A 95,608-nucleotide genomic window follows, 5' to 3' on the forward strand; every position below is an offset into this window, starting at 1 on the left:
GGGGTACTCGAACTGCGCAGGCGTGTTCGCCCCTAACGGGCGGGAGGTTTTTCGCTTGAAATCAAGCGAGGAGTTGCGCTCTGCGGAGCGCGGGGATTCGCCGCGCCCCGCGGCAGGGCAAGAGGGTAGACACCTGCGGTTTCTACCCTCTTAACTCCCGTTTCCCTTTATTTCTTAGTCTGGCGCAGATTGCCGACATGTGACCGCTTCGAAATGGGGGAACGGCAGTCGGGTTACTCTTGCGTTTGTTTCGCAAAATATTCGCAGTTCACAGACAGCGTACCGCTACACATACGGTTAAATCCACGCAAGCGCGACATACCCGTGTCGCGCAACTCGTAAGTCTGGAGATTATGGACGGCACCTACGAATCTATCTATTTAGCAGCATTTATCCTCGTAGGTGCTGTCTATCATAACGCGCTGACGAGTTGCGCGGCACTGTTATGTCGCGCCTGCTTAGATGAAATCACATGTGTAGCAGTAATTTATCTGACGCTACGAATATGTCTCGACATGGGAGCACACTGTGCTCCCCTACGGTAGAAAAAATCCTCTGCCGTTCCCTTTTTTCGCAGCGGTCACATGTCGGCAATCTGCGCCAGACTATCCAAGGGAAAGGGGTGATCCACAAGAGGGTGGAAACCGCAGGTGTCTACCCTCTTGTGCGCCCGCGCGGCGTCAGCGCAGTTCCGTTCGCTTCGCAAGCGACGCCCTTCCGTTCTGCACCAGAACGCAAAAGAGGAACACTGCTGCCTCGCAGTGTCCCTCTTTGCACATATTACTGGTTTTTGTTTTCCTGATCTTTCTGCTGTGCCGCACGGCGGCGCTCTTTTGCGCTCACAGGAGGCATTGTCTCCTGCGCTTCAACGAACGCGTGTGTCTCCGGGTCGATGCGCTTATGCCCGCGATAGTCGTTCGTATCCACGGACAGACCGCGCTTTTTCAGCAGATGATTGATCTTCTCGGTCAACACGCTGTACAGCACGGCAAACAGCGGCACGCCGATCACCATGCCCGCGAAGCCCATCACGCCGCCGAACAGCAGAATGGCGAACATGACCCAGAAGCTCGACAGTCCGGTGGCGTTGCCGAGGATTTTCGGTCCGAGGATATTGCCGTCAAACTGCTGCAGCAGCAGCACAAAAATGACGAAATACAGCGCCTGCACCGGACTGATGACCATGATCAGAATGGTGCTCGGAATCGCACCGATGAACGGCCCGAAAAACGGGATGATATTGGTCACGCCGATGATAACCGCAATCAGGAGCGCGTACGACGTCGGCATGGTCATCCAGCCGAACGAGATCATAAGACGCATACCGATAAAGCACAGCACGCCGATGATCGACGAGTCCATCAGTTTGCCGGTGATGAAGCCGCCGAACACGCGGTGAATATGCGCCACACGCGCCATGATGGCATTTGCCTTTTCAACCGTGAAAAAGCTGTACGTCATCTTTTTCGCCTGTGCACAGAAGGTGTCCTTGCTGTTGAGAATGTACAGCGCGATAATGACACCGATCAGCAGATTCATCAGCACGTTTACGGTCGTAACAACGCCGCTCATCATGTTGCCGAGCTGCGGCAGCAGGTCATTCTGCGCCCAGTTCATCACCTGTGCGGAGAACTGATCGTACAGGCGCATGAAACTGTGCTCAATTTCCGGGTTGTTGTGCAGCAGCGACGCCACCCAGCCGGATATCTCGTTCATATACAGGTCCATCGAGTCCACCAGCGAGGTGATACTCGTGGCCAGCTGCGGCAGCACCATCCACAGCAGCACGCCTACAACCGCCAGACCGAAGGCCAGCGTCAGCGCGCTGCACAAGCCTTTGGCAAGCCGTGTGCCGTTTTTGAATTTACGCGACATCGGCGGCTGCAGATTGCGGTACAGCATGTTGAACACCGGCATGAGCAGGTACGCCATCACAAAGCCGTAAATGAACGGGCTGAGGATGCCGAAAAACTTCTTGATCATGCCCCAGATTATTGTCATGCGGAACAGCACGAACACGACCAGCACGCAGGCTACAATGACACCTAACGCAGTCAGCCCCCACTCGATATAGTGCGGCTGCAGGTCAAACCGGGACTTTTTTTCCTGATTGGGATCTTCCAACAATAAACTCCTTCCTGTCAGCTGTCAGAGGATGAAAATGAAGATTGAATACGCTCAGTCCTCATCCTCATCAAAGAACACGCGCCACAGCAGGTACAGCCACGTTGCGGCAAACGCTGCGAAGATGATCGCGCGGAACTTCTTGAAGAATTTAGAGAAGCAGGTGCCCAGCCACAGACCGAACGACAGCAGGCAGGTCTCGTAGATGAAGAACTCGATGAGCGAGAAGCCGCGGATCTTTTCGGTCGTGGTGCTCATAAAGCGTCCTGCCTGATCGCAGGCATCGCCTGCGGTGTGCAGCATCCGCTCAGCACGACTGCGCAGTGCATCGCGGTCGATACTGTCCAGATAGTTTTTCATAGCTTGTTCTCTCCTTTTCGTTTCACCGTATTACGCGGACGTGCTGTCCGTCTGTGCTCCCTGGGTTCGGGGTCCCCGGCGATGCTGCACGGCGTTTTCCCCATCGAGGAAATCCGGCCGAGCCGCATGCCGATTTTTTCTGCCAGTGCGTCGGCGTCCGCGCTGCCCGTCCTGCGCAGAGCCGCCTGCAGGATCAGTCCCGCAGCCCGCGCATCCGACCCGGCCTCGTGGTGGTTCAGGTCGATGTTCAGCGCGGCGGATACCGTATCCAGTTTATGATTTTCCAGCTCAGGCCATACCCGCTTGGACACCTTTACCGTGCATAAGTACCGGCATTCGGGCATTTTCAGTCCGTAATGCGCCAGACAGCTGCAAAGCACATTCGTATCGAACATAGCGTTGTGACACACGATGACGCAGCCCTCCGCTATGTCGGCGAGCGGCTCCCATACCTCGGCGAACGACGGTGCGTCCGCGACCATCTTCTCCTTGATGTGGTTGACGCGAACATTGCCCCAGTGGAACTTGCCCACGCATTCCGGCGGACGGATGAGCGAGATTTTCTCATCTACCAGCTGATTATCCTCAAACACGCTTGCGCCGAGTGCGCACGCGCTCAGCGGCGAGGCGTTTCCAGTCTCGAAATCCAGTGCAAGATATCTCATTGCAGCGCCTCCCGTCCGGCCGCGTCCGCGCGTTCCTTCGCCGCGAGCAGCAGTCTGTACAGCGGCGCAAGCTGCCGCATGGTCTTCAGCATAAACGGAACAAACGTGCCGTCCAGCACCGGAGCAAAGTCCTCACTGTTTGTGTAATCCACGCCGATCTCCTTGCGGTTCAGCCAGTCCTGATATTCCGGCTTTGCGTCCGGGAATTTCGGGCGCTTGTACATCTCGCCCGCAAGGTGCACCTGCGGACAGCTGTTCACCGCACGAAAGGCGTCAAGGAACAGCCTGTCTTCTGCGAGGATCATTTCGCGCAGCGCTTCCATTTCGCTTCTGCCCCACGCGCCCCAGCAGCCGAAGGCCCAGTATTCGGGATGCAGTTCAAAGTAGTATGCGGGAACGGATTCGCGTTCCCGTCGTGCTCTGCGGAAGAACAGCCACATGTTCGCCCGGTAGAGCGTCTTATCCTTGGTATATCGGGTATCGCGCCGCACGCGGGATACCATGCGGGACGGCACGGTGACGAACTGCGGGTCGATCTTGACCATCTCCGGCGTCATTTCCGCGATCAGTTCGTGAAAGGGCCGGATGGATAACCGCTTGATCTCGTCCTTGTGTGCATCGTAAAATTCTTTGCTGTTTTGCAGGCGATTCAGTTGCAGAAGATCCACGCCTTCTGCGGAAAAACCGTGAAATGCCATTTGTGTTGTTAGCCACCTTTTTGTTTTTGACGATTGTAAATCGTCCTTGAAGGTATAGAATACCTAAGGCAATACCACATAATTGAACAAGAGCGATTTACGAGTAATTTTTGCGGACTGGCGAGGCGTGGTTTTGCGGTAATACTTTGTGTATTACCGTGAAATCACAACGAAGTCAGGGCGCAAAATTTCCGTAAAGCGCCGCGGCAGCGCGACCGGAGCCTGCGCAAGGAGCCGCGGCAGCGCGACCGAAGCCTGCGCAAGGAACCGCGGCTTTAATTGTGTGGTGTTGCCTTATTATATTTTACCGCTTTTTTTCATTTTCTGCAACAGGAGTTTGACAGTTTTCCGTTCATAACACGTTAATCTCCCTGTGTATTTGTGCAATTTGTTGACCGTCGCTTGACAGAAAGGGTTGTTCCCTGCCGAAAATTCTGGTATACTGAAGATAAGTATATTGATAGAAAAAGGTGGAACGATCATGCTTACTGCTGCTAAAAAGGAATTTATCGAATTTATGATGAGTGCCGACGTACTGCGCTTCGGCGATTTTACGACCAAATCCGGCCGAAAGACCCCGTATTTCGTCAACACCGGCAACTACAAGACCGGTCTGCAGAACTCCCGTCTGGGTGAGTTTTACGCAGCTTTGGTCAAGGAGACCGTCGGCGATCAGTTCGACGCAATGTTCGGTCCGGCGTACAAGGGCATCCCGCTTGCTACCTCGGTTTCCGGTGCGCTGGCCCGCAATTACGGCATCGACAAGCCGTTCTTCTTCAACCGCAAGGAGGCGAAGGACCACGGCGAAGGCGGCAATATCGTCGGCTACAAGCCGCAGGACGGCGACCGCGTGATCATCATCGAGGATGTAATCACCGCAGGCACCGCTATCCGCGAGACCATGCCGGTGCTGCAGGCCTGCGCAGATGTGAAGGTTACCGATATGTTCATTTCGGTAAACCGCTGTGAGGTCGGCCAGACCCCGGGCAAGACCGCTGTTATGGAGGTCGGCGAGGAGTTCGGCATCAAGGTGCACGCGCTCGTTACCGTGCAGGATATCCGCGAGTATCTTGCGGATAAGGAGGAGTATGCTCATCTGCTGCCGCTGATGGATGCTTATATGAAGCAGTATTGCGTATTTTAACTATCGCGGCATAATCTCATAAGAAAAAAAGAACGCTCGATGGAGCGTTCTTTTTGTTTGCCTTTTCCCACTACTGTGCTATATTAGAACCACAATGGAATACGCCCGTCTGCATAACATTTCTATCCGTGAAGCGCATGAAATCCTGCATAACGATTAAGCACCGCCTATTTCGGGCGGTGCTTTCATTTTATCTCACTTTTCCGCCTGCAAAGTCTGCAAAAACTTACGCATCCTGTGGCAAGCCTCGCGCAGATGGTTCATCGAGTACGAATACGAAATACGCACATGACCCTCACCGCTCTCACCAAAGGCGCTGCCCGGAATGACCGCGACCTCCTGCTCGTGCAGCAGTCTCTCGCAGAATTCGTCACTCGACAGGCCGGTAGACTCGATCGACGGGAACATATAGAACGCGCCCTGCGGCTCAAAGCACTCGAGGCCCATGCTCCGCAGCTCGCCGAGCAGGTAGCGGCGGCGCAGGTCATACTGCTCGCGCATGCGCTCGATATCGTCCTCGCCGGTGCGGATAGCCTCAATGCCCGCGAACTGCGCGGTCGTCGGCGCAGACATAATGCCGAACTGATGAATCTTGCAGATGTGGCGCATCAGCTCCTTCGGGCCCATTGCCCAGCCGAGACGCCAACCGGTCATCGCATAGGACTTGGAGAAACCGTCCACAACAATGGTGCGCTCCTTCATGCCGTCCAGCTCCGCAAAGCAGACGTGGCGATCCGGGCCGTAGGTCAGGCTGTTGTAAATCTCATCCGACAGCACGATGATGTTCGTGTCCTTGATGACCGTCGCAATCGCCTGCAGCTCATCGCGCGTCATAATCGCGCCGGTCGGGTTGTTCGGGTACGGCAGAATGAGCAGCTTGGTGCGCGGTGTAATAGCAGCGCGCAGACTGTCCGCCGTCAGCTTGAACTGGTCCTCCGCGCGGGTCGGCAGCGGCACCGGAACACCGCCTGCCATCTGCGTCAGCGGCTTGTAGCATACAAAACTCGGCTCCGGAATGAGCACCTCGTCACCCACGTTGACAATCGCACGGATGGTGTTGTCGATCGCCTCAGAGCCGCCGACCGTCACAAGGATCTCCTTGTCCGCATCGTAGCACAGGCGGTACTTGCGGCGCACGAGCGCGGCAATCTGATTGCGCAGCTCGGCAAGACCCCAGTTGGAGGTATAGAAGGTCTGTCCTTTTTCCAGAGACCGAATGCCGGCGCGGCGAATCTGCCACGGCGTTTCAAAATCCGGCTCGCCCACACCGAGCGAGATCGCGTGCGGCATTTTAGCCGCCAGTTCAAAAAAGCGGCGAATGCCGGAAGGCTGTACTTCTTTTACACGCGCAGAGAGAATCTGCTCGTAGTTCACCATGCCATGACCTCTCTCTTATCGCTGTCTGCCGGGTCGAATTCCACACTGTTGTCCTTGTATTTTTTAAGGATGAAATGTGTGCCGGTGGACAGCACGTTCTCCATCGGCGCCAGCTGCTCGGAGACAAAGCGGGCAACCTCGCGCATGGTGCGTCCCTTGATGATAACGGTCAGATCGAAGCCGCCGCTCATCAGATACACGCTCTCCACCTGATGGTGCGAATAGATCTGACGGGCGATCTCATCAAAGCCCATACCCTTCTGCGGGGTGATCTTGACCTCGATGAGTGCGGTTACGCTCTCCTTGGATGTTTTATCCCAATCGACCACGGTCTTGTAGCCGAGGATCGTCGAATTCTTCTCATACGCGTTGATCGCAGCAGCCACGTCCTCCTCGGTCTCACCGAGCATCGCGGCCAGCTGTGCCGGAGTCAGACGCGCGTCCTGCGCCAGCAGATCAAGCAGCTTTTCAGGGTTTTTCATAATAAATGACCTCCCTTTTTCGTTTTTCAAGAATTACTTTATTATAGCACTGCGGTGCAGTTCTGTCTACGCTTGGAGCAGAAATTTTGCGATTGCGGAATAGAGAATTAAAAGAAGTCCGAAAAATTTTCGGACTTCTTTTCATGACGCAAAAATCAACGAACCACAGCGCCCTGATCTGCAGAGGTGACCAGACGCGAATAGCGGTACAGCCAGCCGGACTTGACATTCGGCTCACGCGGAACGTACTTGGCACGGCGTGCCTCCAGCTCCTCGTCGGAAACATTGACATTTACCTTGCTGTTCGGAATATCGATGGAGATGATATCGCCTTCCTGCACCAGACCGATCTCGCCGCCGGAAGCAGCCTCCGGCGAAACGTGACCGATGGATGCGCCGCGGGACGCACCGGAGAAACGGCCGTCGGTGATGAGCGCAACCGTAGTATCCAGCTTCATGCCGGCCAGCGCAGAGGTCGGGTTGAGCATCTCGCGCATGCCCGGACCGCCCTTCGGGCCTTCGTAGCGGATGACAACAACGTCACCCGGCACGATCTTGCCGTTGTAGATGGCGGAAATTGCGTCCTCCTCGCAGTCGAACACGCGTGCCGGACCTTCGTGCACCATCATTTCCGGCGCAACTGCCGAACGCTTGACAACGCAGCCGTTCTTTGCGATGTTGCCCCACAGAACAGCGATGCCGCCGGTCTGCGAATACGGATTCTCGAGCGGACGAACGACCTCCGGATTCTTGTTGACAACGCCCTCAAGGTTCTCGCCGACCGTCTTGCCGGTGCAGGTGATGAGCGACAGGTCGAGGAAATCACGCTTGGTCAGCTCCTTCATGATGGCCGGAACACCGCCCGCCATGTAAAGCTGCTCAATGTGGTGCGGGCCTGCCGGAGCCAGATGGCAGATGTTCGGCACCTTGCCGGACAGTTCGTTCAGGGTCTCAAGCTGCAGCGGAACGCCTGCTTCGTTTGCGATTGCCAGCAGGTGCAGAACCGAGTTGGTCGAGCAGCCGATCGCCATCTCACAGGTCAGCGCGTTGCGGAATGCTGCCGGCGTGAGGATGTCGCGCGGCTTGATGTCCTTCTCGATCAGCTCCATGATCTTCATGCCGGCGTGCTTTGCCAGATGAATACGGGCAGCCGAAACCGCCGGGGTCGTGCCGTTGCCCGGCAGCGCCATGCCGATGGCTTCAGACAGGCAGTTCATCGAGTTTGCGGTGTACATGCCTGCGCATGAGCCGCAGCCCGGGCAGGAATTGCACTCGGCTTCGTAGAAAGTCTCCTCGTCCATCATGCCGGCCTTGTAGGCGCCGACCGCCTCGAAGGTCTTGGACAGGGATACCTCCTCACCGCCGAAATGGCCTGCCAGCATCGGGCCGCCGGAAACCAGAATGGACGGAATATTCAAACGGGCAGCCGCCATCAGCATACCGGGAACGATCTTGTCGCAGTTCGGGATGAGCACCAGACCGTCCAGCTGGTGCGCCTGTGCCAGCGTCTCTACGCTGTCCGCGATCAGTTCACGGCTTGCCAGCGAGTACTTCATGCCGATGTGACCCATGGCAATGCCGTCGCATACGCCGATGGCCGGAACGAGCACCGGCGTACCGCCAGCCATGCGAACGCCCGCCTTAACCGCATCCGCGATCTTATCGAGGTTGATGTGGCCCGGAATGATCTCGGAATACGCCGAAACCACGCCGATGATCGGCTGCCTGATCTCCTCATCGGTCATACCGCAGGCACGCAGCAGCGAACGGTTCGGCATGCGCTCGGGTCCTGCAGTGATGTTGTCACTTCTTCTCACGGGGATTTTCCTCCTTTGAAAGCAGTCCAGCAGACTGCCTGATAGAAAAAACGGGCGGACGGGAAAATCCGTCCGCCCGTTCGGGGTAACTAAAAGCTGACGATCAGCACGCGAAATGCTTCACGTCTAACCGCAACCAAAGGTTGCGGCAATCATTCGGCACACAAAGTGTGCCGTAAAAAGTCAGGACATGCGCCTGACTTTTTACACCCCGACTCAGCGCCCGTGGGGCGCGTCATTGGGGTATTGACCAGTGGTTTCTACGGAACCGCTGGTCATATATAGGGGGCTTTTGAAGCCCCCTATAAGAAATAGTCTCAAGCGGAGCGCGAGATTATTTCTTCAGCCAGCTCATCATGCCGCGCAGCTTCTTGCCGGTCTCCTCAAGCTCGGTGTCTGCTTCCAGAGCACGGGTAGCGAGGAACTTGGCACGACCGCCTGCACGGTTCTCCTGAATCCACTCGGATGCGAAGGTACCGTCCTGGATCTCGCGCAGGATCTTCTTCATCTCCTTGCGGGTCTCCTCGGTGATGATGCGCTTGCCGGTGCGGTAATCACCGTACTCAGCGGTATCGGAGATGGAGTAACGCATCTTAGCGAAGCCGCCCTCGTTGATCAGGTCAACGATCAGCTTCATCTCGTGAACGCACTCAAAGTAAGCGTTCTCCGGAGCGTAGCCAGCCTCAACCAGAGTCTCAAAGCCAGCCTTCATCAGCTCGCAAACGCCGCCGCAGAGGACAGCCTGCTCACCGAACAGGTCGGTCTCGGTCTCGGTCTTGAAGGTGGACTCGAGGATGCCGGCACGGCCGCCGCCGATACCGCAGGCGTATGCCAGAGCGATGTCCATAGCCTTGCCGGAAGCGTCCTGATATACGCAAGCCAGATCCGGAACACCCTGACCCTCTTCGTATGCACGACGAACGATGTGACCCGGGCCCTTCGGAGCAACCATGATAACGTCAACGTCAGCCGGCGGAACGATCTGCTTGAAGTGGATGTTGAAGCCGTGAGCGAAAGCCAGTACGTTGCCCGGCTTCAGGTTCGGAGCGATAACGTCCTTATAGATGTCAGCCTGCTTCTCGTCCGGGGTCAGCATCATGATGATGTCGCCTGCTGCTGCAGCCTCAGCCGGAGTCATAACCTCCAGACCGTAGTCCTTAGCCTTCTTCTCGTGCTTGGAGCCCGGGCGCAGACCTACTACAACGTGTACACCGGAGTCCTTCAGGTTCATTGCGTGAGCATGACCCTGAGAACCAAAGCCGATGATTGCAACGGTCTTGCCGTCGAGCAGAGACAGGTTGCAGTCTGCGTCATAAAACATCTTTACCATTTTTATTTCCTCCTAAAAATTTATAAAGAGCTTATTTATCAAGTAAAGAGTGGAGAGTGAGGAGTGGAGATCGGAGAGTTTCGTACAGGGCGAGCCGTGAAGCAATCTTCACTCTCCACTCTGCACTCTTCACTCTAAAGCTCCTAACTCCTACCTCCTATCTCCTAACTTACTTCTCTATAGCCGTAACACCCGAACGGCTCATCTCGAGGATCTTAAAGTTCGAGATGACGTCGAGGAAGGCATCGATGCGGCTCGGCACTTCGGACAGCTCGATGATGATCTCGCTCTCCTGTGTATCGACCACGCGCGCGCCGTACAGCTCGCACAGCTGGCGAATATCGCTGCGGACACTTACGTCCGGCGTATGCAGCTTGACGAACACCAGCTCACTGCAGCAGGAGCTGTCTTCTTCGAGGTGTACAACGTGCATGACCTCTTCCAGCTTTGCCAGCTGCTTCATGATCTGCTCAAGCACCATATGGTCGCCCTGCACGATGATAGACATGCAGGAAACCTTCGGATCAGTCGTGGCCGAAACGGTCAGTGAGTCGATGTTGTAGCCGCGGCGGCCAAACAGGCTGGATACGCGGGCCAGAACACCGGCGTTGTTCTGTACGGTGACAGAAAGGATATACTTTTCCATAATTTCTCCTTCCTTATTCCGTTACAAGATCGTCAACCGTGCCGCCTGCCGGGATCATCGGCAGGACGCGCTCGTCCTTGTCGATCTGTGCGTCGATCAGCACAGGACCGGTACGCTTCATCGCTTCCCGCAGCGCGTCGCGCAGCTCGGCGATATTGGTAACACGGACGCCGCGTGCGCCGAAGGCGTCGGCCAGCTTGACGTAATCTGTCTTGCGGTGCGGGTCGGTCTGCGAGTAGCGGCTGCCATAGAACATGGTCTGCCACTGGCGCACGTTGCCGAGCACGCGGTTATTCATAATGATCGTGATCACCGGCAGGTTATAGGAAACCGCGGTGCAGATCTCGTTAAGGTTCATGTGGAACGAGCCGTCGCCCGTGATGTGGACAACCGTTCTGTCCGGGAAGGCCACCTGTGCGCCGAGAGCCGCGCCGTAGCCGAAGCCCATCGTACCCAGACCGCCGGACGTCAGGAACTGACGAACGTGCTTGCGGCCGTTGTACTGCGCGCTCCAAAGCTGGTGCTGACCAACGTCGGTTGCGATGATGGTGTCCTCCGGGGTCTCCTCCGCAACCGTGCGGAGCAGCTGGTGCGGATGGATAACGCTCTCGTCGTCCTTCGGCACATAGTCGAGCTTTGTCTGCCATTCGGTAATCTGCGCGCGCCATGCGTCGTGCTTTGCCTCCTTGATATACGGCATAACCTTTTCGAGGAAGGTCTCCGCATCGGAAACAATGGCATAGTCAACGCCGATGTTCTTATTGATCTCCGCGTCGTCAATGTCAACGTGGATAACCTTCGCCGACGGTGCAAAACGCTTGGTGTTGGTCGCAACGCGGTCGGAGAAGCGGGCGCCGATGCAGACCAGCAGGTCGCAGCGCTCAACCGCCCATGCGGCGGAAACCGTACCGTGCATGCCGATCATGCCGAGGCTGAGCGGCTCGGTATCCGGGATGCAGCCGATGGCCATCATGGTGTGCGCCGACGGAATATCCGCCTTGCGCTGCAGCTGCAGCAGCATGTCGCCTGCGTCAGAGGTTTCAACACCGCCGCCGTAATAAATCATCGGACGCTCGGAGGCGGCGATCATATCCGCTACGGTCTGCAGCTCTTCGTCCGAAATCTCGTAGGTTTCGTTGATCTCAACCTTGCCCTTCGGGATAAACTCACACTTAGCGGCGGTAATATCCTTCGGGATGTCGATCAGTACCGGACCCGGACGTCCGGAAGCGGCAATGCGGAACGCATCGCGCACGGTGTCCGCCAGCTCCTCCACATCGCGCACAACGAAATTGTGCTTGGTGATCGGCATGGTGATGCCGGCAATGTAAACCTCCTGAAAGGAATCACGGCCGATGAGGCTGGTGCCGACATTGCCGGTGATGGCAACCATCGGGATGGAATCCATATACGCGGTAGCAATACCGGTTACGAGGTTGGTCGCACCCGGTCCGCTCGTTGCCAGGCAGACGCCTACCTTGCCGGTCGCACGGGCGTAGCCGTCCGCTGCGTGTGCCGCGCCCTGTTCGTGCGCGGTCAGAATATGTCGAATGCGGTCGCTGTTTTTGTAAAGTGCGTCATAGATGTTCAAAACCGCACCGCCGGGATAACCGAAAATGGTATCAACTCCCTGCTCTACAAGTGCGTCGATCAGAATCTCTGCGCCGTTCTTTACCATTGCGAATCCGCCTCCTTTCTCTCATTTCAACATAGCATACATACTTATGCAGCAGCCGGATAACGATTGCCGCAAGATACCGTATAAACAAAAAAGCCCTTGTCTCACAAAGAGACAAAGACCAAAAACTCTGCGGTACCACTCTTTTTGCCACACTGCCCTGTACGGCGGCATGACCACTCACCTGATCGTTTAACGCAGATCATGCGGGATAGCTTACACTGAACCCTGTTTCATTTCATTTCAGCAATCCGGCTCCCGGAGGACTTTCGCACTTTCCGTTTCCCACTGTCTTACACCAGCCGACAGCTCTCTATCATGGGTTCGGGACGCTACTTTTCCGTTCGCAGCCTGTATCTTTTTGAATGTTGTTTATATTATAAAGGCGTTTTCTCAGAATGTCAACGTCTTTCCGACTGCAAATATGCGAAAACTGTCGTGCATATTTCTTTGTTTTTTCGCCATACTACACAATGCCAAACATGTACAGTTTTTACTCCGGCAAACTGTGCGATTTTCACAAGCGAAGGAGGTGCGGGCGTATGGCAGTGCCGCTGCTGCGCACGCTGATTTTATACTGCGCGGTCATCTGCGCCGTGCGTCTGATGGGGAAACGGCAGATCGGCGAGCTGGACCCGTCCGAGCTGGTCGTTACCATTCTGGTATCCGATCTGGCGGCTGTGCCCATGCAGGATTTAGGGATTCCGCTGCTCTCCGGTCTGGTGCCGATCGCCACGCTCGTGGTGCTCGAGATTTTCCTCAGCTTCGCCGCACTCAAAAGCCGCAGATTCCGGCGGCTGCTGAACGGTCAGCCGGCCATCATCATCCGCAGGGGACAGCTCGATATTGGCAAGCTGCGGCAAATGCGGCTGACGACCGACGAGGTGATAGAAACACTCCGCAAGCAGAATGTCGCAGCCGTGTCCGATGTGAAATACGGCGTCATCGAGCCGGACGGCACGCTGACGGTTATCCTCAAGCAGCCGCAGCAACCGGTCACGGCGGAAATGCTCGGCATTACGCCCAAGGATATCGGTCTGCCGCTCGTTGTCGTGTCGGACGGCAAGATGGTTCCGCGCTCGCTCGAGCTGCTGCACCTCTCCCCTGTGGATATCGAGCGGCGGCTGAAAAACCAGAGTATCGCGGTCGAGGATGTGTTCCTGATGACGCTCGACGACTGCGGCAACACGTTCCTGCAGAAAAAGGAGGGCCGTGCATGAAGCGATTGCTGACGGCTGCCGTGCTGTGTACCGTGCTCATCCTCGGCAGTGTATGGAGCATAAGAGCCGTGGATAACACGGCACAGGCGGTCGCCCTCGACGTAGAGAACGACCGCCTGAATGAAGCGCGGGAGACATGGGACGCAGCACAGACCCTGCTCGGCGCTCTGCTGCTGCACAGCGAGATTGATCAGGCTGACCGGCTGTTTGACCGTGTGCTTGCCGCGCAGCAAAACGGCTTGACGGACGAATTTTCGCTTGACCGCGCAGAGCTGCTCGCTCAGCTGAGGCATTTGCCGGAGGTGCAGCGTCCGACGCTTAAAAATCTGTTTTAAGGCAACACCGCACAATTAAAGCTGCGGCGCTTTGCGGAAATTTTGTGTCCTGACTTTGTTGCAGTTTCACGGTAATACATCAAGTATTACCGCAAAACTGCGCCTCGTCAGTACGCAAAATTTGCTCGCAAATCGCTCTTGTTCAATTATGCGGTATTCCCTTAACGGTATTCACGCACCTGCACGGACAGACCGTCCGGATCGTAAACGTAGAAATAGCGCGCGTCCGGCTCCGGCTGACGGATATCGGACGGATTCATGCCGTGCAGGACGGCACGCTCATGTGCCTCGGCAATATCCTCCGTACCGAAGCAGAGAAACATACCGGACGCCTTGACGGTCTCGCCCTCCGGCATGCCGATCAGCTCCAGCTGAGTTTCGCCGGAGGCGTTCTGCAGGTAGGCAATGCTGTCGCCGTTCGCGGAGAACTGCGTGTGGATCTTGAGCTCGGTGAGCGTCTGGTAAAAATGCAGCGACTTCTCGAAATCGCGCACACGGAGCGCTAAATGGTGGATGTGCATAGCAGGCACCTCGTTTCGTTGTTTTGTTTTATTGTACAAAGCAGAGTCAGCCTGTGTCAATAGGGAAATTCCGGAGATTAGCGCTACACATACGGGCTACTCTGCGCAGGCGCGGCACAAGGTGAATTGCCCGTAGGGCAAGAGAAGGTCCCCTGGGGGATAACAGTGTCGCGCGATTTTTTCCCGTTATACCGGAAGGCACCTGCGAATTTAGGCGTTTGGTGCAATTTATCCTCGTAGGTGCTGTCTATAATAACGCGCTCACGAGTTGCGCAACACGGGTATGTTGCGCCTGCTTAGATGAAATCGCATGTGTAGCAGTAATGTATCTGACCCTGCGAACAGTTTGCGAAAGACACGGAAGAAAAAATCCTCTGCCGTTCCCTTTTTCGAAGCGGTCACATGTAGGCAATCTGCGCCAGACTATCCAAGGGAAAGGTAGGAGTTCAAAGAGGAAGGAAAACCGCAGGTTGTCCTTCCTTTTTGCCCCCGCCGCGGGCGCGGCAACGCTCCCGCCGTCCGCAGACGGCGAATCCCCCGCTGAGGTTCAGCAGAAAACTCTCTGCCCCGGCAGGGCGAACCCGCCTGCGGCAGTTCGTGTTCCCCAGTCATCCGGTGCAGGAAAAAGGAGCCGTCCGGACGGCTCCCATCTCCCCGGGCAAGCAGTAAAATTCCCTCTTGACATTCCGCAATCACCGACTACAATATTACTTAGGAAACGAAGTAATTAAACGAGGTGATTTCATGGATACCGGGCGGCTTATCAACAAGCTATCTAACTGCCTGCGCCGCCGATCAGCGGAAACGCAAAAACGCATTCATATCAGCGGCACCAAAGGTCAGATTCTCAACTACATTTTGATAGAAAGTCAAAAACACCCGCTCGTACAGCGCGATATCGAGCAGGAATTCGGCCTGCGGCCTTCCACCGCAACCGAAATGCTGCAGGCCCTGCAGGCTGCCGATCTCATCCGCCGCGAACCCGATCCCGCGGACGCACGGCGCAAATGCATTGTCTGCACTGAAAAAGCCGAAGCCTTCCGTCCCGCCTGCCTGCAGGAGATTACGGAGACCGAAGCCATGCTGCTCCGCGGCATCTCGCCCGAGGAGCGGGACACATTTATGCGGATCGGGCTGAAAATGCTTTCAAATTTTGAAAAAAACGATTAGCCATTACCGCAGGGCGGGCTGCCCTGCCGCTTCGATGAAAACAACCGTTAAATTTCCAAAGGAAGGAACGTGTACAACTTGGACAACGATACTCTCCTCGGCAAAGCGCCGATACCTCGTGCAGTAGCCGCAATGGCGATTCCGAGCGTCATCAGCAGCCTTGTCACCGTGGTGTACAACATGGCGGACACCTTTTTCGTCGGACAGACCGGCGACGCCCTGCAGGTAGCCGCCGTCAGCCTGACCAACCCGATCTTCATCCTGCTGATGGCGTTCGCCAACATGTTCGGCATGGGCGGCAGTGCGATGATCTCGGTCGCGCTCGGCGAGAACAATCACCAAAGCGTGAAGAAAATCTCCTCGTTCATCTCATGGGCGAGCTTGATCGTCGGCGCAGCGTTTGCCGCCGTACTGCTGTGCTTCACCGCGCCCATCCTGCATCTGTTCGGCGCGGACGCAAGCACATTTGAGTTTGCCCGTGGCTACACGGTTTACATCGCGTTCGGCGCACCGTTCGTCATCTGGTCGGCCGCAGCCAGCTTCGTTGTGCGCGCGGAAGGCGCGAGCAAGGAGGCCATGATCGGCAGCATGATCGGCACGATTGCAAACATCGTACTCGACCCGATTTTCGTCTCCGGTCTGGGACAGGGCGCGGCAGGCGCAGCCATTGCAACCACCATCGGCAATATGCTTGCGGCGCTGTACTACCTGTGGTATTTTCTCAAAAAGTCGCGGCGGTTTTCGCTTGCGCCGAAGGACGCGCTCTGCGGCACGCACATTGCCGTGCGCGTGTGCTCTGCCGGCTTCCCGACCGCCATTTTCTCCGCGCTGATGTGTGTTTCAACCATTGTGCTCAACCTGATTCTGGTCGCCTACGGCAACGCGCCCGTTGCGGCGATTGGCATCGTGTTCAAAGCGAATATGTTCATCACCTTCCTGCAAATGGGCCTTGCAAACGGTGTACAGCCGATTTTCGGTTACAGCTACGGTGCGGGTGATATCAAGCGTTTTACCGATACCGAGCGTTTTACCAAGCTGTGCTGCTTTGTTGTCGGATTGGCGGCAACCGCGCTCTATTTCTTCCTGCGCAAGCCGATCATCGGCCTGTTCGTGGACGACAGCGGCGTTATTACATACGGCGTGCAGATGCTGATCGCCTACATGTTGTCCGGCCCGTTCATCGGTTTTCTGTTCGTCAATATGAACTGTATGCAGTCGGTCGGACGCGCCCTTCCGGCTACCGTGCTGTCCGTGCTGCGGCAGGGTCTGCTGCTCATTCCCCTGCTGTATCTGCTGAATGCGGTTTTCGGTCTGAATGGCGCAGTTCTCGGACAGTCCATCACGGATTATGTCACTATTGCACTGTCGTGCGTGGTTTGGAGAAGGATTCGGCACGGATTGGAACAGCGTACCTAATAGAAAACCATACAGCAAAAGAGGTCTGCAATGCAGACCTCTTTTCAGTTTGTCAAAAAAATATTATTTTAATTTTTACGCTTCGTGCGGCAGCACGCATAAAATAGAATTTGCGAAGCAAATTCATAAAAAGTCGGGGCGTGTACCTGACTTTTTATACAAGGGAAGAAAAAATGTGCCCGTCAGGGCGCAGTTTTTCTTCAGTATTCGCTCGAAAGCGTGGTTTCGAGCGAGAGGCTGCTCGGAAAACGATAGTTTTTCGACAGCCTCAAAAAGAGGTTTGCCCTGCAGACCTCTTTTCCCTATTCACTTCGCCAGCATAAAGTACGCCAGCACGGCGATACCGAGGATAATACGATACCAGCCGAACACCTTGAAATCGTGCTTCTTGACAAAGCCCATCAGGAAACGGATGATGAGCAGCGAGGACACGAACGCGGTGATTGTACCGATACCAAGAATCATCAGCTCGGTGGATGTAAACGCAAAGCCAAACTTGAGAATCTTGAGCAGGCTTGCGCCGAACATGACCGGAATGGCCAGGAAGAACGTAAACTCCGCAGCCACAGTACGCGATACGCCGAGCAGCAGCGCGCCGACAATCGTTGCGCCGGAACGCGAGGTGCCCGGGAACACAGCCGCGATTAGCTGGAACATACCGATCATAAATACGGTCGGGTAAGTAAGCTCCGTGAGTGCGTTGATGCGCGCCGGCTTGCCTTTGTGCGCGTTCTCCACCAGAATGAACGCTACGCCGAACACAATCAGCGCGATGGAAACCGTCTGGTAATTGTAGAACAGTTCTTCAAACAGGTCGTTCCACTTGAGACCGACGATCGCCGCGGGAACACAAGCTACCAGAATCTTGATCCACAGCTTGACGGTATCCGTATTCAGCACGATGGATGCGCCGCCATGACGGCCCTTTCGCCGCTCAAACGGGAAAATCTGTCCCCAGAACAGGACAACGACCGCGAGTATCGCACCGAGCTGAATAACCACCTCGAACATGCTGTAAAACGCTTCCGACACGTCCAGCTTTACAAACTCATTGAGCAGAATCATGTGTCCGGTACTGCTGATCGGCAGCCACTCGGTGATGCCCTCTACAATGCCGAACAGAAATGCTTTGAGCAATTCTATCACAGGGTTTTCCTCCTTAAAATTTTTGTTCAGTTTTTTTATGTTATTTTATACCTTACCACAACTTACGCCATCCCGCAAGCAAACAAGCGGAAATGTCATAAAAAAGTTATACTTTGCAGCAGGCTGACTTGCCATTCCGAGTGTACCGTGGTATATTATAAATGTATAGTTATGATTGACAGAAAGGTGTTTTCATGGAATATATCACCCACTCACCCGAGGAGACCGAAGCACTCGGCGCAGAATACGCAAAAAGCCTCAAGGCAGGCGATGTTGTTGCGTTCTCCGGCGACCTCGGTGCCGGCAAGACCGCATTCACGCGCGGCGTGCTGCACGGACTCGGCTACGAGGGCCGCGTCACCAGCCCGACCTTTGCCATTGCAAACGAATACGAAACGCCGACGGTCAAGGTCGCGCACTTCGACCTGTACCGCATTCTCGACAGCGAAGCGCTGTTCGAGATCGGCTTTGACGAATATCTCGACGGCAGCCGCATTGTGCTCATCGAATGGAGCGAAAACGCCGCAGACGTTCTGCCGGAAGCCTACAAAACCGTCCATATTGCCTACGGCGATGCGGACAACGACCGCCGCATTACGATTGGAGAAGTGACTGTATGAAAATTCTTGCACTGGAATCCTCGGCGGTCAGCGCGTCTGTCGCGCTCACCGAGGACGAAAAACTGGTGGCGCAGTCCTTTCAGAACTGCGGCCTGACGCACTCACGCACGCTGCTGCCGATGGTGGAAAACCTGCTGGCAAACTGCGGCGTATCGCTCGCTGACGTGGACGCGATCGCTGTCGCGCACGGCCCCGGCTCGTTTACCGGTGTGCGCATCGGTGTGGCCACGGTCAAGGGTCTGGCGCTCGGCGCAGACAAGCCGTGCCTCGGTGTCTCCACGCTCGAGGCAATGGCATGGGGCGCCCGCGCACTCGGCGGCGACCTGTGCTGCGTGATGGATGCGCGTGCGGGTCAGGTTTACAACGCGCTTTTCACCGCAGAGGACGGCAGCGTACGCCGTCTGTGCGATGACCGTGCGATCAAGCTGACCGAGCTTGCCGAAGAAATCGGAGAAGCGCCGTATTTTCTGGTTGGAGATGGCGCGGATCTGTGTTATAATACTATCAAAGAGAACTGCACCGGTCTGCGGCTCGCACCCGCCGAGCTGCGGTTTGCGACCGGATTTGGTGTTGCCGCCGCCGCACTCCCCCTGTTCCGCGAGGGCAAAGCCTGCTCCCCCCAGGAGTTGGACGCCTTCTATCTGCGTCGTCCGCAGGCAGAGCGCGAGCGCATGGCGCGTCTGGCACAGACCAAATAGCAGACATCACCGCACAATGAAAGCTGCGGCTTCTTGCGCAGGCTCCGGTCGCGCTGCCGCGGCGCTTTGCGGAATTTTTGTGCCCTGACTTCGTTCCGATTTCACGGTAATACACAAAGTATTACTGCAAAACCGCGCCTTGTCAGTGTGCAAAATTCACTCGCAAATCGCTCTTGTTCAATTATGCGATATTGCCTGAAGCAAAAAGTTTTAGGATAAAGGAGATTTTTATTATGGCAACCGTACATGAAATGGACCACCCGCTGATTAAGCACAAGCTGGCGCTGATGCGCGACAAGACCACCGGCGTTAAGGAGTTCCGCGAGGCTGCTGCTGAGATTGCAATGCTGATGTGCTACGAGGCTACCCGCGATCTGCCGCTCAAGGAGATCACCATCGAGACTCCGGTCTCTGATGCGCGCGTACAGGTTATTTCCGGCAAGAAGATTGCGCTCGTGCCGATCCTGCGTGCAGGTCTGGGCATGGTTGAGGGCATTCTGGAGATGATTCCGGCAGCTAAGGTCGGCCACATCGGTCTGTACCGCAACCCGGAAACCCTGCAGCCGATCGAGTATTACTGCAAGCTGCCGAATGACATCGAGGATCGCGACGTACTGCTGCTCGACCCGATGCTGGCTACCGGCGGTTCCGCTATCGCTGCCATCGACGGCCTCAAGCGCCGCGGCGTAAAGCACATTAAGCTGATGAACCTCATCGCTGCTCCGGAAGGCGTTGCCGCTGTTCAGAAGGCACATCCGGACGTTGAGATCTTCGTTGCCGGTATCGACGAGAAGCTGAACGACCACGGCTATATCGTTCCGGGTCTGGGTGACGCCGGCGACCGTATCTTCGGCACCAAGTAAGCAATATACCGCTGAATTTTCGGTATCTGCAGTACAATTTCACACCGACCGTTCCTGCAGAGGAGGGTGAACCGTATGACATTTGATGGCATCAAACGCTTTTCTCCATACTGGAATTTTGTCCTTTGCTATGGTCTTGTGACGGCGGTCGGGCTGATCCCCGGTCTGCTGTGCGGCAACGAAATGGGGTACTGGCTGCTCGGCTTCTGGCTGATCCTGCCGTTTTCGGCGTTGCTGTGCACGTTTCGGGCGGCATACCGCGCTCTGCCGTGGTACGGTCTGATGCCCGTGTTCGTCGGCCTGTGGGCGATTGTTCTGCCGCTTGCCACGTTCCGCTCGACTGAGATGCAAAGCCTGTTTTACGGGCTTGTTCCCTCGCTGGTCGGCTTAACGTTGGGCGTACTGGTGCGCAAATTTGTATTCTGGTATCAAAACAGATAGAGACACTTTTAAGGACACTTTTGCGGTGCGGCTTATAGCAATCCGAATAGATAATGCGACAAAAGTAGCGCATACAGCGCGTGAATAGCAAGGAGATTTTACGCAGCTATGCTGACGCATAGCAAGTGAAAGCGACGCTGCTATGCGCGTGCTGTATGCGCGCACTTGTTGCAGTATTTGTTTGGATTGCTATAAAAGCCGCACCGTTTTGTTGGGAGAAAATTGAACCTATGCAATTTTACGAACTAAACTCCAGCCGCATGGACTACCGCGAGCTGAGCGCGGACGACCTCGACCTGCTGACGCCGCTCCTGCGCAGTGAGGAAACCATGCAGACGCTCGGCGGCGCACTCTCCTACGAGCAGACACTGGACTGGCTGGTGGATACGCTGCGCCGCTATCAGACCGAAGGCTGCGGCTGGCTGCTCGCACTTGATAAGCCGACCGGCGTTCCCGCGGCTCTGTGCGGCCTGACTTACGAGCAGGTCGGCGCGGAACGCGTGCTGACCGCGAACTGCATCGTCCGGCATGAGCTGCGCGGCATCGGCGTCGGCCGCGAGTGCATCGCTGCATGCCTGCTGTACGCGTTCGAATCCATGCACGCCGACGAGGTCAGCGCCTTCGTGCAGAAGGATGATCTCGCAGGACTGCATACTGCCGTTGCCTGCCGTATGCAGCCGACCGAAAAGGTCAGCCATACCGCCTTCGGCAAGACCGCACCGTGTGTACGGTGTGTGGTTCGGAATCCGCACCTCACAGAGAAGGCAGAAGCGGAAAATGAACCGTTGGAAGATGAAAAAAGCACCGAAACGTAAGTTTCGGTGCTTTTTTGTTGCCATTTTTGTGTCAATCGCGTTGTTTATAAATCAGTGCAGACGGTTTATACGGTAAAATCCGTCAATAAGTGAAATTCGCAGGTGCCGTCCGTAGCAACGTGCAAACGCCTTATTTCGAAGCGGTCGCCGGTCTCCGGTCTGCGCCAGATCAGGAATAACGGAAACGGGATTCACAAGGGTGGAAACCTTGGTGTCCATCCTTGTGCGCCCGCGCGGCGTCAGTGCAGATTCCGCTCGCTTCGCAAGCGACCAGCCTCACCGATACTGCTCCGCCCAGACAGCCTCATTCGCCTCCAGCGACTTCGGTACATCCAACACCCGCTGGTTCGCGCTGCCGCGAAACCGCAGCTCGATGTTCTTCTCCGCCATGAGAAACGGCCCGTCTACCAGTAAATCCAGTTGCCCGAGCAGCTTTTTCACAAACGGATCGCTCAGCTCCAACAGCTGCTCAAACGTGTAGCCCGAGTACGCCATCAGGTGCTTGCCCTTGCGCTTCAGTTCCACCGCAAGATAATACAGCGGCTCCGCCTTACAAAACGGCTCGCCACCCGAGAACGTCACACCCTTGATGAACGGATTGCGGCACATATCCTTCAGCAGCGTGTCCAGCTCAATATCCTGCCCGCCCTCAAAGTCGTGCGTCTGCGGATTGTGGCAGCCCGGACAGCCATGCGGACAGCCCTGCACAAACAGCGTATAGCGGAAGCCGGGGCCGTCCACAATGGACTCCCCGACTGTACCTGCAATGCGAATTTTACCTTCCATCAGGCGGTGTGCTCCTGACGCATGGAGCAGCAGCTCGGAACGCTGTGCTTTACGCGGTCGTGCTCCTCCGCGCGCTTGCCGTTGTTGAAGCGGTCGAGCGTACCTACCAGATAACCCGTAATGCGGCGGATACGTTCAAAGCCTACACCTTCACCAATCATCGGCTCCTGTGCAGCAATATTCTTAGTTTCCATGATAGCATTCTCCCTTTCCTGTCACTTTTTGACGATTTTCAATGTATTCGGCTGACGGTCGGCTTCTTCGGCAGGATCGCCGTGATAGCCGATCGTGGTGCTGTTGTAATTTTTATACAGTCCCAACTTCTGCAGCTTGGACAGCGGAACGCCTTCGCCCTCGCGGCGGCCGCAGCGCGGACATACTTCACCGATAATGCCGGTATAGCCGCAGATCGGATCGCGGTCGATCGGGTGGTTGATCGCGCCGTAGCCGATGCCGGCTTCCTTCATCGCGCGAACGACAGCCTCAAACGCTTCGAGGTTCTGCGTCGGGTCGCCGTCCAGCTCAATGTAGCTGATGTGGCCGCCGTTGGTCAGCTCGTGATACGGCGCCTCGCGGGTGATCTTCTCAAATGCCGAAATCGGATAGTAAACCGGCACATGGAAGGAGTTGGTGTAGTAATCGCGGTCGGTAACGCCGGGAATCGTACCGTATTTCTCACGGTCGATCTTGACAAATCGGCCGGACAGACCCTCTGCCGGGGTAGCGATCAGCGAGAAGTTGAGGTGGTATTTCTCGGTTGCCTCGTCCATGCGCTGACGCATGTGACCAACGATTTCCAGACCAAGGTTCTGCGCCTCGTCGCTCTCGCCGTGGTGTACGCCGATGAGCGCCTTGAGGCACTCCGCCAGACCGATGAAACCGAGCGTCAGTGTGCCGTGCTTAAGCACCTCGCCAACCTCGTCATCCGGACCCAGCTTTTCGGAATCCATCCATACGCCCTCGCCCATCAGGAACGGGTAGTTGCGCACGCGCTTGCCGCACTGGATGCGGAAACGGTCGAGCAGCTGGTCGATTACGAGGTCGATCTTGCGGTCGAGGTCCTCAAAGAACCAGTCCAGATCGCCGTGGCTGCGGATTGCAATGCGCGGCAGGTTGACCGACGTGAACGACAGGTTGCCGCGGCCGTAGGTGATCTCACGGGTCGGATCGCACACATTGGACATAACACGCGTGCGGCAGCCCATGTAGCCGACCTCGGTCTCCGGATGACCCGGCTTGTAATACTGCAGGTTAAACGGCGCATCGAGGAACGAGAAATTCGGGAACATACGCTTCGCGGAAACGCGGCATGCCAGCTTGAACAGGTCGTAGTTCGGGTCGCCCTCGTTGTAGTTGACGCCTTCCTTGACCTTGAAAATATGAATCGGGAAAATCGGGGTCTCACCGTTGCCCAGACCGGCCTCGGTCGCAAGCAGCAGCTGCTCCATGACCAGACGGCCCTCCGGAGAGGTATCCGTGCCGTAGTTGAGCGACGAGAACGGAATCTGTGCACCTGCACGCGAGTGCATAGTGTTCAGATTGTGAACCAGCGCTTCCATCGCCTGATAGGTGCCCTTGCGGGTCTCCTTATCCGCGTACTTGCGAGCAAACTTCATGCACTTTGCAACCGTCTTTTCGTCAAGCGTCTCGGAAAGTGCCTTAGCCATCGCCTCGTCATAGCCGTTGCCGCCTGCCAGACAAGCCCACTTGCCGGTCTCCTGCTCGACACGCTCGGTCAGCGCACGCGCATCTACCTCGTTGTTGTCGTCCTCGCCGAACACCTCGAGGGCCTTGGCGAGATTGTCGCGGAACAGCTTGCGGAAGGTCTTGCGCACACCCGGCGCCATCGAGTAATCGAAGTTCGGCACGCTCTGACCGCCATGCTGGTCATTCTGATTAGACTGGATAGCAATGCATGCCAGCGCAGAGTACGAACGGATGTCGTTCGGCTCGCGCAGGAAGCCGTGGCCGGTGGAAAAACCGTCGCGGAACAGCTTCAGCAGGTCAATCTGACAGCAGGTGGTGGTCAGCGTCAGAAAATCCAGATCGTGGATGTGGATATCACCCTCGCGGTGTGCCTTGGCGTGTGCCGGATCGAGGATGAACATCTCGTAGAACTGCTTGGCACCCTCGGAGCCGTACTTGAGCATGGTTCCCATCGCGGTATCACCGTCGATATTGGCGTTCTCGCGCTTGACGTCGTTCTCGAGCGAGGACTTGAACGTCAGATCCTCGTACACCTTCATCAGACGGGTGTTCATCTCACGCACGCGGGTGCGCTCGTTGCGGTACAGGATGTACTTCTTGGCCGTGCGGGCATGTCCGCTTTCGATCAGAACCTTCTCAACAGTGTCCTGCACCTGTTCAACGGTGGGAGTTTCGGTTCCAGCAGTCTCCTCCAGCGTTTTTTCGACCTGCTCTGCCAGCTCCTGCGCCATATCGTGGTCCTGGCCGCCGGAGGCCTGTGCTGCGCCGAAAATTGCATTTGTGATCTTGTCGATCTCAAAGGGAGCCATGCGCCCGTCCCGCTTGACGATCTGCTGAATCATAAAGAAAAATCCCTCTCTCATACAAAAACCGCCTAACGGCGATTTCTTGATTATTTACTAAATTATGTAGTGGTGCATTCAATATCGCACAACATCTTGTGTCTGCTTATCTCTTGCTTATATATTCTACCGCCGAAACACCGCCCTGTCAAGGCGCTAAATTCTTTTTGGCACATTTGCAAGAAAAGCACTATTTTTATTGGAGCATTCTCTAAACTTTTCCTCTTGACTCGAAAAATTTATCAAAAAAGCGCGACAAATTCCACAAAGTTTCTCCTTTATTTTCTCTGTGGTAATTTCTCCCGCAAAAAAGCGGATACACTATATATGGTATCCGTTCTATTCCCCATCGCAAGACGAAAAAAGAACCCCGGAACAGGATTCCGAGGTTCTTTGGTTTCGATCAGAAAATGATCTTATGCCTTGCCGTTGCAGCCCAGAACATTGATCAGCTTGTGGGTAACCATGTCCTTGACAGCCTGACGAGCCGGCTTCAGGTACTGGCGCGGGTCGAAGTGATCCGGATGCTCAGCGAAGTGCTCGCGGATAGAAGCGGTGATAGCCAGACGAATATCGGAGTCGATATTGATCTTGCAGACGGACAGCTGTGCAGCGTGACGCAGCTCTTCCTCCGGAATGCCGATTGCATCCGGCATCTTGCCGCCGAACTTGTTGATCTTGTCAACAAACTCACGCGGTACAGAAGAGGAACCGTGCAGTACGATCGGGAAGCCCGGCAGACGCTTGGAAACTTCCTCGAGTACGTCGAAACGCAGCGGAGGCGGAACCAGAATGCCCTGCTCGTTGCGGGTGCACTGATCCGGGGTGAACTTGTAAGCGCCGTGAGAGGTGCCGATTGCGATAGCCAGAGAGTCACAGCCGGTGCGGGTTACGAACTCCTCAACCTCTTCCGGATGGGTGTAGGAGGAATCCTCAGCGGAAACCTTAACGTCATCCTCTACGCCAGCCAGGGTGCCGAGCTCAGCCTCGACAACAACGCCGTGAGCGTGAGCGTACTCTACGACCTTCTTGGTCTCCTCGACGTTCTCGTCGAACGGACGGGAGGAGCAGTCGATCATAACGGAGGTGAATCCGCCGTCGATGCAGGCCTTGCAGGTCTCGAAGTCCGGGCCGTGGTCCAGATGCAGAGCGATCGGAATGTCCGGGCACTCCTTAACAGCAGCCTCTACCATCTTAACGAGGTAGGTGTGGTTTGCGTAAGCGCGTGCGCCCTTGGATACCTGCAGGACTACCGGAGCGTGCTGCTCCTGGCAAGCCTCGGTGATACCCTGAACGATCTCCATGTTGTTCACGTTGAAAGCGCCAACAGCGTAGCCGCCGTCGTAAGCCTTCTTGAACATCTCAGTAGTAGTAACTAAAGGCATGGGAATACTTCCTTTCTGATAAAAACTGAATCTTAAAAATTCTGCTTTTATTCTATCAGTTAAGCATGCTAAAATCAAGTCCATATCCAAAAAATCCTGTCATTTTTTCGCCGAATTCCTGCGGCAACTTTGCCAAAATTGCCAAACCTGCCGAAAACGCAGGATTTTCATTGATTTTTTTCATATTATATGATACTCTTTATGAGTAAGAAAATGCATGGCACAGCTCTGCGTTTTAATTTGCTTAGGAGGTTTTATCAATGAGTGAACTGAAAGGCGCTTGCGTCATCGGTCAGTCGGGCGGCCCGACTTCCGTAATCAACTCTTCTGTTCTGGGTGCGCTGGAGGCAGCACTGGACAATCCGTCCATCACCCGCGTATTCGGCATGGCACACGGCATCAAGGGCCTGCTGAACGACGACCTGTATGATATCGACAAGGAAGACCGCGACGAGCTGGCTCTTCTGCGCTACACCCCGTCCTCTGCACTGGGCTCCTGCCGCTACAAGCTGGCTGATCCGGATGTTGATGACACCGATTACAAGCGCATCCTCGAGATCTTCAAGAAGTACGACATCCGTTACTTCTTCTACAACGGCGGCAACGACTCCATGGATACCTGCAACAAGGTTTCCAAGTATATGATGAAGTCCGGCTACGAGTGCCGCGTAATGGGCATTCCGAAGACCATCGACAATGACCTGTTCGGCACCGACCACTGCCCGGGCTTTGCTTCCGCTGCTAAGTATATTGCTACTTCCTGCATGGAGATCTATCAGGACGCTCGCGTATACGACACCGGCATGGTCTGCGTCGTAGAGATCATGGGCCGTCACGCTGGCTGGCTGGCAGGTGCTGCCGGTCTGGCTACCGCTATGGGCGCAGGTCCGGATCTGGTTTACCTGCCGGAGACCGACTTCGACATGAAGAAGTTCCTGGCTGACGTAAAGCGCATCTATGACGAGAAGGGCAACTGCCTGGTAGCTGTTTCCGAGGGTATCCACTACGCTGACGGCTCCTTCGTATCCGAGGCTAAGACCTCTGCTACCGACGGCTTCGGCCATGCACAGCTCGGCGGTCTGGCTTCCATGCTGGCTGACACCGTTAAGAACGAGCTGGGCTGCAAGGTTCGCGGCATCGAGCTGAGCCTGCTGCAGCGCTGCGCTGCTCACTGCGCTTCCAAGACCGACGTTGACGAGTCCTATATGTCCGGCAAGGCTGCTGTTGAGAACGCAGTTGCAGGCAAGACCGACTACATGCCGGGCTTCAAGTGCACCCGTGACGAGAACGGCTACAAGTGCGAGATCGAGCTGCTCCCGCTGTCCGAGGTTGCCAACACCGAGAAGAAGGTTCCGCGTGAGTGGATCAACGAGGAAGGCAACGGCGTAACGCAGGAGTTCGTTGACTACGCTCTGCCGCTCATCAACGGCGAGAACGTTGGCCCGAAGGTATCCGGTCTGCCGCGCTTCGCTAACCTGAAGAAGATCAAGGCTGAGGCTTAATCTTTTCGGTTTAACTGAACAGAGCGTGCCTTGCGGTGCGTAATCAAAACGGGTAGAGCCGCAAGGCTCTGCCCGTTTGCTTTTAAGAGGAATTTCCTGTATGAATCTTTTTCAATCCAAGAAAAATCTGCTGCTGCTCGTATCTTCGGTCATCGTCTGGCTGGGCACCTGCCTGCTCGCCATGCGCTGGAATACTGTGTATGACGGTGCCATCGGCGGCTTCCCGACCTATCTGTGGGTGTTCGCGCCGGTTGCGCTCATCTTCAACATTTTTATGAACAGCAGACCCAGTAATCCCGACGGCAGGGACCACAGCCGCTGGGCGCAGGCGCTACTCGTCTTTCTGGTGGCGCTGATGCTGTTTATTGCCCTGCTGTCCGGCATGAACCCGCTGTATGAGATCAGCTTCTGGTGGATTGCGGCGCTGATCGTGCTGTCCTTCATCGGCCTGCTGATCGGCAAGTGCATGAACCACCCTCTGCAGGAGGCTTCGCTGCGGCAGTCCGCCTATACCATCTTCCTGCTGTACCTGTCCTACGCCATCGCGCAGCTCGGCATGATCGCCGTGCTGCATCCGGTGTCCGTTGACGAAATCATCCGCACCGGACAAGCGGCAGGCGGTGCAAGCGGCGAATACGTCGGTCGGCTGACCAGCGATACCGCAGAGCACCCTCTCGGCGTGTATTTCTTCACTAGCGCGGATAAATCGCAGTGGTACTACTACGATGTGCTGACCGGCGAAGCCGCTGCCGATTATCACAGTTCCTACGAACCCGCTTAATAAATCGAGGTGTTCCTATGTTTGAAATCATCAAGGATCCGACCTTTTCCGCGCGCAATATCCCGCTCGGCATCCTCGAAGTCACCTATCCCGACCGCTCCGCATGGGATATAACGAAATTTTACGACCTTGTTCACGCAGAACTGGATGCCCTGCGCGAAAAGTATGCCGACTACGACCGCAAGGCTGTTTTCGGTGAAAATCCGTATTTTCGCTTCTTCAAGAAGTTCAAGAAAACCTATCCGGTCATGCAGCAGTTCGAGTCGGTAATGTTCAAGGGACGTCCGTTCCCGGAGGAGGACCCGGTGATGGGTGTTCCCTTCCTGCTGGAGCTGACCACGTTCGTACTCTCCGGCACACATGATATCGACCGCATGGACGGTCCGCTGACCATCTTCACGCCGAGCGAAAAGCTGCCGTTCCTGGGTATGCGCGCCGCAAGCACGCATACCTACCCGAAGGACATCTGCGGACGCGATAGCTCGGGTATCATTTTCAGCATGATCGCCGGTGCGGACGACCGAACCTGCATCCATCCGGACAGCCGCCATGTGTTCCATCCTGTATTCGGCACGCCGGATACCGATAAGGCGGTTATCGAGAACGCACTCCGGCGGCTCGAGTTCTTCGTGAAGGTTCTGGCGCCGAATGCGGTCGCAGAAAGCACAATTCTGTAACGAATTTACACTCAGGTTTTCTGTTTTCGTAGGGCGGGGTGCCCTCAGAATAGTTTAACCCTTAACTGCAAAACAAAAAAGCTCTCTGAACAAAGTTCAGAGAGCTTTTCTTATCTGTGCTTACTTTTTCAGCGTTTTTGCAAAGCTGTCCTTAAGGGTAACAATGCGGTTGAATCTGCCGCTCTCGCGGTCCTTGCAGTAATAGCCCATACGGACAAACTGGAAGCGCTCGCCTTCCTTGGCATCAGCCAGCGACGGTTCGAGCTTGCAGCCGGTCAGCTTCTTGAGCGAATCCGGATTGAGATAATCCAGATAATCCGTGCCCTCCGGTACGTCATTAACGTTCTCGAGGGTGAACAGATTATCGTACAGATACAGGTCCGCATCGATGGCGTGCTCGGCAGATACCCAGTGAATGGTGCCCTTGACCTTGCGGCCGTCCACCGGCATGCCGTTGCGGGTCTCGAGATCAGCCGTGCAGCGGATTTCCACGATCTCGCCGTTGTCGTCCTTGACGATCTCATTGCACTTGACAATATACGCGCCCATCAGTCGAACCTCGCCGTCCGGCTTGAGGCGCTGGAACTTCGGAGGCGGCACCTCAGCGAAGTCGCTCTTTTCGATATACAGCTCACGGGTGAACGGAACCTTGCGGCTGCCTGCTTCCTCATTGCGCGGATTGTTCGGCACTTCGAACTCCTCGCACTGACCCTCCGGATAGTTGGTGATAACCAGCTTGACCGGCTCGGTGACTGCCATGCGGCGCAGCGCGGTCTCGTTCAGCTCCTCGCGGATGCAGTGCTCGAGCAGCTTGATGTCAACCAGCGAGTTGGCCTTTGCGATGCCGGCGCGCTGTACAAAATCGAGGATGGCGCTCGGCGTGTAGCCGCGGCGGCGCAGCGCACACAGCGTAGGCATACGCGGATCGTCCCAGCCCTCAACGTGCTTTTCAAATACCAGCTGGCGCAGGTAACGCTTGGACATAACGGTGTGCGTTACGTTCAGGCGGGCAAACTCGCGCTGCTTGGGATGATGCGGCAGCGGGCAGTTGTCAACCACCCACTCGTACAGCGGACGGTGGTTCTCAAACTCAATCGAGCACATGGAGTGCGTGATGCCCTCAAGTGCGTCCTGAATCGGGTGTGCAAAGTCGTACAGCGGATAGATACACCACTTATCGCCCTGACGGTGATGATGTGCACGCACGATGCGGTAAATCGCCGGGTCGCGCAGGTTCATGTTCGGACTTGCCATGTCGATCTTGGCACGCAGCGTCTTAGAGCCGTCGGCAAACTTGCCGTCGCGCATGTCCTGGAACAGCTGGAGGTTCTCCTCAACCGAACGGTCGCGGTACGGACTCGGCTTGCCCGGCTCGGTCAGAGAGCCGCGGTACTGGCGCATTTCCTCCTGCGTCAGATCGTCAACATACGCCTTGCCGTCCTTGATCAGCTGTACCGCGCAGTTAAAGCAGGTTTCAAAGTAGTCCGAGCCGTAGTACACACCGCCGCTCGGCTCCTCGCCGGTCAGCCACTTGATGTCCTCCCAGATGGAGTCTACATACTCGGTATCCTCCTTGACCGGGTTGGTGTCGTCATAGCGCAGATTGAACAGGCCGTTGTATTTTTTCGCGATAGACCAGTTGATGAAGATCGCCTTTGCCGAGCCGATATGCAGATAACCGTTCGGCTCCGGCGGAAAGCGGGTGTGGATGCGCTCGGAAAGACCGTTTTTAATATCCTCGTCGATGATTTCTGTGAGGAAGTTGTTTACATTCTCTAACATTTATTATTCTCCCTTGGAATTGAGAATTGAAAATGGAAAATTGAAAATTGCGGTATCGCGCTGCGCGCGATGATTTAATTCCGCCCTTTGGGCGGCTCCTTCATTCTCCATTATCCATTTTACATTTTCCATTATTCAGAGCGCATCTGCGCACTTAGACAGGCGTTCCAGAACCTTATCCTTACCCAGAATACCCATTACGGTCTGGAGGTCCGGTGCGTTCTGGCGGCCCGCCACTGCTACGCGGACAACCATGGACACATCACCGACGGCGCCCTTATAGGCGGACGGGTCAGCCTTATACGCCTTGGTATCGGCGGCGTAGCCGTGTGCAGAAGCGATCTGCTTCATCTTGTCGAAGAAGCCGTCCGGCGTATCGTTCTCGTCGAACATGCCTGCAAAATCGCTCAGAATCGCCTTGGCGTCCTCGGCGGAAACGCGCTCCGGCATGGTGTAATCCGGCTGGAACAGCTCGTCGAACATGAAGTCCATGTAGCCCTTGGCATCCGACCACAGCGCGAGGTCCTTGCGCGGCTTTTTGCCGCCGCGGCCGATGGCGAGGTACGCCTTGGAGAACGCCGGGTCGCGGGTCAGCAGTGCGTTAAATTCCTTGTCGTTAACAGCAGACCACTCGGCAACGTAATCGTATACCTGCTCTGCCGTCATGCGCGAAATAACGTTCTTGGAAACGTCGCGCAGCTTTTCGATGTCAAACAGCGCACCCGAGCCACTCATCTTCTTGGTGGTAAACTGGAAATCGTTCATCGGCAGGTCCGGATTTGCGCGGCGCCACTCCTCGAAGTTGGAGTTGAGGAGCGTCATCAGGTACTCGAGAACCGCCGGTACCGGATAGCCCTCCTGCGCGTAGAACGTCAGAGCCAGTTCCGGGTCCTTGCGCTTGGACAGCTTGCGCTTGCCGCCGGTCTCCGGGTCGATCTTCATCAGCTGGGCGGTGTGTGCGTACTTGGGCGCCTTCCAGCCCATCGCGCGGAACAGCTGCAGGTGTACCGGCAGCGTTGCCAGCCACTCCTCGCCGCGGACAACGACGGTCGTGCCCATCAGATGGTCGTCCACAACGTGCGCAAAGTGGTAGGTCGGGATGCCGTCGGACTTGAGGATAACCACGTCCTGATCGTTCTCGGTGACTTCCATCTTGCCCTTGACGAGATCCTCGTGGCGGATCTTGTGCTCAATGCTGCCCTCCGAGCGGAAACGGACAACATACGGCGTGCCCTTGGCAAGCTCTGCCTCGATGTCCTCCATCGGACGGTCGCGCCATACGGCGTACTTGCCGTAGTAGCCGAAGTTCTCCTTGTTCTTCTCCTGCTGCTCGTGTGCGGCGGAGAGCTCCTCCTCGGTGCAGAAGCACGGGTACGCCATGCCGCGCTGCACGAGGGACCTGACGAAGGTCTGGTAGATCTCGGCACGCTGGCTCTGGCGGTACGGACCGTAGATGCCGGTCTCACCGTCAGTCGTTGCACCCTCGTCGAACGGCAGGCCGAACGACTTGAACGCGTCGATGATCATCTGTACGCCGCCTTCTACCTCACGCTTGCGGTCGGTGTCCTCAATACGCAGATAAAATACACCCTTGGACTGGTGCGCCAGGCGCTCATCCACCAGTGCACCGTACAGGTTGCCGAGGTGCATGAAGCCGGTCGGGCTCGGGCCCATGCGGGTTACCTTTGCACCCTCGGGCAGCTCACGCTTGGGATAGCGGGCCTCCATCTCCTCCGGCGTGGTATTGATATGCGGAAACAGCAGTTCCGCCAAACGGTTGTAATCCATTTATTTCTCACTCCAACTCGTTAGACTGCGCGGAGACGCGGTTTGTGCGCTCCACGAGTGTTTTTCCCATAATAGTATTATTTTAGCACACGATTGCGGTCTGTGCAAGACGTAAACTGCGGTTTCGCTGCTTCCTGCGCATATAGAATGGGTGCCAACCTTTGGCGGGAAGGTTCGCCGCACCCGCGGCGGCGGGCAAGAGGGTAGACACCTGCGGTTTCTACCCTCTTAACTCCCGTTTCCCTTTGTTTCTTAACTTGACGCAGACCGGAGATCGGCGACCGCTCCGAAATAAAGGAACGGCAGTCGAGTTACCTCAGCGTTTGTTTCGCAACATATACGCAGTTCACAGATAACTTACTGCTACACAGGTCGGAGGGTCAACGCAGGCGCGACATAACAGTGTCGCGCAACTCGTAAGTCTGGAGTTTGCGGACAGCACCTACGGATTAGGCGTTCGGTGCAATTTATCCTCGCAGGTGCCGTGCGTTACAACGTGCCAAGGATTTGCGCGGCACTGCTATGCCGCGCCTGCGTAGAGTAAACCGCCTGTGTAGCAGTACGCTGTCTGTGAACTGCGAAAACGCGGAGAAAGACACGCTGAGGTAACCCGACTGCCGTTCCCCTATTTCGAAGCGGTCGCCGCTCTCCGATTTTCGCCAGGATAAGAAATAAGGGAAAGGTAGGAGTTCAAAGAGGAAGGGAAACCGCAGGTGTCCCTTCCTTTTTGCCCCAGCCGCGGGTGCGGCAGTCTCCCGCGCTCCGCAGAGCGCAACTCTCCGCTGAGGTTCAGCGAAAACCTCCCCGCCCGTTAGGGGCGAACACGCTGACGCAGTTCGCGCACCCCACTCAGCCGGTGCTGAAAAAACTCCCGCCCGGACAGGGCGTATTGCTGACGCAACTCGTGTGCCCCAGTGAGTCGGTGCAGAAAAACAAAGAAAACGGCACAGCTTACGCCATGCCGTTTCTGTTTTACGGATTCTCCGCCGGAGCATTCGTACCGTTCGCCGTATCCGGCCGCTTCGCCGCGTTATTGTTATCTCCGGTCACGGCGTCTGCGCCATCGCGGATGGCGTTGCCAACATCGTCCACCGCATCTCCGACGGCGTTGCCTGCATCGTCCACGCCTTCGCGGACATCATCACCGACGGTATTCGTATTGGTGTCGTGCCGCTCATCAACAGCGTTGTTGGTGCCATTGTTGGTGCCATTGCCGTTGTCTGTGCCGTTATCCTTGCTGTTGCTGCCGCAGCCGCAGACGAACAGCATCGTCAGCGCCGCCAGCAGGGCGATCAGCTTTTTCATAGCAGTCCCTCCTAATCTGTTTCCGTTAGTATGAGGCTGCTTTTTCAAATTTATGCACCGAAATCAATTTTTTTAAGATGATGTAATACGACCGAGCAGGTCAGTCCCGTCACCAGTCCGAGCGGCACGCTCATCACGAGCAGGAACGGCAGATATGCGATCACGGCCCAGTTTTTCAGCCAGATCACAGCCGCTGCCATCTGCCCGATATTATGCGCCGCAGCGCCGCCTACGCTCACGCCGAACAGCGAGCAGAATCTGCCTTCGGCTTTGAGCAGGATCCCCATCACGATGAGCGACAGCAGACCGCCGAACAGCGAGAACAGGAACGCCGACACGCTGCCCATCAGCAGCGAGGAAATGGCAACGCGCGTTACCACGATGGCGAATGCGTCTCTCGCGCTCAGCCGCGTGAGCGCAAACAGCGTCACCACATTCGCCAGCCCTAATTTGACGCCGGGCACGGGCACGATGGCATCCAGCGGGAACATGCGCTCGACGAGCGAGAGCACGACAGCCACCGCTGCCAGCATGCCGCAGAGTGTCAATCGTTTTGCATTTTTCATGTGCTGCACCCCTTACGATACCACAGCGTCGATGCCGCTGTCATTCACGCCGACCAGCTTGAGCACCACGCGGTGCGGCAGACAGACCGCCGCCTGTCCGGCATGGGTAAGTGTACCAGTGCGCACGCACACCTGATCCCGACAGTCCGCGTCCGCCATTTTCGCTGTTTTGCCCGAGAGCACAATGGTGTTGCCGTCCAGCTTGATCGTGCGGTCGGTCGCATCGGTCAGCTGTACCCGCTCGATGAGCGTATCGTTCTGCCAGACCTCGGCGTACAGCTTGTCGCCGGAGCTGTGGAACGCCAGCGCTGCCGCCAGCGCGCCTGCCATTACCAGAACCACGCCGATGATGACGAAATCACCGAATTTCAGCTTATTCCGCATAGTTGTATCCTTTTTTCTCGCCGAGGAACTCAAACGCGTAGTCCCCTGTCTTGGATGTGGTGTACACCTGCTTGTCCGAGGTAATGAACACCGCTGCAATCTCGTTTTCCTCGCAGAATTTCATGCCCTTATCCAGACCCATGACGAACAGCGCCGTTGTCAGCGCATCCGCCCTGGTCGAGCAGGGATCAACGACGGTCACGCCGCGCAGGCCGCTGTCCGCCGGATACCCTGTTGCGGGGTCAAAAATGTGGTGGTAGCGTTTGCCGTCCTGCTCAAAAAAGCGCTCGTAATCGCCCGAGGTAACAACCGAGCCGTCACGCAGCGACACCACCGCAATCGAGTCCGTGTTGTCATCCGGATCGGCAATGCCGATGTTCCAGTTGTCCGTGCCGCTGTCTGCGGTTTTGCCGCCGTACATCTCGACATTGCCGCTCAGCCGCGCCAGAACGTGCCACTGATCCGAGGTATCGCTTTCCACCATTTCGTGCACGATGTCGCCTGCATAGCCCTTGCCGATACCGCCCAGATCGACCTGTGCGCCGTTCAGCAGCTGCACCTGATTGTTGCCGAGCAGCTTGACGTTCTGATAGCCGACATGCGTCAGCGCTTCATCAATCTCGCTCTGCGCGGGCACACGCGCGTTGTCCGTGCCGATGCCCCATAGGTCGGTCAGCGGCGCCATCGTCGGGTCAAACGCACCGTTTGTCATCTCGGCATACTCGAGCGCTTTCTCAAGCGCGGTGTATGTGTCATCGCTCACCTCGGTCGGCTGACCGTTCGCGTGGTTCAGCTTGTAGAGATCGCCCGCCTGCTGCGTGCGCGAGAGCGCCGCGTCCAGCTGGTTGACGCGCTGCTCGATCTTAATCGCCATGTCCTCTGCCGCGCTTTCGCTCTTTTCGCTCGACACATCGACCGACATATAGGTGTCCATCGCAAAAAAGTCCTCGGTGGTAGTGTAAAGCTGTGCACTGCTGCCGCTTGAGCCGCAGCCGGACAGCGCAAGCAGCAGCATCGCCGCTGCAAGATAGCGTTTCATAACATTGCTCCTTATATATACGAAATCATTGTACATTATAGCCTATCTGCATACAACACGCAAGTAGCATAGAAAACAAAAAACAGCACCGAACCGTCGGCTGTCGGCGAAACTACAGTTTTCTTAACACTTTCCGAAATATCCACAGTATATCTACCGATTTCAACCTTTTGATTTGGTCGTGACACCAAAATGAAACCAAACGGATTTTAGATTTTTCAAATGGCTTCAAGAAGCTCTACTGCTGCAGCTTCTGCGGATTCCAACACATGAATATAGGTGTTATAAGTAACAGATATATTCGCGTGTCCGAGCCACTTGCTTACTACGGTAATCGGAATACCGGCGTTAAGTGCCTGTGTAGCAAAGGTGTGACGAAGCTGGTGAAGTGTGAACGGCTTGTCGATACCGGCATACGCCAATACGCGACGCAGAACACGGCGAAGCTGGTCGCTGCTCAGTGTTGTACCCTTGCGCGTTACCGCAACGGAATCGCTGACAATATCCATTTCACGATAGACAGCTTTCAGACTGTTCAAAGCGGCAATCGCTTTTGTGTTCAACGGCACAATGCGGTTGCCGCTTGCCGTTTTGGTACACTTAATCCGTGCTTTCTTATGCTTGATACGCACGCCGTCCTTGTCGCGGTCGTAGACCATCGACAGATTTTTGTTCACCGTAACAATTCTGCTTTCAAAATCAATGTCAGACCATTTGAGTGCTAAAAACTCACCGCACCGCAAACCGGTATGCACCAGAAAGACCAATGCGTGTGCCTGCATGATACAGGGTCTACCATTTTTATTTTTCATTTCTGCAATCCGTTCGACTGCCCGCACTTCGTCGCTTTCCAGCGCAACAATTTCGCGTTCCGGTTTAAAGGTCGCTTTCTTCGGCATCTTGACATTGTGCATAGGATTCCGTGAGAGATCGCCCTCAGAATGAGCATAAGAAAAAATTTTGGAAAGAATGATATAAATGATTTTGACAACAGTGAGCGAAAGCGTCTGACTCTTTTCAACAAGCAGTTTTTGCAACTGCTCACTGTGAATAGACGCAAGCTGCATTTTGCCAAACGCAGGCTTAATATGCGTCAAATAAGCACTTTCGTATTTGTCGAAGCTGCTGTCCTCAACCGAGTGCAGCTTGAAAGTGTATAACCACTGGTCGGCGTAATCACCGAACCGCCTGCTTGTGCTTTTGACAAGACCTTTTGCAGCGTCCTTTTTGAGTTCGCGCAGCTTGCGCTTTGCTTCGGATTCGCTCTTAGCGTACACAACACACGGTTTGAGCATATTCACGCTCTTATACTTTGCTACCCAGCGGCCGTCTTTTCGCTGGTATATACTGCCCTCTCCATACTTTCTTTTTGGTTTCTGTATTGCTGTAATCATCGTTTACTCCTTGTGTTTGTAACGGTGATGGCACAGCCAACAACGCTATTATTATATCATATCAATCATAAGATTGTAAGCGACATATTTACACTCCATTCTGCCGCAGGTAGCATTCTGCGCTCGTATTCTTACACTTGCCGATTGACTTACGACACCTCTCACCCGAATCTTATTCCGCCGGTGGGGAGTATCCTTTTCCGCTGTTCTCGCCACGCCGGTAGCTGACCGGCTGTTTTATCGAAGCGGCTTGTCGGTTGCCCGACACGGAAAATTCGTTACAGATGGAGCTTTATTCAGTTGTCAAAGTCCAATTAACCTCCTGCTTTTTGCTATTCGGCCTGTCTGTGCATTGCGTTACTATGCATATTTGCTGACAAGCCATGTATCACCGAAACCAAAATTAAAGAAAGCTAAGATAAGTATGGAGTTTAGGCTTTCATCTTTGATTGGGATTCTATCATGCCGTATATACGAAACAAAGTCAATCGGGGCAGGAATTGTTCACATTTGATTCATAATTAAACTTTGGTACACAGAAAAGTTGCAAAAATGCAATATTCTTGTCCTCGTAACACTTTGCAATCGAACATTTGTTGCATAGTCCTAAATCGGCAGTTTCGGCAAAGCAAAAGTGGTCAAATAATTGACCACTTTCCGTAAAAATATTTTGGTTTTCCCGACAATTCGGACAAATAAATTCCGAAACGCACCTGTACAGAACAGATGTACAGCGGCGCGTTAAGGGGGAGAGGAACGAAATCCGCGCCGCCCGCGTCTTTCCTCTCCCCCTGCTGCGGTTGATGGATAACTCCCTTGCGGCAGTTACCCACAGCCGCAGCACCCCCTCACCATTCTCGCGGCGGCGAGCGCAGAGAGAAATCTTTTGAAGTCTATAACAGTAGACCCTTTGCGACGCGGACAGTCTACAATTTTGAACAATTACTTGTTTAAGTACAAAAGGACTTTTGTTGAAATTGACAAAGTAATAATTGACAGATACCAAGCAACTTAGTATAATTTAATTAACTAAAAACCCAAACTCTTAGGAGAATGGCAGAAATGGCAAAACAGAGGAAACTCTGCGGCGCAAAGCTATAGGGTCTAAACGATTGCTCTGCAATCGCATGACAGCCAGCTGCCTAACCAGTCCCCGCATTTTAAGAAACAGCGCAATACTGTGTGGACTACTATCCATGTGGTATTGCGCTCTTTTTTACCTGTTTGGGCGCAAAAGAAAGGGAGCGATCGAAAAATGAAACGCACACGAATCAGCGTATTGCTTGTAATAGCCTTGCTGTTGCAGCTATACGCACCACTCACGGCAGGCGCAGCGGACTTTACGCCAAACCCACAGACGGAATATGCCAAACGGTTTATTGCCGCCTGTGATGGACAGACCTGGTTCATCAATGAGATTGAGCGTTTGCTGAACGCCCAGCAGCGCACACTGGATACCATCACCGGAGCGGAAGACCTTGTGGAGATCAAGAGCATTGGTCTAAAAGGTCAGAACATCACCGGACATATACCGGCTGCAATCGGGGAACTTAGTGAATTGCGGTATCTGTTCCTCTCGGATAATCATTTGAGCGGAGATATTCCGTCTGCGCTCTATACGCTCCCGAAACTGCAAAATGTAGACTTGGGCGGCAATGATTATGCAGGTGCGATTCCTTCCGAGTTTGGTACAATGCCCGCATTGAAAACGCTGGTTCTAAAAGATAACCAGTACACTGGTACGATACCGGACACGATTTTGAGCAATACCCAGATTGAGGTGCTGAACCTCATGGGAAATCAGTTGACCGGCGGTTTTCCTGCGGCAGTTGCCGGTATGAGCAGTCTGAAATACTTGAACCTTTCGGAAAATGCTATCGGCGGTACGATTCCCGACCTGTCCGCGCTGAATAACCTTATCTCGCTTTCGGCGTGGCAATGCGGATTGACCGGCACGATTCCCGAAACGCTGTACTCGCTTTCTGGTTTGCAGATTTTAGACTTGTCTGAAAACAAGCTGGAAGGCGAAATCTCTGCCGGTATTGCTAATCTGGCAGACCTGCAATATCTCGCGCTGGACACGAACCCTCTGCGCGGTGTCTTACCGGACGCATTTACGCAGACTGCGTTGACCGAGATTCATTTGGAAAACACTTATTTGCGCGGTTTTGTTCCTGCTACGCTCAAAGCACGGCATGACGCAGGTGCAAAGGTGTATCTGAACAATAACTACATGACCGGCGCTGTCTTAAAGGATATGCCGAACAACAGCGGCAACTTTACAGATGGTGCAGCAAGTGAACAGCATCAGCTTGCCGGCACTCGTTCCACGGTTACTGTCAGCAAGGACGGCACGGTAAATCTGTATGCGCTGCTGCTGAACAAGTCGCTGACTACCGGCAGCACGGCAAAGGTGCTGCTTAGACCGGACGAGTATGTTGTCACCTTCGATGATACCAAGGTGCAGGTTACTGCGGATAGCAGCGGTATCTATGTGAAGGCATTGACGGATATTCCGCTGAATACGAATTTCAGTATCACAATCCAAATCAAGGACAACACCGGCTCTGAATATTCCAAGGTGAAGCTGACCCTCACTACTGATGTTACCAGCGGTGGCGGCGGTGGTATCGGCGGCGGTGGCGGCGGCACAACCGAAACGCCCAAGGCAGAACACAAGCTGTATATCAACGGCTTTACCGATGGTATGTTCCATGCCGAACGCAATATCACCCGCGAACAGACCGCGAAAATGCTGATTGACGCGCTGGAAAAGGAAACCGCCGAACCGGAGCAGTCCTCGTATACCGATGTTGCCAACAACCGCTGGTCGTATCGCTGGGTAGAAGCAGCGTCCAAGGAAGGCTACATGGTAGGCTATAACGGCGGCGTGTTCAAACCGGAATTTGCAATCACTCGTGCAGAGATGGCAACAGCCTTGTCGCGTATCGCAGCGAAGGAAGGCTTGATTATGAACGGCAGTACCAAGACCTTCTCTGATGTGGCAGACGGCAAATGGTACAGCAGCTATATTCGTCAAGCGGTGCAGTACGGCTTAATCAGCGGCTATACGGACGGCACCTTCCGACCGGAGCAGTACATCACCCGCGCTGAAACCGTAACGATGATAAACCGTATGCTCGGCAGAAACTATGAAACGGCAACCGAACTGCACAGCATGGCTTGTCCGTTCCCCGATGTCAGCCAGAGCAACTGGGCGTATGGCAACATCATGGAAGCCGCTATCACGCACAAGCACTGATAGAAAGAATTAGAAACGGAAGAACTCCTGAATAGTTGGAGGTAAACTTATGAAGAAAGCATTAGTCCGCAGAGTAGTTTCTCTGTTCCTGTGCTTTTGCATGGTGATTGGATTCGTGCCAATCATTGACGCGCAGGCAGCAGAAATCAAGGGCGGCACATTCGACCCGCATACCGGTTATCTGGAACTGGAATTTGGGTATCAGCTTACGCAGTATGTGAATATCAATGTCTATGTCCGCAGTCCTTCGGACGATGGATTGAAGAAAGAATTTGTCGGCTCGATTGTAGAGAATTATCTGCTCTCCGGTGCAAACGATGTTAAAGCATGGCTTCCCGAAGATTCACCGGACACTATGGTATCGCCCTACACACCGGCTACAAAAACGGACGGCGGTTTGGTAGAACTGTCCGAGGACGGCATTTATCAAGCAGACAAGAACTTTGCCGGTGAAGATATTGAGCCGGTATCCATGATGAAGCACACGCTTATATGGGATGGCTCTCTCAATGGTATTCCGATTATCGGTCCGAACCTCGATGAAGATGTATTTTATCTGACCGTAGAAATTGAACCGCTCGGCAGACCGGATAAGAATGTCGAGTGTACCGGCAGTGATGACAGCCACACGCACGGTCAGAACTATACTTGGCCGCAGAAGCAGGAGAACGGCAAGAAAAAGTTTGCGGTCAGTACCGAACTGCTGGTAGACTACCGTGATTATGTTGTCGGTGAAGATGGCACGGCAGCATTCCTCATGCTGGAAGGCAGCTTGTCCGATGAAGTACGCAAGAAGCTGTACGAGCAGTTTGTCAGCGGCAGTCTGGCGTGCAATGAATTGACCGGTTTCCCCGAACTGGAAGGCTTGGTGCTGGACTACCAGAACCTTGACCCTGTAAACATGGTAACAGGTGCATACAACTTCATGTACGAGGACTTGAAGCTGGAAGGCATTATCCCGCTGACCTTCCTTCGTGTTTACAACTCGCGCTACGACAAGGGTGCGCTGGGTACTGGCTTTACGCACAGCTATGACTATTCGCTCATCAATGACCGTGGTATTATCCGTGTGACAATGCCTGGCGGTGAGGAGCAAATCTTCCTTACGCTCCGTGGCGGCGGCTATGATTCTCTGGCAGACAGCGGCTTTGTTCTGGAAGATGCGGCAGGCGGCTACCGCATGACGCACGAGGACGGCGCAGCGTTCATTTTCTCGAATGACGGCAAGCTGCAAACCATCTCTAATCCCGATGGTACGCAGGTAGCACAGCTTACCTACAACGGCGATGAACTGACCGAGATTGACGGCATTGCAGGCAGCTATACGCTGGCATGGTCGAACGGACATATTTCGTCCGTGACCGATAACGCAGGCCGCACCGTATCGTATGAGCATGACAACGATCTTCTGACCGGCGTTACCAATGCGGACGGTGATACGCTGCACTATACCTACGATGGCGACGGCTATCTGAACAGTGCTACCGACTTTGAAGGCGAAGTCTATATTAAGAACGAGTATGACGGCATAGGCCGTGTGGTAAAGCAGACATTTATCAATGCGGACATTCCCACTGTTTCTAACGTTTCCTATGACGATGAAGCGCGTGTTACGACCTGTGTAGATGCTAATGGGCTTGAAACGCGCTACTACTACGATAACCACCGCAACATTCAGAAAATCGGAACAGTTATCGACGGCACGGAATACACCACCGCCAACACCTATGACGGCGATTATCGCGCCAACTCTGCAAGCGACCGTCTGAACGGTGCAACCGCATACGAGTATGACAGCAATGGCAATGTGACGAAAGTTCGCTATGCGGACAATACCGCTATGACGCTGACTTATACGGTAGGCGGCGATATTGCGTCTATCACGGACGCGCTCGGCAATACGGAAACCTATACCTACTCCGGACACAGCTTGACCGAGTTCCGCGATAAGAACGGACATACCACTTCGTACACCTATAATGCACTCGGTCTGCCGATTACGGTTACGGACGCACTCGGCAATCAGACTACCTATGCGTATGACGATAAGGGACGGCAGCTTTCTGTCACTGACGCAGAAGGCGGCGTTACCAGCTTTGAATACGATGCCGTAGGCCGCATTGTTGCAGAGCATACCAAGGTGAGTGATTCAGCAACCGCAACGACCAGGCATACTTACTCCAAGGCGGGCAAGCTGCTGAAAACCGTAGACGCGCTGGGCGGCGAAACCTCGTATGAGTACAATGCCAACGGCTTTACCACCTCGACCAAGGACGCGCTCGGCGGCACGGTAACGACCGAATATGGCACGAACGGCGAACCGCTCAAACGCACGGATGCAAATGGCAACGAAACCACCTGTGAATATGACACGGATACCGCACAGCTTGTATCGGTAACAGACGCAGAGGGCAACGAAACCCGCTACACCTACAACGACCGCGGCCTGCTTATCCAGACTACGGACGCGGAAGGCAATGCGACTACCTATGAATATGACGCACTCGACCGTGTAGCAAAGACGATTGACGCGCTGGGCGGCGAAACGACCTATGCGTATGACAGCATGGGACGCACGGTTTCGGAAACCGACGCAGAAGGCAACAAGAAAACCTACACCTATGACGCGCTCGGACGAACCAAGACCGAAACCGACGGTGCAGGCAACAAGACAACCTATACCTATGACCCTGTTGGCAATCTGCTTGTCACAACGGACGCAAACGGCAATGAAACCAAGACCGAGTACAATGCCCTCAATGCAGCAGTAAAGCAGATTGACGGCGAAGGCAACGAAACCACCTACACTTACGACAAGGTAGGACGGCTGCTGACCGAAACAGACGCGCTCGGCGGCGTTACCGCGTACACCTATGACCTTGCGGGCAATCAGCTTAGTGTTACCGACCCCGAAGGCAATGCGACAAAGTATATCTATGACCTGCTGGGACGCGCTGTAGAGCAGATTAACGCAGACGGCAGCAAGACCCGCACGGTGTATGACGCGCTGGGACGCACGACAGAAAGCTATGACGAACTCGGCGGTAAGACTGCTACCACCTATGATGCGAACGACAACCAACTCACCGTCACTGACCCGAAAGGCAACAAAACTTCGTATCAGTACAACCGCAAAGACCAGATTACGGTTATCACCTATGCGGACGGCGGCGAAACCCGCTATACCTACAATGCGCTCGGCAATGTCAGCGAAGTAACCGACCAGAACGGCAATGCAACCAAGTATACCTATGACACACTCGGCAGAACGCATACCGAAACCAACGCAATAGGTGTCGTGACCGAATACGGCTACGACAAGGTAGGCAATACGGTTTCTATCACCAAGGACGGAACGGTAATCGCAAAGAGCGAGTACGACGGTGCATATCGTGTGGTAAAAACGATTGACGGACTGGGTAATGCAGGAACCAAGCAGTATGACGGTGTAGGCAATGTTCTGGTTTCCACTGACCGTGAAGGCAATGCAACACAGTATGCCTACGACAAAAACTATAACCTGCTCAAGACCACCGACGCAGAAGGCGGCGTGTCCTCGTCTGCTTATGACGCGCTGGGTCGTGTAGTTTCTGCAACCGATGAAAACGGCAATGCAACGACCTACACCTATGACAAGAACGGCAATGTGCTGACCGAAACCGACGCGCTTTCCGGTGTTGTTACCAACACCTATGATGCGCGCGACAGAGTAGCAGCAACTACGGACAAGCTGGGTGCAACGACTACCTACACCTATGATGCAGCCGGTAATCTCCGTAAGGAAACCGACGCCAATAATGCGTATGCCGTTTATCAGTATGACGCGAACAATAATCTCATTCAGTACACCAACCGCAACAACGAATGGGTGAAGTATGCGTATGACTGCATGAATCGGCAGGTCAAGGAAACCAACCAGCTTAACCATGCAACCGAGTACGAATACGACCTTGCAGGCAACCAGACGGCGGTAATCGACGGCAACAAGAACAAGACCGTATACACCTATGACGGCTTGAATCGCCTTGTTTCCAAGACCAACGCCGAAGGCGGTATGTTCGAGTACCGGTATGATTCGTTCGGCAACACCGCAGGTGCGACGATGTATGGTGGCGGTGACGAGAAGGCCACGACCACTTATGCTTATGACGCAGCGGGCAATCTGCTGACCGAAACCTCTCCGCTTGGCAGCGTGACTACCTACACGCATGACAAGGAAGGCAATGTGCTGACGCAGGTTGACGAGAACGGCAAGCAGACCGCGTACACCTATGACAAGCTGTATCGCATGGTTTCCCGCAAGGACGCGGATGGTACTGCGACCTTTGCCTATGACAAGGCGGGCAACATGACCTCGGCCAAGGACGGAAACGGCACGGTAGCATTTGCGTTCGACGCACTTTCCCGCACTACCAAGGTTACGAATGAGGACAGCACGACCACGGCGTACACCTACGACGCGGCAAGCAACCGTCTGTCCATCACCTACCCCGACGGCAAGGCCGTTACGACCGCGTATGATATTCTCGGCAATGTGAAGTCTCAGACCGACCACGACGGCACAGGCATTACCTACACGCGCGACGCGGAAGGACGCACAATCAAGGAAGGCCACAGCGACGGCAGCACGACCGAGTATGACTATAACGCCGCTGGTCTGCTGACGCTGCAAAAGGAAGTTACCAAGAGCAACAGCACACGCCGTCAGACTGCGTATACCTATGATGACGCAGGCAATATCGTAAGTGAAAACCGTTCCGGTGTAGACATTGACAAGAAGGACGAGTTGGTACGCTACTACTACGACAAGGCAAACCAGCTTATCCGTACCAATATCGAGGGCAAGAATACAAAGTATTCCTACGACCTTGCAGGCAATCTGCTTTCCGATGGTACGAACACTTACACCTACGACCTGCAGAACCGTTTGACCAGCAAGACCGGTAAGGACGGCACGACCACTTATACCTATGACGCGGCGGGCAATCTGATTAAGAAGGCTGCACCGGACGGCGCGACCGAATATACCTACACGGCACAGAACAAGCTGAAAACCGGCAAGACCGAGGACGGCCAGAGCAGCACCTACACTTACAATGCGCTCAATGCACGCATTAAAAATGTACAAGTGCGTGACAACAAGAATGCCGGCCATGCAAACTCCGACTTGAAGGACGGCTCGCATGGCACCGATTATCTGGACTTCTTGATGGACGGACGCTTTTTCTGGCAGCGCACATGGGAAACCGAGGTAGGCACGACCTTCCAGAGCAACTTTGAAACCGTAACAAAGAACTATGTTGTAGACTATCTTTCTGCGGCTAACCGTGATATACTGGTAACAGAGGACGGCAGCTTTACACAGCGCTATGTGTACGATGAGAACAGCACCCGAATCTCCGCAGAGTATGGCTATGCAGTCGGCACGAAGCGCGGCGAAGGCGGCGAAAACCTGCAAAGTGACTTTGCTGCAAACGATGTACGCAAGGTGTGGTATCGCACCAGCCACCTTGGCAGTACGCTGTTTGCCGTAGACGAAAACGGCAAGGTAATCTCGCACACGATCTATGACCCGTGGGGCAATCCGCTGACCGAAACTTACACAGATACGAATTTCAGCGGTATTGATAACTCTAACAATTACACCGGCTACACTTGGGACGAAGTGCTTGACCTGTATTTCGCGCAGAATCGTTTCTACGACCCTGCCGACCACAGGTTCACGCAGGAAGACCCCATCAAGGACGGCGAGAATTGGTATGCGTATTGCGGGAATAATCCTATCAATGGTGTCGATCCTTTCGGAACTTCTATTTGGTCTGACGCCAGTGCGCAAATTAAAAAATGGGGAACATCTGCAAAGAACTGGACAACCGAGCAATTAAATAAAGCAAAAACATGGATTAAAGAGCGAGTACAGTCTATAATAGCAACTGTTAAAAGTTATACAATGCATTTTACAGACTCTACTCGAAGACAAGATGTAGTCCGTGGCATGGTTGCGTCTGCTTTTATCAATATGGCTGGAAAGCAAACTGATTTGTTAAAAGCTCTGGTGAATACTCGCCGAATATCCATTGCTCTACCTACACAACAGGAATTGAAATCAAATCTTACCAATAGTAGTAAAATCAATTCGTATTTTCTTAATCGGTCTAAATTCAAAGATTCTTACTACTTAGGAAGAATGATAGGCGATGGCATTGTTGCTGCCGCAGGAATTGGTCTAAGTGCAAAGTCTATTTTTGAAATGTTTGTTGGTGGAGGTATGGCAGGTATTGGTACTGCCACAGCACCTACAGGAATTGGTGTTGCAATTATGGGTGTTGGCGCTGCATTAACAGCTGATGGCGTCATTACCGCAGGTGCGGGAATATCTATTGCTGTTGCAGCAGCAGATAGCTTTGGTGGCGATTCCTATAATTTCAGCTATTATCACAAATTAGATTGTGAGAAGCTAACGAAAAAATGGAATGAAATCTTGTCGAAGTGCACCAAAAGAAACGAAACCAAGGGCAACCACATCATGTATGAAAGAAATAATTCTAAAGGTTTCTCTACGGCTAAAAAAGACTTTGATTCTTTGAATTTGTCACACATTAAGACAAGTATCAATAGCAAGGGTAAAACAACCTATATTGGCACTGGTGCTAATGGAACCACATACAACCTTCATTGGAGTAGCACGGAAAGTCGTTGGTGTTTGCAACAGGGAAAAATTAAAATAAGGTATTAAGAATCACGGAATATGTGAGCATAGATAAATTTATCTATGCTCACATAAATTAAAAATCAGAGGTACGATAGTATGTTCAAAGAATGGTTATATTTCAAACAAGAATACGAAAAATATCACGATACCATGATGCTTGATGGATATTCGTGGAATGAGAATGGACTTTTGATTGACTTGCGATCACTAAGCGATAAGAAATATCAAATTCATTTCCACTTAAATGTTGAGATTGCGAAGTTTGAATATAATTTAGGAAGTGATTTAGTTACTCAAGATATGGACGATGATTATATACAGCAATCAGGAGCGCCCCCACCGTGTATTGGATTTTATATAACCGATGAATCGGATTTAGCACATCGAGCGAAAGAAGTAGATATGTTTCAGTCGAATGCATATGAAAACAAAGAGTACCTTCATTATATTATGACAACAGAGGATTTTCGTATTGATATTGTTAGCACAGTACCGCCTAATATAAATTCGATAGATTGATATGAAAGCAGCACAATATGCAAAATATTTTATACGTACAATACTACTTATGGCCTTTATTGCGTTAGTGTTGACTGCAATTCATATACTCACACCGAAAATTGATGTGTCCTCTTTTGTCGGTGTTCATTGGGATATTGATCATCCAAAGGAGATTTCATATTCCTTTGATAGGGAAGACTTGGTTCAAGAAATTTTGAGGCTGAAACCTAACGCAGATACGGAAGATGTTGAAGAGTTTGCAAACTCTATTCAAATGGAAGTGGAAATAGTCGATTGGATAGAAGATGCAGAAAATCCATATCGAAAGGAGATTTGTATGCGTGTCACTCAGTACGATAAGAAATTGCAACGAAAAGTTGGAATTGAGTTTTACGAGACTGTTAGGACGTTGATTTGCTAAGGCTATATGCAATCCCATATCTAGCAATAAATGATTATTTTACAGCCACCGGAGAATTTTCTCCGGTGGCTGTTCTTTTACTTCCATTCACTCGTCACCTGTGCAACAATCTTCCTATGCTTTTCGTTCAGCACCGTGCCGCCCAAAAGCTGCTGCACAAAATCCCGACCTTTCCTTTTCTCAATCTCTTGCAGCATTTTGATAGACTTTGCGACCTGCTTGTTAATCCAGTTTTCCGTGCGTTCTAAGTCGAACGGCTTCGGCTTCATTGTCAGTTTCAGTTTGCGTTCCTCGCCCTGCATGAACTGTTCCCAGTGCTTGTCCGTAGGGCAGTCATAACGCCGCTTATCGGTTTGCGGCTCGATGAAGCGTACATAGTTGTTGATGATGGAAAACGCTGTTCCTGCCGCGTCCTCGCTGTCCATTAGCGCGTCTGCGGAATTTTCCGCCGCGTTGTTCGTCAGCCGCAGTTCAAAGCGGTTAAGAATGTCTGCGTCCTCAATTGACTTGCCGAATTTAGCCTTTTGCTCCTGTGCTTTTTCATAGATACAGAAGTACACATCGGAATCCTTAGAGCCAAGATAGAGCGTGTGACCCATCTCCATCTTTAAGTCCTCGTCGGTTTCCCACGAATTTTCCCGACCGGACGCGAAGTATTCCACATTCCGCAGCCGCGTGACACACTCGCCAGTAACGCGCTTGCGGTACAGCGTCGGCACATGGAGTAGTCCTGCATGGTCGTTGATTGCAAGGTCAATGCGCTTGAATACGCAGCCCTCGGCAGCGCAGTCACGCATAAACTCATACCACGACCGTTTCTGTCCGCGCAGGTAGCACTCAAACTCACGGCAGCCGCGCCCGCGCAGTTCCAGCAGCACGCCTTTTTCTTCATCGGGCGAGGACAGAACGAGAATGTTTCCGTGCGTAAAGCGGTACGAATAGCCGTACACACCGCCGTCCTCGGAGATTACATATTTCATGTTGAGCCGCAGAATTTTTTCAAGCACATATCGTGCGTCCGTTGTCTTGAAACGGATTCGCATATAGTCAAACATGATGGACAACGGTTCGTTCTCGGGATTGAATCGCTCGATTGCAGACATGATTTCAAAACGCTTCTCATAAGGTAACTCGGTCTTGCCGGTTTCCAAAGCGCGAAGCTGCTTTGTTGTCATGCCGAGTTGAAGCGCGAACCACTCCTGTTCGACACCGTAAGCGCGGCGCGTCTTGCGAAGCTGTGCGCCCCATTTCATGCGGTTCTGTTCGTGATTGGAGAGTGCCTGCTGCAAACTTTCGTATACCCAATCTGATGGAATACCATGGTCATTCTCAATATCGCACAGGTAGCGCACACTGATACCGGCACGCTGGGCGAGTTCGTCCTGCGTTAAACCAAGTTCCAGACGCGAGGTTTTAATATATTCACTGATAGTGCTGTTCATAAGACAGGCTCCTTTCTATGTCAAATACCCTAAACCGGAAGTTTCGGACACTGCCGAATCGCTGATTGCGAGGTTTCCGGCATGGGGTCTGAGGTTTTTGTAGTTTCTTGTTGTAGTTCCACCCCCCTGTTAGATACAGGGGGTTTAAGGCAAGGGACGCGGCTGCACCGCGTCCCAACAGCACCGCGACCGGCTTCGCTTGCGGCTTGCGCGCTGCACGCCGCAGCTTGCCGTTCGGGCACTGTGACAGGCTGATATGGCCTGTTTTGGAGTAAACAAAAACCGCCCTCTGAATGTAACTTCAAAGGACGGTTTTCCGTCTTGGTTTATTCGTTTGTGATTGACTTTGTTGTTGCTGACTGAACCATCTTCCGCAGAGTGTTTGCACCCGAAAATGTACCAAAGTTATTAACACCAGTTAACACCAGATGAACATTATCAGACGATAATGGAACCATTAACATTTGGGGCATTTTGCAGTGCATCGTTTTTAGAATGGTTAAAAATTTCTTATTGTGCGGTCTTTGAGTGGTAATTTGGTTCTTAATCAAAAAAATAGTATGCGTGGAGAAAATAGGCTCTGTTTTTTTCGTATTAGAACTACAGTTTCGCCGACAAGCAGGAACGGACCGTGGGCCGTTCCAAAGTCGTCCGAAAGTTCCTATACAGAAACTTTCTCCCTCCAGAAGTTCCAAAAGGGTGATACCTGCTCCCCCTTTTTGAGCATTTGCAGAGCAAATGCTATTTCATGCGCGCTGCCGCGCGATACCTGAAACAACAAATTCTAAACTTTAGGTATAAAAAACAGCACCGAACCGTAAAGTTCGATGCTGTTCTCGTATCAGGAACAAAAATCAGAGGTTCAGCTCTTTCTTCAGAGCCTCGATCATTTCCTTGTACTCCTCGTCCTTCAGGATAACCGGCTCCGGATTGGTGATGGCAAAGCTGCCGCCGAACTCAAAGCCGCCCTCGTACTTCGGTACGATGTGGAAATGCAGGTGCGGATTGCTGTCGCCGAACGAACCGAGGTTGATCTTGGTGCAGCCCCACAGCTTCTTGATAGCGCCGGAAGCAGCAGCCAGATCTGCACAGTAATCGTTGCGCTCCTGCTCGTCGCACTCGCACAGCTCCTTCTTATGGCTCTTGAGCGCCAGTGCGCAGCGGCCCTTGTGTGCCTGATCCTTGAACAGGTACAGGGTACCTGCCTTCATGTCGCCAACCTTAAACATGATTGCTTCGCGGCCCTCATGGTGCTCATCACAGTAAAAACAACCCATTGTTATGATCTCCTTCATGTATAAATTCTCCGGCAGGTCACACCCTGCCGTAATCTATCTTTATTATACAACGGCCCGACCGGGATTTCCACTGTTTTTTATATTGCGTACAAATTCGTATCCCACGCCGGAACATAAGGATGGTGACGCAGATACAGCCGGTAGCTCGGCTGCAGCGCATGGATGAGCAGCGGCAGCTGAAAGAAATCCTCACTGCGATGATAGGCAGCAATATTCAGCTTGGGCGCGTACTGCCGAATGGTTTTCTCGGCACCGGCGATGGCTTCGCGCTCTGCGCCCTCCACGTCCATTTTGAGATAGGTGCACGGGCGTCCGGACAGCACGCTGTCGAGCGCACGCATCTGCGTCTCTTTGCCCTGCCCCGATACGCGGGACTGGCGGCCTGCCTGATCGGTGAAGCATTTGACCGTGTCCTCGTTCCACGCGCCCGCCTGCACGAGCGTAACATCGCCCGTGATATTGGCACTCGCCCACTCATTCAGCTTGCGGAAGCTGCGGCGATCGGGTTCGAGGGCGGTAACGGACGCAAATTTGCCGTCCGTGTAGTGCAGCAGCTCGCGGATGGTGTCGCCGTTGTATGCGCCGAGGTCGGAGAAGTGCTCCTCTGCGGTCGGGCGCAGGAGATTATGAAACACCTCATCCTTGTCGGATTCGCTGTGACGCAGGTATTCCATTTTGCCGGACAGCTTAAAGCGCACGGTGTCGAGGAAAACCTCGCGCGACAAATCATCCGCCAGAAGATCATACGCACGCTGCATTTCGTCCTGATGCGCGCGCACGAAATCCTCATCGAACAGCGGTCCCTCGACTACCGGAACATCCGGCGCCACCACGTCGTATTTGTCCTCGAGGGCATACATCAGCTGCAGCACCTCGGCTCTTTGGCTGGCGAACGCAATCACGATTACAATATCCTCGCCAAGTTCCGCCACCGTGTCCGACAGCTTGCGCACGCAGAACCCGTGGAACAGATTGCCGCGGGCAAATTCGTCGCTCGCGAACACCGCAGACGCACGAATGCCCAGCCGCTCGAACTGCGCAAGTATTTTGTCCGCGCCGTCGCCCATGCCGTACAGCGCGATTGGACGCGTTTCTTCCTGCAATCGGCGCCAGACCGACTGCTCTAACGATAAAAAATCCATAATTTCTCCCATTCTATATACAAATGACATTTATCAACTTTTACCGCAGGGCGAGTCACTCCAGAGTGGCTTCTCTTGCCCTACGGTAATTGTTCAATCCAATCTGCAGAATTGATATTGTACTAACCGGATAAAACGGACGCGCAATGCGCGCCCCTACAATATTTTACATGGTACAGCATAATAAACCGACCGGAACACCGTATCTGTTTTCTCCCTACTATTATACGAAAACCGTCTGCGGATTGTAAAGCCAAAATTTTGCTTGTTTGCGGTTGCGGATTGCGCTCCCTTCATATATAATTATAATTAGTGAATGAGAGGTGTGTGGTGTTATGTCCAAGCCGAACGGTATTGTGGCAATGAATCCGGAAAAATACCGCGAGATCGACGGCGTTGTGTTCGACGAAGCGAGCTATGCGCGGCATTGCCAACCGAAAACCGAAGAAGCACCTGCTCCCGAGACCGCACCCGAAGCAAGTGATCCGGCACAGTCTGCCGCACCAGCACCTGTTTTCGCGGTGGACCCCTACCCGGAGGGCTGGTATCCGGCCGATGACGAGCGTCCTCCGGTGCCCATCATGGGCGGCGCTGTCCCCTCGACAGCAGGTGAGGAAACCGCTGTCTCCGAATCCGGCGAAACCACCGTTATACAGACCGTTTGCGTGCCGTGCGGCTCAGGCTCCGGCTCGTATGTGACCTCGTACACCACCTCTTACCGCACCAGTTATTCCGGTTCCGGATCGGGTTCGTTCCGGTTCGGTTCCGGCTCGTGCCCGGTCGGCGGCTACGGATTGGAGCTGATCTGATGCAGGCGTTCCACTCCAACTGGACAAAGCCGTTTTTCGTCCGCAATCCCCATATGGAATACCGAATCGAGCCGTTTGAACTGCTCACGACCGCGCTTTCCGCGCTCGAGTGGCGCAGGGAGAACGGTTCGATCCGCATGATCTGCGACACGCCTTCCAAGCGTTATTATGAATCGCTCGGACTTTGTTTTTTGTGGGATGACGGCGTGTATCCCCTGTTGGACACCATGCCCGAGGACATAAACGCCACAGCCTTCTGGGCGGCCGGTAAACTGTACGCGCTCTCCGCTGTGCCGTCGCCGTGCGTGATGCTTGATACAGATTTCATCTGCTGGAAATCCATCAGTAATCTGCTCGACGGACCGGACGCCGCAGCCATCCACCGCGAGGACATTATGCCGTCCATCTATCCGGATCAAACGGCATTCGCCAAAACCGAAGGCTTCCCGCTTGATTCATTTGACTGGACGGTGCAGCCGTTCAATACCGCGCTCGCCTATTTCGGCAATGACGAATTCCGACGGTACTACACGGACACCGCCATTCGGTTCATGCGCTGCTCACCGGATGCCGATGACGCACTCACTTACATGGTGTTCGCTGAACAGCGGCTGCTTGCCATGTGCGCCGAGAAAAAGCACGCACGCGCAGCTGCTCTCAGCGACCTGCCTGCGCTGTTCGGCGGTGCGCAGAACGGATATTTTACCCATATCTGGGGCTTTAAGCAGCAAATGCGGGAGAATCCCAAGTTGTATGAGGATTTCTGCAGACGGTGTGCCGCAAGGCTGCAGAAGGACTTCCCGGAGGAATCCAAAACGATTGCGAAAATTGCGGAATTATCTCCGTTTTTTGCATAAAAAAAGACAGCCTGTCGGCTGTCTTTTGCTTTTTGTTTACGGAAAATGCAGCTATGTTCATTCTCCATTTTCCATTCTTCATTCAGAATTTACCGCTTCTCCCATGTCCGCCGCTGCTGGTATGGCTGACGCTGCCGGAAAATCCGGCTCCGCCGTGACCGCCGCCGGTCGGGTTGTTATTATTGTCATTCCGCGGAATCTGCCGCCGCTTCTGCGAGGTATAACGGTAAATATCGCGGCTGAGCGTCAGATTGAGGCCGCCGTTTCCCACATACTGATTTGCCGTCGTCTGCGTACGCACGGATTTCATCTGCGAGCGGAACACCATGCACACGATCAGCGCCGCCACGCACGAAATGAGCAGCGACAGACCGAATGCACCGCCGAGCGAAAACGAATCGTCCGCTGTGTCTTCCTGCGTACTGTCCGAAATCTCGACCTCATTATGCACCGGCACACCGGCTTCGCCGCCTTCGGCTACATGCTGCAGATACCACTCACAGCCGGAAACGAAGTCCGATAAGCCGCCGTACCAGTCATCGTTTCCGAAATTATCCAGGAAATACGGCTCCAAATTCTGCAGGACCGCATCGCTGAAAATCTCCTCGGCTTTCGCGCCATGCACATAGGTCGCAAAATCGCGGTCATCCAGACTGATGAGCAGCGCCACGCCGTCGCCGTCCTCGCTCGCACCCAGATCAAGCTCGTTGTAGAGCTGCTCCGCCGCATCATAAGCGTCATCGCCGTACGGCGTGTAGTCGTCAATCGTGATGATGCCGACACCGATGCCATACTTCTCCGCGATCGCCCTGGTCTTTTCCTCGAGCGTGTCAATCTGGACCTGCGTCAGCACCTCTTCATAGTCGAACACGCGCGGCTTGTCTGCCGACGGGTCAATCGAATCCGTGCCGCCGAGCGGTGCGGTCTGGTCAGTTTCCTCCGTCTGGGTGGTCGAGGTGTCGCTCTCATCCGTTATATCGTCCTCAACCGCAAAGGCCGGAAACAGCAGCAAAAGCACGGCTAAGAGCGCAGCCAGGCGCAGTTTTCTCTTGTTTTTCATCTACGCCGCCTCCTTACAGAAAATACAGCAGCGCCGTCAGCACCGCAGTCATGGGCGCGGCAACGGCGGCAAACAGACCCCAGAACCGCTTTCTGTCCACCGGCAGGTCACCGACCATGCGTCCAGTCTGACCGTTCATCGCAAACATGTAATTCTTGCCGTTCCAGCGGGTATTCAGCATCCAGACCGGCAGCAGCGCGTAATGCACGCCGGTGCGTTTGAGGTGAATATCCTCGCCGGTCGGCGTGACCGAGGTATACGGACGGCCATTTCGCGCGGTTCCCTGCAGCGCATCCGACAGCGACTGCCGACAGCGCTTGTCCGCACGGCTGCTGCTCTCCTCGATGGAAACATCGAACTTATCCGCGAAAAATCCGGGCAGATAGGCGGTCGAGAACGGCTTCAGGCCGGCATAATCAAACGGCTCGATGGAATCCATATAATCATCCGGCATCTTGCGCGATGCATCCACCGGAACACGGCTGAACGGCAGCGTACCCGCGCGCTGCACCTCGTAAAAGCTGGTCTCGGTGATTTCCGTGTCTCCGTGACGGAACACGCGCGTGGTCGTTGCCATGTAATTCGCGCTGCCTTCGGCTTCACCGTCGAACAGCCAGAACGGCACATAAATGCCGCGCAGCTCCTCGATATGGTTATTATCGCGGAACAGCTTGGGCAGCAGCAGCTTTCCCTTGTAATGCTGCTTGAGCGCGGAAACCGCGTCCTCCTTGCTCAGCTTGAACGGCAGTATGTAGTCCGGCTTGAGAATGCCGCTGAACTGCTCGGGAATGACGGTCGGGTTGCCGCAGTACGGGCACGAGGTCGCCGCCGTGGTCTCCTCGCAGATCAGCTGCGCACCGCAGGACGGACAGCTGTATACGCGCATCTTGTCCGCGTCCGTGCCCCAGTCCTCATCTGCGGAGGACTGCCATTCGCCGGTGTCGCTCCCCGTCTCCGGCTGAGACGCGGCCTGCTGTTCCTTTTCGGCGTACAGCTTTTCGATCTCTGCCGGGTCAAATGACGAGCCGCAGTAGTCGCATTGCAGCCGTCCCGCGGCGCCGTCGTAGTGCAGCGGTCCCGTGCAGGACGGGCATTGGTAGTTTGTTGCTTTGTCTGACATTTCTTCACCATCACTTTTTATTTTTGAAGTGAATCCGTAGGGCGGGTTGCCCTCACCCTACGATATGCATTGAATCGTCTATCATTTTTACATATTTGGTTTTGCCTTGCCGCACTCCGAGCAAAACTTTCCCTGATTCACTGCGCCGCACGAGCACGTCCAGGTCGTATTCTCCGGTCGGGGTTTTCCGCACTCGGAGCAGAATTTGCCGGTATTGACCGTACCGCAAACGCATTTCCAGCTATTCTGCTCGGGCTTGGGCCTGCCGCAGCCCATGCAAAATTTTCCGGTGTTGCCGGTCTGTCCGCACGAGCACGTCCACTCACCTGCCGTCTGCGCCTGCCGTGTCTGCTGCTGACCCATTGCGTACAGATTCTGCACGCTGGCGCCGCCTGCCTGACCGGCCATATTCATGCCCATGAACGCCATCGCCGGACCGGCGTTCGCATTCGCTGCCGCAGACTTCATCGCCTCGGCCTGCGCGTGCACGAGCGAGCCTGCCGCACGGGTCGGGTCGCGGTAGGCGGCCTCGCGCTGCATTTCCTTGATGGTCTTTTCGTCCTCCTCGTCTGCCTTGACCGAGTTGACGCCGAACGACACGATCTCGATGCCGCGCAGCTCACGCCACTTGGACGAAAGCTGTTCGTTGAGCGCTTCCGCAATCTCCATCGTATGCGCGGGCAGCGCCGAGTAGCGCACACCGTTTGCACCAATGCGCGCAAAGGCGGGCTGCAGCGCGGTCAACAGCTCGCTTTTGAGCTGGCTGTCCAGATTTTCCCGGCGGTATTCCTCTGCCATGTTGCCGCACACGTTGGTATAGAACAGCATGGGATTGACAATCTTGTAGCTGTACTCGCCGAAGCACCGCAGGCCAATGTCCATGTCGATGCCCGCCCGCTCATCGAGCACGCGGAACGGCACCGGAGACGCGGTTCCGTACTTGTTGCCGGTCAGCTCCTTGGTGTTGAAATAGTAGACGCGCTGCGTGCGCGGCGCTTCTCCGCCGAACGTGAAGCGCTTGGCCATGTTGGCGAACATTTTGCACACGCTGTCACCAAACGAACCGGCGAAAATAGTCGGCTCGGCGGACGAATCGTAGACGAACTCACCCGGCTCGAATGCGGCTTCCACGACCTTGCCCTGATCGACGATCATCATCGCCTGTCCGTCCGCCACCGCGATGACCGAGCCGCTCGTGATGATATCCTCGTCGCCCTTGGTGTTGCTCGACCGCTTGGTGACCTTTTTGCGGCCCTTGACTGCGAGCACGTCCGCGTTTATCGCATCACAGTAAAAATATTCCTTCCACTGATCAGCCAGCACACCGCCGCCCGCGCCTGCTGCTGCTTTGATAAGTCCCATTTGCCATTCTCCTTTTATCTGATAGAGTGCCGTTGTCTTACGATCTATACCCTGGTTTAAGAAATCCTATTTCCAGTTTACGTTTTTTCAGCGCAAAGCGCAAGTCCATTCACACACATTTCACATTTTTGTCAAGATACGGTTGTGCCATGCTATTTCTTCCGCTTTTTTCGTAGACTTTCGACGTGCGGTGTGATAAAATAAGATATCTGCATACCGCATATTTCGAAGGCGGTACTGTCTGGAGGAGTAAACAATGGAAGCGAACAAGGAAAATCAGCAGAGCATTGAACAGGCGTTCGAGCAGGCTCTGGACGCATATAAGGCAGGCAATTTTGCCGAAGCAGCCGGTCAGTGGCTGGCTCTCGCGGAGGACGGCTGTGCGCCGGCACAGCGTGCGCTCGGCTCGCTGTATGAGCGCGGACAGGGCGTGGAAAAGAATGCTGAGAATGCCTTTGAATGGACAAAAAAGGCGGCTGAGCAAAACGATCCGGTTGCTATGTTCAATCTGGCATGCTACCACGACAAGGGCTTCGGCGTGAAAAAGAATCAGCAGACCGCGCTCACCTGGTACCGCAAGGCCGCTGAATACGGTCATCCGGAGGCTGCGGCACTGATCGCCAGCCTGATCGAGACGGGCGACCGCGGCTTGGAGAAGGACATGGACGAGGCTGTCCGCTGGTACCAGATTGCCGCAAACCGCGGCAACGTGCTGGCGATGGGCCGTCTGGCATGGCTGTACAGCACCGGTACCGGTGTTCCGCAGGATGCGGCCTTCGCCTTCCAGTATTTTCTCAAGGCTGCTCAGGGCGGCAACGCAGCGTGCATGATGAACACCGCTATCCTGTACGCACGCGGCGAAGGCACGCCGCATAATGCGCGCGAGGCGCTCTACTGGGCCGAGCAGGCCAAGAAGCACGGCGCTCCGCAGGCCGAGCAGCTCATCAATGCCATCAAGAAGAACGGATAAGATCGAAAACCGGCGTTTTTACGTCGGTTTTTCTTTTTTGCAGGTCAGATCAAGCGACACAGCTCATTTTCCTGTATCATGCAGGGACAAGGAGGGATTTTCATGCAAAACTGGCACGACAATGTTCTGCGGCTGATTGCCGAGATTGACCGCTGTATCCGTGCGCGTGAGGGCGAAACGCTGACACTCGCGCATTTAGCCCGGCTGCTTGACTGTTCGCAGTCGCAGGTCTCGCACAAATTCCATGCGCTGACGGGCACTTCCCTGCGGGATTTTGTACAGGCACGCCGTCCGGCGCTCGCGCTGCCCGCGGTTCGGGACGGAGAACAGCGGCTGCTCGATATCGCGCTCGACTGCGGTTTTTCCTCGCAGGAGGCGTTCACGCGCGCGTTCCGTGCGGCTTACGGCATCACGCCCGGCGAATATCGGCGCTCTCCCCGCCCGCTGTCACTGCGCACGGTGATTCGGCCGCTGGACTGCTACCTCGCAGAGCAGGCTCCCGCAGGCACGGAAAACGATGTACAGACGTATTTTATCACGCTTCCGTCGCACAAATTTGCACACATTCGCAACTACGAGAGCATCGGTTACTGGGATTTTATGCAAAAGCAGGCTTGCATTCCCGGAGCGGATTTAGAAACGGTCAGCGCCCTTCTGCGGCAGCTTGCCCCCGAAGCCGAGCAGCAGATGGCGTTCGTGAACGAGCCGAGCGGCCGTATCTGCAGCTGGGGCATTCCTCTGGCGGAATGCTGGGGTGTGCGTCTGCCGCGCGATTGCACCGACGCGGTGCCCGCTCCGCTGCAGCTAATGAAGGTCCCCGAAGGGGATTATCTGGTTTTCGAGCACGGTCCGTTTGATCTGCAGACGGAAAACAATCTTGTTGAGGCAAAAATCGAGCGTGCGATGCGTGATTTCGATTACGAGGCCGCCGGCTGCTGTCTGGATACCGCACCCGGTCGTGTGTTCTATTTTGTGCACGATTGTGTGCGTTTCTGGAAGTATATCCGGCCTGTTGTTCGATTTTAAAAAAAACAGTTGAAATTCTTTCTCGATGGTGATATAGTTATACAGTTACTCATTTTCACCTATTGGAAAGGAATTTCATGACATTTTATCAGGAATTACAGGTCAATCAGGCAGGCTCAAAGAAAATCATCCGCGAGAGTGCGTCACAGCGCGAAAAGCTGTACCATATTGCCGTGTACTTGACCAAAATTGCGATAACCGTCGCATTCTGCTTTATTTTTGTTTCACTTTACAGTCTGGGCTTCGGCGCGGACAACAGCATTGTCGGCGTAGTCGTGCTGCTGTATCTGCTCGTATTCCGCAGCGCACATCTGTGCATTCGCACAGAGCAGTCCACGCTGCTGCTCGCCGGATTTTTCGGCATTATGGCCGTCGGACCGCATGCAGCCAATCTGGCCGGCCCGGTCGGCGGATTGTTCATCAATGCTGCTGCGATTGCCCTGCTCATTCTGTTCGGCTGCCACGAGCCGAGAATGTTTAATCAGTCCACACTCGTGCTCGGCTATCTGCTGCTGTATGGTTACGATGTGAGCGGGCACGCCTATCAAATGCGCCTGTTTGGACTTGCTGTCGGTGCGCTTCTGGTCTGCGCGGTATTCTACGGCAACCATCGCGGCAATGCCTATGAGCTCTGTGCAGGAGACATCCTTCCTGCTTTCGATCTGCGCCATCCGCGCTCCAAATGGCAGCTTTGCCAGATCATCTGCGTTCCGCTCGTGCTTTTCCTTGCAGAGTTGAGCGGCATGCCGCGTGCGATGTGGGCGGGCATTGCCGCCATGAGCGCAATCCTTCCCGCGATGGACGATATGCGCTACCGCGTTCGCTGGCGTATCATTGGAAATATTGCGGGTGTTTGCTGCTTTTTAGCGCTTTATTTCCTGCTTCCGTCCTCGATTTACGCCTATATCGGCGTGATTGGCGGCATCGGTGTCGGTTTTTCCGCGAAATACGGCTGGCAGGCTGTGTTCAACACGTTCGGTGCGCTCGCTATTGCAACCAGCGCATACGGACTCAAAAGCGCGGTCGGTCTGCGTGTCGCGCAGAATGTGTTCGGCGTGGTCTTTGCGCTGCTGTTCTGCCTGATTCTCCACCGCCTTTTTGCCCGCTGGGAGCGCTCTGCGAGCTGAGCAAACAGCTGTTCTGTGCAAATGCACGGAACAGCTGTTTCTTTTTCGCGCACACCGTCAACCATTTTTCCGAAATTAGTTGACATTGCAGTAAATCTGTGGTTTAATGCAATAAGCAAAACAACGAGGAGGAACTCCCAATGAGTGACATTTCCAGCAAGCCCGCACAGCGCAGCGCGTTTTCCGTGCGCGACATCTGCTATTCCGGACTGTTCGCGGCGGTCATCGCGATCATGGCGCAGATTTCCATTCCGATGCCCGGCGGCGTACCCATGACCATGCAGACGTTTGCGATTACACTGGCGGCTGTCGTTCTCGGCGCCAAGCTGAGCACGGTTTCAAGCGTAATTTATCTGCTGCTCGGTGCCGTCGGCGTACCGGTGCTTGCGAACTTTTCCGGCGGTTTTGACAAGTTTATCGGTCCTACCGGCGGTTTTCTGATCTCCTTCCCGCTGATGGCGTTTATTATCGGCTGGGGCGCCGACCACCGCCATGCATTCCGCGGCGCGTATGTACTCGCACTGATCGTCGGCACGATTGCCAACTATGTTGTCGGCACGGCGATGTTCTGCGTACTCATGAACAGCTCGATCGCCGCAGGCGTGACCGCATGCGTGCTGCCGTTCATCCCGACCGCTGTCATCAAGGCTGTTCTTGCAACCGTGATCGGCTTTCTCGTTCGCAAGCGCATCCCGGGGCTCAAGGCATGATCCGGCTGCGCCCGCATCATCTGCTTTGCACACAAGGCTACTCCGGCAAGGGCTATAGCACAGAATTTGTGCAAAATATGAGTGCGATTGTGCATTCTCTGCGAAATGTACCGGGAACCCGAATCCGGCTTGTCTTTGGTTCGGATTCTCTATGCGCGCACTGCCCGCACCACACCGCTGACAACCTGTGCGAAGCACAGGAAAAGGTCTCTCGCTTTGACCGAAAGACGGTCGAATACTTTGATTTGCACGAGGGCGAGTATGTTTATCAGGACCTGATCCGTGCAATCGACACACAAATGACCCCAGCCATGCTGGAGGATATTTGTCGCGGATGTGCGTGGTACCCCGTCAGCGCCTGCAAAAAGAATATCTGCGGAAAATGAAATGAGGCACACCGAAAGGTGTGCCTCTTCCCCCTGTCACCAGAAAATATGTTGTCACTTCTCACAATTTATCATGTCCAGTTTCAGATATTCCTACAAATTTCCATCAAGATATTGACAACCACCTTCAAGGTGGTTATTCTTATCTTATAATAAACACCTTGCAGGTGATTATCAAAACAGAGGTGAAGCCAATGAAGCGCTTCAAGCTGTCCAACTCCGAGGAAATTCTGATGGACACCTTATGGCGGGAAAACCGTCCGCTCACAACGCTGCAGCTTGCTGAAAAAGTTACGGAAGCCAGCTGGAACACCAATTATATCGACAAACTGCTCGGTCAGCTTGTCAAAAAAGACATGGTGCAGGTCAGCGGTCTGCTGCAAAACGGACGCTATCAGTCGCGGCAGTTTGTCCCCTGCTACACCAAGGACGAATTTCTGGCGAACATGCTCGAGGAGCAAGGCGTGAACCAGGCACTGTTTGCCCGAATCGCCGTGGCGCTGTTCAAAAAAACCGCCAAATCAAACGAATCCGAGCAGGAAGAAAAGCTGATTGCCGAGCTGGAAAAAATGGTCGATCAGTACGAAGCTGCGCTGCAGAACAAAGAAGATAAATAATATGCAAATAACCCTGTTTTCCTTTATATCTGCACTTTTGTGGAGCAGTTTGTTGATCATTGTGATCTATCTTGTGCGGCACACACGCTTCCGGCCGCATTTCGGCGTGCTGACTATGGTGCTGCTTTACCTGTTCTGCGCCGCGCGCCTGCTGCTGCCGCTCGAGTTTCCGCACGCAGTGATTGTGAGCGACAGCGTCGTGTATCCGCGCATCTACAGCTTTCTGGCGCGCAAGCCCGATTCGGTCACGCACCTGCCGGTCGGACTGCTTTTGTGTGCAATCTGGCTGCTCGGCACAGTTTTTCTGCTGATCCATTACGCGCTGCAGTATCGCAAAGCCATCCGCGCTGCGCGGCAAGCCAAGCCATGGGACAGCCGCACGGTTTCCCTGCTGAGCGAGATCCGGCGGCAGACCGGCCGCACCATCAAAGTTCGCGGACGTACAGCCGCGAATATCGAATCTGCCTTTGGCGTAGGTGTGCTGCGCCGGTACATCATTCTGCCGGACAAGACGTACACAGATGCCGAACTGCACTACATTCTGCTGCATGAGTACACGCATTTTCTCAACCATGATACGGCTGTCAAGCTGCTCGTAACGCTGTACTGCATCATTTTCTGGTGGAATCCGGTCGTATACCTGCTGCAAAAGGATTTGGAACAAACGCTCGAGCTTAAGTGCGACCGCGCGATTGCACAGACGCTGAATGCGCAGGAACGCACAGCCTATCTGCGCGCCATCCTCGCCGCAATGAAGCAAGGCTGCACGCAGCAGCCGGTGCCGCAGCCGTCCACGGCCCTGTTTCGCGCCGAGGCGAATAAGGCCATGCGGGAGCGATTCACCGCCGTGCTCGCCTGCGCAGAGCAGCCGAACGGCCGAACCGCAAGCGCCGTACTCATCGGCAGCTTTGCCGTTCTGCTGGCACTGTCGTATGCGGTGCTGCCGCAGCCGGCATTCGAGCCGCCGGCCGAGCTTGACAGCAGCTCGACCGTCTATTTTAACGACGAGAATGCCTATCTCAAGCAAAGTGCGGACGGACGATACTGGCTGTGCATTGACGGTCACAAGCCGTATGAGCTGACAGAAGGTGACGTGCAATTTTATCTGGAGCACTCGGTTTTCAAATATATCCGCGAGACCGAGCAATAAAAGGCAGCTGCCGAAGGATAGCGGCAGCACAGAGAGTAAAAGCAAAATGTGGGACGAAATAGAAGCAGCTGAGATGTGGGGTCTCAGCTGCTTTTTGTGCAGACAAAAGAAAAAGCCACTCACAATGAGTGGCTTGGTGGTGGACATTAACGGGTTCGAACCGCTGACCTTCCGCACGTCAAGCGGATGCTCTTCCAGCTGAGCTAAATGTCCGAATCAGGGACGGCGGCTGCCATCCCTGCTGGCTGCAAGTTTTTACTTGGTCTTGCTGCGGCCCAGATACTCACCGGTACGGGTATCGATCTGGATGCGCTCACCCTGCTCGATAAAGATCGGAACCTTAACAACAGCACCGGTCTCAACGGTAGCGGGCTTGAGTACGTTAGTAGCAGTGTTGCCCTTAACGCCCGGCTCGGTCTCAGTGATCTCGAGCTCAACGAACAGCGGCGGCTCAACTGCGAAAACGCTGCCCTTGTAGGAAAGAACCTTAACGTTCTCGTTCTCCTTCACGAAGCGGAAATCGTCGCCCAGAGTATCCTTGCTGATCGGAATCTGCTCGTAGGTCTCGTTGTCCATGAAGTAGTACAGGTCACCTTCATTGTACAGATACTGCATCTCGCGGCGCTCTACGAAAGCCTCCTCGAACTTAGCAGTCGGGTTGAAGGAGGTCTCAGTAACCGCACCGGTTACGACGTTCTTCATCTTGACACGAACAAAAGCAGCGCCCTTGCCCGGCTTTACATGCTGGAACTCAATAACCTGCTGTACCTGACCGTCCATTTCAAAAGTTACGCCGTTACGAAATTCACCTGCGGTCATAATCGCTATGCCTCCAAATAATAGTATTTTTTACATCATTAAGCATCATTCGACTGTTCATACAAAACAGTGCTTGTATATAATACCCTATTTTCGCGTATTTTGCAAGAGGGTAACGCATATTTTCTTGAAAATTTTTATCGCGGTGGAACTCGGCGCTTTCCTGCACTGGTTGACCGGGGCATACGAACTGCCGCAGGCGGGTTCGGCCTAACGGGGCGGCTCCTTTTCCTGCACCGGCGGACCGGGGTACTCGAACTGCGTCAGCGGGTTCGCCCTTTCCGGGCGGAGAGTTTTCCGCTGAACCTCAGCGAGGGGATTCGCCGTCTGCGGACGGCGGGGACGTTGCGGCGCCCGCCGCGGGGACGACGCCGTACCCACGGCGGTGGGCAAAAAGGAAGGACAACCTGCGGTTTTCCTTCCTCTTTGAACTCCTACCTTTCCCTTGCTTCCTAATCTGGCGCAGATTTCCTATATGTGACCGCTCCGAAAAGGAGTACGGCAGTCGGGTTACCGCAGCGTGTCTTTCTCCACCTTTTCGCAGTTCACAGACAGCGTACTGCTACACATGCGGGTTAATCAACGCAGAGTGCGGCATAACCGTGCCGCACAATTCGTTAGCGCGTTATATAGACAGCACCTGCCAAGATAAATTGTACCAAACGCTTAATTCGTAGGTGCCGTGCGGTATAACGTGTTAAAGAGTTGCGCGGCACGGTTATGCCGCGCCTTGCGCAGAGTAGCCCATATGTGTAGCAGTAATGTATCTGACCCTGCGAACAGGTTGAGAAAGATACGGTAGAAAAACCCCCTCTGCCGTTCCCCTATTTTCGAAGCGGTCACATGTCGGCAATCTGCGCCAGACTATCCAAGGGAAAGGGGAGAAAATCAGAGGGTGGAAACCGCAGGTGTCTACCCTCTTGTGCCCCCGCCGGGTAGGCGCACTCCCCGCTGAGGTTCAGCGAAAACCTCCCCGCCCGTCAGGGGCGAACACGCCTACGGCAGTTCGAGTACCCCGGTCAGCCGGTGCCGAAAAACCGCCTGTGCGGTTCGCATTTTCTCGGTTGCCCTATGCCGAGAAAACGAAAAAGGCACCGCTCACGCGGTGCCTCTCCCTTCTACGGATATGTCGGTCGCTCAGCAGCAGCAGTTGCCGCAATTACCGCAGCCGCCGCAGGTATTATCACCACAGGTACCGCAGGAACCACAGCCGCCGCTGCCCTGACCGCAGCATACCCAGATCAGGATGATCAGGATGATGATCCACCACCAGGAATTTTCGCCCCAGAAGCTGTTAGAAGAACACATACTGTCATTTCCTCCTATCAAAGATTTCATTACATTCTATGGTAAGAGGCCGAAAATGGTTACACATTCTCCATTCTCAATTTTCAATTTTCGCCAATACGCCGTCCTTGTGCAGACCGATAACCTTTACGATGACCGGATGATTTTTCTCCGCCTTATCCTCTATATATACAGGAAAGCCGTAGCGTCCGTGCGCCGCCCACAGGCCGCCGGTCGGGTGCTCAGGCAGCGCGTACAGCGTGCGGCCGACAAACTGCTTTCGATAGGCAGCGCTGAGTGTCTCCGCCACCTGCTTTGCCCGCTCGGCGCGGGCGGTTTTGGTCTGCTGATCGAGCTGACCCGGCATGGCAGCCGCCTTTGTGCCCTCGCGCACGGAATACGGAAATACATGCACGGACGCGAACGCGCATCTCTCCAGAAAGGCCAGCGTCTGCGTAAACTCGTCCTCGGTCTCGCCCGGAAAGCCGACAATCAAATCGGTCGTAACCGAGCAGTCCGGAAACGCACGTCTCAGCCGCTCGACACACCGGTAAAATTCCTCGCTCGTGTAGTGGCGGTTCATGCGCCGGAGAACGGTATCGCAGCCGCTCTGCATGGACAAATGAAAATGCCGTGCGAGATTGGCAAAGCCGGCAAGCCGTTCACAAAACACATCGTCCACCGCCCGCGGGTCGAGGGAGCCGAGCCGGAACTGCACGTTCGGCTGCGCGGTCAGCAGCTTCTCCAGCAGCTCGGTGAGCGGCACCTGCGGCTTGAAGTCCTTGCCGTAGGACGCGATCTCGATGCCGGTCAGCACGATCTCGTGCACGCCCGCGTCAGCCAGCCGCACCGTCTGCTCGAGCGCCTGCTCGACCGGCAGTGAGCGCACCCGCCCTCTCGCATACGGAATGATGCAGTAGGTGCAGAAGTTGTTGCAGCCGTCCTCGATCTTGAGCAGCGCGCGCGTGCGGCCGTGCGGGATACCGGCAGGCAGAGTCTCAAAGCCGCTTTCCTCGCTCTCACGCACCTGTACGGCCTGTCCGCTGACGGCCTGCTCGCACAGGTCTATCACCTGCGCCCTGTCCCTGGTACCGCAGATGAGGTCGATCTCGCCGGTGGCGCGGACACGCTCCGGGTCGGTCTGTGCAAAGCAGCCGCACGCCGCGATAACCGCGTTCGGATTGTCTCTCCGCAGCTTGTGGAACGCGCGGATGTTCTTATGGTCGGACACCGATGTTACCGTACAGGTGTTGACGATCACGGCATCCGCGTCCTTATCAACAATCTCGTGTCCGCGCGCCTGCGCCAGCTGACTGAGCGCCTGCGTCTCAAATAAATTAACCTTGCAGCCCAAGGTGAAAAAAGCAAATTTCACAAATGTACATTCCTTTGCTCTCAACGGCTCGCTGCGCGCTTGCGAATCCCCTATTATAATAAGGTATTCGATTGGGTTACAGCGTCTGTAACCTTACTCTCGTGCGCGTGCGGCCACTGTGGATTTTCGCTGTCGATTCCTGCGTTTTTTTTCGCATTTGACAGGCTCTATTTTATCACAAAAATGCGAAATTTCAAAACAATGTTTGACAAACCGGTTCGAGCATGCTATACTGTAACCGTAATGTAACTTTGGAATGTAACCATTTTGTAACTATAAGGAGTGCAGATAATGCCTACCACCAAGAAGAATAACCTTCTGGAATACAAGGGTCACCCGCTGATGCGTAAGGAAAACATCATCTATTACGGCTCGATGAGTGACTCTCACATCATTATGATGCAGATCCTCGAATCTGGTGATTACAAGGGTCTGCCGGTTGCAAAGCGTGTATCCGTACAGCTTCAGCAGACCGATCCCAACGTACGTATGAAAGAGCGTATCGTCAAGAAAACCGAGAAGAACAGCATGTGGGCAGCGATGGATATTGCATCCATCTGGCTCGGCAGAGCACTGCACACGAAGTAAGACTTCACCGCAGCTTGCTGCGGCAGTGTAAAGGCTGTTTTCTCCCATTTTGAAACGGAGGCTTCAATTTCATGTCTTTTTCTAAAAAACTCGCTCGCTTCGCACTTTCCGGTGCACTTGCGATGTCGATGGTCCTGCCGAACTCGCTGGCAGTATTTCAGGCCAAGGTAAACGCAGATTCGCTTTACCTGCGTCAGTCCCCCGGCGGTGCAGTGATCACGACCCTCTCCAAGGGTACCACGGTTGCGGTACTGAATAACAGCTCCAGCTGGTACAAGGTATCCGTAAACGGCAAGGAAGGCTACGTCAGCGGCGAGTACCTGACCGGCACCACCGCAACCGACGTTGCACTCGGCACCGGCACTGTAAAGTGCTCGAGCAGTGTAAATTTCCGTTCGGCGCCGAACACCTCGTCCACCTCTTACGGTGAGCTGAAGAACGGCACCAAGGTAAATGTAGTCGGCGTAAGCAGCGGCTGGTACAAGGTTACATACAATGGCAAGACCGGCTATATCCATCCGGATTATATCACGCTCGCAAGCAGCTCCGCCGGCACCGCCATCGCTCCGTCGAACACCGTTACCTCTGCGACCGGCACCGCCGGTAAGGTGAAGTGTTCCTCGAGTGTAAACCTGCGTTCCGAGGCCAATACTTCCTCTTCCATTCTGGCAGAGCTGAAGAACGGCACCGCAGTTACCGTTGTCAGCACCGCAAACGGCTGGTGCAAGGTAACCTGCTCCGGCAAGACCGGCTACATCAAGCAGGATTATGTATCGACCACCGGTTCGGCATCCAATAACACGTCCGCGTCCACCGGTACGGCAGCAGTAGTTAAGTGCTCCTCTACCGTAAACTTCCGCTCTTCGGCAAGCACCTCTTCCACCATTCTCGGTGAGCTGAAGAACGGCACCGCTGTTACCGTGCTCAGCACGTCTAACGGCTGGAGCAAGGTATCCTACGCAGGCACGACCGGTTACATCAGTGCGGACTACCTCGTAACCGCTTCGTCCGGTACGGCGATCACCCCGTCGAACACCGCAGCTTCTGTCTCGATCAGCGCAAAGCGCCAGAGCGTGCTGAACTATGCTGCACAGTTCCTCGGTGTTCCGTATGTATACGGCGGCAGCACGCCGAGCGGCTTTGACTGCTCCGGCTTCACCTCTTATGTGTTCAAGAACACGGTCGGCTCCATCCCGCGTGTCGCTCAGGCTCAGTATGATGCAACCACCCGTGTTTCCCGCGACGACCTTCTGCCGGGCGATCTGGTATTCTTCGGCAGCAGCACCTCGTCCATCAGCCATGTAGGCATTTATGTCGGCAGTAACCAGTTTATTCACGCACCCAGCACGGGCGATGTGGTTAAGTACTCGTCGCTGACCGGCAGCTATGCGACCCGCTATCAGGGCGCAGGCCGCGTAATTTTTGAGTAAGGTTACATACCAGAAATCCCTTCGGTTTTCCGAAGGGATTTTTCTTTTGCCTATTGAGAGCGGTTATCCCAGCAGCACCGCTTCCCCGTCCTGCCACTGTATGATCTGCGGCGTGAAGTCCCGCTGTTCCATGCGGATATTCCACTGTGCGGCGAACGCATCGGAGAGTGCCTGAGCGGTCTGCTCGGGCAAGGTGAAGCCTTCCAGCTTGATGGTCCGGCAGGTAAGGCTGAGTTTGCCGTTTGAAACAGCTGCGCTCCACGCGCCGTACAGCTTGCAGCGCTCCGGCAGAAACAGCAGCGCCGTGCGCAGCTTGCCGGGTACCAGATTGCTTTCCGTCAGTGCTTGACGGGTTACGGCTGTCGTCACGGCGATCGTGCCGTCACGGCTGATTTTGACCGCCGTGTCCTCGACCGGAAACGGCAGCGCTTCGGTCAGCACAGACGCGATATCGTCCTCCGTGATGTGAAATTCCATTGCATCGCCCTCCTCGGGTGCGGCAGGCGCTATGCTGGTATCCGCCCTGCCCATCAGCATATTTCCCAGCATCAGCAGGCACAGGAGCAGGCATACGCCTAAGATTACGGTATAGACTGCGCTTTTTTCCTCCTGCATGGCGGGTGCCTCCCTTTTTGCTTCTTGCAACAGCTTATGCGGGATTGGGGTTTATATGCGTGCTATCGGATACGGAATTGGAGCCAACCTTTGGCTATGAGGTTCGCCGCACCCGCGGCACAAGGTGAATTGCCCTAAGGGCAAGAGAAGCCACACCGGGGTGCCCCGCCGTGCAACCCATCTGCACATTGCTTCACCGCAGGGTCAATTTCCATTTTCAATTCTCAATTACTGCTCTGGATACGAAAAAAGCACCGCTTTCGCGGTGCTTTCAGCTTGTCGAAAAAGCAATATTCGATTTTTATGCTTCGTGCGGCAGCACGCATTCAATCGAATTTGCTTTGCAAATTCATAAATTCCGGGAGCATGTATCTCGGAATTTATACAAGGGAAGAAAAAATGTGTCCGCAGGACGCGGTTTTTCTTCGAGATTCGATTGAAAGCGTGCTTTCAATCGAGAGGCTGCTCGAAAAACGGAGTTTTTCGACAGCCTCAAAGCACCGCTTTCGCGGTGCTTTTCGCATCTCTTTAGAAGAACTTATCCTTAATGCCGAGTGCAAAGATGATGAGCACGATAATCGGCAGGATATAGCTTACATAGAAGCGGATATTATCCTTGACCTTGAGTCCGCCGCCTTCGTTGGCCTCCTCCTTGAAGTTCTTCCAGCCCCAGCCGCAGCGGGAGGTGCAGAACAGCAGGTAAACCAGCGAACCGAGCGGCAGCCAAATGTTGGACACGAGGAAGTCCTCGAGGTCGAGCACGTTCGAGCCTGCGCCGAACGGCTGGAAGCCGGACCAGACATTGAAGCCGAGCACGCACGGCAGCGACAGCAGGATCATCAGCACGATGTTGATGGCTGCGGTCTTTTTGCGGCTCCAGCCGGTCAGGTCCATGCAGCAGGACATGATGTTCTCGAACACAGCGAGGACGGTCGAGAAGGCCGCAAACGCCATGAATACGAAGAACAGGCTGCCCCACAGGCGGCCGAGCGCCATGTGGTTAAAGATATTCGGCAGCGTAACGAAGATCAGGTTCGGACCGCTGTCCGGTGCCACGCCGAAGGCAAAGCACGCCGGGAAGATGATCAGACCGGCAGTAAATGCTACGAACGTATCCAGAATCGCAACATTGACGGCCTCGCCGAGCAGCGCACGGCCCTTGCCGATATAGCTGCCGAAGATAGCCATCGCGCCGATGCCGAGCGACAGCGTGAAGAACGCCTGATTCATCGCGGCAACGATAACATTGGCGATGCCGCACTCCTGCATACGGCCGAGATCCGGAATCAGATAGAAGCGCAGGCCCTCGCCCGAGCCTTCGGTCATGATGCTGTTGATCGCCAGAATAACCATGATGGCCAGCAGAATGATCATCATCACCTTGGTAACGCGCTCCAGACCGCCCTGCAGACCGAACGAGTTGATCATAAAGCCGACGACAACGACCGCAACCATGCAGACCGCCATAACCATCGGCTTGCCGAGCATTTCCGGAAAGGCTGCCTGCACCTGCTCACTGGTCGCACCGACAAATCGGCCGCTGACCGTCAGGTAGAAGTAGTACAGCATCCAGCCGCACACGGTGGTGTAGAACATCATCAGCAGATAGTTGCCGATCATCGCCAGATAGCCGTGGATGTGCCACTTGCTGCCCGGCTTCTCGAGCGCCTGATACGCCCGCACCGGACTTTTCTGGCTCGCACGGCCGATGGCAAATTCCATCGTCATGATCGGCAGACCGAGGATGAGCAGGAACAGCACATAGCACACGACGAACGCGCCGCCACCGTACTGACCGACCATCCACGGGAACTTCCATACGTTGCCCACGCCGATGGCGCAGCCTGCGGAAAGCAGGATGAAGCCGAGGCGCGAGCCGAGTCTTTCTCTTGGCATTGTTTATTTTTCCCCTTTTTTCTGTGCCGCGTATTGAGCAAACTGCAATATCGGCACGACTTGCATACTATAATCAAGCGTCATGATTGTTCTTCGACGCGTGATTTCTCTAATTTGCGGATCTCTTTCCGCTTTTTGCGCAGCTCGCGGAAGAAATTCCGCAGAATGTCCGCGCATTCCTGCTCCAGCACGCCGCTCACCAGCGCGGGCTGATGATTGTACGGCAGTGCGAACAGGTTTATCAGCGAGCCGCACGAGCCGGCCTTCGGGTCGGGTGCACCGTAGTACACGGTTTTCATGCGCGAGTTGATGAGCGCGCCTGCGCACATCGGGCACGGCTCGAGCGTAACGTACAGATCGCAGCGGTGCAGCCGCCAGCCGCCCAGCTTTTTGCACGCCTTCTCGATGGCCTCGATTTCTGCATGGTGCAGTGCGTTTTTCTTTGTTTCCCGTCGGTTGCGTCCGCGTCCGACAATTTTGCCGTCGCAGACAACCACCGCGCCGACCGGCACTTCGCCTTCGTCCGCCGCCTTTTGCGCCAGCTTGAGCGCGGCCTTCATATATTTTTCCTGTTCGGTCATAAATTCCTCAGATTTTCCCGAGCAGACGCGCTTTCGCCTGCTCAAATTCTTCCCGCGTAACAAAGCCGCGGTCGCACAGTCCGGCGAGGATATCAAGCTGCTCGACCGGCGTCGGTGTGCGGTCGCTCAGCGCCACCTCGTCAAATTCCTTTTCCGGAATGAGCGCGCCAAACGCCGCAAGGCTGTCCGGCGAAAACCGCAGGTCCACGCGCCGGTTTTCCCACTGCACCCGAAGCTGCACATAGCGTTCATCGTGCTGCACCTGCTCGGTGCGGACCGGTTCGGACTGCACCGCCGCCTCGATGGCGCGTCCATGCGGATTGAACGAAAACGGATGTTCTCAGCCTGCCCAGTATGCCGCCGAGCGGTCAACGGTCACGCCGCCGCCGGATACGCGCGTTTCCGTGCGCATGCCGCCGCACAGACGGTAAAACCGGATTGCCTGCACCGGCAGTTCGCCGCTGTACAGGTTGTCCTTGCCCGTGTAAAGGTTTCTGTCGCGCCGGAAAAAGCACAGCGTATCGCCTTCGCGCCAGACCTCCAGCTTGCCCTTTGACAGCAGCTCACCGCCATCCGTCACCCTCACCAGAAAGGACTTTTCAGGCGGGTTCTTCGGCTCTCCGGCACTGCGGCAGTCCAGTCCCCATTCCTGCAGCACCGCAAGGTTTTCCGCACGGTACGACACGGAAAGCGCCGCCTTTGTGCCGCGCACATCGGTCAGCGTCAGCGCGATCGGACGCACCTTATACACGCGGAGCAGACCCTGTATTTCGTCCGGCTCGCTTGACACCGGCTCAGCGCCGAGTGCATAGCTGTGCTTGTCCAGCGTGAGCGGCAGCTGTTCGCTGCCCTCGTCGGTCGGCATCAGCGTCCACGCCGCCGGGTCGGAAAACAGATAATACCTGCCTGCCGATACGAACGGTGCGTCATTTCGGATGGTTACGGTCACGTTTGCTGCACTGCTCATAGTGGAAACCTCCCTCTATGTATCCTTATCGCTTCATCTGCCGCTGGCGCGACAGATTCATCGTGCCGTCCTGCATTTTCGACAGGTTTTCCAGACAGTTGCCCGTGCCGTACGCCACGCACGAAACCGCTTCGTCCGCAACGCGCGTCGGAATGCCGGTCTTGGAGGCGATCAGCTTATCAAAGCCCCAGATCAGCGAACCGCCGCCTGTCATAGTGATGCCGTTGGCGGAAATGTCGCCGGTCAGCTCGGGAGGTGTGCGCTCGAGCACCCAGTGCACCGCCTCGACAATCGCTGAGGAGACCTCCTCGAGTGCATCGAGAATCTCACTCGAGCTTACGGTAAACGTGCGCGGCAGACCGGTCATCAGACAGCGCCCCCTGACCTCCATGATCGCTTCCTCGCTGCGCGGATACACACAGCCGACCGTGCGCTTGATCTCCTCTGCCGTGCGGTCGCCGATCAGCGCATTGTGCTTGCGGCGGACGTACTTGACAATGGCCTCGTCGAACTTATCGCCCGCGACCTTGATGGACGTGGATTCGACGATGCCGCCGAGCGAAATAACCGCCACATCGGTCGTGCCGCCGCCAATATCGACCACCAGATTGCCGTTGGCCCTGTTGATATCGATGCCCGCGCCGATGGCCGCCGCGACCGGCTCCTCGACCAGAAAAACGCGCTTTGCGCCCGCCTGCGTGCCCGCATCAATGACGGCACGCTCCTCCACCTCGGTGATGATGGACGGCACACAAATGACCACATTCGGCTTGAACAGGTGGATGCCCTGCACCTTTGCGATGAATTCCTTGATCATGCGCTCGGTCATCTCGTAATCCGAAATAACGCCCTCGCGCAGCGGACGGATGGCGACAATGTTGCCCGGTGTACGGCCAAGCATGCTCTGCGCTTCCTCGCCCACGGCAAGGATTTTGCCGGAAACCTTGTCCACCGCCACAACGGACGGCTCGTTAAGTACAACACCCTTGCCCTTTACATAGACCAGCACGGTTGCTGTGCCGAGGTCGATGCCGATATCGCTCGAAAAAAGCGACATCTTTTTCGCGATTCTTTGCAGAAAAGAAGCCATATTTCATTCCTTTCTCCGCGCTCTGTTCGCGTGGATTGACAGTATTACCATTATACAGATTTTGTGCGCCATTTGCAAGACTCCGGGGCAAATACCGAAAATTCGACAGAGAAAACGGCATCACTCCGGCAGCGTGTTCTTATACTGCTGGAATCTTACATCGTTTTCCACCTGTTCTTTATAGGCTGCATACGCCTCCGCCAGCGTGTCATATCTCGTCTTGTCTTTGATATAATTCTTAAAGGTGCTGTAACTGTAGATATGGTCCACAATCGCAACATAGCTTTGGCCATTGTTAACTCGGGTCGCGGTGGTCGTTTCTGAGATGTAATAGCCGCCGTTCGCCGAGCTGACAATGACCGGTATCTGCTTGCCCGCACCGACGGCCTTTGTAGCGACATCGACCGATGTCCAGAACAAATAGCGGTCGCTCTTGTTCGTGGAACTGCCGAGAAACGCCCATGTGCCATTTTTCAGCAGGCTGTCGCTTCTCATCTCCTTCTCCACCAAGGGCACCATAGTGGAATTGGGGCACTTCGAGTCGATCTCAAAATTCGAATTATTCTTCAGTGTCTTCAAAATACCGGTCCGATCGAGTATGCCGTGCAGATTCTCGTTCCAGTCGATCGTGCTGTCCGCTGTGCTCTTGCCCTTCCAGTCAAACACGATCACAGCCGCTGCCCTGTCATAGTACACCTCGCATTCCCCGCCCGCGGTAGGGATTCCTTTCCAGTTCGCGGTATCTCCTTGCGCCTTAGAATGGGTAACGCCTGCAATTGTAATGGGATCTCTCGACTGCCAGTCATCCTGCTTCTGCTTCAGCCTGACCGTCTTGCTCATGTTTTTGCTGTCCTGCTCCGTAACCGCAGTCAGCACATCGATATACGCCGCCCGCACCTCGATGAGGTCGGATGCCTCCAGACTTCTCTCGATATACTGTATCAGCGCCGGTATCATAAATGCCGCAAGGATCGCCAGAATGACCAGCACAACGATCAATTCCACCAGCGTAAATCCCTTGCAGGTATTTTTCTCTTTCTTCTGCATTTTATCAGCACCTTTTACTGAGTTTCGGCTAACCTAAGACGGGCTTTCAGCGCGCTGTACCGTCTGCCCTTCTGGTTGTTATTTACCATATACGCTACCACATCCTGACTGCCGACGATAACGAGCAGGCGCTTCGCGCGTGTGATCGCGGTGTAGAGAATGTTGCGCGTAAGCAGCTTGCGCGGCAGACCGTCCGACAGAGCGAGCACCACCGCGTCAAACTCGCTGCCCTGCGATTTATGTACGGTAACGGCATACGCCAGCTCCAGCTCGTTCAGCATATCGAAGGTGTAGGTCGCAATACGGTCGTCAAAGCGAATCACCATGCACTCCTGCTGCGGAAAAATGCGAATGATCTCGCCAACGTCGCCGTTGAACACGCCGGTTCCCTGCTCGTCATCCCCCTGCTTTTCCCACACGATGTCGTAGTTGTTTCGCACCTGCATCACGCGGTCGCCCTCGCGGAAAATGGTGTCTCCGAAGCGCTTTTCCAGCTTGCTTTCACTCGGTGGATTGAGCGCCTCCTGCAGACGGCGGTTAAGCGGAATGGTGCCGCTGCCGTGCCGCTTGGCAGGTGAAAGCACCTGTATCTGTGCAGGAGTGAAGCCGTAGTGCTTGGGCAGTCTCTGGGCGCAAAGCTGTGCTACCGTTTCGATAACAGACGCCGGATCCGCCCGTTTCATGATGAAAAAATCGCCGTCCGCACCAGATGGCCTTGGCATTTCACCTGCGTTGACCGCGTGCGCGTTCATAACGATATCCGACTGCTGCGCCTGACGGAAAATCTCGGTCAGCTGAATGGTCGGCACCCGATGTGAGGCGATCAGGTCGCGCAGGAAGTTGCCCGGACCGACCGGCGGCAGCTGATCGGCATCACCGACGAGCACGAGCCGTGCACCGTGCGGCAGCGCATTGATGAGTGCCTGCATGAGCGTGATGTCCACCATAGACACCTCGTCCAGAATGACCGCGTCGCACTCGAGCGGATTGGTCACACTGCGGGCAAACACCGTGCGTCCGCCGCCCGCAAAGCCTGCCTCGAGCAGCCGGTGGATGGTTTTCGCCTCCATGCCGGTCAGGTCGGAAAGACGTTTTGCCGCGCGGCCGGTCGGCGCAGCGAGCAGCGTGTCCAGTCCCAGCGCCTCAAACACCTGCAGGATGCCGCGCACCGTGGTCGTTTTGCCGGTGCCCGGGCCGCCGGTCAGGATAACAAGACCATTGCGTGCAGCCGTTGAAATCGCAAGCTGCTGTTTCTCGGAAAAAGTGAACTCACTGCTCTCCAAAAGCGTGGAAAGCAGCTCATCCACGTCAAAATCGTACTCATAATTGCGCTCTGCCATGTAGCTGAGCATTTCGGCAAGATAGGCCTCCGCGTCATGCATGTCGCGAAGATAGACCGCGTCGCGGTCCGCGATATGCTCGCGCACCAGCCGCCCCCTCTCCTCCAGACGGGAAATGCCGCGCAGCGCCCGATCCTCGTCCACGACCACGTCATCGTCGCTCAGCAGCATGCATACCGCGTACAGCAATTTTTCGACCGGAATGAACGTGTGGCCGTTGTTCAGGTTGAAGGTCAGCGTATACAGAATGCCCGCGTCCACGCGCTCATCGCTCAGCAGCGACAGTCCAAGCTCCATCGCCAGACCGTCCGCCAGCTTGAAATCCACATCATAGTATGGGTCACACAGCAGATACGGGTTCTCGCACAGCGCGTCGATGGCGCTGTCGTGCAGGCGCTTGTACAGCAGCGGCGTGAGCGCGACCGGCAGACCGTGTTCGCTCAGAAAGTCCATCAGCAGGCGCATTTCGCTCTGTTCGGTGAACTGACGGCCGATCTCTTTCGCCTTGCGGTCGGTAATGCCGCGCAGCTCCGACAGACGCTCCGGCTCGTGCATAAGAATGTCAAACGTGTCCTCACCGAACTTTTCCGCAATTTTTGCCGCCAGCCGCGGACCGATTCCGCGAATCAGGCCCGAACCGAGGTACTCCGCGATGCCGCGCACCGAGGTCGGCAGCCGGCGCTCAAACGCCTCGGTCGCAAACTGCTCGCCGTAGGTCGGGTGCGTCACCCAGCAGCCGGTCAGAATGACCTCCTCACCCAGTCCAATGTTGGGAAACGTGCCGGTCGCCGTGACCTCGGCTCCGTTTTCCGCAGCAAGGCGCAGCACGGCATAGCCGTTTTCGTCGTTGTAGTAAACGATCTGCTGCACCGTGCCGCGCACGATCAAATATTCTCTTTCGTCCAACGTCCCACCGTCCCAACTTGTCATTCCAGATAGGTTATGTCCTGCCGCGCCGCCATGTACTTGGCGATATTCTGTCCCTGTCCGCTGCCGATTTCGACAAATGTGATCAGCAGACCGGAAAAATACTGCCGCCGCACGCGCAGTGCTGCGCGGATCAGATGTTCACTGACGGCATCGCAGCCGTCTCCGTACAGCGTCAGTTCCGCCGAGCCGTGCAGCCGCAGCAGCCGCGCGGAGACGATCTCGTACACCGTGTGCAGCACGGTGTAAAATCCCACCGCGGCAAATACCGCCAGAACCGATTGCAGAAAAACAGACATGAGCGTTCCCTCCTGCTATCAGCCTATGCACGGAGGGAATACTTTGTTAGTATATAGTATAGCACAATTGTTCGGATAAGTAAACCGAGCAGAAAATCAGGGAATAATTGAAAATTGAGAATGGAGAATGAACGTGATGATAGAACGATAACCAAATTTCATTTCCCATTCTCAACTCTCCATTTCTGAAAAAGAGACGCTTTCGCGTCTCTTTTCAGTCTGTCAAAAAAGTATTATTTTAATTTTCACGCTTCGTGCGGCAGCACGCATAAAATAGAATTTGCGAAGCAAATTCATAAATTCCGGGAGCATGTATCTCGGAATTTATACAAGGGAAGAAAAAATGTGCCCGTAGGGCGCGGTTTTTCTTCAGTATTCGCTCGAAAGCGTGGTTTCGAGCGAGAGGCTGCTCGGAAAACGATAGTTTTTCGACAGCCTCAAAAGAGACGCTTTCGCGTCTCTTTTTCAGGTTTCGTGCTCTTTGCACCACTCGTTGAGCGTTTCCCGATCGGTGCCCTGCATGGAACAGGCGGTGCCGCAATCCCGTTCATTGGGCGGCAGCGCGATACCCTCGCTCATCTTTTCCTGTTCCCTCGCGGCCACTGCCGGTTTGCTGCGGCGCAGCCACTCGAACGCCTTCTCGGCCGCCCGGAGCTGATAGCGGTTTTCATGATTTTCCGGCATAATTGCATCCCTCCCTCGCATAGTATGCGCAGGAAAGAGGATTTTACGCACAAAAAAGCTCCCATGCCGAAGCATGGGAGCTTGTAAATTGCGTTATGCTATTGCTTAACTGAAATTAAGCGTTGATAGCGGTTACGACGCCGGAACCTACGGTGCGGCCACCCTCACGGATAGCGAAACGCAGGCCTTCCTCGATAGCGATCGGGGTGATCAGCTCAACGTCCATCTCAACGTTATCGCCCGGCATGCACATCTCAGTGCCTTCCGGCAGAGTGATAACGCCAGTTACGTCGGTGGTACGGAAGTAGAACTGCGGACGGTAGTTGTTGAAGAACGGAGTATGACGGCCGCCCTCTTCCTTCTTCAGAACGTATACCTGACCGTGGAACTTGGTGTGCGGGTGAATGGAGCCCGGCTTAGCCAGAACCTGGCCGCGCTCAACCTCGTTCTTCTGGATGCCGCGGAGCAGAGCGCCGATGTTGTCGCCAGCCTCAGCGTAGTCCAGCAGCTTGCGGAACATCTCGATACCGGTTACAACGGTCTTGCGCGGAGCGTCCATCAGACCAACGATCTCAACTTCCTCGCCCATCTTCAGCTGGCCACGCTCTACACGACCGGTAGCTACGGTACCACGACCGGTGATGGAGAATACGTCCTCGACCGGCATGATGAACGGCTTGTCAGCAGCGCGGTCCGGGGTCGGGATATAAGAGTCAACAGCGTCCATCAGCTCGTGGATGCACTTGTACTCCGGAGCGTTCGGATCCTTGGAATCGCAGGTCAGAACGTTCAGAGCGGAACCACGGATTACCGGAACGTCGTCGCCCGGGAAATCGTAAGAGGACAGCAGCTCACGGATCTCCATCTCAACCAGGTCGAGCAGCTCCTCGTCGTCTACCTGATCAGCCTTGTTCATGAAGACAACGATATACGGAACGCCTACCTGACGGGACAGCAGGATGTGCTCGCGGGTCTGCGGCATCGGGCCGTCAGCAGCGGATACAACCAGGATAGCACCGTCCATCTGAGCAGCGCCGGTGATCATGTTCTTAACGTAGTCGGCATGGCCCGGGCAGTCAACGTGAGCGTAGTGACGCTTAGCGGTGTGATACTCAACGTGTGCGGTGTTGATGGTAATGCCGCGCTCCTTCTCCTCCGGAGCCTTGTCGATTGCGTCGTATGCCTGATACTCAGCATCGCCCTCGAGAGCCAGAACCTTGGTGATTGCAGCGGTCAGAGTGGTCTTGCCGTGGTCAACGTGGCCGATGGTGCCAATGTTAACGTGCGGCAGAGAACGGTCAAATTTTTCCTTTGCCATTGTGGATATCCTCCTCGTAAAATGAATTAAAAGTCATGTTGCATTTATTTTACTGCATTTCGAGAAAAAATGCAATAGGCTGCAGCAGATTTTAGTCGTTGTTTTTGGTACGGTTGTCGATGATCTTCTCCTGAATGCTCTTCGGCACTTCAGTGTAGTGGCTCGGCTGCATGGTGTACTGGCCACGGCCCTGAGTGCGGGAACGCAGAGCAGTTGCGTAACCGAACATCTCGCTCAGCGGAACGCCGGCAGAGATAGCCTGTACGCCGCCGCGCGGCTCCATGCCCTGGATCTGACCACGACGGGAGTTCAGGTCGCCGATAACGTCGCCCATATACTCCTCCGGTACCATTACGTCAACCTGCATGATCGGCTCCATCAGAACCGGATCAGCCTTCTTCATAGCTTCCTTGAACGCCATAGAACCAGCGATCTTGAACGCCATCTCAGAGGAGTCGACTTCGTGGTAAGAGCCATCATACAGGGTTACCTTAACGTCAACAACCGGGTAGCCTGCGAGGATACCAGACTGCATAGCGCCCTGGATACCCTGATTAACAGGCTCGATATATTCCTTCGGGATAGCACCGCCAACGATCTTGTTGATGAACTCGTAGCCCTTGCCGGACTCGTTCGGCTCAACGATGATCTTAACATGGCCGTACTGGCCCTTACCACCGGACTGACGAGCGTACTTCTGATCAACGTCAGCGGAGCGGCGGATGGTCTCCTTGTAAGCAACCTGAGGAGAACCTACGTTAGCCTCTACCTTGAACTCGCGCAGCAGACGGTCAACGATGATCTCCAGATGAAGCTCGCCCATACCAGCGATAATGGTCTGGCCGGTCTCTTCATCGGTGTAGGTCTTGAAGGTCGGATCCTCTTCTGCCAGCTTAGCCAGCGCGATACCCATCTTCTCCTGACCAGCCTTGGTCTTCGGCTCGATCGCAACACGGATAACCGGGTCCGGGAACTCCATAGACTCGAGGATGATCGGGTGCTTCTCATCACACAGCGTATCGCCGGTGGTGGTGTTCTTAAAGCCGATGCCCGCAGCGATATCGCCGGAATATACGCAGTCGATATCCTGACGGTGGTTAGCGTGCATCTGCAGAATACGGCCCAGACGCTCGCGCTGATCCTTGGTAGCATTCAGTACGGAGGAACCAGCGGTGATGGTGCCGGAGTATACGCGGAAGAACGTCAGACGGCCAACGAACGGGTCGGTAGCGATCTTGAACGCCAGCGCGGAGAACGGCGCATCATCAGAAGACGGACGGGAATCCTCCTCGTCGGTCTGCGGGTTTACACCCTTGATGTCCGGGATGTCGGTCGGAGCCGGCATGTATTCGATAACAGCGTCCAGCAGCGGCTGTACGCCCTTGTTGCGGTATGCGGTGCCGCAGAGTACCGGAACGATCTCGTTGGCGATACAGCCCTTGCGGATTGCAGCCTTAACTTCCGGAATGGTCAGCTCTTCGCCCTCGAGGTACTTCATCATGAGGTCCTCATCCAGCTCAGCAACGTGCTCCCACAGTTCGTCGTGGTACTGCTGAGCCTTCTCCATCATGTCAGCCGGAATATCCTCATCGCGGATATCCTTGCCGAGGTCATCGTAGTAAACCTCAGCGCGCATGGTGATCAGGTCGATGATACCCTTGAAGGTATCCTCAGAGCCGATCGGCAGCTGAACCGGAACAGCGTTGCACTTCAGACGGTCCTTCATCATGTTGACTACGTTGTAGAAGTCAGCACCCATGATGTCCATCTTGTTTACGAACGCCATACGCGGAACCTTGTACTTGTCAGCCTGATGCCAAACGGTCTCAGACTGCGGCTCTACGCCGCCCTTTGCACAGAATACGGTTACAGAACCGTCCAGTACACGCAGGGAGCGCTCTACCTCTACGGTAAAGTCAACGTGGCCCGGGGTGTCGATGATGTTGATACGATGCTCCGGGAACTGATGAGTAGAGCCGGACCAGTGGCAGGTGGTAGCTGCGGAGGTGATGGTGATACCACGCTCCTGCTCCTGCTCCATCCAGTCCATGGTAGCGGTACCGTCATGGGTATCGCCGATCTTATGGTTTACACCGGTGTAATACAGAATACGCTCGGTGGTAGTGGTCTTACCGGCGTCGATGTGCGCCATGATGCCGATATTTCTGGTTCTTTCCAGGGAATATTCTCTAGGCATATTGCTCTCCTTTCAAAGCGTTATGCGGAAACCGACAGATTAATAGCGGTAGTGTGCGAACGCCTTGTTCGCCTCTGCCATCTTGTGGGTATCCTCGCGCTTCTTAACAGCACCGCCCAGATTGTTGCAAGCGTCCAGGATCTCGCCTGCCAGACGCTCACGCATGGTCTTTTCAGAACGAGCGCGGGAGTACTTGGTGATCCAACGCAGGCCCAGGGTCTGACGACGCTCCGGGCGAACTTCCATCGGCACCTGGTAGGTAGCGCCGCCTACACGGCGAGCCTTAACTTCCAGGGTCGGCATGATGTTTTCCATAGCCTCGGTGAAAACCTCCAGCGGTTCACGACCGGTCTTTTCACGAACGATATCGAAAGCACCATAAACAACCTTCTGCGAAACGCCCTTCTTGCCGTCGAGCATGATAGAGTTTACCAGCTTGGTGACGAGCTTGGAATTATAAAGCGGATCGGGCAGAACGTCTCTCTTGGGGACATTACCTCTTCTTGGCACTTTACTTCCCTCCTTCAAAAATATTTGATTTCATAGGTACTTCGGCGGATCTTTGACCGCCGTTGTTCATGCCTGTCCGAGGTAAAGGCCCGATTTATGCAATCGGAACTAAAATGCCTCAGACAAAGCATAGCTGCTTTGCTGAAAAATAACTTTCTCGCAAAACCTTGTGGGTTGGCTCCTTGGCGGAGTAATTTCAGCCAGTACACATTGTAATGTACTCGCGTTTTGAGCAAGTATGGTCGTGCAGATCAAGGCGCGTCCCGCACGCCGCGTACAAATGTACGCAAGTGTGGGCGCAACGCAGAGATGCGCGATCAGACGCCGCTCAAAAATTACTTGCCTGCCTTCGGGCGCTTAGCACCGTACTTGGAACGAGCCTGACGACGGTTAGCAACACCCTGGGTATCCAGAGTACCACGGATGATGTGGTAACGAACACCAGGAAGGTCCTTTACACGACCGCCGCGAACCATAACTACAGAGTGCTCCTGCAGGTTGTGGCCTTCACCGGGGATGTAAGCGGAAACTTCCATCTGGTTGGTCAGCTTTACACGAGCTACCTTACGAAGAGCAGAGTTCGGCTTCTTCGGGGTCATGGTCTTAACCGTGGTGCAAACGCCGCGCTTCTGCGGAGCGGACTGATCGGTAGCCTTCTTCTTCTGAGAGTTGTAGCCTACCTGAAGAGCCGGTGCCGTAGACTTGGTAACGACTGCCTCACGACCCTTACGGACGAGTTGGTTAAAAGTTGGCATTTTATTTCCTCCTTCTTTCAAAGATATTTATGAAAAGCGCGTTTTGCGCGATTCAACAAAGAAAAATCAGTGCAGAACAACGACTACTGCCGCGCCGACATCAATGCCGACCGCATCGCCGAGCTCCGTCATTGTGGTGACCTCGGTAACTTCCATACCGTGTTCACTGCAAAGCTCATAAATCGGTCCGACGATTCGTTTTTCTGCGTCCAGCGCAACAAAGACCTGTGCGGCTGCGCCATCCCGAATCGCTTTTTTCGACTGCTTTACACCGATCACCTTGTGCGCCGTGTGAAGTTCTGAAAGCATAATATTCCTCCTATACGGCATACTCCCATAGTATACGGGTTTGTCCCCTTGTTGTCAAGTGTTTTCTCGAAATTTTTTATTTTTTACGAGAAATTTCTTTTCCAGAGGATTTTCGCGAAAATCGACGCTTGCGAAGCGAGGGAATCTCGCCTGCCCGGCGGGGGCACAAGAGGATAGACAACCTACGGTTTTCCACCCTCTTGTGAATCTCCCCTTTTCCCTTAGATAGCAAGGCGAAATTTGCAGAGCTGAGACTATAAGGGAACGGCAGAGGATTTTTTCTTCCGCAGGACGCACTTTGCGCGCCCATGTATCCACATATTCGCATTGTCGGATACCGTACTGCTACACATGCGGTCTACTCTACGCGGGGCGCGACAACCGTGCCGCGCAACTCGTTTGCGCGTTATGACGGACGGCACCTGCGAACTTTTTCTGATATTATGCTTATCTCTGCGCAATTTCCACTCTTTCGATAATTCTCCATTCTCAATTTTCCATTCGGCACAAGCAAAAACAGGAGAACACCTTACAGTGTTCCCCTGTTTTGTTTAATATATACAGCGTTTTCGGCTTTCTGCAAATCAGTCGAGATTTACAGTCTGCTCGTAGTGACCGGTGCAGTAATCGGACACACCCGAGCCAGCCGGAATCAGCTTGCCGATGATTACGTTCTCCTTCAGGCCCATCAGCGGATCGACCTTGCCCTTGATTGCAGCGTCGGTCAGCACGCGGGTGGTCTCCTGGAAGGATGCAGCGGACATCCAGGAATCGGTTGCGAGGGATGCCTTGGTGATACCCATGAGGGTCGGCTCCGCAACAGCCAGACGGAGACCTTCCTCGCCGGCGTCGATGCGTGCCTGCACCTTGTTGTTGTAATCCTCGAACTCGAGCCAGTCCATAACAGAACCCGGCAGAACCTCAGCGTCGCCCGCGTCCTCAACGCGAACCTTGCGCATCATCTGACGAACGATAACCTCGATATGCTTATCGTTGATATCTACGCCCTGCTGACGGTAAACCTTCTGAACTTCCTTGATCTCATAGTCGTGAACGGCGCGAGGATCGAGGATACGCAGAATGTCATGCGGGTTGAGCGAGCCTTCGTTCAGCTGGAAGCCCTGCGGAATCTCCTGACCGTCGGTTACGCGGATACCGGAGGACGAAGCCAGCTGGTAGGAACGCATATCGCCGGTCTGCGGGTTGACGATGTTGACGGTCTTGACGGTGGTGCGCTTGGACTCCTCGATGGAGACCATGCCGCCGATCTCGGCCAGCGTTGCAGCCTTCTTCGGCTTACGCGCCTCGAACAGCTCCTCAACTCGCGGAAGACCCTGCGTAATATCCGAACCTGCGACACCGCCGGTATGGAAGGTACGCATGGTAAGCTGGGTACCCGGCTCGCCGATGGACTGTGCTGCGATGATACCAACAGCCTCGCCCTTGCCGACCGGCGTGCCCATTGCCAGGTTGATGCCGTAGCAGTGCGCGCAGACACCCTTGCGGGCACGGCACTCGAGCACGGAGCGGATCTGAACGCGGGTGATGCCGGCGCCGACAACCGCATCGGCGTCAGCCTCGGTCATCATCTTGCTCTTGGGTACGATAACCTCGCCGGTCTCCGGATTTACGATATCGTCAACCGGGAAACGGCCGAGCAGACGCTCGCGCAGCGGCTCGATGATCTGGTTGCCTTCCTTGATATCCTCTACCCAGATACCCTTGGTTGCGCCGCAGTCGTCCTCGCGGATGATAACGTCCTGAGAAACGTCTACCAGACGGCGGGTCAGGTAACCCGAGTCAGCGGTACGCAGTGCGGTATCGGCCATGCCCTTTCGTGCACCGCGGGCAGCGATGAAGTATTCGAGTACGGTCAGGCCTTCACGGAAGTTGGACTTGATCGGGATTTCGATGGTCTTACCGGAGGCGGATGCCATCAGGCCTCGCATACCGGCCAGCTGACGGATCTGGTTGATAGAACCACGGGCACCGGAATCAGCCATCATGTGAATCGGGTTGTAGCGCTGCTCCTTCATGTTGGCCTGCAGCTTTGCGGTAACCTTCTTGGTGGTCTCTTCCCACTCGGCTACGGTCAGACGGTAGCGCTCCTGATCGGTGATAAAGCCGCGCTTGTACTTGCGGTCGATCTTGGCAACCTTCTTCTCGGACTCGCGGATCATCTCGTCCTTGCCGTCCGGCACGAGCATGTCGGCTACGGCTACGGTCAGCGCACCCTTGGTGGAGTACTTGTAGCCCATCGCCTTGATGGAGTCGAGCACCTCAGCGGTGATATGGAAGCCGTGTACACGGATACACTTGTCAATGATCTTGCCAAGCTCCTTCTTGCCGCAGGTGAACATGATCTCAAGATCAAACTTCTTGGACGGATCCGAGCGGTCAACAAAGCCGAGATCCTGCGGGATGCGCTCGTTGAAGATCAGGCGGCCCGGGGTCGCGTCTACGATAGCGGACTCGGTCTTGCCGTTTACTTCCTTGGACAGACGTACCTTGATCGGCGCGTGAATGCCAACGATACCCTCGTTGTACGCCATCAGCGCCTCGTCCACGTTGCGGAATACCTTGCCGGCGCCCGGCTCGGTATCGCGGTCGATGGTCAGGTAGTAGGAGCCGAGAACCATATCCTGAGACGGAATGGTAACCGGCTTGCCGTCCTGCGGCTTGAGCAGGTTGTTCGCGGACAGCATCAGCAGACGGGCCTCAGCCTGTGCCTCTGCGGACAGCGGAACGTGAACTGCCATCTGGTCGCCGTCGAAGTCGGCGTTGAATGCGGTACATACCAGCGGATGCAGGCGGATCGCACGGCCTTCTACGAGGACCGGCTCGAACGCCTGAATGCCCAGACGGTGCAGGGTCGGTGCACGGTTCAGCATAACCGGATGACCCTTGATGATGCCCTCGAGCACGTCCCATACCTCGGGCTTTGCGCGCTCTACCATCTTCTTGGCAGACTTGATGTTCTGTGCGGTGCCGTCCTCAACCAGCTTCTTCATAACGAACGGCTTGAACAGCTCGAGTGCCATTTCCTTCGGCAGACCGCACTGATAGATCTTCAGATCCGGGCCTACGACGATAACCGAACGGCCGGAGTAGTCAACTCGCTTGCCGAGCAGGTTCTGACGGAAACGGCCCTGCTTGCCCTTCAGCATGTCGGACAGAGACTTGAGTGCACGGTTGTTCGGGCCGGTAACCGGACGGCCGCGGCGGCCGTTATCGATCAGGGCGTCAACAGCCTCCTGCAGCATGCGCTTCTCGTTGCGCACGATGATGTCCGGCGCACCCAGCTCGAGCAGGCGCTTGAGGCGGTTGTTGCGGTTGATGACGCGGCGGTACAGGTCGTTCAGGTCGCTCGTTGCGAAGCGGCCGCCGTCCAGCTGTACCATCGGACGGATTTCCGGCGGGATGACCGGAACAACGTCCATGATCATCCACTCCGGGCGGTTGTGCGACAGACGGAAGGATTCAACAACCTCCAGTCGCTTGATGATGCGCAGGCGCTTCTGGCCGGAAGCCTCACGCAGCTCTGCGGTCAGCTCCTTGGAGAGCTGGTCGAGATCCAGCTCCGCGAGCAGCTCCTTGATGGACTCCGCGCCCATGCCGGCACGGAAGTCCTCATCGTACTTTTCACGCATGTCGCGGTACTCAGCCTCGGTCAGGATCTGCTTCTTCATCAGCGGCGTGTCGCCCGGATCGATTACGATATAGTTTGCAAAGTACAGGACCTTCTCCAGTACACGCGGGCTGATATCAAGGATCAGGCCCATGCGGGACGGGATGCCCTTGAAGTACCAGATGTGCGATACCGGCGCTGCCAGCTCAATGTGGCCCATGCGCTCGCGGCGGACCTTGGCCTTGGTGACCTCAACGCCGCACTTATCGCAGATCTTGCCCTTGAAGCGGACCTTCTTGTACTTGCCGCAATGGCACTCCCAGTCCTTGGTCGGTCCAAAGATACGCTCGCAGAACAGGCCATCGCGTTCCGGCTTGAGCGTACGGTAGTTAATGGTTTCGGGCTTCTTTACCTCGCCGTAAGACCACTGGCGGATCAGCTCGGGCGAAGCCAGACCGATCTTAATGGCGTTAAACGTATGATATCCCATATATTTTAAGATGCTCCTTCCCTATTCACAGATGATTTCACTTACGCTCAGTCTTATTCGCCCAGACCGTCGTCGAAATCACCTTCGGCATCGTCACCGCCATCCTCGGCGGGGTTATCCAGTGCAAAGAGATCGGTGTCGCCTTCCTCGGCATCGTTGATGCCGAAGCCTGCTGCGGTGAACTCGTCATCCGCACCGGAGACAGCCTGCTCCATCGGACGGGTGTACTCAGCGGTCTCCTCGTCGTCGTCCTCAGACAGCTCGATCACTTCCATGTTCTCGTCCAGAACCTGAATATCCAGACACAGAGCCTGCAGCTCCTTGGTGAGTACCTTGAAGGATTCCGGAACGCCCGGCTGCGGTACGTTGTGACCCTTGACGATCGCCTCGTAGGTCTTGACACGGCCGGTGATATCGTCGGACTTGACGGTCAGGATCTCCTGCAGGGTATATGCGGCGCCGTATGCTTCCAGCGCCCAAACTTCCATCTCGCCGAAGCGCTGGCCGCCGAACTGCGCCTTGCCGCCCAGAGGCTGCTGGGTTACGAGCGAGTACGGGCCGGTCGAACGGGCATGGATCTTATCGTCTACCAGATGATGCAGCTTGAGGTAGTACATATAACCAACGGTTACGCGGTTATCGAACTTCTCACCGGTACGGCCGTCGTATACGACGCTCTTGCCGTCCTCGTTAACGCCTGCTGCAACCAGCGTCTCCTTGATATCCTCAAGCGTTGCGCCGTCGAATACCGGGGTCTCGACCTTCCAGCCGAGCTTCTTGGCTGCGAAGCCAAGGTGAACCTCGAGCACCTGACCGATGTTCATTCGGGACGGTACGCCCAACGGGTTCAGTACGATGTCGAGCGGACGGCCATCCTCCAGGAACGGCATATCCTCCTGCGGCAGAATGCGGGAAACGACACCCTTGTTGCCATGACGGCCTGCCATCTTATCGCCGACAGAGATCTTACGCTTCTGCGCGATATAAACGCGGACGACCATGTTGACACCGGGAGACAGCTCGTCGCCGTTCTCGCGGGTAAATACCTTAACGTCTACAACGATACCGGATTCGCCGTGCGGCGCACGCAGAGAGGTATCACGAACCTCGCGGGCCTTCTCGCCGAAGATCGCGCGGAGCAGGCGTTCCTCTGCGGTCAGCTCGGTCTCGCCCTTCGGGGTAACCTTGCCGACCAGAATGTCACCGGCGCGAACCTCAGCGCCAACGCGGATGATGCCGCGCTCGTCGAGGTTGCGGAGTGCGTCCTCGCCGACGTTCGGGATATCACGGGTGATCTCCTCGGGTCCGAGCTTGGTATCACGGGATTCGGACTCGTACTCCTCGATATGGATGGAGGTGTAAACGTCGTCGCGTACCAGACGCTCGTTCAGCAGTACGGCGTCCTCGTAGTTGTAGCCTTCCCAGGTCATGAAGCCGATGAGGGCATTCTTGCCCAGTGCAACCTCGCCCTGATCGGTAGACGGGCCGTCGGACAGAACGTCGCCTGCCTTGACACGCTCGCCCAGATCAACGATCGGACGCATGTTGATACAGGTGGACTGGTTGGAACGCATGAACTTGGTCAGCGGATAGGTCTTGTCGGTGCCGTTGTCATAGTGTACGCAAACCTCGCGGGCGGTTACGCGGGTAACAACGCCGTCACCCTCTGCCAGCGGAATCGTACCGGAGTCAACAGCTGCCTTGTACTCCATGCCGGTTGCAACGATCGGAGCCTCGGTGCGGAGCAGCGGTACGGCCTGACGCTGCATGTTCGCGCCCATCAGTGCGCGGTTTGCGTCGTCGTGGTCGAGGAACGGGATGAATGCGGTAGCAACCGAGATCATCATGCGCGGAGAAACGTCCATCAGGTCAACGTCCTTGCGGTCTACCTCGACGAACTCGTCGCGCATACGGCAGGTTACACGGTCGTTTACGAGGTTGTTGTTCTCGTCGAGCGGCTCGGTAGCCTGGCAGACGATGTACTCGTCCTCGACGTCCGCGGTCATGTAGCGAACCTCGTCGGTAACGTGGCAGCGGACCTCGCCGGTTTCCTCGTCCTTGATCTTTTCGATTACGCGGTACGGTGCTTCGATAAAGCCGAAGTCATTGATGCGGGCGTAGGTTGCCAAATACGAGATCAGGCCGATGTTAGGACCTTCAGGGGTCTCGATCGGGCACAGACGGCCGTAATGCGAGTAGTGTACGTCTCGAACCTCGAAGGATGCACGGTCACGGGACAGACCGCCGGGGCCGAGGGCGGACATACGGCGCTTGTGCGTCAGCTCAGCCAGCGGGTTGTTCTGGTCCATGAACTGCGAAAGCGGAGAAGAACCGAAGAACTCCTTGATGGCTGCGGTTACCGGGCGGATGTTGATCAGGGACTGCGGCGTAACAACGTCGAGGTCCTGAATGGTCATGCGCTCGCGGATAACACGCTCCATGCGGGAGAAGCCGATGCGGAACTGGTTCTGCAGCAGCTCGCCTACGCAGCGCAGACGGCGGTTGCCCAGATGGTCGATATCGTCAACCGTGCCGATGCCGTGACCGAGGTTGAGCAGATAGCAGATGGAAGCGAGCATATCATCAACGATGATGGTCTTCGGAACCAGATCGAAGTGACGCTCCTTCACGGTCTTCTTCAGCTCGTCGCCCTGTACGCCGGAGTCGATGATCTCCTTGAGGACGGTGAAGCGAACCTTCTCCTTGAGACCCAGATCCTCTGCGGTTGCGCCGCCGAGGTACTCGGAGAAATCGTTTACGTCTACCATGCCGTTGCCGAATACCTTAACGGCAGTGCCCTCGGCAGACTCGATCACAACACTGTTTACGCCGCGGGCAGCCATCATGGTTGCCTTCTCGCGGGAGAGAACCTCGCCGGCCTCAGCCAGAACCTCGCCGGTCATCGGGTCAGCGACTGCATTTACCAGCTTGTGGCCGGTGATGCGGCGTGCGATGTTCAGCTTCTTGTTGTACTTGTAGCGGCCGACTGCGGAAATGTCGTAGCGGCGCATATCGAAGAACATGGCATCCATCAGAGAGGTAGCCGACTCCACAGAGGGCGGCTCGCCCGGACGCATCTTCTTGTAGATCTCGATGAGGGCTTCCTCGGCGGTGTGCGCCGGGTCCTTGTCGAGGGTTGCAACGATCAGCGGATCCTCACCGAACAGCTCCTTGATCTCGGCATCGGTCTTAACGCCGATGGCACGGATGAAGCTGGTGATCGGAATCTTGCGGTTTTTATCAATGCGAACGTAGAAAACGTCGTTTGCATCGGTCTCGTACTCGAGCCATGCGCCGCGGTACGGGATTACGGTAGCGGAGAGCAGAACCTTGTCGGTCTTGTCAAGCTCCTTGCCGTAGTATACGCCCGGGGAACGAACGAGCTGAGATACGATCGCGCGTTCTGCACCGTTGATGATGAAGGTAGCAGCGTGGGTCATCTTCGGGAAGTCACCCATAAAGATCTCCTGCTCCTTGATCTCGCCGGTCTCCTTGTTGCGCAGACGCATGCGGACCTTCAGCGGAGTTGCATACGTTGCATCTCGTGCCTTGCACTCCTCAATGCTGTACTTCGGCTCCTCGTCCATCGAAAAATCGAGGAAGGAAAGCTCCAGATTTCCGGTGTAGTCCGTGATGGACGCGGTATCGTCAAAAACCTCACGCAGGCCCTGATCCAGGAACCATTCGTAAGACTTCTTCTGCACCTCGATGAGATTCGGCATTTCGAGAATCTCTTCGATTCGTGCAAAGCTCTTTCGTGTGGTTTTGCCGTGCTGTACGTCTTTCACCTTCATGTGCTTTGATCACTCCGTTTCTTTCGGCTGTTGGTGTTGGTTGATACGCCCGGCGGCGTTGCGAAAACTTCATTCATTCGTCTTGCATTTTTCAGCAGACAGTGCTAACATAATGACAGGCATAGGAATAAGCCTGCAACTTTCAGCAGCAAACCATTATACCATGCTTTGAACAGATCCGTCAAGCATATGGCGAACAATAATTGCACAAAAAGGGAGAGGTTTTGTCCTCTCCCTTTGTTATTCTCCGCAAAAATCCCCTGTCAGACCACTGCATTGCAGCAGCGTACCCGCTTACCCGTTTCTCGTCGTTATACGGCGGGCCGTGGGCAGCCCGCCCTGCGGGAGTGCTCCGAACAAAGCCGTCCATCAAACCGAACAGAAAAGGCACGCCAAAGGCGTGCCTTTTCGCATTCCCTGACGCCTTTCGGCAACGCCGAAACAGGCAGGGACAGGTCTGCCGCAGCAGACCGCATAAAATTCCCCATAAAAGTCAGGGCGTGTACCTGACTTTTATCCCACTGCTCGCGCCGCGGCGGCGCGACCTCGTCCGCCGTGCGGACGAGAGGGGGATATCCGGAAAAGTTTCCTTGGGAACTTTTCCGGTATCTAAGGGGGACAGCGTCCCCCTTAGAGCCGTGCTCCGCACGGCAGTTAGAGCACCTTCGACAGAAAATCCTTCAGTCTCGGATGCTGCGGATTTGCGAAGAACTCATTCGGCTCGTTCTGCTCTACGATATTGCCGCCGTCCATGAACAGCACGCGCGTTGCAACCTCGCGGGCAAAGCCCATCTCGTGGGTAACAACAACCATGGTCATGCCGTCATCAGCCAGCTCCTTCATGATTTCCAGAACCTCGCCGACCATTTCCGGGTCAAGCGCCGAGGTCGGCTCGTCGAACAGCATCACATCCGGATTCATTGCCAGCGCGCGCGCGATGGCGATACGCTGCTGCTGACCGCCGGAAAGCTGCGCCGGATAGCTGTCTGCCTTGTCCGGCAGACCGACACGCGCAAGCAGCTCGAGCGCACGCTTGTCCGCCTCTTCATCGGTCATGACCTTGAGCTTGACCGGTGCCAGCTTGATATTCTCGCGCACGGTCAGGTGCGGGAACAGGTTGAACTGCTGGAACACCATGCCCATACGGCGGCGCACCAGATTGATATCCGTGTCCTTGGCGGTGATGTTCTGTCCTTCGAAGATAATTTCGCCGCTGGTCGGCTCCTCAAGCAGGTTCAGACAGCGCAGAAAGGTGGACTTACCCGAGCCGGACGGGCCGATGACTACGACCTTCTCGCCCTTCTCGATATGCTCGTTGACACCCTTGAGCACCTCATGGTTGCCAAAGGATTTGTGCAGGTTTTTAACGTCGATCACTTTCGCGCAGCCTCCTCTCAAAAATGCCGAGCAGCTTGGTCAGGATGATAACGAGCACCAGATAGATGATCGCAAGGCTGACATACGGCACATAGGCCTGATAGGTATTGGACACAATATTCTGTGCCTGCTTGGTCACGTCGCGCAGCGCGATGACCGACACGAGCGAGGTATCCTTCAGCAGGGTGATCATCTCATTGCCGAGTGCCGGAAGAATGTTCTTGATTGCCTGCGGAATGACGATCAGGCGCATGGTCTGTGCATAGTTCAGGCCGAGCGAACGGCCGGCCTCCATCTGACCCGGATTGACCGACATCAGACCGCCGCGCACAATCTCGGCAACATACGCGCCCGAGTTGATGCCCAGTGTAACGATGCCGCACACCAGACGCGCTGTATCATCCTTAGGCACCATGACAACAAAGCCCATGATCAGCAGCTGAACCATCATAGGCGTACCGCGGATGACGGTCAGATACAGCTTGCAGATTGCGTTGAGAATGCTCAGAATGATGTTGCTTTTGCCCATGCGGCGGGAATCATGCGCCGTGCGGACTATAGCGATCAGCAGACCGATGATAACACCGAGGATCAGTGCACCGATCGTGACCGCAAATGTGATTTTCAGACCGTTCAGGAACCATTTCCAGCGGTCCGCTGCGATAAAGGTCTGGTACAGCTGGAACAGCAGGTTCCGCAGACCCTCCGGCAGATTGACAACCGAATCCGGTACAATTTTCAGCCACTGGTCCATTGTAATACCGTTCACAGGTCATCCCCTCTTTCTTTTCATTTTACTGCAAAAGAGGGGCGGCGCTGAACCGTCCCTCTTCCTTTGTACGCGTTTGTTGATTTACTGTGCTGCGGAGTCAGCGCTGATATACTTGTCAACGATGGACTGCAGGGTGCCGTCACCCTCGAGCTCCTTCAGAGCGCCGTTTACCTTATCGAGCAGCTCGGTGTTGCCCTTCTTGATAGCGATCGCGTAATCCTCGTCAGCGTAAGCGGTGTCGAGGATCTTGAGGCCGCTGTTTGCAGCAACATAGTTCTTAGCCGGCTCCTGGTCGATAACAACGCAGTCGATCTGATCATTTACCAGTGCAGCAACTGCGAGCGGACCGTTGTTGAACTGCTTTACATGCTCCTGACCGTAGTCACCGGTGCAGTAGATGTCGCCGGTGGTGCCGGTCTGAACGCCGATGTTCTTGCCCTCCAGATCATCCGGAGAAGCGATATCGGAACCGTCCTTAACGATGATGACCTGAACGCCCTTTGCGTAGGAATCCGAGAAATCTACGTTCTCCTGACGATCCGGGGTAACGGTCATGCCAGCCAGCGCCACGTCGACGGTGTCGCTCTGCAGCGCCGGAATCAGGGAATCGAACTCCATATCGGTGACCTCGAGCTTCATGCCCAGCTTGTCAGCGATAGCAGCAGCAATATCCACATCGATGCCCTGTACGTTACCGTCGTCGCCAACGAACTCGTACGGCGGGAAAGTAGCGTTAGTACCCATGCGCAGCGTGCCGCCGTCCGCAGAGGTAGATGTGGTGGAATCCTGTGCGTCGCTGCTGGAATCAGCGGTCTTGGAGCCGCCGCAGCCGGTCAGCAGCATAGAACCTGCCAGTACCATGCTCAGCATAGCAATGGAAAACTTCTTCATTTGTGTTAACTCCTTCCGATTTGACCCGTGCAAAACGGGCATTTCTTTCTAATATTGATTATTATACAGCGCGTTCTATAATAATGCAACCTAAATTTCAGCGAAAAAATATGGAAAAGCATTTATTTTTTCAGCAATCATGACACAAGCCATCGGTAATTCGTTAATCGCCAATTAACGCTCTGCATTTTTGCAGCATAGTCTGCATTAACCACAAGGAGGTGCCCTATGTCCCCTGTTATATATGTATCGCCTGCGTTTCGCACGGCCTGCGCCGAGCCGCGCGGCGCGCTTCTCCTGCTGCACTCCGATCCGATTCGCTCCGCGCCGATTGTCGGCAGTGCGGCAAGCGGTGCGCGCCTGTTCATCCTGTGCGAGCAGAACGGCTGGTGTCATGTACGCACGCGCACAGCCTGCGGCTGGGTTCCGAAAACCGACATTGTGCTGTTTTACTGCCGTCCGGCTTTGTGAAGCTTTCGTCAAACCAGTTATTTTTTTGACAAACAAGGTGTGTTTTCATCAATTCTGACCATTTTTACTGCTGATTTTTCATTTTCACTTGCGTTGCTTAAAGCGATACAGTATAATGTAAAATGTTCGATGCGACAATCGCAAGGAGGTACGAAAAAGAGTGTATCAGATTTTGAAAAAGCAAACGCTGAACGCAAACACCAAGCTGATGGTGATCGAGGCACCGCACGTTGCCCGCAAGGCAGAGCCGGGTCAGTTCATCATCCTGCGTGTCAGCGCAGAAGGCGAGCGCATTCCGCTCACGATCGCAGATTTTGACCGCGAAAAGGGTTCCGTCACGATCATTTTCCAGGAGGTCGGCGCAACGACGATGGCGCTCGGCGCACTGAATGAGGGCGACTGCCTGCATGATTTTGTCGGTCCGCTCGGCAAGGCGAGCGAGCTTGAGGGTCTCAAGAAGGTCGCTGTTGTCGGCGGCGGTCTGGGCTGCGCGATCGCATATCCGCAGGCAAAGAAGCTGCACGAAATGGGTGCTGAGGTTGACCTGATCGCCGGTTTCCGCAACAAGGACATCATCATCCTCGAGGACGAGATGAAGAACGCCTGCACCAACCTGCACATCGTGACCGATGACGGCTCGAACGGCCGCAAGGCACTGGTTACGCAGGTGCTCAA

At 55.0% G+C, this 95,608-nt stretch carries 82 protein-coding genes, 1 tRNA gene, 1 pseudogene, 1 riboswitch and 1 other annotated feature; of the genes and pseudogenes, 30 read left to right on the forward strand and 54 right to left on the reverse strand.

The features are described from left to right. Positions 1-780: 780 nt before the first annotated feature. The 4 genes from IEY11_RS04340 to IEY11_RS04355 are packed head-to-tail and all read right to left on the reverse strand — an operon-like array spanning position 781 to position 3,847. A complete protein-coding gene (locus IEY11_RS04340; protein ID WP_243183949.1) occupies positions 781-2,124 on the reverse strand; it encodes an AI-2E family transporter in 1,344 nt (447 codons plus the stop codon). A 54-nt stretch (positions 2,125-2,178) separates the two neighbouring features. Next, on the reverse strand, positions 2,179-2,484 hold the full coding sequence (locus IEY11_RS04345; protein ID WP_188885887.1) for a hypothetical protein: 306 nt from the start codon (positions 2,482-2,484) through the stop codon (positions 2,179-2,181). Then, the gene (locus IEY11_RS04350; RefSeq protein ID WP_188885888.1) at positions 2,481-3,149 is read right to left on the reverse strand and encodes a 3'-5' exonuclease; all 669 of its coding nucleotides are present in this window, start codon (positions 3,147-3,149) and stop codon (positions 2,481-2,483) included. Before IEY11_RS04350 ends, IEY11_RS04345 begins: the two co-directional genes overlap by 4 nt. Continuing rightward, complete coding sequence (locus IEY11_RS04355; RefSeq protein ID WP_188885889.1) at positions 3,146-3,847, reverse strand: DUF2461 domain-containing protein; 702 nt, start codon at positions 3,845-3,847, stop codon at positions 3,146-3,148. Before IEY11_RS04355 ends, IEY11_RS04350 begins: the two co-directional genes overlap by 4 nt. Before the next feature lie 481 nt (positions 3,848-4,328). Here IEY11_RS04355 and pyrE point away from each other — a divergent pair, with 481 nt between their 5' ends. Beyond that, positions 4,329-4,991, forward strand: a complete 663-nt coding sequence (gene pyrE, locus IEY11_RS04360; RefSeq protein ID WP_188885890.1) for an orotate phosphoribosyltransferase — start codon at positions 4,329-4,331, stop codon at positions 4,989-4,991. A 195-nt stretch (positions 4,992-5,186) separates the two neighbouring features. Here the strand turns inward: pyrE and IEY11_RS04365 are convergent, their stop codons facing one another. The 6 genes from IEY11_RS04365 to ilvB form a co-directional block, all read right to left on the reverse strand. After that, positions 5,187-6,368, reverse strand: coding sequence for a pyridoxal phosphate-dependent aminotransferase (locus IEY11_RS04365; RefSeq protein ID WP_188885891.1), 1,182 nt, complete (start codon positions 6,366-6,368; stop codon positions 5,187-5,189). Then, positions 6,362-6,850 carry an Lrp/AsnC family transcriptional regulator gene (locus IEY11_RS04370; RefSeq protein ID WP_118361494.1) on the reverse strand — a complete coding sequence of 163 codons (489 nt, stop codon included), beginning with the start codon at positions 6,848-6,850 and terminating at the stop codon, positions 6,362-6,364. Before IEY11_RS04370 ends, IEY11_RS04365 begins: the two co-directional genes overlap by 7 nt. Before the next feature lie 155 nt (positions 6,851-7,005). Beyond that, positions 7,006-8,667, reverse strand: coding sequence for a dihydroxy-acid dehydratase (ilvD, locus tag IEY11_RS04375; RefSeq protein ID WP_270384433.1), 1,662 nt, complete (start codon positions 8,665-8,667; stop codon positions 7,006-7,008). Positions 8,668-9,001: 334 nt separating this feature from the next. Then, the gene (gene ilvC, locus IEY11_RS04380; RefSeq protein WP_118361496.1) at positions 9,002-9,997 is read right to left on the reverse strand and encodes a ketol-acid reductoisomerase; all 996 of its coding nucleotides are present in this window, start codon (positions 9,995-9,997) and stop codon (positions 9,002-9,004) included. Positions 9,998-10,166: 169 nt separating this feature from the next. Beyond that, the gene (gene ilvN, locus IEY11_RS04385; RefSeq protein WP_110437073.1) at positions 10,167-10,643 is read right to left on the reverse strand and encodes an acetolactate synthase small subunit; all 477 of its coding nucleotides are present in this window, start codon (positions 10,641-10,643) and stop codon (positions 10,167-10,169) included. 13 nt (positions 10,644-10,656) lie between these two features. Next, positions 10,657-12,321, reverse strand: a complete 1,665-nt coding sequence (gene ilvB, locus IEY11_RS04390) for a biosynthetic-type acetolactate synthase large subunit (RefSeq protein ID WP_188885892.1) — start codon at positions 12,319-12,321, stop codon at positions 10,657-10,659. A 107-nt stretch (positions 12,322-12,428) separates the two neighbouring features. After that, positions 12,429-12,678: a binding site (T-box leader), on the reverse strand. A 185-nt stretch (positions 12,679-12,863) separates the two neighbouring features. Here ilvB and IEY11_RS04395 point away from each other — a divergent pair. Together IEY11_RS04395 and IEY11_RS04400 are read left to right on the forward strand one after the other, a co-directional pair. Further along, positions 12,864-13,541, forward strand: a complete 678-nt coding sequence (locus IEY11_RS04395) for a DUF421 domain-containing protein (RefSeq protein ID WP_188885893.1) — start codon at positions 12,864-12,866, stop codon at positions 13,539-13,541. Next, positions 13,538-13,876, forward strand: coding sequence for a DUF4363 family protein (locus tag IEY11_RS04400; protein ID WP_188885894.1), 339 nt, complete (start codon positions 13,538-13,540; stop codon positions 13,874-13,876). The genes IEY11_RS04395 and IEY11_RS04400 overlap by 4 nt, the downstream gene beginning before the upstream one ends. 161 nt (positions 13,877-14,037) lie before the next feature. On the opposite strand, the gene IEY11_RS04405 is transcribed toward IEY11_RS04400, so the two are convergent. After that, positions 14,038-14,397, reverse strand: a complete 360-nt coding sequence (locus IEY11_RS04405; protein WP_188885895.1) for a VOC family protein — start codon at positions 14,395-14,397, stop codon at positions 14,038-14,040. A 744-nt stretch (positions 14,398-15,141) separates the two neighbouring features. Between IEY11_RS04405 and IEY11_RS04410 the strand changes: the two genes are divergently transcribed. Continuing rightward, positions 15,142-15,567, forward strand: coding sequence for a MarR family winged helix-turn-helix transcriptional regulator (locus tag IEY11_RS04410; RefSeq protein WP_188885896.1), 426 nt, complete (start codon positions 15,142-15,144; stop codon positions 15,565-15,567). A gap of 78 nt (positions 15,568-15,645) precedes the next feature. Then, a complete protein-coding gene (locus IEY11_RS04415) occupies positions 15,646-16,983 on the forward strand; it encodes an MATE family efflux transporter (RefSeq protein ID WP_243183950.1) in 1,338 nt (445 codons plus the stop codon). Positions 16,984-17,289: 306 nt separating this feature from the next. Here IEY11_RS04415 and IEY11_RS04420 read toward each other — a convergent pair whose 3' ends face one another. Then, positions 17,290-18,129 (reverse strand): undecaprenyl-diphosphate phosphatase, encoded by an 840-nt coding sequence (locus tag IEY11_RS04420; RefSeq protein ID WP_188885897.1) that lies wholly within the window; start codon positions 18,127-18,129, stop codon positions 17,290-17,292. Positions 18,130-18,323: 194 nt separating this feature from the next. Here IEY11_RS04420 and tsaE point away from each other — a divergent pair, with 194 nt between their 5' ends. From tsaE to IEY11_RS04445, 5 genes are all read left to right on the forward strand, one after another. Continuing rightward, entirely contained in the window at positions 18,324-18,749 is a 426-nt protein-coding gene (gene tsaE / locus IEY11_RS04425) for a tRNA (adenosine(37)-N6)-threonylcarbamoyltransferase complex ATPase subunit type 1 TsaE (protein ID WP_110437081.1), read from the forward strand. After that, on the forward strand, positions 18,746-19,447 hold the full coding sequence (tsaB, locus tag IEY11_RS04430) for a tRNA (adenosine(37)-N6)-threonylcarbamoyltransferase complex dimerization subunit type 1 TsaB (RefSeq protein WP_188885898.1): 702 nt from the start codon (positions 18,746-18,748) through the stop codon (positions 19,445-19,447). The genes tsaE and tsaB overlap by 4 nt, the downstream gene beginning before the upstream one ends. 233 nt (positions 19,448-19,680) lie before the next feature. Then, entirely contained in the window at positions 19,681-20,310 is a 630-nt protein-coding gene (upp, locus tag IEY11_RS04435) for a uracil phosphoribosyltransferase (RefSeq protein WP_118361519.1), read from the forward strand. A gap of 75 nt (positions 20,311-20,385) precedes the next feature. Continuing rightward, a complete protein-coding gene (locus IEY11_RS04440) occupies positions 20,386-20,751 on the forward strand; it encodes a hypothetical protein (RefSeq protein ID WP_188885899.1) in 366 nt (121 codons plus the stop codon). 230 nt (positions 20,752-20,981) lie between these two features. Continuing rightward, on the forward strand, positions 20,982-21,566 hold the full coding sequence (locus tag IEY11_RS04445) for a GNAT family N-acetyltransferase (protein WP_188885900.1): 585 nt from the start codon (positions 20,982-20,984) through the stop codon (positions 21,564-21,566). A 276-nt stretch (positions 21,567-21,842) separates the two neighbouring features. On the opposite strand, the gene nrdG is transcribed toward IEY11_RS04445, so the two are convergent. The 5 genes and pseudogenes from nrdG to IEY11_RS15050 all read right to left on the reverse strand — a co-directional run bounded on the left by nrdG (position 21,843) and on the right by IEY11_RS15050 (position 26,470). Beyond that, on the reverse strand, positions 21,843-22,352 hold the full coding sequence (gene nrdG / locus IEY11_RS04450; RefSeq protein WP_118760477.1) for an anaerobic ribonucleoside-triphosphate reductase activating protein: 510 nt from the start codon (positions 22,350-22,352) through the stop codon (positions 21,843-21,845). Then, positions 22,352-22,492 (reverse strand): annotated as a pseudogene (gene nrdD, locus IEY11_RS04455) (anaerobic ribonucleoside-triphosphate reductase); the annotation flags it as partial. The gene nrdG and the pseudogene nrdD, both read right to left, overlap by 1 nt. Before the next feature lie 75 nt (positions 22,493-22,567). Next, positions 22,568-24,901 (reverse strand): anaerobic ribonucleoside triphosphate reductase, encoded by a 2,334-nt coding sequence (locus IEY11_RS04460; RefSeq protein WP_188885949.1) that lies wholly within the window; start codon positions 24,899-24,901, stop codon positions 22,568-22,570. A 416-nt stretch (positions 24,902-25,317) separates the two neighbouring features. After that, positions 25,318-26,286, reverse strand: coding sequence for a class II fructose-1,6-bisphosphate aldolase (gene fba / locus IEY11_RS04465; RefSeq protein ID WP_117487900.1), 969 nt, complete (start codon positions 26,284-26,286; stop codon positions 25,318-25,320). Between the two features lie 55 nt (positions 26,287-26,341). Next, complete coding sequence (locus tag IEY11_RS15050; RefSeq protein WP_256372130.1) at positions 26,342-26,470, reverse strand: hypothetical protein; 129 nt, start codon at positions 26,468-26,470, stop codon at positions 26,342-26,344. Between the two features lie 76 nt (positions 26,471-26,546). Here IEY11_RS15050 and IEY11_RS04470 point away from each other — a divergent pair, with 76 nt between their 5' ends. From IEY11_RS04470 to IEY11_RS04480, 3 genes are all read left to right on the forward strand, one after another. Then, a complete protein-coding gene (locus IEY11_RS04470; RefSeq protein ID WP_116705116.1) occupies positions 26,547-27,788 on the forward strand; it encodes a 6-phosphofructokinase in 1,242 nt (413 codons plus the stop codon). A 100-nt stretch (positions 27,789-27,888) separates the two neighbouring features. Continuing rightward, positions 27,889-28,569, forward strand: a complete 681-nt coding sequence (locus IEY11_RS04475) for a hypothetical protein (RefSeq protein WP_188885901.1) — start codon at positions 27,889-27,891, stop codon at positions 28,567-28,569. Between the two features lie 17 nt (positions 28,570-28,586). Continuing rightward, positions 28,587-29,246, forward strand: a complete 660-nt coding sequence (locus tag IEY11_RS04480; protein WP_188885902.1) for a hypothetical protein — start codon at positions 28,587-28,589, stop codon at positions 29,244-29,246. A gap of 120 nt (positions 29,247-29,366) precedes the next feature. On the opposite strand, the gene IEY11_RS04485 is transcribed toward IEY11_RS04480, so the two are convergent. From IEY11_RS04485 to IEY11_RS04515, 7 genes are all read right to left on the reverse strand, one after another. Beyond that, positions 29,367-31,028 carry a glutamine--tRNA ligase/YqeY domain fusion protein gene (locus IEY11_RS04485; protein ID WP_118729561.1) on the reverse strand — a complete coding sequence of 554 codons (1,662 nt, stop codon included), beginning with the start codon at positions 31,026-31,028 and terminating at the stop codon, positions 29,367-29,369. Between the two features lie 135 nt (positions 31,029-31,163). After that, positions 31,164-32,816 (reverse strand): glutamate--tRNA ligase, encoded by a 1,653-nt coding sequence (gene gltX / locus IEY11_RS04490; RefSeq protein ID WP_188885903.1) that lies wholly within the window; start codon positions 32,814-32,816, stop codon positions 31,164-31,166. 972 nt (positions 32,817-33,788) lie between these two features. Continuing rightward, a complete protein-coding gene (locus IEY11_RS04495) occupies positions 33,789-34,121 on the reverse strand; it encodes a hypothetical protein (RefSeq protein ID WP_188885904.1) in 333 nt (110 codons plus the stop codon). A 50-nt stretch (positions 34,122-34,171) separates the two neighbouring features. Further along, positions 34,172-34,687: a Gx transporter family protein gene (locus tag IEY11_RS04500; RefSeq protein WP_118479424.1), complete on the reverse strand. Its 516-nt coding sequence runs from the start codon at positions 34,685-34,687 to the stop codon at positions 34,172-34,174. Between the two features lie 12 nt (positions 34,688-34,699). Beyond that, a complete protein-coding gene (locus tag IEY11_RS04505) occupies positions 34,700-35,071 on the reverse strand; it encodes a NusG domain II-containing protein (protein WP_188885905.1) in 372 nt (123 codons plus the stop codon). Next, positions 35,061-36,110, reverse strand: coding sequence for an FAD:protein FMN transferase (locus IEY11_RS04510; protein ID WP_188885906.1), 1,050 nt, complete (start codon positions 36,108-36,110; stop codon positions 35,061-35,063). Before IEY11_RS04510 ends, IEY11_RS04505 begins: the two co-directional genes overlap by 11 nt. 218 nt (positions 36,111-36,328) lie before the next feature. Continuing rightward, entirely contained in the window at positions 36,329-37,504 is a 1,176-nt protein-coding gene (locus IEY11_RS04515) for a tyrosine-type recombinase/integrase (protein WP_194461861.1), read from the reverse strand. Positions 37,505-38,558: 1,054 nt separating this feature from the next. Further along, positions 38,559-38,650: riboswitch (cyclic di-GMP riboswitch) on the forward strand. Between the two features lie 109 nt (positions 38,651-38,759). Here IEY11_RS04515 and IEY11_RS04520 point away from each other — a divergent pair. The 4 genes from IEY11_RS04520 to IEY11_RS04535 all read left to right on the forward strand — a co-directional run bounded on the left by IEY11_RS04520 (position 38,760) and on the right by IEY11_RS04535 (position 48,400). Continuing rightward, a complete protein-coding gene (locus tag IEY11_RS04520; protein WP_188885908.1) occupies positions 38,760-40,766 on the forward strand; it encodes an S-layer homology domain-containing protein in 2,007 nt (668 codons plus the stop codon). Positions 40,767-40,815: 49 nt separating this feature from the next. Continuing rightward, a complete protein-coding gene (locus tag IEY11_RS04525) occupies positions 40,816-47,502 on the forward strand; it encodes an RHS repeat-associated core domain-containing protein (protein ID WP_188885909.1) in 6,687 nt (2,228 codons plus the stop codon). Between the two features lie 72 nt (positions 47,503-47,574). Beyond that, positions 47,575-47,997: a hypothetical protein gene (locus tag IEY11_RS04530; protein ID WP_188885910.1), complete on the forward strand. Its 423-nt coding sequence runs from the start codon at positions 47,575-47,577 to the stop codon at positions 47,995-47,997. 1 nt (position 47,998) lies between these two features. Then, complete coding sequence (locus tag IEY11_RS04535; RefSeq protein ID WP_117492824.1) at positions 47,999-48,400, forward strand: hypothetical protein; 402 nt, start codon at positions 47,999-48,001, stop codon at positions 48,398-48,400. Positions 48,401-48,477: 77 nt separating this feature from the next. Here IEY11_RS04535 and IEY11_RS04540 read toward each other — a convergent pair whose 3' ends face one another. The 3 genes from IEY11_RS04540 to IEY11_RS04550 form a co-directional block, all read right to left on the reverse strand. After that, entirely contained in the window at positions 48,478-49,842 is a 1,365-nt protein-coding gene (locus tag IEY11_RS04540; RefSeq protein WP_188885911.1) for a replication initiation factor domain-containing protein, read from the reverse strand. 854 nt (positions 49,843-50,696) lie between these two features. Continuing rightward, the gene (locus IEY11_RS04545) at positions 50,697-51,137 is read right to left on the reverse strand and encodes an HIT family protein (RefSeq protein ID WP_242988075.1); all 441 of its coding nucleotides are present in this window, start codon (positions 51,135-51,137) and stop codon (positions 50,697-50,699) included. Positions 51,138-51,217: 80 nt separating this feature from the next. Then, the gene (locus tag IEY11_RS04550) at positions 51,218-52,282 is read right to left on the reverse strand and encodes an FkbM family methyltransferase (RefSeq protein ID WP_188885912.1); all 1,065 of its coding nucleotides are present in this window, start codon (positions 52,280-52,282) and stop codon (positions 51,218-51,220) included. A 335-nt stretch (positions 52,283-52,617) separates the two neighbouring features. On the opposite strand from IEY11_RS04550, the gene IEY11_RS04555 reads away from it, so the two are divergent. Together IEY11_RS04555 and IEY11_RS04560 are read left to right on the forward strand one after the other, a co-directional pair. Continuing rightward, on the forward strand, positions 52,618-53,091 hold the full coding sequence (locus IEY11_RS04555; protein WP_188885913.1) for a hypothetical protein: 474 nt from the start codon (positions 52,618-52,620) through the stop codon (positions 53,089-53,091). Then, positions 53,091-53,948 carry a hypothetical protein gene (locus tag IEY11_RS04560; RefSeq protein WP_118730383.1) on the forward strand — a complete coding sequence of 286 codons (858 nt, stop codon included), beginning with the start codon at positions 53,091-53,093 and terminating at the stop codon, positions 53,946-53,948. Before IEY11_RS04555 ends, IEY11_RS04560 begins: the two co-directional genes overlap by 1 nt. Before the next feature lie 82 nt (positions 53,949-54,030). Here IEY11_RS04560 and IEY11_RS04565 read toward each other — a convergent pair whose 3' ends face one another. From IEY11_RS04565 to IEY11_RS04575, 3 genes are all read right to left on the reverse strand, one after another. Continuing rightward, positions 54,031-55,008 (reverse strand): TPM domain-containing protein, encoded by a 978-nt coding sequence (locus tag IEY11_RS04565; protein ID WP_118730384.1) that lies wholly within the window; start codon positions 55,006-55,008, stop codon positions 54,031-54,033. A 13-nt stretch (positions 55,009-55,021) separates the two neighbouring features. Next, on the reverse strand, positions 55,022-56,128 hold the full coding sequence (locus IEY11_RS04570) for a primosomal protein N' (protein WP_118285294.1): 1,107 nt from the start codon (positions 56,126-56,128) through the stop codon (positions 55,022-55,024). Positions 56,129-56,215: 87 nt separating this feature from the next. Further along, positions 56,216-57,490, reverse strand: a complete 1,275-nt coding sequence (locus IEY11_RS04575; protein ID WP_188885914.1) for an SPFH domain-containing protein — start codon at positions 57,488-57,490, stop codon at positions 56,216-56,218. Between the two features lie 256 nt (positions 57,491-57,746). On the opposite strand from IEY11_RS04575, the gene IEY11_RS04580 reads away from it, so the two are divergent. The 7 genes from IEY11_RS04580 to IEY11_RS04610 all read left to right on the forward strand — a co-directional run bounded on the left by IEY11_RS04580 (position 57,747) and on the right by IEY11_RS04610 (position 63,476). Then, on the forward strand, positions 57,747-58,460 hold the full coding sequence (locus IEY11_RS04580; RefSeq protein WP_110437105.1) for a tetratricopeptide repeat protein: 714 nt from the start codon (positions 57,747-57,749) through the stop codon (positions 58,458-58,460). A 102-nt stretch (positions 58,461-58,562) separates the two neighbouring features. Next, entirely contained in the window at positions 58,563-59,486 is a 924-nt protein-coding gene (locus IEY11_RS04585; RefSeq protein ID WP_188885915.1) for a helix-turn-helix domain-containing protein, read from the forward strand. A 77-nt stretch (positions 59,487-59,563) separates the two neighbouring features. Continuing rightward, complete coding sequence (locus IEY11_RS04590) at positions 59,564-60,613, forward strand: FUSC family protein (RefSeq protein ID WP_188885916.1); 1,050 nt, start codon at positions 59,564-59,566, stop codon at positions 60,611-60,613. A 140-nt stretch (positions 60,614-60,753) separates the two neighbouring features. Further along, positions 60,754-61,323 carry a biotin transporter BioY gene (locus IEY11_RS04595; protein WP_188885917.1) on the forward strand — a complete coding sequence of 190 codons (570 nt, stop codon included), beginning with the start codon at positions 60,754-60,756 and terminating at the stop codon, positions 61,321-61,323. Next, complete coding sequence (locus IEY11_RS04600) at positions 61,320-61,709, forward strand: DUF1284 domain-containing protein (RefSeq protein WP_243183951.1); 390 nt, start codon at positions 61,320-61,322, stop codon at positions 61,707-61,709. The genes IEY11_RS04595 and IEY11_RS04600 overlap by 4 nt, the downstream gene beginning before the upstream one ends. Positions 61,710-61,903: 194 nt before the next feature. Then, positions 61,904-62,326 (forward strand): BlaI/MecI/CopY family transcriptional regulator, encoded by a 423-nt coding sequence (locus IEY11_RS04605; protein WP_188885918.1) that lies wholly within the window; start codon positions 61,904-61,906, stop codon positions 62,324-62,326. A 61-nt stretch (positions 62,327-62,387) separates the two neighbouring features. Continuing rightward, a complete protein-coding gene (locus tag IEY11_RS04610) occupies positions 62,388-63,476 on the forward strand; it encodes a M56 family metallopeptidase (protein ID WP_201309115.1) in 1,089 nt (362 codons plus the stop codon). Between the two features lie 137 nt (positions 63,477-63,613). Here IEY11_RS04610 and IEY11_RS04615 read toward each other — a convergent pair. The 4 genes from IEY11_RS04615 to mtaB form a co-directional block, all read right to left on the reverse strand. Next, positions 63,614-63,689, reverse strand: a tRNA-Val gene (locus IEY11_RS04615). A 42-nt stretch (positions 63,690-63,731) separates the two neighbouring features. Then, the gene (gene efp / locus IEY11_RS04620) at positions 63,732-64,298 is read right to left on the reverse strand and encodes an elongation factor P (protein WP_110437112.1); all 567 of its coding nucleotides are present in this window, start codon (positions 64,296-64,298) and stop codon (positions 63,732-63,734) included. Between the two features lie 1,134 nt (positions 64,299-65,432). Next, the gene (locus tag IEY11_RS04625) at positions 65,433-65,603 is read right to left on the reverse strand and encodes a hypothetical protein (RefSeq protein WP_165815492.1); all 171 of its coding nucleotides are present in this window, start codon (positions 65,601-65,603) and stop codon (positions 65,433-65,435) included. A gap of 76 nt (positions 65,604-65,679) precedes the next feature. Next, on the reverse strand, positions 65,680-66,957 hold the full coding sequence (mtaB, locus tag IEY11_RS04630; protein ID WP_188885920.1) for a tRNA (N(6)-L-threonylcarbamoyladenosine(37)-C(2))-methylthiotransferase MtaB: 1,278 nt from the start codon (positions 66,955-66,957) through the stop codon (positions 65,680-65,682). 291 nt (positions 66,958-67,248) lie between these two features. Here mtaB and IEY11_RS04635 point away from each other — a divergent pair, with 291 nt between their 5' ends. Beyond that, the gene (locus IEY11_RS04635; RefSeq protein ID WP_117492581.1) at positions 67,249-67,545 is read left to right on the forward strand and encodes a hypothetical protein; all 297 of its coding nucleotides are present in this window, start codon (positions 67,249-67,251) and stop codon (positions 67,543-67,545) included. Positions 67,546-67,616: 71 nt separating this feature from the next. Next, positions 67,617-68,975: a C40 family peptidase gene (locus IEY11_RS04640; RefSeq protein WP_188885921.1), complete on the forward strand. Its 1,359-nt coding sequence runs from the start codon at positions 67,617-67,619 to the stop codon at positions 68,973-68,975. Between the two features lie 63 nt (positions 68,976-69,038). Here the strand turns inward: IEY11_RS04640 and IEY11_RS04645 are convergent, their stop codons facing one another. The 20 genes from IEY11_RS04645 to IEY11_RS04740 all read right to left on the reverse strand — a co-directional run bounded on the left by IEY11_RS04645 (position 69,039) and on the right by IEY11_RS04740 (position 94,462). Next, complete coding sequence (locus IEY11_RS04645) at positions 69,039-69,590, reverse strand: hypothetical protein (RefSeq protein ID WP_188885922.1); 552 nt, start codon at positions 69,588-69,590, stop codon at positions 69,039-69,041. Between the two features lie 528 nt (positions 69,591-70,118). Further along, entirely contained in the window at positions 70,119-71,486 is a 1,368-nt protein-coding gene (locus IEY11_RS04650) for a sodium-dependent transporter (protein ID WP_188885923.1), read from the reverse strand. An 80-nt stretch (positions 71,487-71,566) separates the two neighbouring features. Continuing rightward, a complete protein-coding gene (gene tadA / locus IEY11_RS04655; protein WP_116705133.1) occupies positions 71,567-72,067 on the reverse strand; it encodes a tRNA adenosine(34) deaminase TadA in 501 nt (166 codons plus the stop codon). Between the two features lie 7 nt (positions 72,068-72,074). Next, positions 72,075-72,359: an SHOCT domain-containing protein gene (locus tag IEY11_RS04660; RefSeq protein WP_188885924.1), complete on the reverse strand. Its 285-nt coding sequence runs from the start codon at positions 72,357-72,359 to the stop codon at positions 72,075-72,077. Between the two features lie 48 nt (positions 72,360-72,407). After that, on the reverse strand, positions 72,408-73,034 hold the full coding sequence (locus IEY11_RS04665) for a hypothetical protein (RefSeq protein WP_188885925.1): 627 nt from the start codon (positions 73,032-73,034) through the stop codon (positions 72,408-72,410). A 25-nt stretch (positions 73,035-73,059) separates the two neighbouring features. Continuing rightward, positions 73,060-74,124: a rod shape-determining protein gene (mreB, locus tag IEY11_RS04670; RefSeq protein WP_270384500.1), complete on the reverse strand. Its 1,065-nt coding sequence runs from the start codon at positions 74,122-74,124 to the stop codon at positions 73,060-73,062. Between the two features lie 120 nt (positions 74,125-74,244). Next, positions 74,245-75,171, reverse strand: a complete 927-nt coding sequence (locus tag IEY11_RS04675) for a type II secretion system protein (protein WP_188885926.1) — start codon at positions 75,169-75,171, stop codon at positions 74,245-74,247. Positions 75,172-75,185: 14 nt separating this feature from the next. Beyond that, on the reverse strand, positions 75,186-77,417 hold the full coding sequence (recD2, locus tag IEY11_RS04680) for an SF1B family DNA helicase RecD2 (RefSeq protein ID WP_243183952.1): 2,232 nt from the start codon (positions 77,415-77,417) through the stop codon (positions 75,186-75,188). Between the two features lie 20 nt (positions 77,418-77,437). Then, positions 77,438-77,737: a hypothetical protein gene (locus tag IEY11_RS04685; RefSeq protein ID WP_118480518.1), complete on the reverse strand. Its 300-nt coding sequence runs from the start codon at positions 77,735-77,737 to the stop codon at positions 77,438-77,440. Positions 77,738-78,202: 465 nt separating this feature from the next. Beyond that, positions 78,203-78,421, reverse strand: coding sequence for a hypothetical protein (locus tag IEY11_RS04690; protein WP_188885928.1), 219 nt, complete (start codon positions 78,419-78,421; stop codon positions 78,203-78,205). 115 nt (positions 78,422-78,536) lie between these two features. Then, a complete protein-coding gene (tuf, locus tag IEY11_RS04695) occupies positions 78,537-79,739 on the reverse strand; it encodes an elongation factor Tu (protein WP_116705138.1) in 1,203 nt (400 codons plus the stop codon). 91 nt (positions 79,740-79,830) lie between these two features. Then, positions 79,831-81,936 (reverse strand): elongation factor G, encoded by a 2,106-nt coding sequence (gene fusA / locus IEY11_RS04700; RefSeq protein ID WP_110436540.1) that lies wholly within the window; start codon positions 81,934-81,936, stop codon positions 79,831-79,833. Between the two features lie 39 nt (positions 81,937-81,975). After that, positions 81,976-82,446, reverse strand: coding sequence for a 30S ribosomal protein S7 (gene rpsG, locus IEY11_RS04705; protein WP_181967828.1), 471 nt, complete (start codon positions 82,444-82,446; stop codon positions 81,976-81,978). A 335-nt stretch (positions 82,447-82,781) separates the two neighbouring features. After that, the gene (gene rpsL / locus IEY11_RS04710) at positions 82,782-83,201 is read right to left on the reverse strand and encodes a 30S ribosomal protein S12 (protein WP_110436538.1); all 420 of its coding nucleotides are present in this window, start codon (positions 83,199-83,201) and stop codon (positions 82,782-82,784) included. Positions 83,202-83,267: 66 nt separating this feature from the next. Beyond that, positions 83,268-83,510, reverse strand: a complete 243-nt coding sequence (locus tag IEY11_RS04715; RefSeq protein WP_118285314.1) for a ribosomal L7Ae/L30e/S12e/Gadd45 family protein — start codon at positions 83,508-83,510, stop codon at positions 83,268-83,270. 584 nt (positions 83,511-84,094) lie between these two features. Continuing rightward, complete coding sequence (rpoC, locus tag IEY11_RS04720) at positions 84,095-87,628, reverse strand: DNA-directed RNA polymerase subunit beta' (protein WP_118480498.1); 3,534 nt, start codon at positions 87,626-87,628, stop codon at positions 84,095-84,097. Positions 87,629-87,681: 53 nt separating this feature from the next. After that, complete coding sequence (gene rpoB, locus IEY11_RS04725) at positions 87,682-91,422, reverse strand: DNA-directed RNA polymerase subunit beta (protein WP_188885929.1); 3,741 nt, start codon at positions 91,420-91,422, stop codon at positions 87,682-87,684. A 654-nt stretch (positions 91,423-92,076) separates the two neighbouring features. After that, the gene (locus tag IEY11_RS04730; protein ID WP_188885930.1) at positions 92,077-92,799 is read right to left on the reverse strand and encodes an amino acid ABC transporter ATP-binding protein; all 723 of its coding nucleotides are present in this window, start codon (positions 92,797-92,799) and stop codon (positions 92,077-92,079) included. Further along, positions 92,786-93,568 carry an amino acid ABC transporter permease gene (locus tag IEY11_RS04735; RefSeq protein WP_407926640.1) on the reverse strand — a complete coding sequence of 261 codons (783 nt, stop codon included), beginning with the start codon at positions 93,566-93,568 and terminating at the stop codon, positions 92,786-92,788. The genes IEY11_RS04730 and IEY11_RS04735 overlap by 14 nt, the downstream gene beginning before the upstream one ends. 84 nt (positions 93,569-93,652) lie before the next feature. Further along, the gene (locus IEY11_RS04740; protein ID WP_118480494.1) at positions 93,653-94,462 is read right to left on the reverse strand and encodes a basic amino acid ABC transporter substrate-binding protein; all 810 of its coding nucleotides are present in this window, start codon (positions 94,460-94,462) and stop codon (positions 93,653-93,655) included. A gap of 228 nt (positions 94,463-94,690) precedes the next feature. Here IEY11_RS04740 and IEY11_RS04745 point away from each other — a divergent pair, with 228 nt between their 5' ends. Both IEY11_RS04745 and IEY11_RS14840 read left to right on the forward strand, forming a co-directional pair. Continuing rightward, on the forward strand, positions 94,691-94,933 hold the full coding sequence (locus IEY11_RS04745; protein WP_118760450.1) for an SH3 domain-containing protein: 243 nt from the start codon (positions 94,691-94,693) through the stop codon (positions 94,931-94,933). A gap of 160 nt (positions 94,934-95,093) precedes the next feature. Next, the coding region (locus tag IEY11_RS14840) for a sulfide/dihydroorotate dehydrogenase-like FAD/NAD-binding protein (RefSeq protein WP_243183953.1) at positions 95,094-95,608 on the forward strand (515 nt) is incomplete at its 3' end.

The sequence above is a fragment of the Butyricicoccus faecihominis genome (genome assembly GCF_014648015.1).
In the GTDB taxonomy this organism is placed as follows: domain Bacteria; phylum Bacillota; class Clostridia; order Oscillospirales; family Butyricicoccaceae; genus Agathobaculum; species Agathobaculum butyriciproducens.

What these genes read in the sequence shown, in the direction of transcription:
- IEY11_RS04345 (WP_188885887.1), bottom strand. Translation starts at nt 2,484, where the DNA reads ATGAAAAACTATCTGGACAGTATCGACCGCGATGCACTGCGCAGTCGT.
- IEY11_RS04350 (WP_188885888.1), bottom strand. Translation starts at nt 3,149, where the DNA reads ATGAGATATCTTGCACTGGATTTCGAGACTGGAAACGCCTCGCCGCTG.
- IEY11_RS04355 (WP_188885889.1), bottom strand. Translation starts at nt 3,847, where the DNA reads ATGGCATTTCACGGTTTTTCCGCAGAAGGCGTGGATCTTCTGCAACTG.
- pyrE (WP_188885890.1), top strand. Translation starts at nt 4,329, where the DNA reads ATGCTTACTGCTGCTAAAAAGGAATTTATCGAATTTATGATGAGTGCC.
- IEY11_RS04365 (WP_188885891.1), bottom strand. Translation starts at nt 6,368, where the DNA reads ATGGTGAACTACGAGCAGATTCTCTCTGCGCGTGTAAAAGAAGTACAG.
- IEY11_RS04370 (WP_118361494.1), bottom strand. Translation starts at nt 6,850, where the DNA reads ATGAAAAACCCTGAAAAGCTGCTTGATCTGCTGGCGCAGGACGCGCGT.
- ilvC (WP_118361496.1), bottom strand. Translation starts at nt 9,997, where the DNA reads ATGGTAAAGATGTTTTATGACGCAGACTGCAACCTGTCTCTGCTCGAC.
- ilvN (WP_110437073.1), bottom strand. Translation starts at nt 10,643, where the DNA reads ATGGAAAAGTATATCCTTTCTGTCACCGTACAGAACAACGCCGGTGTT.
- ilvB (WP_188885892.1), bottom strand. Translation starts at nt 12,321, where the DNA reads ATGGTAAAGAACGGCGCAGAGATTCTGATCGACGCACTTGTAGAGCAG.
- IEY11_RS04395 (WP_188885893.1), top strand. Translation starts at nt 12,864, where the DNA reads ATGGCAGTGCCGCTGCTGCGCACGCTGATTTTATACTGCGCGGTCATC.
- IEY11_RS04400 (WP_188885894.1), top strand. Translation starts at nt 13,538, where the DNA reads ATGAAGCGATTGCTGACGGCTGCCGTGCTGTGTACCGTGCTCATCCTC.
- IEY11_RS04405 (WP_188885895.1), bottom strand. Translation starts at nt 14,397, where the DNA reads ATGCACATCCACCATTTAGCGCTCCGTGTGCGCGATTTCGAGAAGTCG.
- IEY11_RS04410 (WP_188885896.1), top strand. Translation starts at nt 15,142, where the DNA reads ATGGATACCGGGCGGCTTATCAACAAGCTATCTAACTGCCTGCGCCGC.
- tsaE (WP_110437081.1), top strand. Translation starts at nt 18,324, where the DNA reads ATGGAATATATCACCCACTCACCCGAGGAGACCGAAGCACTCGGCGCA.
- tsaB (WP_188885898.1), top strand. Translation starts at nt 18,746, where the DNA reads ATGAAAATTCTTGCACTGGAATCCTCGGCGGTCAGCGCGTCTGTCGCG.
- upp (WP_118361519.1), top strand. Translation starts at nt 19,681, where the DNA reads ATGGCAACCGTACATGAAATGGACCACCCGCTGATTAAGCACAAGCTG.
- IEY11_RS04440 (WP_188885899.1), top strand. Translation starts at nt 20,386, where the DNA reads ATGACATTTGATGGCATCAAACGCTTTTCTCCATACTGGAATTTTGTC.
- IEY11_RS04445 (WP_188885900.1), top strand. Translation starts at nt 20,982, where the DNA reads ATGCAATTTTACGAACTAAACTCCAGCCGCATGGACTACCGCGAGCTG.
- nrdG (WP_118760477.1), bottom strand. Translation starts at nt 22,352, where the DNA reads ATGGAAGGTAAAATTCGCATTGCAGGTACAGTCGGGGAGTCCATTGTG.
- IEY11_RS04460 (WP_188885949.1), bottom strand. Translation starts at nt 24,901, where the DNA reads ATGATTCAGCAGATCGTCAAGCGGGACGGGCGCATGGCTCCCTTTGAG.
- fba (WP_117487900.1), bottom strand. Translation starts at nt 26,286, where the DNA reads ATGCCTTTAGTTACTACTACTGAGATGTTCAAGAAGGCTTACGACGGC.
- IEY11_RS15050 (WP_256372130.1), bottom strand. Translation starts at nt 26,470, where the DNA reads ATGAAAAAAATCAATGAAAATCCTGCGTTTTCGGCAGGTTTGGCAATT.
- IEY11_RS04470 (WP_116705116.1), top strand. Translation starts at nt 26,547, where the DNA reads ATGAGTGAACTGAAAGGCGCTTGCGTCATCGGTCAGTCGGGCGGCCCG.
- IEY11_RS04475 (WP_188885901.1), top strand. Translation starts at nt 27,889, where the DNA reads ATGAATCTTTTTCAATCCAAGAAAAATCTGCTGCTGCTCGTATCTTCG.
- IEY11_RS04480 (WP_188885902.1), top strand. Translation starts at nt 28,587, where the DNA reads ATGTTTGAAATCATCAAGGATCCGACCTTTTCCGCGCGCAATATCCCG.
- IEY11_RS04485 (WP_118729561.1), bottom strand. Translation starts at nt 31,028, where the DNA reads ATGTTAGAGAATGTAAACAACTTCCTCACAGAAATCATCGACGAGGAT.
- gltX (WP_188885903.1), bottom strand. Translation starts at nt 32,816, where the DNA reads ATGGATTACAACCGTTTGGCGGAACTGCTGTTTCCGCATATCAATACC.
- IEY11_RS04495 (WP_188885904.1), bottom strand. Translation starts at nt 34,121, where the DNA reads ATGAAAAAGCTGATCGCCCTGCTGGCGGCGCTGACGATGCTGTTCGTC.
- IEY11_RS04500 (WP_118479424.1), bottom strand. Translation starts at nt 34,687, where the DNA reads ATGAAAAATGCAAAACGATTGACACTCTGCGGCATGCTGGCAGCGGTG.
- IEY11_RS04505 (WP_188885905.1), bottom strand. Translation starts at nt 35,071, where the DNA reads ATGCGGAATAAGCTGAAATTCGGTGATTTCGTCATCATCGGCGTGGTT.
- IEY11_RS04510 (WP_188885906.1), bottom strand. Translation starts at nt 36,110, where the DNA reads ATGAAACGCTATCTTGCAGCGGCGATGCTGCTGCTTGCGCTGTCCGGC.
- IEY11_RS04515 (WP_194461861.1), bottom strand. Translation starts at nt 37,504, where the DNA reads ATGATTACAGCAATACAGAAACCAAAAAGAAAGTATGGAGAGGGCAGT.
- IEY11_RS04520 (WP_188885908.1), top strand. Translation starts at nt 38,760, where the DNA reads ATGAAACGCACACGAATCAGCGTATTGCTTGTAATAGCCTTGCTGTTG.
- IEY11_RS04525 (WP_188885909.1), top strand. Translation starts at nt 40,816, where the DNA reads ATGAAGAAAGCATTAGTCCGCAGAGTAGTTTCTCTGTTCCTGTGCTTT.
- IEY11_RS04530 (WP_188885910.1), top strand. Translation starts at nt 47,575, where the DNA reads ATGTTCAAAGAATGGTTATATTTCAAACAAGAATACGAAAAATATCAC.
- IEY11_RS04535 (WP_117492824.1), top strand. Translation starts at nt 47,999, where the DNA reads ATGAAAGCAGCACAATATGCAAAATATTTTATACGTACAATACTACTT.
- IEY11_RS04540 (WP_188885911.1), bottom strand. Translation starts at nt 49,842, where the DNA reads ATGAACAGCACTATCAGTGAATATATTAAAACCTCGCGTCTGGAACTT.
- IEY11_RS04545 (WP_242988075.1), bottom strand. Translation starts at nt 51,137, where the DNA reads ATGAAGGAGATCATAACAATGGGTTGTTTTTACTGTGATGAGCACCAT.
- IEY11_RS04550 (WP_188885912.1), bottom strand. Translation starts at nt 52,282, where the DNA reads ATGGATTTTTTATCGTTAGAGCAGTCGGTCTGGCGCCGATTGCAGGAA.
- IEY11_RS04555 (WP_188885913.1), top strand. Translation starts at nt 52,618, where the DNA reads ATGTCCAAGCCGAACGGTATTGTGGCAATGAATCCGGAAAAATACCGC.
- IEY11_RS04560 (WP_118730383.1), top strand. Translation starts at nt 53,091, where the DNA reads ATGCAGGCGTTCCACTCCAACTGGACAAAGCCGTTTTTCGTCCGCAAT.
- IEY11_RS04565 (WP_118730384.1), bottom strand. Translation starts at nt 55,008, where the DNA reads ATGAAAAACAAGAGAAAACTGCGCCTGGCTGCGCTCTTAGCCGTGCTT.
- IEY11_RS04570 (WP_118285294.1), bottom strand. Translation starts at nt 56,128, where the DNA reads ATGTCAGACAAAGCAACAAACTACCAATGCCCGTCCTGCACGGGACCG.
- IEY11_RS04575 (WP_188885914.1), bottom strand. Translation starts at nt 57,490, where the DNA reads ATGGGACTTATCAAAGCAGCAGCAGGCGCGGGCGGCGGTGTGCTGGCT.
- IEY11_RS04580 (WP_110437105.1), top strand. Translation starts at nt 57,747, where the DNA reads ATGGAAGCGAACAAGGAAAATCAGCAGAGCATTGAACAGGCGTTCGAG.
- IEY11_RS04585 (WP_188885915.1), top strand. Translation starts at nt 58,563, where the DNA reads ATGCAAAACTGGCACGACAATGTTCTGCGGCTGATTGCCGAGATTGAC.
- IEY11_RS04590 (WP_188885916.1), top strand. Translation starts at nt 59,564, where the DNA reads ATGACATTTTATCAGGAATTACAGGTCAATCAGGCAGGCTCAAAGAAA.
- IEY11_RS04595 (WP_188885917.1), top strand. Translation starts at nt 60,754, where the DNA reads ATGAGTGACATTTCCAGCAAGCCCGCACAGCGCAGCGCGTTTTCCGTG.
- IEY11_RS04600 (WP_243183951.1), top strand. Translation starts at nt 61,320, where the DNA reads ATGATCCGGCTGCGCCCGCATCATCTGCTTTGCACACAAGGCTACTCC.
- IEY11_RS04605 (WP_188885918.1), top strand. Translation starts at nt 61,904, where the DNA reads ATGAAGCGCTTCAAGCTGTCCAACTCCGAGGAAATTCTGATGGACACC.
- IEY11_RS04625 (WP_165815492.1), bottom strand. Translation starts at nt 65,603, where the DNA reads ATGTGTTCTTCTAACAGCTTCTGGGGCGAAAATTCCTGGTGGTGGATC.
- IEY11_RS04635 (WP_117492581.1), top strand. Translation starts at nt 67,249, where the DNA reads ATGCCTACCACCAAGAAGAATAACCTTCTGGAATACAAGGGTCACCCG.
- IEY11_RS04640 (WP_188885921.1), top strand. Translation starts at nt 67,617, where the DNA reads ATGTCTTTTTCTAAAAAACTCGCTCGCTTCGCACTTTCCGGTGCACTT.
- IEY11_RS04645 (WP_188885922.1), bottom strand. Translation starts at nt 69,590, where the DNA reads ATGCAGGAGGAAAAAAGCGCAGTCTATACCGTAATCTTAGGCGTATGC.
- IEY11_RS04650 (WP_188885923.1), bottom strand. Translation starts at nt 71,486, where the DNA reads ATGCCAAGAGAAAGACTCGGCTCGCGCCTCGGCTTCATCCTGCTTTCC.
- tadA (WP_116705133.1), bottom strand. Translation starts at nt 72,067, where the DNA reads ATGACCGAACAGGAAAAATATATGAAGGCCGCGCTCAAGCTGGCGCAA.
- IEY11_RS04665 (WP_188885925.1), bottom strand. Translation starts at nt 73,034, where the DNA reads ATGAGCAGTGCAGCAAACGTGACCGTAACCATCCGAAATGACGCACCG.
- mreB (WP_270384500.1), bottom strand. Translation starts at nt 74,124, where the DNA reads ATGGCTTCTTTTCTGCAAAGAATCGCGAAAAAGATGTCGCTTTTTTCG.
- IEY11_RS04675 (WP_188885926.1), bottom strand. Translation starts at nt 75,171, where the DNA reads ATGCAGAAGAAAGAGAAAAATACCTGCAAGGGATTTACGCTGGTGGAA.
- IEY11_RS04685 (WP_118480518.1), bottom strand. Translation starts at nt 77,737, where the DNA reads ATGTCTGTTTTTCTGCAATCGGTTCTGGCGGTATTTGCCGCGGTGGGA.
- IEY11_RS04690 (WP_188885928.1), bottom strand. Translation starts at nt 78,421, where the DNA reads ATGCCGGAAAATCATGAAAACCGCTATCAGCTCCGGGCGGCCGAGAAG.
- tuf (WP_116705138.1), bottom strand. Translation starts at nt 79,739, where the DNA reads ATGGCAAAGGAAAAATTTGACCGTTCTCTGCCGCACGTTAACATTGGC.
- fusA (WP_110436540.1), bottom strand. Translation starts at nt 81,936, where the DNA reads ATGCCTAGAGAATATTCCCTGGAAAGAACCAGAAATATCGGCATCATG.
- rpsL (WP_110436538.1), bottom strand. Translation starts at nt 83,201, where the DNA reads ATGCCAACTTTTAACCAACTCGTCCGTAAGGGTCGTGAGGCAGTCGTT.
- IEY11_RS04715 (WP_118285314.1), bottom strand. Translation starts at nt 83,510, where the DNA reads ATGCTTTCAGAACTTCACACGGCGCACAAGGTGATCGGTGTAAAGCAG.
- rpoC (WP_118480498.1), bottom strand. Translation starts at nt 87,628, where the DNA reads ATGGGATATCATACGTTTAACGCCATTAAGATCGGTCTGGCTTCGCCC.
- rpoB (WP_188885929.1), bottom strand. Translation starts at nt 91,422, where the DNA reads ATGAAGGTGAAAGACGTACAGCACGGCAAAACCACACGAAAGAGCTTT.
- IEY11_RS04740 (WP_118480494.1), bottom strand. Translation starts at nt 94,462, where the DNA reads ATGAAGAAGTTTTCCATTGCTATGCTGAGCATGGTACTGGCAGGTTCT.
- IEY11_RS04745 (WP_118760450.1), top strand. Translation starts at nt 94,691, where the DNA reads ATGTCCCCTGTTATATATGTATCGCCTGCGTTTCGCACGGCCTGCGCC.